The organism is Methyloversatilis discipulorum, from assembly GCF_018780585.1.
GTDB lineage: Bacteria > Pseudomonadota > Gammaproteobacteria > Burkholderiales > Rhodocyclaceae > Methyloversatilis > Methyloversatilis discipulorum_B.
Genome location: NZ_JADMJL010000016.1, coordinates 220,766 through 334,487, shown reverse-complemented (window position 1 = coordinate 334,487; position 113,722 = coordinate 220,766). Strand labels below are relative to the sequence as shown.

112 protein-coding genes and 1 tRNA gene are annotated in these 113,722 nt (G+C 66.0%); 62 read left to right on the top strand and 51 right to left on the bottom strand.

The features are described from left to right. Positions 1-114: 114 nt before the first annotated feature. The gene (locus IV112_RS07650; RefSeq protein ID WP_019917489.1) at positions 115-1,497 is read right to left on the bottom strand and encodes a protein kinase domain-containing protein; all 1,383 of its coding nucleotides are present in this window, start codon (positions 1,495-1,497) and stop codon (positions 115-117) included. Positions 1,498-1,661: 164 nt separating this feature from the next. On the opposite strand from IV112_RS07650, the gene grpE reads away from it, so the two are divergent. The 3 genes from grpE to dnaJ all read left to right on the top strand — a co-directional run bounded on the left by grpE (position 1,662) and on the right by dnaJ (position 5,451). Further along, the gene (gene grpE / locus IV112_RS07645) at positions 1,662-2,198 is read left to right on the top strand and encodes a nucleotide exchange factor GrpE (protein ID WP_304002487.1); all 537 of its coding nucleotides are present in this window, start codon (positions 1,662-1,664) and stop codon (positions 2,196-2,198) included. Positions 2,199-2,287: 89 nt separating this feature from the next. Continuing rightward, positions 2,288-4,213, top strand: coding sequence for a molecular chaperone DnaK (dnaK, locus tag IV112_RS07640; RefSeq protein ID WP_304002485.1), 1,926 nt, complete (start codon positions 2,288-2,290; stop codon positions 4,211-4,213). Between the two features lie 104 nt (positions 4,214-4,317). Continuing rightward, the gene (gene dnaJ, locus IV112_RS07635; protein WP_019917486.1) at positions 4,318-5,451 is read left to right on the top strand and encodes a molecular chaperone DnaJ; all 1,134 of its coding nucleotides are present in this window, start codon (positions 4,318-4,320) and stop codon (positions 5,449-5,451) included. A gap of 103 nt (positions 5,452-5,554) precedes the next feature. Here the strand turns inward: dnaJ and IV112_RS07630 are convergent, their stop codons facing one another. The 3 genes from IV112_RS07630 to cysS all read right to left on the bottom strand — a co-directional run bounded on the left by IV112_RS07630 (position 5,555) and on the right by cysS (position 9,817). Continuing rightward, a complete protein-coding gene (locus tag IV112_RS07630; protein ID WP_304002482.1) occupies positions 5,555-7,420 on the bottom strand; it encodes a phosphoenolpyruvate carboxykinase (GTP) in 1,866 nt (621 codons plus the stop codon). Between the two features lie 267 nt (positions 7,421-7,687). Continuing rightward, positions 7,688-8,416, bottom strand: coding sequence for a Crp/Fnr family transcriptional regulator (locus IV112_RS07625; RefSeq protein ID WP_304002479.1), 729 nt, complete (start codon positions 8,414-8,416; stop codon positions 7,688-7,690). Positions 8,417-8,437: 21 nt separating this feature from the next. Next, entirely contained in the window at positions 8,438-9,817 is a 1,380-nt protein-coding gene (gene cysS / locus IV112_RS07620; protein WP_304002476.1) for a cysteine--tRNA ligase, read from the bottom strand. Between the two features lie 148 nt (positions 9,818-9,965). On the opposite strand from cysS, the gene IV112_RS07615 reads away from it, so the two are divergent. The 23 genes from IV112_RS07615 (at position 9,966) to IV112_RS07505 (ending at position 28,228) form a co-directional block, all read left to right on the top strand. Then, the gene (locus tag IV112_RS07615) at positions 9,966-11,123 is read left to right on the top strand and encodes a L,D-transpeptidase Cds6 family protein (protein ID WP_304002474.1); all 1,158 of its coding nucleotides are present in this window, start codon (positions 9,966-9,968) and stop codon (positions 11,121-11,123) included. Further along, positions 11,120-12,349: a L,D-transpeptidase family protein gene (locus tag IV112_RS07610; RefSeq protein WP_304002471.1), complete on the top strand. Its 1,230-nt coding sequence runs from the start codon at positions 11,120-11,122 to the stop codon at positions 12,347-12,349. The genes IV112_RS07615 and IV112_RS07610 overlap by 4 nt, the downstream gene beginning before the upstream one ends. Before the next feature lie 55 nt (positions 12,350-12,404). After that, complete coding sequence (locus IV112_RS07605; RefSeq protein WP_304002469.1) at positions 12,405-12,980, top strand: peptidylprolyl isomerase; 576 nt, start codon at positions 12,405-12,407, stop codon at positions 12,978-12,980. A gap of 36 nt (positions 12,981-13,016) precedes the next feature. Beyond that, on the top strand, positions 13,017-13,505 hold the full coding sequence (locus IV112_RS07600) for a peptidylprolyl isomerase (protein WP_020165313.1): 489 nt from the start codon (positions 13,017-13,019) through the stop codon (positions 13,503-13,505). A 15-nt stretch (positions 13,506-13,520) separates the two neighbouring features. Then, the gene (locus IV112_RS07595; RefSeq protein ID WP_304002467.1) at positions 13,521-14,288 is read left to right on the top strand and encodes a UDP-2,3-diacylglucosamine diphosphatase; all 768 of its coding nucleotides are present in this window, start codon (positions 13,521-13,523) and stop codon (positions 14,286-14,288) included. Positions 14,289-14,299: 11 nt separating this feature from the next. Next, positions 14,300-14,725: a hypothetical protein gene (locus IV112_RS07590; RefSeq protein ID WP_304002464.1), complete on the top strand. Its 426-nt coding sequence runs from the start codon at positions 14,300-14,302 to the stop codon at positions 14,723-14,725. A gap of 278 nt (positions 14,726-15,003) precedes the next feature. Then, complete coding sequence (locus tag IV112_RS07585) at positions 15,004-16,401, top strand: tyrosine-type recombinase/integrase (RefSeq protein ID WP_304002462.1); 1,398 nt, start codon at positions 15,004-15,006, stop codon at positions 16,399-16,401. A gap of 104 nt (positions 16,402-16,505) precedes the next feature. Further along, a complete protein-coding gene (locus IV112_RS07580) occupies positions 16,506-16,886 on the top strand; it encodes a S24 family peptidase (protein ID WP_304002460.1) in 381 nt (126 codons plus the stop codon). Positions 16,887-16,902: 16 nt separating this feature from the next. Then, the gene (locus tag IV112_RS07575; RefSeq protein ID WP_304002459.1) at positions 16,903-17,352 is read left to right on the top strand and encodes a hypothetical protein; all 450 of its coding nucleotides are present in this window, start codon (positions 16,903-16,905) and stop codon (positions 17,350-17,352) included. 13 nt (positions 17,353-17,365) lie between these two features. Continuing rightward, positions 17,366-17,758 carry a hypothetical protein gene (locus IV112_RS07570; protein WP_304002457.1) on the top strand — a complete coding sequence of 131 codons (393 nt, stop codon included), beginning with the start codon at positions 17,366-17,368 and terminating at the stop codon, positions 17,756-17,758. 111 nt (positions 17,759-17,869) lie between these two features. Continuing rightward, entirely contained in the window at positions 17,870-18,613 is a 744-nt protein-coding gene (locus IV112_RS07565; RefSeq protein ID WP_304002455.1) for a hypothetical protein, read from the top strand. A 142-nt stretch (positions 18,614-18,755) separates the two neighbouring features. After that, positions 18,756-18,971, top strand: coding sequence for a hypothetical protein (locus tag IV112_RS07560; RefSeq protein ID WP_304002452.1), 216 nt, complete (start codon positions 18,756-18,758; stop codon positions 18,969-18,971). 9 nt (positions 18,972-18,980) lie between these two features. Continuing rightward, positions 18,981-19,574: a phage virion morphogenesis protein gene (locus IV112_RS07555; protein WP_304002450.1), complete on the top strand. Its 594-nt coding sequence runs from the start codon at positions 18,981-18,983 to the stop codon at positions 19,572-19,574. 163 nt (positions 19,575-19,737) lie between these two features. Beyond that, positions 19,738-20,526 carry a helix-turn-helix domain-containing protein gene (locus IV112_RS07550; protein ID WP_304002448.1) on the top strand — a complete coding sequence of 263 codons (789 nt, stop codon included), beginning with the start codon at positions 19,738-19,740 and terminating at the stop codon, positions 20,524-20,526. After that, the gene (gene dnaB, locus IV112_RS07545; protein WP_304002446.1) at positions 20,523-21,908 is read left to right on the top strand and encodes a replicative DNA helicase; all 1,386 of its coding nucleotides are present in this window, start codon (positions 20,523-20,525) and stop codon (positions 21,906-21,908) included. Before IV112_RS07550 ends, dnaB begins: the two co-directional genes overlap by 4 nt. 39 nt (positions 21,909-21,947) lie before the next feature. Beyond that, complete coding sequence (locus IV112_RS07540) at positions 21,948-22,640, top strand: hypothetical protein (RefSeq protein ID WP_304002444.1); 693 nt, start codon at positions 21,948-21,950, stop codon at positions 22,638-22,640. A 173-nt stretch (positions 22,641-22,813) separates the two neighbouring features. After that, on the top strand, positions 22,814-23,218 hold the full coding sequence (locus tag IV112_RS07535) for a phage tail assembly protein (RefSeq protein ID WP_304002443.1): 405 nt from the start codon (positions 22,814-22,816) through the stop codon (positions 23,216-23,218). A 21-nt stretch (positions 23,219-23,239) separates the two neighbouring features. Beyond that, complete coding sequence (locus tag IV112_RS07530) at positions 23,240-25,558, top strand: tape measure protein (RefSeq protein ID WP_304002441.1); 2,319 nt, start codon at positions 23,240-23,242, stop codon at positions 25,556-25,558. A 37-nt stretch (positions 25,559-25,595) separates the two neighbouring features. Further along, on the top strand, positions 25,596-25,976 hold the full coding sequence (locus IV112_RS07525; RefSeq protein WP_304002439.1) for a Mor transcription activator family protein: 381 nt from the start codon (positions 25,596-25,598) through the stop codon (positions 25,974-25,976). A gap of 22 nt (positions 25,977-25,998) precedes the next feature. After that, positions 25,999-26,493 (top strand): hypothetical protein, encoded by a 495-nt coding sequence (locus IV112_RS07520; RefSeq protein ID WP_304002437.1) that lies wholly within the window; start codon positions 25,999-26,001, stop codon positions 26,491-26,493. A gap of 3 nt (positions 26,494-26,496) precedes the next feature. Then, positions 26,497-27,693: a phage portal protein family protein gene (locus IV112_RS07515; protein ID WP_304002434.1), complete on the top strand. Its 1,197-nt coding sequence runs from the start codon at positions 26,497-26,499 to the stop codon at positions 27,691-27,693. Between the two features lie 29 nt (positions 27,694-27,722). Beyond that, positions 27,723-28,010 carry a hypothetical protein gene (locus tag IV112_RS07510; protein ID WP_304002430.1) on the top strand — a complete coding sequence of 96 codons (288 nt, stop codon included), beginning with the start codon at positions 27,723-27,725 and terminating at the stop codon, positions 28,008-28,010. Next, a complete protein-coding gene (locus tag IV112_RS07505; protein ID WP_304002428.1) occupies positions 28,007-28,228 on the top strand; it encodes a hypothetical protein in 222 nt (73 codons plus the stop codon). The genes IV112_RS07510 and IV112_RS07505 overlap by 4 nt, the downstream gene beginning before the upstream one ends. A gap of 102 nt (positions 28,229-28,330) precedes the next feature. Here IV112_RS07505 and IV112_RS07500 read toward each other — a convergent pair. Further along, positions 28,331-28,406 (bottom strand) — tRNA-Thr (locus IV112_RS07500). A 142-nt stretch (positions 28,407-28,548) separates the two neighbouring features. Here IV112_RS07500 and IV112_RS07495 point away from each other — a divergent pair. The 14 genes from IV112_RS07495 (at position 28,549) to IV112_RS07430 (ending at position 42,169) form a co-directional block, all read left to right on the top strand. Further along, positions 28,549-30,069 carry a hybrid sensor histidine kinase/response regulator gene (locus IV112_RS07495; RefSeq protein ID WP_304002426.1) on the top strand — a complete coding sequence of 507 codons (1,521 nt, stop codon included), beginning with the start codon at positions 28,549-28,551 and terminating at the stop codon, positions 30,067-30,069. Next, positions 30,066-30,704 carry a response regulator gene (locus IV112_RS07490; protein WP_304002424.1) on the top strand — a complete coding sequence of 213 codons (639 nt, stop codon included), beginning with the start codon at positions 30,066-30,068 and terminating at the stop codon, positions 30,702-30,704. The genes IV112_RS07495 and IV112_RS07490 overlap by 4 nt, the downstream gene beginning before the upstream one ends. Before the next feature lie 175 nt (positions 30,705-30,879). Continuing rightward, positions 30,880-32,574: a diguanylate cyclase gene (locus tag IV112_RS07485; RefSeq protein ID WP_304002421.1), complete on the top strand. Its 1,695-nt coding sequence runs from the start codon at positions 30,880-30,882 to the stop codon at positions 32,572-32,574. A 332-nt stretch (positions 32,575-32,906) separates the two neighbouring features. Beyond that, positions 32,907-34,100, top strand: a complete 1,194-nt coding sequence (locus tag IV112_RS07480) for a flagellin (protein ID WP_019917467.1) — start codon at positions 32,907-32,909, stop codon at positions 34,098-34,100. 65 nt (positions 34,101-34,165) lie between these two features. Further along, positions 34,166-34,516 (top strand): flagellar protein FlaG, encoded by a 351-nt coding sequence (locus IV112_RS07475; RefSeq protein ID WP_304002419.1) that lies wholly within the window; start codon positions 34,166-34,168, stop codon positions 34,514-34,516. A 10-nt stretch (positions 34,517-34,526) separates the two neighbouring features. Beyond that, positions 34,527-35,942, top strand: coding sequence for a flagellar filament capping protein FliD (gene fliD, locus IV112_RS07470; RefSeq protein ID WP_304002417.1), 1,416 nt, complete (start codon positions 34,527-34,529; stop codon positions 35,940-35,942). Between the two features lie 73 nt (positions 35,943-36,015). After that, entirely contained in the window at positions 36,016-36,402 is a 387-nt protein-coding gene (gene fliS, locus IV112_RS07465) for a flagellar export chaperone FliS (protein ID WP_368492619.1), read from the top strand. 145 nt (positions 36,403-36,547) lie between these two features. After that, the gene (locus IV112_RS07460) at positions 36,548-36,847 is read left to right on the top strand and encodes a flagellar protein FliT (protein WP_019917461.1); all 300 of its coding nucleotides are present in this window, start codon (positions 36,548-36,550) and stop codon (positions 36,845-36,847) included. A 7-nt stretch (positions 36,848-36,854) separates the two neighbouring features. Beyond that, a complete protein-coding gene (locus IV112_RS07455; protein ID WP_304002411.1) occupies positions 36,855-38,096 on the top strand; it encodes a flagellar hook-length control protein FliK in 1,242 nt (413 codons plus the stop codon). Next, entirely contained in the window at positions 38,096-38,398 is a 303-nt protein-coding gene (locus IV112_RS07450) for an EscU/YscU/HrcU family type III secretion system export apparatus switch protein (RefSeq protein ID WP_304002408.1), read from the top strand. Before IV112_RS07455 ends, IV112_RS07450 begins: the two co-directional genes overlap by 1 nt. 57 nt (positions 38,399-38,455) lie before the next feature. Next, a complete protein-coding gene (locus tag IV112_RS07445) occupies positions 38,456-39,208 on the top strand; it encodes a flagellar brake protein (RefSeq protein WP_304002405.1) in 753 nt (250 codons plus the stop codon). Positions 39,209-39,328: 120 nt separating this feature from the next. Continuing rightward, positions 39,329-40,213, top strand: a complete 885-nt coding sequence (locus tag IV112_RS07440) for a DUF4394 domain-containing protein (RefSeq protein ID WP_304002403.1) — start codon at positions 39,329-39,331, stop codon at positions 40,211-40,213. Positions 40,214-40,548: 335 nt separating this feature from the next. After that, positions 40,549-41,745 (top strand): sensor histidine kinase, encoded by a 1,197-nt coding sequence (locus IV112_RS07435; RefSeq protein ID WP_304002400.1) that lies wholly within the window; start codon positions 40,549-40,551, stop codon positions 41,743-41,745. Next, entirely contained in the window at positions 41,726-42,169 is a 444-nt protein-coding gene (locus IV112_RS07430; RefSeq protein WP_304002398.1) for a response regulator, read from the top strand. Before IV112_RS07435 ends, IV112_RS07430 begins: the two co-directional genes overlap by 20 nt. A gap of 41 nt (positions 42,170-42,210) precedes the next feature. On the opposite strand, the gene IV112_RS07425 is transcribed toward IV112_RS07430, so the two are convergent. From IV112_RS07425 to IV112_RS07400, 6 genes are all read right to left on the bottom strand, one after another. After that, the gene (locus tag IV112_RS07425) at positions 42,211-43,566 is read right to left on the bottom strand and encodes an MBL fold metallo-hydrolase RNA specificity domain-containing protein (protein WP_304002395.1); all 1,356 of its coding nucleotides are present in this window, start codon (positions 43,564-43,566) and stop codon (positions 42,211-42,213) included. Positions 43,567-43,654: 88 nt separating this feature from the next. Next, positions 43,655-44,569 carry a PEP-CTERM sorting domain-containing protein gene (locus IV112_RS07420; protein ID WP_304002393.1) on the bottom strand — a complete coding sequence of 305 codons (915 nt, stop codon included), beginning with the start codon at positions 44,567-44,569 and terminating at the stop codon, positions 43,655-43,657. A 34-nt stretch (positions 44,570-44,603) separates the two neighbouring features. Further along, the gene (locus tag IV112_RS07415; RefSeq protein ID WP_304002390.1) at positions 44,604-45,401 is read right to left on the bottom strand and encodes a PEP-CTERM sorting domain-containing protein; all 798 of its coding nucleotides are present in this window, start codon (positions 45,399-45,401) and stop codon (positions 44,604-44,606) included. 334 nt (positions 45,402-45,735) lie between these two features. Beyond that, on the bottom strand, positions 45,736-46,059 hold the full coding sequence (gene fliE / locus IV112_RS07410; protein WP_019917450.1) for a flagellar hook-basal body complex protein FliE: 324 nt from the start codon (positions 46,057-46,059) through the stop codon (positions 45,736-45,738). A 127-nt stretch (positions 46,060-46,186) separates the two neighbouring features. Then, complete coding sequence (locus IV112_RS07405) at positions 46,187-47,593, bottom strand: sigma-54-dependent transcriptional regulator (protein WP_304002387.1); 1,407 nt, start codon at positions 47,591-47,593, stop codon at positions 46,187-46,189. Further along, complete coding sequence (locus tag IV112_RS07400; protein WP_304002385.1) at positions 47,590-48,798, bottom strand: sensor histidine kinase; 1,209 nt, start codon at positions 48,796-48,798, stop codon at positions 47,590-47,592. Before IV112_RS07400 ends, IV112_RS07405 begins: the two co-directional genes overlap by 4 nt. A gap of 197 nt (positions 48,799-48,995) precedes the next feature. Between IV112_RS07400 and fliF the strand changes: the two genes are divergently transcribed. From fliF to fliN, 9 genes are all read left to right on the top strand, one after another. Continuing rightward, positions 48,996-50,720 (top strand): flagellar basal-body MS-ring/collar protein FliF, encoded by a 1,725-nt coding sequence (fliF, locus tag IV112_RS07395; RefSeq protein WP_304002383.1) that lies wholly within the window; start codon positions 48,996-48,998, stop codon positions 50,718-50,720. Continuing rightward, on the top strand, positions 50,713-51,705 hold the full coding sequence (gene fliG, locus IV112_RS07390) for a flagellar motor switch protein FliG (protein ID WP_304002380.1): 993 nt from the start codon (positions 50,713-50,715) through the stop codon (positions 51,703-51,705). The genes fliF and fliG overlap by 8 nt, the downstream gene beginning before the upstream one ends. 31 nt (positions 51,706-51,736) lie before the next feature. Next, the gene (locus IV112_RS07385) at positions 51,737-52,423 is read left to right on the top strand and encodes a flagellar assembly protein FliH (RefSeq protein ID WP_304002378.1); all 687 of its coding nucleotides are present in this window, start codon (positions 51,737-51,739) and stop codon (positions 52,421-52,423) included. Then, a complete protein-coding gene (fliI, locus tag IV112_RS07380; protein ID WP_304002376.1) occupies positions 52,416-53,888 on the top strand; it encodes a flagellar protein export ATPase FliI in 1,473 nt (490 codons plus the stop codon). Before IV112_RS07385 ends, fliI begins: the two co-directional genes overlap by 8 nt. A gap of 80 nt (positions 53,889-53,968) precedes the next feature. Then, complete coding sequence (gene fliJ / locus IV112_RS07375; protein WP_029143785.1) at positions 53,969-54,406, top strand: flagellar export protein FliJ; 438 nt, start codon at positions 53,969-53,971, stop codon at positions 54,404-54,406. A gap of 68 nt (positions 54,407-54,474) precedes the next feature. Further along, positions 54,475-55,485, top strand: coding sequence for a flagellar hook-length control protein FliK (locus tag IV112_RS07370; protein ID WP_304002373.1), 1,011 nt, complete (start codon positions 54,475-54,477; stop codon positions 55,483-55,485). 157 nt (positions 55,486-55,642) lie between these two features. Continuing rightward, positions 55,643-56,251, top strand: coding sequence for a flagellar basal body-associated protein FliL (locus tag IV112_RS07365; RefSeq protein WP_296812634.1), 609 nt, complete (start codon positions 55,643-55,645; stop codon positions 56,249-56,251). Positions 56,252-56,277: 26 nt separating this feature from the next. Continuing rightward, on the top strand, positions 56,278-57,303 hold the full coding sequence (gene fliM / locus IV112_RS07360) for a flagellar motor switch protein FliM (RefSeq protein WP_020165340.1): 1,026 nt from the start codon (positions 56,278-56,280) through the stop codon (positions 57,301-57,303). Then, positions 57,300-57,746, top strand: a complete 447-nt coding sequence (fliN, locus tag IV112_RS07355; RefSeq protein WP_020165341.1) for a flagellar motor switch protein FliN — start codon at positions 57,300-57,302, stop codon at positions 57,744-57,746. The genes fliM and fliN overlap by 4 nt, the downstream gene beginning before the upstream one ends. Positions 57,747-57,840: 94 nt before the next feature. Here the strand turns inward: fliN and eutC are convergent, their stop codons facing one another. The 4 genes from eutC to eat form a co-directional block, all read right to left on the bottom strand. Continuing rightward, complete coding sequence (eutC, locus tag IV112_RS07350; RefSeq protein ID WP_296812637.1) at positions 57,841-58,644, bottom strand: ethanolamine ammonia-lyase subunit EutC; 804 nt, start codon at positions 58,642-58,644, stop codon at positions 57,841-57,843. A 167-nt stretch (positions 58,645-58,811) separates the two neighbouring features. After that, positions 58,812-59,552, bottom strand: a complete 741-nt coding sequence (locus IV112_RS07345) for a TorF family putative porin (RefSeq protein ID WP_296812639.1) — start codon at positions 59,550-59,552, stop codon at positions 58,812-58,814. A gap of 38 nt (positions 59,553-59,590) precedes the next feature. Continuing rightward, a complete protein-coding gene (locus tag IV112_RS07340; RefSeq protein WP_296812641.1) occupies positions 59,591-60,997 on the bottom strand; it encodes an ethanolamine ammonia-lyase subunit EutB in 1,407 nt (468 codons plus the stop codon). A 10-nt stretch (positions 60,998-61,007) separates the two neighbouring features. After that, positions 61,008-62,411: an ethanolamine permease gene (eat, locus tag IV112_RS07335; protein WP_296812643.1), complete on the bottom strand. Its 1,404-nt coding sequence runs from the start codon at positions 62,409-62,411 to the stop codon at positions 61,008-61,010. A 213-nt stretch (positions 62,412-62,624) separates the two neighbouring features. On the opposite strand from eat, the gene IV112_RS07330 reads away from it, so the two are divergent. After that, positions 62,625-63,644: a helix-turn-helix domain-containing protein gene (locus IV112_RS07330; protein ID WP_296812645.1), complete on the top strand. Its 1,020-nt coding sequence runs from the start codon at positions 62,625-62,627 to the stop codon at positions 63,642-63,644. A gap of 495 nt (positions 63,645-64,139) precedes the next feature. On the opposite strand, the gene IV112_RS07325 is transcribed toward IV112_RS07330, so the two are convergent. Then, positions 64,140-64,271 carry a hypothetical protein gene (locus tag IV112_RS07325; protein WP_269744947.1) on the bottom strand — a complete coding sequence of 44 codons (132 nt, stop codon included), beginning with the start codon at positions 64,269-64,271 and terminating at the stop codon, positions 64,140-64,142. Positions 64,272-64,349: 78 nt separating this feature from the next. Between IV112_RS07325 and IV112_RS07320 the strand changes: the two genes are divergently transcribed. Both IV112_RS07320 and IV112_RS07315 read left to right on the top strand, forming a co-directional pair. Continuing rightward, positions 64,350-65,135 carry a zinc-dependent peptidase gene (locus IV112_RS07320; protein WP_020165348.1) on the top strand — a complete coding sequence of 262 codons (786 nt, stop codon included), beginning with the start codon at positions 64,350-64,352 and terminating at the stop codon, positions 65,133-65,135. Further along, positions 65,132-65,908 carry a hypothetical protein gene (locus IV112_RS07315; RefSeq protein WP_296812648.1) on the top strand — a complete coding sequence of 259 codons (777 nt, stop codon included), beginning with the start codon at positions 65,132-65,134 and terminating at the stop codon, positions 65,906-65,908. The genes IV112_RS07320 and IV112_RS07315 overlap by 4 nt, the downstream gene beginning before the upstream one ends. A gap of 286 nt (positions 65,909-66,194) precedes the next feature. On the opposite strand, the gene IV112_RS07310 is transcribed toward IV112_RS07315, so the two are convergent. Then, on the bottom strand, positions 66,195-66,797 hold the full coding sequence (locus tag IV112_RS07310; RefSeq protein ID WP_296812650.1) for a TetR/AcrR family transcriptional regulator: 603 nt from the start codon (positions 66,795-66,797) through the stop codon (positions 66,195-66,197). An 80-nt stretch (positions 66,798-66,877) separates the two neighbouring features. Between IV112_RS07310 and IV112_RS07305 the strand changes: the two genes are divergently transcribed. Together IV112_RS07305 and IV112_RS07300 are read left to right on the top strand one after the other, a co-directional pair. Continuing rightward, a complete protein-coding gene (locus IV112_RS07305; RefSeq protein WP_020165351.1) occupies positions 66,878-67,351 on the top strand; it encodes a DUF1348 family protein in 474 nt (157 codons plus the stop codon). 109 nt (positions 67,352-67,460) lie between these two features. Beyond that, positions 67,461-68,555: an NADH:flavin oxidoreductase/NADH oxidase gene (locus IV112_RS07300; protein WP_296812652.1), complete on the top strand. Its 1,095-nt coding sequence runs from the start codon at positions 67,461-67,463 to the stop codon at positions 68,553-68,555. A 64-nt stretch (positions 68,556-68,619) separates the two neighbouring features. Here IV112_RS07300 and IV112_RS07295 read toward each other — a convergent pair whose 3' ends face one another. The 4 genes from IV112_RS07295 to aroC form a co-directional block, all read right to left on the bottom strand. Further along, positions 68,620-69,390: a PEP-CTERM sorting domain-containing protein gene (locus tag IV112_RS07295; RefSeq protein ID WP_304002357.1), complete on the bottom strand. Its 771-nt coding sequence runs from the start codon at positions 69,388-69,390 to the stop codon at positions 68,620-68,622. 27 nt (positions 69,391-69,417) lie between these two features. After that, entirely contained in the window at positions 69,418-70,275 is an 858-nt protein-coding gene (locus IV112_RS07290) for a PEP-CTERM sorting domain-containing protein (protein WP_304002354.1), read from the bottom strand. A gap of 32 nt (positions 70,276-70,307) precedes the next feature. Next, positions 70,308-72,854 carry a TonB-dependent receptor gene (locus IV112_RS07285; protein WP_304002351.1) on the bottom strand — a complete coding sequence of 849 codons (2,547 nt, stop codon included), beginning with the start codon at positions 72,852-72,854 and terminating at the stop codon, positions 70,308-70,310. Between the two features lie 610 nt (positions 72,855-73,464). Continuing rightward, on the bottom strand, positions 73,465-74,634 hold the full coding sequence (gene aroC, locus IV112_RS07280) for a chorismate synthase (protein ID WP_304002349.1): 1,170 nt from the start codon (positions 74,632-74,634) through the stop codon (positions 73,465-73,467). A gap of 82 nt (positions 74,635-74,716) precedes the next feature. Here aroC and IV112_RS07275 point away from each other — a divergent pair, with 82 nt between their 5' ends. Both IV112_RS07275 and IV112_RS07270 read left to right on the top strand, forming a co-directional pair. Continuing rightward, positions 74,717-75,391: a hypothetical protein gene (locus tag IV112_RS07275; protein ID WP_304002346.1), complete on the top strand. Its 675-nt coding sequence runs from the start codon at positions 74,717-74,719 to the stop codon at positions 75,389-75,391. A gap of 12 nt (positions 75,392-75,403) precedes the next feature. Beyond that, positions 75,404-76,906 (top strand): hypothetical protein, encoded by a 1,503-nt coding sequence (locus IV112_RS07270; protein ID WP_304002345.1) that lies wholly within the window; start codon positions 75,404-75,406, stop codon positions 76,904-76,906. 16 nt (positions 76,907-76,922) lie between these two features. Here the strand turns inward: IV112_RS07270 and IV112_RS07265 are convergent, their stop codons facing one another. The 9 genes from IV112_RS07265 to IV112_RS07225 all read right to left on the bottom strand — a co-directional run bounded on the left by IV112_RS07265 (position 76,923) and on the right by IV112_RS07225 (position 84,183). Beyond that, positions 76,923-77,702 (bottom strand): SDR family NAD(P)-dependent oxidoreductase, encoded by a 780-nt coding sequence (locus IV112_RS07265; protein ID WP_304002342.1) that lies wholly within the window; start codon positions 77,700-77,702, stop codon positions 76,923-76,925. Next, complete coding sequence (locus IV112_RS07260) at positions 77,702-78,241, bottom strand: DUF3833 domain-containing protein (protein WP_304002340.1); 540 nt, start codon at positions 78,239-78,241, stop codon at positions 77,702-77,704. Before IV112_RS07260 ends, IV112_RS07265 begins: the two co-directional genes overlap by 1 nt. Then, positions 78,238-79,494 carry an MFS transporter gene (locus IV112_RS07255; RefSeq protein WP_304002338.1) on the bottom strand — a complete coding sequence of 419 codons (1,257 nt, stop codon included), beginning with the start codon at positions 79,492-79,494 and terminating at the stop codon, positions 78,238-78,240. Before IV112_RS07255 ends, IV112_RS07260 begins: the two co-directional genes overlap by 4 nt. Then, entirely contained in the window at positions 79,491-80,018 is a 528-nt protein-coding gene (locus IV112_RS07250; RefSeq protein WP_304002335.1) for a hypothetical protein, read from the bottom strand. The genes IV112_RS07255 and IV112_RS07250 overlap by 4 nt, the downstream gene beginning before the upstream one ends. Beyond that, positions 80,015-81,229, bottom strand: coding sequence for an SAM-dependent methyltransferase (locus IV112_RS07245; RefSeq protein WP_304002332.1), 1,215 nt, complete (start codon positions 81,227-81,229; stop codon positions 80,015-80,017). Before IV112_RS07245 ends, IV112_RS07250 begins: the two co-directional genes overlap by 4 nt. Then, positions 81,226-81,996, bottom strand: coding sequence for a DUF1365 domain-containing protein (locus tag IV112_RS07240; protein WP_304002328.1), 771 nt, complete (start codon positions 81,994-81,996; stop codon positions 81,226-81,228). The genes IV112_RS07245 and IV112_RS07240 overlap by 4 nt, the downstream gene beginning before the upstream one ends. Further along, the gene (locus IV112_RS07235) at positions 81,993-83,276 is read right to left on the bottom strand and encodes an NAD(P)/FAD-dependent oxidoreductase (RefSeq protein WP_304002326.1); all 1,284 of its coding nucleotides are present in this window, start codon (positions 83,274-83,276) and stop codon (positions 81,993-81,995) included. Before IV112_RS07235 ends, IV112_RS07240 begins: the two co-directional genes overlap by 4 nt. Positions 83,277-83,378: 102 nt before the next feature. Then, complete coding sequence (locus tag IV112_RS07230; RefSeq protein ID WP_304002323.1) at positions 83,379-83,939, bottom strand: glutathione peroxidase; 561 nt, start codon at positions 83,937-83,939, stop codon at positions 83,379-83,381. Continuing rightward, complete coding sequence (locus tag IV112_RS07225) at positions 83,926-84,183, bottom strand: hypothetical protein (protein ID WP_304002322.1); 258 nt, start codon at positions 84,181-84,183, stop codon at positions 83,926-83,928. The genes IV112_RS07230 and IV112_RS07225 overlap by 14 nt, the downstream gene beginning before the upstream one ends. Before the next feature lie 98 nt (positions 84,184-84,281). Here IV112_RS07225 and IV112_RS07220 point away from each other — a divergent pair, with 98 nt between their 5' ends. The 5 genes from IV112_RS07220 (at position 84,282) to IV112_RS07200 (ending at position 88,778) form a co-directional block, all read left to right on the top strand. After that, positions 84,282-85,196: a MerR family transcriptional regulator gene (locus IV112_RS07220; protein ID WP_304002320.1), complete on the top strand. Its 915-nt coding sequence runs from the start codon at positions 84,282-84,284 to the stop codon at positions 85,194-85,196. Between the two features lie 200 nt (positions 85,197-85,396). Further along, entirely contained in the window at positions 85,397-86,227 is an 831-nt protein-coding gene (locus tag IV112_RS07215) for a ferritin (RefSeq protein WP_019917402.1), read from the top strand. Next, positions 86,227-86,715 carry a D-glycero-beta-D-manno-heptose 1-phosphate adenylyltransferase gene (rfaE2, locus tag IV112_RS07210; RefSeq protein WP_304002317.1) on the top strand — a complete coding sequence of 163 codons (489 nt, stop codon included), beginning with the start codon at positions 86,227-86,229 and terminating at the stop codon, positions 86,713-86,715. The genes IV112_RS07215 and rfaE2 overlap by 1 nt, the downstream gene beginning before the upstream one ends. A gap of 93 nt (positions 86,716-86,808) precedes the next feature. After that, on the top strand, positions 86,809-87,519 hold the full coding sequence (locus IV112_RS07205) for a c-type cytochrome (protein WP_304002315.1): 711 nt from the start codon (positions 86,809-86,811) through the stop codon (positions 87,517-87,519). Then, positions 87,516-88,778: a c-type cytochrome gene (locus IV112_RS07200; RefSeq protein ID WP_304002313.1), complete on the top strand. Its 1,263-nt coding sequence runs from the start codon at positions 87,516-87,518 to the stop codon at positions 88,776-88,778. Before IV112_RS07205 ends, IV112_RS07200 begins: the two co-directional genes overlap by 4 nt. Positions 88,779-88,868: 90 nt before the next feature. Here the strand turns inward: IV112_RS07200 and IV112_RS07195 are convergent, their stop codons facing one another. The 11 genes from IV112_RS07195 to IV112_RS07145 form a co-directional block, all read right to left on the bottom strand. Further along, entirely contained in the window at positions 88,869-89,543 is a 675-nt protein-coding gene (locus IV112_RS07195; RefSeq protein WP_304002311.1) for a PEP-CTERM sorting domain-containing protein, read from the bottom strand. Between the two features lie 253 nt (positions 89,544-89,796). After that, a complete protein-coding gene (locus IV112_RS07190; protein WP_304002308.1) occupies positions 89,797-90,495 on the bottom strand; it encodes an EF-hand domain-containing protein in 699 nt (232 codons plus the stop codon). Between the two features lie 320 nt (positions 90,496-90,815). After that, entirely contained in the window at positions 90,816-92,102 is a 1,287-nt protein-coding gene (locus IV112_RS07185; protein WP_304002306.1) for a HAMP domain-containing sensor histidine kinase, read from the bottom strand. Beyond that, positions 92,102-92,803 (bottom strand): response regulator transcription factor, encoded by a 702-nt coding sequence (locus tag IV112_RS07180; protein ID WP_304002304.1) that lies wholly within the window; start codon positions 92,801-92,803, stop codon positions 92,102-92,104. The genes IV112_RS07185 and IV112_RS07180 overlap by 1 nt, the downstream gene beginning before the upstream one ends. A gap of 171 nt (positions 92,804-92,974) precedes the next feature. Further along, positions 92,975-93,769, bottom strand: a complete 795-nt coding sequence (locus IV112_RS07175; RefSeq protein WP_304002302.1) for an ABC transporter ATP-binding protein — start codon at positions 93,767-93,769, stop codon at positions 92,975-92,977. A gap of 67 nt (positions 93,770-93,836) precedes the next feature. Further along, positions 93,837-94,751, bottom strand: coding sequence for a nitrate ABC transporter permease (ntrB, locus tag IV112_RS07170; protein WP_304002300.1), 915 nt, complete (start codon positions 94,749-94,751; stop codon positions 93,837-93,839). Between the two features lie 53 nt (positions 94,752-94,804). Next, on the bottom strand, positions 94,805-96,091 hold the full coding sequence (locus tag IV112_RS07165) for a CmpA/NrtA family ABC transporter substrate-binding protein (RefSeq protein WP_304002298.1): 1,287 nt from the start codon (positions 96,089-96,091) through the stop codon (positions 94,805-94,807). A 448-nt stretch (positions 96,092-96,539) separates the two neighbouring features. Further along, entirely contained in the window at positions 96,540-97,121 is a 582-nt protein-coding gene (locus tag IV112_RS07160) for an ANTAR domain-containing response regulator (RefSeq protein ID WP_304002296.1), read from the bottom strand. A 105-nt stretch (positions 97,122-97,226) separates the two neighbouring features. Then, positions 97,227-98,399 carry a PP2C family protein-serine/threonine phosphatase gene (locus tag IV112_RS07155; RefSeq protein ID WP_304002293.1) on the bottom strand — a complete coding sequence of 391 codons (1,173 nt, stop codon included), beginning with the start codon at positions 98,397-98,399 and terminating at the stop codon, positions 97,227-97,229. Beyond that, positions 98,396-99,301: a response regulator gene (locus tag IV112_RS07150; RefSeq protein WP_304002292.1), complete on the bottom strand. Its 906-nt coding sequence runs from the start codon at positions 99,299-99,301 to the stop codon at positions 98,396-98,398. The genes IV112_RS07155 and IV112_RS07150 overlap by 4 nt, the downstream gene beginning before the upstream one ends. Before the next feature lie 102 nt (positions 99,302-99,403). Beyond that, positions 99,404-99,775 carry a sirohydrochlorin chelatase gene (locus IV112_RS07145; protein ID WP_304002290.1) on the bottom strand — a complete coding sequence of 124 codons (372 nt, stop codon included), beginning with the start codon at positions 99,773-99,775 and terminating at the stop codon, positions 99,404-99,406. An 84-nt stretch (positions 99,776-99,859) separates the two neighbouring features. On the opposite strand from IV112_RS07145, the gene IV112_RS07140 reads away from it, so the two are divergent. Beyond that, positions 99,860-100,525, top strand: coding sequence for a response regulator (locus IV112_RS07140; RefSeq protein WP_304002287.1), 666 nt, complete (start codon positions 99,860-99,862; stop codon positions 100,523-100,525). A gap of 15 nt (positions 100,526-100,540) precedes the next feature. On the opposite strand, the gene IV112_RS07135 is transcribed toward IV112_RS07140, so the two are convergent. The 10 genes from IV112_RS07135 to IV112_RS07090 form a co-directional block, all read right to left on the bottom strand. After that, on the bottom strand, positions 100,541-102,430 hold the full coding sequence (locus tag IV112_RS07135; RefSeq protein ID WP_304002286.1) for a hybrid sensor histidine kinase/response regulator: 1,890 nt from the start codon (positions 102,428-102,430) through the stop codon (positions 100,541-100,543). Positions 102,431-102,545: 115 nt separating this feature from the next. Further along, positions 102,546-104,516, bottom strand: a complete 1,971-nt coding sequence (locus IV112_RS07130) for a TonB-dependent receptor plug domain-containing protein (protein ID WP_304002284.1) — start codon at positions 104,514-104,516, stop codon at positions 102,546-102,548. 184 nt (positions 104,517-104,700) lie between these two features. Next, positions 104,701-105,345 (bottom strand): LutC/YkgG family protein, encoded by a 645-nt coding sequence (locus IV112_RS07125; RefSeq protein ID WP_304002282.1) that lies wholly within the window; start codon positions 105,343-105,345, stop codon positions 104,701-104,703. After that, positions 105,342-106,760 carry a LutB/LldF family L-lactate oxidation iron-sulfur protein gene (locus tag IV112_RS07120; protein WP_304002278.1) on the bottom strand — a complete coding sequence of 473 codons (1,419 nt, stop codon included), beginning with the start codon at positions 106,758-106,760 and terminating at the stop codon, positions 105,342-105,344. Before IV112_RS07120 ends, IV112_RS07125 begins: the two co-directional genes overlap by 4 nt. Before the next feature lies 1 nt (position 106,761). Continuing rightward, positions 106,762-107,520 (bottom strand): (Fe-S)-binding protein, encoded by a 759-nt coding sequence (locus IV112_RS07115; RefSeq protein ID WP_304002275.1) that lies wholly within the window; start codon positions 107,518-107,520, stop codon positions 106,762-106,764. Positions 107,521-107,524: 4 nt separating this feature from the next. Continuing rightward, the gene (gene pbpG / locus IV112_RS07110) at positions 107,525-108,526 is read right to left on the bottom strand and encodes a D-alanyl-D-alanine endopeptidase (RefSeq protein WP_304002273.1); all 1,002 of its coding nucleotides are present in this window, start codon (positions 108,524-108,526) and stop codon (positions 107,525-107,527) included. Positions 108,527-108,628: 102 nt separating this feature from the next. Then, complete coding sequence (locus IV112_RS07105; protein ID WP_304002784.1) at positions 108,629-109,777, bottom strand: patatin-like phospholipase family protein; 1,149 nt, start codon at positions 109,775-109,777, stop codon at positions 108,629-108,631. A 60-nt stretch (positions 109,778-109,837) separates the two neighbouring features. Beyond that, complete coding sequence (locus IV112_RS07100) at positions 109,838-112,111, bottom strand: NADP-dependent malic enzyme (protein ID WP_304002269.1); 2,274 nt, start codon at positions 112,109-112,111, stop codon at positions 109,838-109,840. A 174-nt stretch (positions 112,112-112,285) separates the two neighbouring features. Then, positions 112,286-113,002, bottom strand: coding sequence for a transglycosylase SLT domain-containing protein (locus tag IV112_RS07095; RefSeq protein WP_304002265.1), 717 nt, complete (start codon positions 113,000-113,002; stop codon positions 112,286-112,288). Between the two features lie 337 nt (positions 113,003-113,339). Continuing rightward, positions 113,340-113,722: hypothetical protein (locus tag IV112_RS07090; RefSeq protein ID WP_304002262.1), on the bottom strand; the 383-nt coding region annotated here is incomplete at its 5' end.

Here is a 113,722-nt window from a genome sequence, read left to right as displayed (position 1 = left end):
AGCACAGGCGTCGCCATGTGCTTGTGAGGAGAGTTTCGGCCTGCCGTGTCGAAACTTTAGCCGGGCCGGCGGGCGTTCTTCACGCCGCAGGGCTCGCCGACACGTGCAGAACGCTCAGCGTCGCGCCGGCGTATCGGGCAGCAGTTCGAGGTCGATGCCGCCGCCGATGACGGAAAAACCCGATTCGGTCGCCAGCACCACCTGCTCGCCCTGGGCGGCAAGCGCGGAATTGGCGCGGGCCAGCCGTTGCACCACGGTGCTGATGAGCTGGGCGCGGAAGTGCTCCAGACACTCTTCCGACGCGAGCGCCAGCGCCGACGGGCTGACTTCGAGAAAAGCCACCGGCGAGGACGCGATCACGGTCGCCGAGCGGCGCAGGTGGTTGGGGTCGAGATAGCCCATTTCGCCGACCACCTCGCCCGGCCCCAGTTCGGCCAGCAGCCTGCCGCCGACCACCACCCGGACATGGCCGGACACGATCAGCCCGAAGCGGTTGTCGCTGTCGCCCTCGCGCATCAGCACCGTGCCTTCGGTGTATTGCCGCCAGTTCGAGAAACGCAGCACCTCCCACACCTCGACGTCGTCGAATTCGGTGAAGAAGGTCATCTTGCGCAGGATGGAGAAGCGCGTGGTGTCCGGCGGCACGTACTTGTCGTCGAGGATCTTGAAACGCACCGTCGACAGGTCCTTCGCGAACTCGGCGCCGTTCTTGTAGCGCGAGTAGAGGTCCTTCTCCAGCGCCTTGCGGATCACCCGGTCCATCGCTTCCGGCACTTCCGGGTTCAGCTGCGACGCCGACGGCGGGTCGGCGTTGATGATCTTGTAGATGAGCTGGGCCGGATGCTTGGCGCGGAAGGGCAGCCTACCGGTCAGTAAGTGGAACAGCACGACCCCCAGCGAGTAGAGGTCGGTCTTCTGGTTCAGCGGATAGCCCTTCACCTGTTCCGGGCTCATGTAGGCCGGTGAGCCCACGCCCATGATGAAGGTCGAATCCTTGTCGTTCTCCTTGGCCACGTTCAGCGCCAAGCCGAAGTCGGTCACCTTCACCAGATCGTTGGCACCGATCAGGATGTTGGCCGGCTTGATGTCGCGGTGCACGACGCCGTGGCGGAAGGCGTAATCGAGCGCCATCGCGCACTTGAACACGATGCTCACCGCGCGCGGCAGCGGCAGCATCGTGTTGAATTCGCAGTAGTGGTCGAGCGGCTGGCCGTCGATGAATTCCATGACCAGATAGGCCCGGTTCTCTTCGACCTGCGCGTCGTAGATGCGGATGATGTTCGGATGGTCGAGCTTGGCGGCGATCGCCGCCTCGGTCAGGAAGAGCTTGCGCATGCGCCGCGACCACTTGCCCTGATCGCGGTTCTTGTCGCCGAAATCGACCAGCTTGACGGCGACCATTTCCTCGATGTCGTCGCACTTGCACAGGTAGACAGTCGCGGTGGCGCCTTTGCCGATTTCGCGGATTACCCTGTATTTGCCAATGCGTTCGAGCATGTCGTGTGGAGCGATGGACGCGTCATGAACCGCGAATGATAGGCCATCGCCAAGCGCCGGACAAAGAATGGGTCAAAAGGCTGATGGAAAGTCGACTTTCCGGGCTTGAAATGCGTCCGGACGCCCCCATTTCCGGCGGGTCTCAGATTCAGAGGACTTTACGCATGACCGAGCAGACCCCGCAACCGGTGCCCGAAGAACAGCAGGCCGCCCCCAACACCGAAGCCGCCACGCCGGCCGCTCCTGCAACGCCCGAGGCGCTGGCCGCCGCCGAGCAAAAGGTGGCCGAGCTGCAGGACGCGCTGCTGCGCGCCAAGGCCGAAACGGAAAACATGCGCCGTCGCGCCGCCGAGGACGTGATCAAGGCGGGCAAGTTCGCCGCCGAGAAGTTCGCTTCCGCCATGGTGCCGGTCAAGGACAGCCTGGAAGCGGCGCTGGCCGACACCTCGAACGACGTCGCCAAGATCCGCGAAGGCGTCGAACTGACGCTGAAGCAGCTGGTGCAGGCCTTTGTCGGCGCCAGCGTCGAGGAAGTGAACCCGCTGGGCGAAAAATTCGACCCGCACAAGCACCAGGCGATCAGCCAGATTGAGGCGCCGGGCGAGCCGAACCACGTGGTGCAGGTGCTGCAGAAGGGTTATCTGCTGCACGACCGCGTGCTGCGCCCCGCCCTGGTCATCGTTTCGAAGGCAGCGGGCTGAAAAGCCCCTTGAAATGCAGGGGCAAACGCCCCACTTCGACCTCAGACAAGCTCTCTCCTCCACCCGCATATATATAGAGGACCCCGAACATGGGAAAAATCATCGGTATCGACCTGGGCACCACCAATAGCTGCGTTTCCGTGATGGAAGGCGGCAAGCCCAAGGTAATCGAGAACTCGGAAGGCGCGCGCACGACGCCGTCCATCGTCGCCTACACCGACGACGGCGAAATCCTGGTCGGCGCCTCGGCCAAGCGTCAGGCGGTCACCAACGCTGCCAACACGCTGTTCGCCGTCAAGCGCCTGATCGGCCGCCGCTTCGAAGAGAAGGAAGTGCAGAAGGACATCGCCCTGATGCCCTTCAAGATCGTCAAGGCCGACAACGGCGACGCCTGGGTTGAAGCGCGCGACAAGAAAATCGCCCCGCCGCAGGTTTCCGCCGAAGTGCTGCGCAAGATGAAGAAGACCGCCGAAGACTACCTCGGCGAAGAAGTCACCGAAGCCGTCATCACCGTGCCGGCCTACTTCAACGACAGCCAGCGTCAGGCCACCAAGGACGCCGGCCGCATCGCCGGTCTGGACGTCAAGCGCATCATCAACGAGCCGACTGCGGCTGCGCTCGCCTTCGGCATGGACAAGAAGCCGGGTGACTCCAAGATCGCCGTGTATGACCTCGGCGGTGGCACGTTCGACGTGTCCATCATCGAAATCGCCGACGTCGATGGCGAACACCAGTTCGAAGTGCTGGCCACCAACGGCGACACCTTCCTCGGCGGCGAGGACTTCGACCAGCGCATCATCGATTACGTGATCGACGAGTTCAAGAAGGACCAGGGTGTCGATCTGAAGAAGGACATCCTTGCGCTGCAGCGCCTGAAGGAAGCGGCGGAAAAGGCCAAGATCGAGCTGTCGTCGAGCGCGCAGACCGAAATCAACCTGCCCTACATCACCGCCGACGCGTCCGGCCCGAAGCACCTGGCGATCAAGATCACCCGCGCCAAGTTCGAGTCGCTGGTGGAAGAACTGATCGAGCGCTCGATCGAGCCCTGCCGCATCGCGCTGAAGGATTCGGGCGTCAAGATCGGCGACATCGACGACGTCATTCTGGTCGGCGGCATGACCCGCATGCCCAAGGTGCAGGAAAAGGTGCGCGAATTCTTCGGCAAGGAGCCGCGCAAGGACGTGAACCCGGATGAGGCGGTCGCCGTCGGCGCGTCCATCCAGGGTGGCGTGCTGCAGGGCGACGTCAAGGACGTGCTGCTGCTCGACGTGACCCCGCTGTCGCTGGGCATCGAGACGCTGGGCGGCGTCATGACCAAGATGATCCAGAAGAACACGACGGTGCCGACCAAGTTCTCGCAGACCTTCTCGACCGCCGACGACAACCAGCCGGCGGTGACCATCAAGGTCTATCAGGGCGAGCGCGAAATGGCCAGCGGCAACAAGTCGCTCGGCGAATTCAACCTGGAAGGCATCGCCCCGGCGCCGCGTGGCATGCCGCAGATCGAGGTCACCTTCGACATCGACGCCAACGGCATCCTGCACGTGTCGGCCAAGGACAAGGGCACGGGCAAGGAAAACAAGATCACCATCAAGGCGAACTCGGGTCTGTCGGAAGAAGAGATCCAGCGCATGGTGAAGGACGCCGAACTGCACGCCGAAGAAGACAAGCGCGCGCACGAGATGGCCGACGCCCGCAACCAGGCCGACGCGCTGGTCCATTCGACGCGCAAGGCGCTGACCGAGCACGGCGACAAGGTCGACGCCGGCGAGAAGGAGAAGATCGAGGCTGCGCTGAAGGAAGTGGAAGAAGCCATCCGCTCCGGCGACAAGGAAGCGATCGACGCCAAGAGCGCCGCACTGGCGACCGCCGCGCAGAAGCTGGGCGAGGCGATGTACGCCGAACAGCAGGCCGCGGCCGGTGAAGCGGCCGGTGGCGCCGCACCCGGCGGCCGCAAGGACGACGACGGCGACGTGGTCGATGCGGAATTCACCGAGGTGAAGGACAAGAAGTAAGCTGCGCTCCCGACGCTGACAGCGAGCAGTTCAACGACCGAGGCACAGCGCGGCAGGAGCACTCCTGACGCGCTGTGCCTTTGGCGCATCTGTGGTGAAAACGAATGGCGAAGAAAGATTTTTACGACATCCTGGGCGTCAACCGCGACGCCTCCGATGACGAAATCAAGAAGGCTTACCGCAAGCTGGCGATGAAGTACCACCCGGACCGCAATCCGGACAGCAAGGAAGCCGAGGACAAGTTCAAGGAAGCGAAGGAAGCCTACGAAATCCTGTCCGACGGACAGAAACGTGCGGCCTACGACCAGTACGGCCACGCCGGTGTCGACCCCAATATGGGCGGCGGTGCGGGCGGCGGCCAGGGCTTCGGCGGTTTCGGCGACGCCTTCGGCGACATCTTCGGCGAAATCTTCGGCAATCAGGGCGGACGTGGCGGCGGTCGCAGCGGCGTCTACCGCGGTGCCGACCTGCGCTACAACCTCGAAGTGTCGCTGGAAGAAGCGGCGCGCGGCACCGACACGCGCATCCGCATTCCGACCATGGACGACTGCGGCACCTGCGGCGGCACCGGCGCCAAGCCGGGCACCAAACCGGTCACCTGCACCACCTGCAACGGTGTCGGCCAGGTGCGCATGCAGCAGGGCTTCTTCTCGATCCAGCAGACCTGCCCGAAGTGCCACGGCACCGGCAAGATGGTGAAGGATCCCTGCAACGACTGCCACGGCGCCGGGCGCGTCAAGGGCAGCAAGACACTGCAGGTGAAGATTCCGGCCGGCATCGACGAGGGCGACCGCATCCGCCTGGCCGGTGAAGGCGAACGCGGTCAGGGCGGTGGCCCGGCCGGCGACCTGTACGTGCAGATCCACATCAAGCCGCACACCGTGTTCCAGCGCGAAGGCGACGACCTGCACTGCGAAATGCCGATCGGCTTCGCCACCGCGGCGCTGGGCGGCGAGATCGAGATTCCGACGCTGGATGGCGCAGCCAAGATCAAGATCCCGGCCGAAACCCAGTCGGGCAAGGTGTTCCGCCTGCGCGGCAAGGGCATCAAGGGCGTGCGCAGCAGCTACCCGGGCGACCTGATGTGCCACGTCGTGGTCGAGACGCCGGTTAACCTGACGGCGCGTCAGCGCGAACTGCTGAAGGAATTCGACGACATCAACCGCAGCGACGAAGCGAGCCACAGCCCGCGTGCCAAGTCGTGGATGGACAAGATGAAGGATTTCTTCGCCGGCTGATCCGGTCGCCACGCGCAAAAAGAAAGCCCGCTCAAAGCGGGCTTTCTTTTTGGCGAAGGCCGGAGCGGCCGACCGCGGCACCCCCGCGGCCGGCGAGCCCTGATCAGGCCGCGAGCTGTTTCGCGATCTGCGCCTTGACCGCGGCCAGTGCCTCGGGCAGGCGGTGCTGCAGACGATCGAACAGTTCGTCGTGCAGCGCGATTTCCTGCTGCCAGGCGGCCACGTCGATCGACGTGATGCGCTCGAACAGTTCGCGGCTGAACTCGGTGCCGGCCCAGCTCAGGTCGTCGTAGCGCGGGCTGGTACCGAACAGGTGCTCAGCCCCTTCGGCGCCGCCAGCCACGCGGTCCAGCATCCACTTCAGCACACGCATGTTTTCGCCGAAGCCCGGCCACACGAACTTGCCGTTGTCGTCGGTACGGAACCAGTTCACGCAGAAGATGCGCGGCAGCACCTGACCCTGGGCCGACAGGTTCTGACCGAGCTTCAGCCAGTGCGCAAAGTAGTCGCTCATGTTGTAGCCGCAGAACGGCAGCATGGCGAACGGATCGCGCCGCACCACACCCTGCTGGCCGGCGGCCGCAGCGGTGGTTTCCGAACCCATGGTCGCCGCCATGTAGACGCCCTCGATCCAGTTGCGCGCCTCGGTCACCAGTGGCACCGTGGTCGAACGACGACCGCCGAAGATGAAGGCCGAAATCGGCACACCGGCCGGATCGTCCCAGGACGGGTCGATGACCGGGTTCTGGGTGGCGGCCACGGTGAAGCGGGCGTTCGGGTGCGCGGCCTTGGCGCCGGTCTGCTTGGCGATTTCCGGCGTCCAGTCCTTGCCCTGCCAGTCGGTCAGATGCGCCGGCGGCGTCTTCGTCATGCCTTCCCACCAGACGTCGCCGTCGTCGGTCAGCGCGACATTGGTGAAGATGGTGTCGGAACGCAGCGAAGCCATGCAGTTTGCGTTGGTGCTGTCGTTGGTGCCGGGGGCGACGCCGAAATAGCCGGCTTCGGGGTTGATCGCGTACAGGCGACCGTCCTTGCCCGGCTTGATCCAGGCGATGTCGTCGCCGATGGTGGTCACCTTCCAGCCCTCGAAACCCTTGGGCGGAATCAGCATCGCGAAATTGGTCTTGCCGCAGGCCGACGGGAAGGCCGCCGCGACGTAGTGCTTTTCGCCCTGCGGGTTCTGCACGCCGAGGATGAGCATGTGCTCGGCCAGCCAGCCTTCGTCGCGACCCATAGTCGAGGCGATGCGCAGCGCGAAACACTTCTTGCCGAGCAGCGCGTTGCCGCCGTAGCCGGAACCGAAACTCCAGATCTCGCGGGTTTCCGGGTAATGGACGATGTACTTGGTGGCGTTGCACGGCCACGCGACGTCCTGCTCGCCGGCGGCCAGCGGCTTGCCGACGGTGTGCACGCAGGGCACGTACTCGCCGTCCTCGCCCAGCACGTCGTAAACGGCCTTGCCCATGCGGGTCATGATGCGCATGTTGACGGCGACATAGGGCGAATCGGACAGCTCGATGCCGATCTGCGAAATGTGCGAACCCAGCGGACCCATCGAGAACGGCACGACATACATCGTGCGGCCACGCATGCAGCCGTCGAACAGGCCGTTCAGCGTCTGCCTCATTTCGGCCGGGGCCATCCAGTTGTTGGTCGGGCCGGCGTCTTCCTGGCGTTCGGAACAGATGAAGGTGCGGTCTTCGACACGCGCCACGTCGGACGGGTCGGACCAGGCGAGATAGGAATTCGGGCGCTTCTCGGGGTTCAGGCGGCGCATGGTGCCGGCGGCGACCATGTCGGCGCACAGGCGGTCGTACTCCTCCTGCGAACCATCACACCAGTGGATCGCGGCGGGCTTGGTCAGCGCAGCGATCTCGGCAACCCATTTCACCAGCTTGCGGTTTTTGACCCAGGCCGGAACGGGGATCTCTCCGGAGTTCAGCTGCTCCGGCGACAGGACGACTTTCATTGCGACGCTCTCCAAAATCCACCGGAATCGGACAAGGGTGGTAACCATTGCCGTCCCGGTTCGACGGTTGAAACAGACTCGGCATCCACCGGGTAGGTGTATGCGTCGGACCCTGCTGACCGCCGACTGCGCCTGCGGTCATCCTCACGGAGGACGCACTTTAACCATAACGGGGTCTTATGTCTGCTATAAGAGTCACGAATGATGCGATTTGTTCGGACGCGGCGGGTCCTGCCCTGAAAAGGCATTGCATTCGGCAACGTTGGATCAGTTTTCTTGATCGTGCGCCGCAAGAAGTGCGGCGAGACCTGAAGCGTCGATACGCCAGTGGTAACGGCTATCCGCGTCAGTGAGCAGGTTGCTGCGTCGCAACAACCCGAGCGCACGACTGGCCGATTCCGGGGCGACGCCAAGGATGGCGCCGATGTCTTCCAGGCTCAGGCGGATCGCCCTGCCAGGCGCCTCGTCGGTGCGCAGTCGCAGCAGCAGGCGCGCCACCCGCGTCTTCACGTCGGCGTGGCCGGCGGCCAGCTCGGCCAGCCAGGCGTCGGCTTCGGCCAGTGCGGCGTACCAGTGCTCGAACAAGGGTTTCTGCAGCCGCGGCGTCTCCCGGTTCAACCTTTCGATCAGCGTGCGCGGGATGCGGCAGATCTTGGTCGGCGCCAGCGTGATCGCCGTGTGATCGTAGCCGGGTCGTACCAGCGCTTCGAGGCCGCACACGTCGCCTGGCCGCAACACGCGCAGGATGCGCTGATTGCCGTCGTTGCCGTAGCGCACCAGCTTGATCGCGCCGGCGCGCAAGGTGAACAGCCAGTCGCCGTGGGCGCCGGCGTGATAGATGACGGCGCTGGAGGGGTAATCCAGGTCATCTATCTGCTCATGCAGCAGTGCGAAGTCGGCCTCTACCAGGTCGGCGAACAGCACCGACTGGCGGATGCTGCAGCCTTCGCAGTCACTGTGGCCGTTCCACGCCGATTTGATCGTGATCGCACGCATGCCCGACTGCAAAACTCCATGTTACGCACGCCGCCAGGTCGTTCCAGCGGCCGAATCTTCGAGGATGACGCCCTGCTGCTTCAGTTCGTCACGCACGCGGTCGGCGGTCGCGAAGTCGCGCGCCTTCTTGGCGGCCACCCGTTGCGCGATCAATGCCTCGATCTGCGCGTCATCGAGACCGCCAGCCTGTGCACGGCCTTTGAGGAAGTCTTCCGGGGAACGTTCCAGCAGACCGAGCACGCCGGCCAGCGCGCGCAGTTCGCCCGCGACGGCGGCGTCACCGCTGCGGTTGGCTTCGGCCGACAGGTCGAACAGCACCGCCATCGCTTCCGGCGTGTTGAAGTCATCGTCCATTGCTGCGCGGAAGCGGCTGCCAGCCGGCGTCGACCAGTCCGGCGCGCGGCTGGCGGGCGGCACGTTCTTCAGTGTCGTATAAAGTCGGGTCAATGCGCCGCGCGCGTCGTCGAGATGGGCGTCGGAATAATTGAGCGGGCTGCGGTAATGGGCACGCAGGATGAAGAAGCGCACCACCTCGGCGTCGTACTTCTGCAGCACCTCGCGGATGGTGAAGAAGTTGCCCAGCGACTTCGACATCTTCTCGTCGTCGACGCGGACGAAGCCGTTGTGCATCCAGTAATTGACGAAAGTGTGGCCGTGCGCGCCCTCGCTCTGGGCGATCTCGTTCTCATGGTGCGGGAACTGCAGGTCGGCGCCGCCGCCGTGGATGTCGAACTGGTCGCCCAGCAGTTGCGAACTCATCGCCGAGCACTCGATATGCCAGCCCGGGCGGCCGTCGCCCCACGGTGACGCCCACTTCGCCTCGGCCGGCTCAGCCGGCTTGGCGTGCTTCCACAGCACGAAATCGAGCGGGTCCTGCTTGTCGTCGATCACATCGACGCGCTCGCCGGCGCGCAGATCGTCCAGCGACTTGCCGGACAGCTTGCCGTAACCGTCGAACTTGCGGACGCTGTAGTTCACGTCGCCGCTGGCCGCGCGATAGGCCAGACCCTTCGCCTCCAGTCGCTGGATCAGCGACTGCATCTGCGGCACGAATTCGGTGGCGCGCGGTTCGTGGTCCGGTCGCAGCACGCCCAGCGCATCCGCATCCTCGTGCATCGCGGCGATGAAGCGGTCGGTCAGCGCGCGCATCGTTTCGCCGTTGTCGGCCGCCCGCTTGATGATCTTGTCGTCGATGTCGGTGATGTTGCGGACGTAGGTGACCTGATAATCCGCTGCGCGCAGCCAGCGCGTCACCATGTCGAACACCACCATCACGCGGGCGTGGCCGAGGTGGCAGTAGTCGTACACCGTCATGCCGCACACGTACATGCGCACCCGGCCGGGTTCGATCGGAACGAAATCCTGCTTCTCGCGGGTGAGGGTGTTGTAAATCTTGAGCATGGCTGGCCGTAAATCGGGAGGACTGCGAAGGGGAAGACCCGCTCTGCGGGCAAGTACTCGAATCAGACGCAACGACAGGACGCCGGCACGCCTTCTTGATAAGATCCGGGGTTGTCAAACGACGCATTCACGCCAAAAAGTCTAACACATGGCCTTTACGCACCGCTCCGCCTCCCGCCTCGTTTCCAGCCTGATCGCCGGCCTGATGATGCTGTGCGCATCGGTCTCACCGGTCTTCGCCGACAGCATCCAGGAAGCGGAGCAGCTATTGCGCCTGAAGCAGCCGCAACAGGCACTTGAAAAGATCGACCTCTACCTTGCGCAGCGACCGCGCGATCCGCAGGGCCGTTTCTTCAAGGGCCTCATCCTGACCGAACTGGGCAAGATCCCGGAGGCCACCTCGGTGTTCCAGAAGCTGACCGAGGACTACCCGGAACTGCCCGAGCCCTACAACAACCTGGCGGTGCTGTACGCGCAGCAGAAGCAGTACGACAAGGCCAAGACCGCGCTCGAGATGGCGATCCGCACCCATCCGAGCTACGCGGTGGCGCACGAGAACCTCGGCGACATCTACGCCCGCATGGCGACGCAGGCCTACGACCGCGCGCTGCAGCTCGATTCGTCGAACAAGGCTGCACAGAGCAAGCTGAACCTGATCCGCGAAATGGTCGGCAACGGCAATCGTGGCAACCAGAAACCGCGCGCCATTGCGCCGATCGCCGCCGCGCCGTCGACAGCGACCGCCACGCCGGCACCCGCGGCGCCGCCCGCACCGAGCACGCCGGCTGCTCCGGCTGTGCCGGCGAAGCAGGCCGAGGCGGCCAAACCCGCCGAAACACCGAAACCGCCGGCACCGACCGCGGCAGCGCCCGCACCAGCGCCAGCGGCAGCCCCCACACCGGCGCCCGCCGCCGCAGTGCCGGCAGCGCCGGCCAAGGCTGCGACCCCGGCCGCCGCCGCGCCTCCGGTCGCCGAACTCACCCGCACCGTGCAGGACTGGGCCGCCGCCTGGTCGCGCAAGGACGTGAAGAGCTACCTCGGCTACTACGCCGCCGACTTCAAGGTACCGGACGGCAAACCCCGCAGCGCCTGGGAAGCCGAGCGCCGCTCGCGCATCGCCAAGCCGGGCGCAATCGAGGTCCGCGTCGAGAATGTGAAGGTGAAGTCCGTCGCCGCCGACCGTGCCGACGCCACCTTCCGCCAGCACTACAAGGCGGTCGGCCTGAAGACGAGCACGACCAAGACGCTGACGCTGGTGCGCCGCGACGGCCGCTGGCTGATCCAGCAGGAGCGGGTCGGCGGATGAGCACGGCCCCGGTCGCCCGCAGCCGCGCGCTCACACGCGTGCTGCGCAACGCCCTTTTCCTGTCCTCGCTGTGCGTGCCGCTGGCCATCGGCTCCGGCCAGTCGGGCAACGCTGTCCGCTATTCCGACAGTGGCCCCGAGCCGATGCTCGAACAGGTGTTCCGTCAGATCGAGCGCAAGCGTCTCGACCTCGCGCTTGAACAGGTCGATGCCCTGCTCCACATCTGGCCGAACTTCCGTCTTGCCCACCTGATACGCGGCGATCTGCTGATGGCGCGTGCCAGCGCGCTGACGACGATAGGCAATGCACCGAATGCGCCGGCCGAGCGTCTGGCCGACCTGCGCGACGAGGCGATCGCGCGCATCCGCGCCTACCGCGACAAGCCGCCGGTCGATCGCGTACCGCGCTACCTGATGCAACTGCCGGCGGACCAGCGCCACGCGCTGGTGGTCGATGCGCGACGTTCGCGCCTCTACCTGTACGAGAACGTCGACGGCAAGCCGCGCTTCGTCGCCGACTGGTATGTGTCGCACGGTCGCCTCGGCATCGAGAAAATGCGTGAAGGCGACAAGAAGACGCCGCTGGGCGTCTATCAGGTGACCGGCTTCCTGCCGCCGGAGAAGCTGACCGATTTCTATGGCGCCGGCGCATTGCCGATCAACTATCCGAACGCCTGGGACCGCAAGCAGGGCCGCAACGGCCACGGCATCTGGCTGCACGGCGTGCCGTCGGACACCTTCTCGCGCCCGCCGCGCGCCTCCGACGGCTGCGTCGTGCTGGCCAATCCGGATTTCCAGGCGCTGAACGGCTATGTACAGGGCGCACCGGTGCCGGTGGTGATCAGCGACCAGGTCGAATGGCTGACGCTGGACGACTGGCAGGCCGAGCGCGCCGAATTCAACCGCGCGCTCGAACAGTGGCGCGTCGACTGGGAAAGCCGCGACACCGACCGCCTGCTGACGCACTACTCGCCGCAGTTCAGCGCCGACGGCAAGAATTTCGACGCCTTCGCGAAGAACAAGCGCGAGGTCAATGCGGCGAAGAAATGGATCAAGGTCGGCGTGCGCAATCTGAGCACCTTCCGCAATCCCGGCCGGGACCACCTGGTGGTCGTCACCTTCGAACAGGACTACCGCAGCGACAATCTGAGCAACGTGATGCGCAAGCAGCAGTACTGGCAGAAGGAAAACGGCCGCTGGCGCATCGTCTTCGAGGGCTCGGCCTGAACCGGCCGCCGCTCCACCTGTCTTTCACGCTTCCCACCCACACGGAGTCACCCGCATGAAGAAGTTCCTGTTCGGCCTGCTGGCCGGCCTGCTGCCGCTGTTCGCCCTCGCCGCCAACCCGCAGGTCGAAATGAAGACCAGCCAGGGCACCATCGTGATCGAGCTGTTCCCGGAAGCCGCCCCGGCCACGGTCGACAATTTCGTCGAATATGTCAAAGCTGGTTTCTACGACGGTCTGATCTTCCATCGCGTGATCAACGGCTTCATGATTCAGGGCGGCGGTTTCGACCCGCAGATGAACCAGAAGACCACCCGGGCGCCGGTGAAGAACGAGGCGCAACGGGCGCTCGACAAGGGCGTGCGCAACGCGCCGGGCACGCTGGCCATGGCACGCACCAACGACCCGCACTCGGCGACGGCGCAGTTCTTCATCAATCTGGTCGATAACCGCATGCTCGACTACCCGTCGCGCGACGGCTACGGCTACACCGCATTCGCCAAGGTGATCAAGGGCATGGAAGTCGTGAACAACATCGCCACGGTGCGCACCGGCAACGCCGGCATGCACCAGGACGTGCCGCTGACGCCGGTGGTCATCCAGTCCGTCCGCGTCCTCGAAGCCAAACCCTGACCGCCGCGCAAGCGGCCCCCAACCGGAGAACACAACATGGTCAAACTGCACACCAATCACGGCGTCATCACGCTCGAACTGGACGCCGAAAAGGCCCCGCAGACGGTGGCCAACTTCCTCGCCTACGTCGAGGCCGGTCACTACAACAACACGATCTTCCACCGCGTGATCGGCAACTTCATGATCCAGGGCGGCGGCTTCGAGCCCGGCATGAAGCAGAAGGACACCCAGGCCCCGATCAAGAACGAAGCCGGCAACGGCCTTTCGAACACGGTCGGCACCATCGCCATGGCGCGCACCTCGGACCCGCACTCGGCGACGGCCCAGTTCTTCATCAACGTCGGCGACAACCTGTTTCTCGACAAGGAACAGTCGCAGGACGGCTGGGGCTACTGCGTGTTCGGCCGCGTCACCGAAGGCATGGACGTGGTGAACAAGATCAAGGGCGTGGCCACCGGCCGCTCCGGCTTCCACCAGGACGTGCCGAAGGAAGACGTGGTGATCGAACGCGCCGAAGTGGCGTAACACCGCGTGCGTGGCATGGACCTGCTCTGTTCCGATCTTCATCTGTCCGCCGCCACGCCTGCACTGAACGCGGCCTTCGTGGCGTTGCTCGAAGGCCGCGCGCGCGAGGCGCAGCGCGTGTTCCTGCTCGGCGATCTGTTCGAGGCGTGGGCGGGGGACGAGGACGTTGACGACCCTACGGTACGTCCGGTGATCCGTGCGCTGCGGGCGCTGCGGGCGCTGCACGAGCGTGGCATCGAACTGCACGTGCTGCCGGGTAATCGCGATTTCCTGCTCGGCGCGGGTTTCACCGCGGCCACCGGTGCGCGCATCCATGGCGACTGGCTGATTGCCGACATCGGCGGCGAACCCACGCTGCTGCTGCACGGCGACACGCTGTGCACCGACGACCTCCCCTACATGCAGTTCCGCGCCATGGTGCGCAACCCGCAATGGCAGACCGCCTTCCTCGCCAGGCCGCTGGCCGAACGCCACGCGATCGCCGAGGACATGCGCCGGCGCAGCAAGGAAGCCACGGCCGGCAAGGGTGAATACCTGATGGACGCCAACGCCGACGCCATCGCATCGATGTTCCGCCACCACGACGTCGCGCGAATGATTCACGGCCACACGCACCGTCCGGCCAGTCACCAGCACGAAGTCGATGGCAGTCCCTGCGTGCGCCACGTGCTGGCCGACTGGCGCGACCGCGCCTGCTGGTTCGAGGCCGACGACAGCGGCCTGCGCGCCTTCACCACCGACGACGCGGGCGCACCGTTGCCGGACGCCCGCTACACCGCTTGAGGAGACCTCAGATGAGCACTTCCGAACTGCGCATCCGCCTGGCCGCCGACGGCCGCATCGAATGCCGCAAGGGCGATGCCGCCCCGGCGATCACGCTGGACCCGGACTTCTTCGGCAGTCCTGATTCGGCCGAAGCCCAGCGCGCGCTGGGCCGCTTCGTGTTCGCCGTGCTGCAGGGCGTCACGCCCGCAGCCGACGCCGACACCCCTGCAGCGGCCGACCCGAACAGCCCGGACGCGCTGTACCAGAACTTCGTCACGCTGCAGAGCGAGGCGATGAAGAGCTACTCGGCCAATATGCTGGCAATGGCCGAACAGGCGCTGCAGCAGTCCGCTGCCGCCGGCTTCGGGCCGGCCGTCGAGGCAATGAAGGACTGGCCGTCCATCCGTACCGTCGCCGACATGCTGATTGCGCGCGGACCGGAACAGAAGCGCTGAGCGTCCTGCTGAACGCAGCGGCGACGCATGTGAAAAAGGCCGATTCGAAGGAATCGGCCTTTCTTTATTGGTGCCGCTTGTCGGAATCGAACTGACGACCTACCGCTTACAAGACGGCAAAAAACGGCGTTCATGGTCGTTCGCGGGCGTTCAGATCCACCAGAAAATCCATATATTTCAGTTGTTTTAGCACCCGTCGCGTTTCTTGACATCCCCCAGCGTTCCCCTAAGATGGCTACATGCGGGCTACACAGAGCCCTTCAGCCATCGGAGACGCCTTGCAACGCGAACGCCTCACCCCGGACCGCATCCGCCGCTTCACGTGCCCTGACGACGTGAAGCAGGCTTTTCTGTGGGACACCGAGGCTCCGCGCCTCGCCGTCCGGGTGACCACGGCCGGCGCCAAGTCCTTCGTCTTCGAGACGAAGCTGCACCGGCAGACGATCCGCCTCACGATCGGCGACTCGCGCGCCTGGAACATCCACGACGCACGAGCGGAAGCGCGCCGGCTGCAGACCTTGGTCGACCAGGGCATCGACCCGCGCGAAGAGCGCGCCGCACGCCTGGCCGACATCACCGCCAAGCGCGAGAAGGCGAAAACGGCCGAAGTTTCCGTCGGCGAGTCTTGGCAGGCCTACATCGAGGCGCGGACGCCGAAATGGGGTAGCCGCCACCTGCGCAACCATTTGGAGATGGCGAAGGCCGGCGGCGAGCCTCGCCGGCGCGGCCGGCGGAAGGGTGAATCGGGCGTGGTTCAGCCTGGCCCGCTTCACCCCCTGCTTTCCCTGAAGCTGAGCGAGCTGGACGCCAAGGCCGTGCGCCAGTGGCTTGAACCGCTGACGGAGCGCACGCCGACGACCGCAGCCCAGACCTACAGGGCTCTGCGCGCCTTCATCGGCTGGGCTGCCACGTCAGAGAAGTTCGCCGCCCTCACCCATGCGGACGCCTGCTCCCGCGGCATGGCGCGCGATGTCCTGCCACGGGCGAAGCCGAAGACGGACTGCATGCAGCGCGAGCAGCTGGCGCTGTGGTTCGAGAAGGTGCGAGCCCTCACGAATCCGGTGCACGCCGCCTATCTGCAGGCGCTTCTTCTCACCGGCGCACGGCGCGAGGAGTTGGCCGGCCTGCGCTGGACCGACGTCGACTTCCAGTGGAACAGCCTCACGATCCGCGACAAGGTGGAGGGCGAGCGCACCATCCCCCTTACCCCGTACGTGGCGAGCCTGTTGCGCGACCTGAAGCAGCGACACGATTCAGAGGCAAGGCGGGTACGCACCATGCGCGGAGCGGACGAGGAGAAGGCAAAGGAGCGTGCGGCGCGTGCGCTCCCCTGGGTGTTCAGCAGCCCGACCGCTGCATCCGGCCGGCTGCAGGAGCCGCGCATCGCGCACAACAAGGCACTGGCCGCAGCCGGCCTGCCACCGCTCAGCCTGCACGGCCTGCGTCGGTCTTTCGGCACGCTGTCGGAATGGGTGGAGGTGCCGACCGGCATCGTTGCGCAGATCATGGGGCACAAGCCGTCCGCCATCGCGGAAAAGCACTACCGGCAGAGGCCGCTGGACCTGCTGCGCATGTGGCACACGAAGATTGAAGGCTGGATCCTGGAGCAGGCTGGCATCGAGCAGCCGAAGACCGAAGAAGTGGCGCCGTCACTGCGCGTCGTTTCGAGCACCTAAACGAGCATCACCGCGCCGGCCGGTAGCCGGCAAGAGCGGGGCCGCACGATGCGTCAACATCGCGCAGCCCCTGACCATGAAGCACCTGTTACGGAGGTAACCCCATGGCTGCATCGAACATTACCAGCACCACCGGCAGGCCGGCGCCGATCCTGCCGGACCCCGCTCTGTTCGAGCACTTCAGCGACCGCGCGACGCAGATCACCGGCCGCATGCCGGACAACAGCATGGCGCCCAAGATTCAGGAGGGCGACCTGCTGCAGATTGAGCCCTGCGACGAGATCGGCACCGGGGGCGCGATGTATGCCTTCGAGATCGACGGCCGCCAGTACGTCCGATCGCTCACGCGGGGCATCGGTGGCGAGGTCATCGCCTACTACGCCGACCCGGTTCGCGGGTCGGACACGCTCCCCGCCAGCGAGGCGCACCGAATCAAGCTGATCGGCCGCGTCGTCGGTGTTCTGCAGTACCGCAGCGTCATCTGACCGGAGGATTCAAGCCATGGCGATTCAAATCGGAGTAGCCCCCTTCCCGCCGGTGTCCGGTGCCTTCGGCGACCGCCGTCTGTTTCTCTGCCGCCCCGGCGATCCGATGCTGATCGGATGGTGGACGGATGACCAGTGCGGGCACGAGCAGGCCGAGGACGGCCCCATCTGCCTGGTCATTGGTCGCCGCGCATCCAGCGCTGACCTCGATCGCTTGCACAGCCGCTTCGGCGTTCCGGTGGAAAGCCTGATCGAGTTCCGATTACGCGCCCAAGGATCACGCGCGGCGCTTCGCCGGCAGGCTCGCGAGGCATTGAAGGCGCGAGGAATCGAGCGCTTCGCCGTGCTGTACATGAAGGACGGACAGGAGCACCGGAGCCCGTGGTTCAGCTCGCGCGAACGCGCACAAGAAGCACGCGCGGTGCTGAAGGCGAAACACGGCGCGGCGGTCGTCTACGCCGACTGACGGCGCCGAGAACGTGCCGACCGTCGAAGAGGTGGCCAGCAGCTGGAGCGCCGGCGCGCTGGTCGTCGTGAATACCGAGCGGGACACCTTCTACAGGGCTGCCGCTTTCGTGTTCGGCGACGGTGACGGGCTGGTGTGGATCGAGCCGCACTATCTCGACCCATACGGCACTGCGACGCCAGCGATGCACCGCGCTCAAGCGGCTCAAGTGCATCAGTTCGGCACGGCCTTCAACATCCTGGCCGACGGCGGGACATGGTCGGTCACGCTGGCCGACTACATCGCCGAGGAAGACGAAGACCAGATCGGCGAACAGATCGCGTTCCTGTTCGATCGGATCGCCGCAGCTGGCACCACCTGGCACGCCGAGCGCGAGCGCGTGCGCGCTCTGGTGCTGGGCAACTGAGCAGCACGCCGCGCCTACTCCGACGGGAGGAAAACCGGGATCCCTTGCCCGGCCGGCGCGGCACCTTCACAAGGGGCGCGAGAGGGAGCGCGGATGTCTATCAGCAGACTCATGACATTGGAGAAAGCCGCACAGGCGCTGGAAACCGATGAGAGGGAAGTACTTGCACTGGTCGCGGAGAATCGGCTCCGGTGTGGTGTGTTCTCGAAGTGGTATGGGCAGGCCATGCCGGAACGTGGCGGCAGATGGAAGGGGCATGTCTCCGAGTACCACCCAAATGGTTCGCGCGAGTCCAAATTCCACTACACGAACGAACTGACCGGGCGGCAGTTCTGCGTCAGAGGCGGCCGAACCGCTCAGTTCTGGTTTCTTGAGCACCACGATGCGTACTTGATCGCCACGTCGCCCGATGGGGCCGTCGAGGTTGGATTCCTCGTTCCCGAGGACGGAGCGAAGCTGCACGAGCAAAACCCGGAACGCTTCCCGACGCCTGAATTCGTCCTGTGGCTTGAGACAGAAGAAGGAGCACAGGACTCGCCCCGTCGCATCACCCTCAACGATCTGTGGTTCCGGCGAATCGACATCGAAGCGTTGAAGCAACAGGAGGCAGAGAACGACCGCGACGCGACCACTTCTACCGGAGACCGTTGGTTCATGTCGAAAGACCTTGTTCTCCTGAATCAGGCATCCCGGAAGTGGTGGGCGAACGCCGACCGGGATGATGGAACCACACACCCCCGAAACAGCGAGGTGGAAGAGTGGTTGAAAAGCGAAGGTATGGCGGAATCCAAGGCCACGTCGGCCGCCTCGATCATTCGTCCGGAATGGGCGGTAAAGGGTCGTCGAGCTGATTAATAGCCTTCCCATCTTTCCCTTATCCAGTAATGGTTTTGGAACTACCAGACATTTAAAGCACTGACCATTTGCCTATTACCGCGCACCACCTTCGGCTGAACTCCTCCCCCGTTATATCCAGAAACGTAGAGGGGTTCAAAGAATGGCAGCGCGCGTCTACACCACCGTCGAATCCGCAAGCATTACGCGGTCCAGCGCCAAGACCTGGCGCAAGAACTATTCCCTGAACGGGCACCATCACGGCATCAAGCCGATAAAGCAGCCAAGCGGCCGCCTGCTTTGGCCTGCTGACGAAGTCGACCGCCTCGTCTCCGGCGAGGCTACCCGACACACCGAAACCGCCGCACAGCACGCCTGAGGCCACGTCATGAGCGTGTCCATCGAGACATCCGGCGAGGGCGCGGAGCGGAAGCTGCAGCAGCTGCTGGGCGCGACCAAGTCATCGGAGCTGTACAGCAGCGTCGGCGCGGGCCTGAAGACGCTGGTCGACCTGGGCTTCAAGTCCGGGCGCGATCCTTGGGGCCAGCAGTGGGCGCCGCTGAAATTCCGCGGGCTGCGTCGCACCGACAACGGCGGGAAGCTGAGCCGCACCGGTCGCGAGCAGAAGGCGGCGAACAAGGCCGGGCGCCCTGGCCAGCCGCTGCGCGACACCGGCCGGCTGCAGCGGAGCATCACCTACAAGCCCGAGCCCGACGGCGTCACAGTCGGCACGAACCTGCGGGCGAAGAGCGGCGCCAGCATTCCGGCCGTGCATCAGTTCGGCGCAGTCATCCTGCCGAAGAAGGGGAAGTTTCTGACCTTCCCCGGCCCCAACGGCACGATGGTCTTCGCGAAGAAGTCGGTCATCCCCCGCCGCGCGTTCCTCCCCTTGAACGAGTCGGGCGTCGTGGTGCTGCCGCAGTCCTGGGCATCATCGGTCGTCGCCCGCGTTCGCGCGTACTTGCTGCGGAGCATGAAGTGAAGGCCCGCCGACAGACTCAGACCGCGAAGACCGCCTCCAGACCGAGGCGGACAGTGCAGGGCTACGAGCGGCGCAAGGCCGAGTGGATCGCGCGCCATCCGGATGCCACGCCAGCGCAATACGCGCGGGCCATGCGCGGCATCGCGCGAAAGGTGGGCGTCTGATGTCGATTCGCATCATGTCCATGGTCTGGGATGCCTACCCAAGTGGCGGAAGCGATCTGCTCGCCCTCCTCGCGCTCGCCGATTGGAGCGACGACGAGGGCAGATGCTGGCCGTCGATGTCGTCCATCGCGACGAAGACCCGCCTTTCCCGGTCGCAGGCTCAGCGAGTGGTGCACGGCCTGATCGGAGCCGGATTCCTTGAAGTGATCGGCAACGAGGAAGGTGGGAAACCCGGCGCAACTCGCCAGTACCAAATCAATCTGCGTGCGCTGACGGGTCGCACTGATGCTACCCCTACGGGCCGCACCCATGCGACGGGTAGCGCGGATGCGACGGGTCGCACCCATGCACAAGACGGGTCGCATCCATGCGGCGAGACGGGCCGCACCCATGCGACCCAAACCATCAGTGAACCATCAAGAACCGTCAGTGAGCCGATGTCGATCGACATCGGTGGTGCTCAGGCCAAGCCTGCGCACATCCCTGACTGTCCGCATCAGCAGATCATCGACCTGTACCACCAGGCACTACCCACCGGCACACGTGTTCGCGTGTGGAACGGCACGAGGGTCAAGCATCTGCAAGCCCGCTGGCGTGAGGACGCGAAGCGCCAAGACATCGAGTGGTGGCGGCGCTTCTTCGCCTACTGCGCGCAGTCCGAGTTCCTGACCGGCCAGACGCAACCCGCGAATGGTCGTGACCCGTTTGTCGTGAGCTTGGATTGGCTGGTGTCGCCGCAGAACTTTGCGAAATGCATCGAAGGCAAGTACCACAGGAGCGCAGCATGAACGCGCCCGCCCTGCGGCTGCCGCCGCACTCGATCGAAGCAGAACAGTCGCTGATCGGCGCCCTGCTGCTGGACAACAACGCATGGGACCGCATCGAAGGGACGGTGACGGACGCCGACTTCTTCCGCGACGACCATCGCCGGATCTTCACCCACATCGCCGCGCTGATCCGCGCCGGCAAGCCGGCCGACGTGGTGACGGTGCATGCGGAGATGGAGCAGTCCGGAGAGGCGGAGCGCTGCGGCGGCCTGGCCTACCTCGGCGAGATCGCGAACAACACGCCGAGCGCCGCGAATATTCGGGCCTACGCGACCACGATTCGCGACCGCGCATACCGCCGCATGGGCCAAGGTGATACGGAGGCGCTGGCGGTCTCCTACGCAGCCGGAGCGGTATCGCACGACGAGTTCGCTGCCGGTCTGGAACGGATCGCGGCGCAAGCCATCGACAGCGAGCGCGACGATCCCTTGTCGCTCGCCGACTCCATGCACGAGGCGATGGCGCTGATCAACGACCGCGCGAACGGTGGCGGCGTGACGGGCCTGCAGTCCGGTATTCCGGACCTGGACGCGCTGACCGGTGGCTTCGAGCCCGGCCAGCTGATCATCCTGGCCGCTCGCCCTGGCGTTGGGAAAACCGCGCTCGCCCTGGGTATTGCCGACCAAGCGGCCCGGGCCGACCGCACCGTGCTGTTCATGTCGCTGGAGATGCCCGCGCGCGAACTGAGCATGCGCGTGATGGCGCAGCGGTCGGGCGTGAGCGTTCATGCGATGCGCACCGGCACGCGCAACGACGATCACTGGTCGGCACTCACGCGGGTATCCGGCGAGGCAGCCCGGCAGCGTCTGTTCATCGACGACAGGGGAGGCATCGGGCTGGCCTACGTTCGCGCTCGCGCAAAGCGCCTGGCGAGGAAGCACGGCCTGCATCTGATCGTCGTCGACTACATCGGTCTGATGCGCGGCGAAGGCCAGAACCGGGCGCAGGAGCTGGGCAGCATCAGCCGAGGCCTCAAGGCGCTGGCCAAGGAACTCGCCGTGCCGATCATCGCCTGCGCCCAGCTGAACCGCGCTGTCGAGAGTCGCAGCGACAGGCGCCCCCAGCTGCACGACCTGCGCGACTCCGGCGAGATCGAGCAGGACGCCGACATCGTGTTGATGTTGGACCGGCCGGAGATGACGAACAGCGCCCCCGAATGGCACGGCGTCGGCGATCTGCTGCTGCGCAAGCACCGCAACGGCCCTACCGGTGAGGTCCGGCTTCGCTACATCGCCAACAGAACGCTTTTCGTGCCCGGCGATGGATACGGACCGGCACGCGACCAGGCAATACCGCGCGACGCGATGTACCGCGGCTATCGCGACCGAGGCTTCGACGGATAGCCGATCACCACCCCACAACCCACACCTGAAGGAACCGCAATGACGACCACGAAGGAAACGAAGAAAGCCGTCCAGGAAGCTGCCGAGCGGCTGGAGCAGGCGCGGCGGAACGCGCGCCGCATCAGCGATGCGATGAACGCGCAGCCGGCGGCGTTCGATGCGCAGCTGCTCGCCAAAGCCCGCGAGAAGGTGGAAGACCTGGGCGCAGCCGTGATGCTGGGCGAGGCCTCCCCCGAGGCGCTGGAGGCGGCGCGCCGGGAAGCTTCCGACCTGGAGATCGATGCCGCCGCAGCTGAGTTCAACGCGCGCCAGCTCGCCGAAGGTCGCGCCGGCCTCGAGCGCCGGCTGTCCGAGGCCCAAGGCGCGATCGAGGATGCAGAACAGGACTTGATCGAGGCGACCGGCGAGTGGCTGAAAGCCGAGTTGGCAGCGGCAGACGAGGCATACACGGCGGCCGCGCAGAGCGCTGCAGACGCCTATGCGCACGTCAAAGCCATCGGCGCCATGCTGGAACACCGCAAGGCATGCCCGCCTGCAACAAGCTGCAGCGTCGACATGCAGCTTCCCGTGATTGGTCCCGTCAGCCTGGCCGAAAGCGCCGCAGTCGTCGGCGGCGGTATTCGCGGTGTCGTCGCCACCTACACGACGAAGCAATGGATGGCGGCCCACGGCCATCTGCTGACCGAGTTCAAGAACCTGGGCGCGCTGTGGCCGGTGAAGGCCGGTCGATAACCGAACCGATCGCCTGCTGCGCAAGCAGCGGGTCAGGTGCCCGAGGCGCGAGCCTCGGGACTGGGTCTCAGTCGGCGAGTCACCCAGTTCATGAAAGCAACCCCGACAGCCGGCAGCTTCGCCATAGGAAGGGGAGCGTGGCCGGCACCCGCAACCCAACTGGAGACACACACATGAGCGCAACCAAACAGGTCGACGTCGACGGACGCGCCGTCACGGTTCGAGAGCTGACCGTCGGCGAGGTCCGCGACTGGGTGACCGAGATCGAGAGCGGCAGCAAGACCATCGACGTAGCCGGCGAGTTCGTCTTCGAGGACTGCAGCGTCGATGACCTCGTTCGCATGTCGGACATGCCGCGCGAGGCGTTCGACGACATGGCGCCCAGCCAGATCGAGCCGATCCGCGAAGCCGCCCGCGCACTGAACCCCGGTTTTTTTCGGGTTCGGGCGGCAGTAGCAGCGGCGCAAGCGTCCATCGCGCGCCAGCTTCTGTCGCCCGTGGCATTGAGCGAAACGCCCTCGCCCTCGTCACTCACGGCCACGCCGGCGTCTGGCAATACCCCTGGCGCTGCTACTTAAGCGCATTGGAGATGCACAGCGATGGCAAATAACGGCGACATCAAGTTCCGGCTGACCCTCGACGACAGCGACTTCGTACAAGGCGCGGCACGCGTCCGGCAGACCCTCAGGGGCTTCGAGGCCGACGCGAAGAGCCTGGAGCGCGCGAAGGGTAGCGTCGGCGGGATCAGCACCGAGTTGGCGGGCCTGCAGGCGCTGGCAGCGCGCGCCCTGCCAGTGGCCGCCCTGGGCGTCGCCACGCGCGAGTTCGTGCAGATCGCAGACGCCTATAGCAGCATGACGGCGCGGCTGAAGCTGGCCACCCGGGCGACGGGCGACTTCGAGCAAGTGCAGCAGGCCCTGAGGAAGGCTGCGGACGAGACACGCGCCCCGCTGCAGGACACGGTCAACCTGTACTCGCAGATCGCCCCCAGCCTGCAGGGCATCCTGAGTTCCGAAGAGATCATCGGCTTCATCACGACGGTCAATCAGGCGATCGCGCTCTCGGGAGCGACCGGAGAACAAGCAGGGCGAGGCCTCTTCCAGTTCTCTCAAGCGCTCTCGGTAGGAATCCTTCGTGCGGAAGAACTGAATGGCGTATTGGAACAGACGCCGGCACTCGCGGACGCAATCGCGGAGGGCTTGGGGGTTACGCGAGGGCAACTCAGGAAACTTGTTATGGAGGGCGAGGTAACAACGGAGCGCTTGGTTCAGGCGGTGCGGAACGTCTCCGGCCGCGTCGCCTCGGACTTCAAGGGCCTGCCGGTCACGGTCGGTCAGGCCTTCGTGCTGCTGAACAACTCCGTCACCCAGCTTATCGGAGCGCTGGACAAGGGAACCGGCGTTACCGCAGGCATGGCGAACGCCATCATTTCTGTGGGCAGCGGGATTGACGCCCTTTCCAACTCGAAAGAGACGCTGAAGGGCTTCACCGACGTACTGATCAATGGTTTCGACTTGGGCGCCCGGGTCTTCAGAGTCTTTGGTACAGCGATCGCGGTGACTGCAGCGGTACTTGAGCGCCTGATCAGCCTCGACGTAAAGGGCGCCTTCGATACCTACAAACAAGGCTGGAAGGACATAGGAGCGATCTTCAGGGATCCGCTCGCCTCCAAGAAGGCAGACGAGCAGAAGCCACGGCGTGAAGCGGATGCGCGCCTGGAGATCCAGCGCAAGCTCGCGAACGAGATCGAGAAGCTGGAAAAGCTGAAGGCGGTGGCCGCCGGCAAGGCGTCGGCGGACACCCTCAAGAACGAGCAGCAGGTCGCCGAGGAGCGCAACAAGATCGCACGCGAGGCGATGAACGACCGGCTACGCGCGGAGGAGTCGACCGCCGACAAGTTGCGCGACCTGTACGCGAAGTCGCTGACCGATGCGCAGAAGGCCCGCGACGAAGCGGCGAAGATCCGGATTGACGCTGCCGCATCAGCCGACAACCTGCGCGACCGCGCATCGCAACGGCGCGGCGCTGGCATGTCGGATGGCGCACGCGAGGAGATGAACACGCGCGCCGCCAGCAGCCTCACAGCTCGCGCGACACTGGCAGCCGGAGCCGCACAGGTGGCAGCCCGCGACGGCGACCTGCAGAAGGCGGCGAAGCTTGCCGCCGACGCCGCGAAGCTGGCCGAGCGTGCCGAACGTGCAGCCGATGCGATCAAGGATGACGACACGGCAGCGTTGGCACTCGAAGAGCTGGCCCGCGTGCAGGAGAAGATCGGCGAGGCTCAGGCCAAGCAGAAGGAAGGCGAAGCCGCCCAGCTCGAGAAGGAAGCCACCGCCATCCAGGAGCAGATCAAGCTGGCGGAACAGCGGGTCAACGAGTTCAAGGCAGAGTTGGCCAAGCCCGTAACGCTGAGCCTCGACATCAGCGAGGCGGAGAAGCAGATCAAGTCCCTGCAGGCCCAACTGTCCGCGCTGAGCGCTCCGAAGGTGGCAGCACCGGCGCCGGCTGGATCCGGTACCGCCCCCTCCACCCCTACCAGCGGCGGATCCGGTGCTTCGGGTAGCTGGGCAACCGGTGGCTACACCGGACCGGGCGGCAAATTCGATCCGGCAGGCGTGGTGCACGCCGGTGAGTACGTGCTGCGGCAGGAGGTCGTCAGGCAAGCCGGCATGCGTGCATTCCTCGACAGCCTGAACCGCAACGGCGTCAGGGCGCTGCGTGGATATTCGAGCGGAGGAGCAGTCACCCGCATCCCGCGGACCGGCCGGGTATCCCCCGCAGCCAGCGCGTCGCAAGCCTCCGTGCGAGCGACTTTCAACTACCCCGGCCTGTCGCCGGTGCAGGCGAACATCGATCATCGAACCGCTCAGACCTTGGCGCGCGAACTGCGCCGCGAAGCGCGCAAGGCGGGACGGTGACCGCATGCACGACCAACCAAACCAGGAGCCCCAGACCTTGCAGAAGATCGTGAAGGAAATCGCCGACGTAATCGGCTTGCCGGCATGCCTTGACCTTGTGAGCCGCTGGGGTGGCCGCGACCTGTACGTGCCCGAGCGCATAGACCGCATGCACCCCATTGCCTTCGCCATCGGCCTCGAAGCAGCGCAGAAGCTGGCCGCCGAGTATCCGCGCTGCACGCTGCCCCTTCCGATCGAGCGCAACGCGACCATCGATCTACGGAACGCCCTGATCTACCAGGAGTGGAAAGACGGCGCCAGCAAACAGCGTCTGTCCCATCGCTGGGGGCTCACACGCCCGGGAATCGACGCGGTACTCGCGAAGATGCAGGACCGCGAAACTCGCGCCGCCTCGAATCAAGCGGCACCGGCACGATGAACGCTACTGAGGATGAACAGTCATGAAATGCCCGACCGGAGCGGAGGCCGTCACCACGGCCCAATCGGAACAACTGGCGCTGGACCTTCGACGGACCGGTGCCAGTTACCGGGATATCGCCAAGACGCTGAACATGAGCCTGGGCAACGCGCACAAGCTGGTGAAGCGCGGCCTGACGCGCAACCTCGCCAAGTGCAGCGAGCTGGCGGACGAAATCCGCACTCTGGAACTCGACCGCCTGGACGCCATGCAGACATACCTCTGGGGCAAGGCCAAAAGAGGCAATGCGACAGCCGTCGACCGCATCCTGAAGATCATGGAAAGGCGTGCGCGCCTGCTGGGGCTGGACAGGCCCGAGCGTCTTGCGCTGGGCGGCGACGCCGACGCCCCGCCGATCAAGCAGGAAACCCGCAACGCCCACGAATTTACGGACGATGAACTGGCCGCGATCCTCGCGCGCGACCACCAGCAGGATAACCAGCAGCAGGCGGGCAACCGGCCGCACCTTGGAGACTGAAACATGAGCAGCACCGACACGGCAGACGCGCCGGCCAAACTCGAAACGCTGGAGATTGCAAGGCCCGACCATATCGGCGCCCTCGCGAACGTCGGCGCGCGCATGAACGGCTACATGGATGTGCTGGCGCCGACCGACACGATCATCCAGACGAAGGGCGGCGGCATCGGCCAGCTGGCGATCTACAAGGAACTGCTGCGCGACGATCAGGTGCGCAGCACACTGCAGCAGCGGCGCACTGCGGTCGTGTCGCGCGAGTGGGTTGTCGAGCCCGGCGCCGAGGACGCGCGCGCCGAGGAGGCCGCAGAAGCCCTGCGCGAGGATCTGAAGGCGATCCGCTGGGACGACATCACCGACAAGGCGCTGTTCAGCGTCTTCTATGGCTGGGGTATCGGTGAAGTGATGTGGGCGCCTGGCCCGGACCGCGTGCGCATCGCCGACGTGAAGGTGCGCGACCGCTCGCGCTTCCGCTTCGGCCACAGCGGTGCGCTCTACCTGCTGCGCAACGGCGGCACGCTGGAGGAAATGCCGGACCGGAAGTTCTGGACCATCACCGCCGGCGGCGACAGCCACGACGACCCCTACGGGCTGGGCCTGGCGCACTCGATCTACTGGCCGGTCTTCTTCAAGCGCAACGGCGTGAAGTTCTGGCTGGTGTTCCTGGAGCGCTTCGGCCAGCCGACCACAAAGGCGACGGTTCCGGCCGGCATGATGGACGATCCGAAAACCATCGAGGAAGCACGCAAGGTGCTCGACTCCATCGCCACCGACAGCGGTGTGATCATCCCCGACAACCTCGTCGTAGACCTGATCGAGGCAACGCGCACCGGTACCGCCGACTACGCGACCATGTGCGGCTACATGGACAAGGCGATCGCCAAGGTCGTGCTGTCACAGACGGCCAGTACCGAGGGCACGCCCGGGAAGCTGGGCGCGGACGACACGCAGAAGAGCGTGCGCGATGACGTGGTGAAGGCCGACGCCGATCTGGTTTGCGAGAGCTTCAACCGGTCCGTCGTGCGCTGGTGGGCGGAATGGAACTTCGACGGAGTGGCCGCCCCGCGGGTCTATCGGAAGACGGAGTCACCCGCCGACATGAACACGCGGGCCGACCGAGACATGAGGCTGCACGAGATGGGGTTCGACCCCGACGAGGCGTACATCAAGGCGACCTATGGCGAAGGCTGGCGGAGGCGGTAAGCTAGGCGCGCATCTTTCTGGAGGGCGCAATGGCAGACAACCTGGACAAGCTGGTGGCGATGCTGGCCGAGAGCGGCACAGTAGCGACGCGCGAGCAGGCCGAGCGGATGGCCGTTCGCGTGGCCGGTTCCGTCGACGCCTATATCCAGCGTTCGGAGCAGTTCCGGGACCGTGTCGAGGGCTACCAGCCTCAACCGGAACCGGCGGGCGGCGTGTCGCCCAAATTCAGCGACCCCATCGCCTACCGCATAGCTCCGGATCGCAGCGCGCGAGCTTCGCACCTCAGTGGCGCGGCCGACCAGGACGCAGACCGATGACCAACAGGATCGCCGTCACGCTGGAACTACCCGACGAGACGGTCGCCGTGTTGCGTCAGGCCGCCGAGCGCGAGGGGCTGGACCTATCGACCGCGGTATCGGTGGCCGTCATCGCGGGAACTCACGAACCCGCCCAAGCGATGCGGATCGCCGCCGACTTCGCCGAGCGCCGGAACACGAAGAAACCGGCGAGCCGTGATCGCTACCTGACGTTCTGAAGGCGCCAGCTGGGTTGATCGAAACCGGCTACATCGGGGCTACACGAAGGCCGGAAAGCAAAAGGCCAGTCCTCACGAACTGGCCTATCTGCTTGAAATATCTGGTGCCGCTTGTCGGAATCGAACTGACGACCTACCGCTTACAAGGCGGTTGCTCTACCAACTGAGCTAAAGCGGCGAGTCGCGGATTATATCGCTGCCGTCGCCTGTCGCGGCGCTGTCGCTGCGCAATGTGCATGGATTAAACTGCAGGGCACTACAACAATGCCTTCGCGCGTCAGCGTGGCGAGCCGTTCGCCGCGGACGAAGGCCCCGATCCGATGCCTGATCCCGTCACGCCTGTACTGACCGCCCAGCGCACGCTCGATGTCCTGCTGATCGAGGACTCCGAAGACGACGCGGTGCTGCTGCTGCATCGCTTCCGTCAGGCCGGCTATACCGTGCGCTCGATCCGCGTGGAGGACGAGAAGGGGCTGCGCGCCGCGTTGCGCTCGGCTTCCTGGGACGTCGTACTGTCCGATCACAACATGCCGCAGTTCTCGGCCATGGCGGCGCTGGGCATCCTGCAGGAACTGGGGCTGGATCTGCCCTTCATCATCGTGTCCGGCGTGATCGAGGAAGACATCGCGGTGTCGGCGATGCGCGCCGGGGCCCACGATTACCTGAGCAAGACCAACCTCGACCGTCTGGTGCCGGCGGTCGAGCGCGAAATGCGCGAAGCGCGCAACCGCGCCGAGCGGCACAGCGCACTCGACGCCGTGCGCGACAGCGAAGCACGCTTCCGTGCGCTGGCGGCCAACATCCCCGGCATGGTGTTCCAGCTGCTGCGCCACGACGACGGTGGCTGGCGCTTCCTGTTCGTCAGTGACGGCTGCCTCGCCCTGCTCGCGCTGAAGCCGTCGGAACTAATCGCGCAACCCGGCCGCTTCCTCGAAATGGTGCTGCCGGAGGACATGCCGGAACTGAACCGCGCAATGAAGCAGTCGGCGCAGTCGCAGTCCACGGTGAACTGGGAAGGCCGCATCCGGCTGCCGGACGGCGACGTGAAATGGGTGAACCTGCGCTCGTCGCCGCGGCTGCTCGCTTCCGGCGTACCGATCTGGGAAGGCATCGTTTCCAACATCACGCAGAGCAAGCTGACCGAGCGCGAACTGCGCCAGTCGCGCGGCCAGCTGGCCGAGCTGTCGTCGCATCTGCAGATGGCGAAGGAGGAGGAGCGGGAACGGATCGCGCGCGACATCCACGACGAACTGGGCGGCCTGCTGGTGGCGCTGAAGTTCGAGGTGTCGCTGCTGGCGAACAAGACCGCCGCCGACCCCGACGCCATCCGCGCACGTTCGCAGAGCATGGGCAAGCTGGTGGATGACGCGATCACCACGGTCGGCCGCATCGCGCGCGAACTGCGTCCGGGCATCCTGAAGGAATTCGGCCTGGCGCCGGCGATCGAGAGCCATGCGGAGGATTTTTCCGCGCGCACTGGCCTGCAGTGCGAACTGCTGTGCATCGACCACGACATCGAGCCGGACGAGGAGACGGCGATCGCGCTGTTCCGCGTGTTCCAGGAGGCACTGACCAATGTGTCCAAGCACGCGCAGGCGCACAAGGTCGAAGTCAGGCTGACGCAGGAAGACGACGACATCGTGCTGGAAATCGCCGACGATGGTCGCGGCCTTGCGCCCGCCGATCTGAACAAGCCCAAATCATTCGGCCTGCGCGGCATACGCGAACGGGTCGCCCACCTGAACGGCCGCTTCGAGGCGAGCGGCCGCAACGGCGGCGGCACCCGGCTGCTGCTGCGCGTACCGGCCTGCCGCCGTACCGTACTGGAGTTTGCACGATGAGCAGCATCCGCATCCTGATCGCCGACGACCACGCCATCGTGCGTTCCGGTCTGCGCCAGATCCTCTCCGACAGCCCCGACCTGGTGGTCACCGGCGAGGCGGAGAACGGCGTCGAGGCGATGCACAAGCTGCGCAACGGCAGTTTCGACATGGTACTGATGGACGTGTCCATGCCCGACCGCAACGGCATCGACACGCTGAAGCTGGTACGCAAGGAATTTCCCAAACTGCCGGTGCTGGTGCTGTCGATGCACCCGGAAGACCAGTACGCCATCCGCGCGCTGAAAGCCGGCGCCTCCGGCTACCTGACCAAGCAGAGTGCGCCGGAACAGCTGGTGACGGCGATTCGTCAGGTCGCCAGCGGCAAGAAGTACGTGTCGCCGACGCTGGCGATGGAACTGGCCAACGCCATCACCGACGACAGCGAGCGCCCGCCGCACGAAAAGCTGTCCGACCGCGAATACCAGACGCTGGTAATGATCGCCTCGGGCAAGACACTGACCCAGATCGGCGAAGAACTGAATCTGAGCGTCAAGACGGTCAGCGTCTATCGCGCCCGGCTGCTGGAGAAGATGCGCATGAAGAACAACGCCGAACTGACCCATTACGGGTTGAAGCACGGTCTGGTGGACTGAATATGGGTCGCATCGCTGTCGCGGCGCCGTGTGACAACTTTTGCACGACATGCCCCTAAAGACGGCAGGTCGATTGCCGTTGTTTGCCTTCGTTACAAACCGTTAACTCATTCCGCACATGTCAGACGCCATGCAGCCGCTCGAAATCGCTCGTGAAGCCCTGCGGCGGCTTGCCATGCGTCAATTGCAGCCGACGCCGGAGAACTATCGCGCGCTGTACCACGAGATCGCCGGCACCAAGCCGGAGGACCTCTTCCCCGAGCGTGCGCTGAAGCTGGTCTGCAGCACGCTGCCGCGGCTCAACCAGGCGCAGATCGAGTTCGTACAGCGTCTCGAAAGCGCGGTCACCAGCCGTAGCTGGTCGGCGATCAGCGGGTCGCTGGTCGGCCTGCTGCGTGCCCAGGCGGCACCGCAGCGCAAATGGACGGCGCTGCTCAAGGATGTGTTCAAGCAGCTCGAACGCAACCACGCGACGCTGACCTTCGCGCAGAAGCATCAGGTCATGCAGCAGGTGCTTGACGCGTCGAACGGCGAGCTCGATGCGCTGTACTCGCGCATGAGCGCGCTGGCCGACAAGTGGGAATCGGCCGAGGACGGCAAGGCCAGCTCGACCGTGCAGCTCGTCGCCGACAGCACCGCACCGACCGACAACAGCGACGCAGCACTGCGCGACCTGTTCGCGCGTACGCTCGAAGGCGTCGTGTCCAGCCTGCTCATTACCGCGCCGGAACTGCGCGACGAAGCGATCGAACTGGGCCAAGTACTGCGCGAAGTGCGCGACATGCGTGGCGTGGACGATCTTGCGTCGAAGCTGCGCAACCTGATCTACCGCCTGAACTGGGTGGTGGATGATCAGGCGGAAATCCGCACCGGCCTGCTTTCGCTGCTCGACCTGCTGCTGCGCAATATCAGCGATCTGGTCATCGACGACCGCTGGATGCGCGGCCAGATCGATGCGTTGCGCAACCTGTGCGATCACCCGATCAGTGCGCGCGAGCTCGACGAAGTCGAGCGCCGCCTGCGCGAGGTGATCGAACGCCAGGGCTCGCTGCGCGGCAATATCGACGACGCCAAGCACCAGATCAAACTGATGCTGGCCGGCTTCGTCGAGCAGTTGGGCAGCTTCACCGATGCCACGTCCGGCTTCGGCGACAAGATGGAAGGCTATGCGCGCAGCATTGCGGAAGCCGATGACATCGGCGCGCTGCAGGGCGTGATCGCCGACGTGATCACGGCAACGCACGAAATGCGCGCCACGACGGAACGTTCGCGCAACGAGGTCGACACCATGCGCGATCGCGTGCGTGCGGCCGAAGCCGAAATCGAACGTCTGCAGATCGAACTCGAACAGACCAGCGAGAAGATGCGCCACGACCCGCTGACCGGCGCGCTCAACCGCAAGGGTCTGGAAGAGTCCTATGCGAAAGAGGTGTCGCGCGCATCGCGCCGCGGCACCCAGCTCTGTCTGGCCGTGCTCGACATCGACAACTTCAAGCGCCTGAACGACACCTATGGCCACAACACCGGCGACGACGCGTTGCTGCATCTGGTGGCCACGGTGCGCGACTGCCTGCGTCCGCACGACACGCTGTCGCGTTATGGCGGCGAGGAGTTCGTCATACTGCTGCCGGAGACTTCGGTCGATGACTCCGTCGTCGTGCTGCAGCGACTGCAGCGTGAACTGACCAAGCGCTACTTCCTCGCCAACAATGACAAGCTGCTGATCACCTTCAGCGCAGGTGTCACCGTGGTGCAGCAGGACGAAGCCCAGAGTTCGGCGATCGAGCGCGCCGACGTCGCGATGTACCAGGCCAAGGCGACCGGCAAGAACCGCGTCGTCGTCGCACCGGGTAACGCAATCGCTGCCTGAGCGCCGCTGCGTCACCTGCGCAGCGGCAATCACAATTGGTAACAGTTGAAATCAAGCGCTGACGCGGCTTTCCGGGCGAATTTCACGCCATCCCCAAAGCACAAGGCACTCTTCGGGGCAACCCTAAAGTTTTTGCCCCTCGAACCTACACCGCAGCGGCAAGCCATTTCGCAATGCCTGCGCCTGAAAGCCACGAGCACAAAGGCTTTCATTGAGATAGCGGCCTAAAGTTTTCTCTCCCCTCTCCGTTACTTGAATCATCGGCGACATCAACATCGGGTCATGCAACCCAGGGCGCCGTAACTACACCACTTCGTGACAGGAGAAAGAAAATGCCGCAAATCATCAACACCAACGTTGCCTCGCTCACCGCTCAGCGCAACCTCAATTCCTCGCAGAATTCGCTCGCCACTTCGCTGCAGCGTCTGTCGTCCGGTCTGCGCATCAACAGCGCCCGTGACGATGCCGCTGGTCTGGCGATTTCGCAGCGCATGAACGCCCAGGTCAAGTCGCTGAACCAGGCTGCCCGTAACGCCAGCGACGGTATCTCGATGATCCAGACCGCTGAAGGCGGCATGTCGCAGATCCAGGACATGCTCATCCGCATGAAGGAACTGGCGACCCAGGGTTCGAACTCGACGCTGGCCGACGCAGAGCGCTCCTTCATCGCCGACGAAATGACCCAGCTGCGCGACGAGATCAACAACATCTCGACCCGTACCAAGTTCAACGGCCAGCAGCTGCTGAATGGTTCCTTCGGCAAGGCACTCGACACCACCTCGACCGTGCAGGGCGGTTTCAACCTGGCCACTTCCGGCACCGCCGCAGTGACCAAGGTCGACATCACCGGCGCCGCCGCAGGCACGACCTTCACCTTCGCCGACGCCAACACCGGCGAACTGACGCTGTCGGACGGCACGAACTCGCAGATGATCGACATCACCGCCCTGGCGCTGACCGCAGGCCAATCGTACGAGCTGAACTACAACGAGCTCGGCGTGAAGGTGACGATCAAGGCTTCGGGTGCTGAGACCGGCGCCAACATCGCTGCCGACCTCGACGCTGGCACCATCATCACGACCGCTGCCACTGGCGCTGAAATCCAGGTCGGTGCTGACGACGCTGCCGACAACCGCCTGACGCTCACCTTCGGCGACACGCGTATCAACGCCACGTCAGCCGACGCCCGCATGGTTGCCCTGGACACCGACATCACCGCCTTCACCGGCGCCACCACGGCCGCCAACTCGCAGGCGCTGCTGACCTCGGTCGAAGACGCCCTGACCTACGTGTCGGAACAGCGTGCCGCCCTCGGTGCCCAGCAGAACCGCCTCGACTACACCGTGGCCAACCTGCAGACGCAAGCGGAAAACATCTCCGCCTCGAAGAGCCGCATCACCGACGCGGACTTCGCTGCCGAAACCGCCAACCTGACCCGCGCGCAGATCCTGCAGCAGGCCGGTACCGCGATGCTGGCGCAAGCCAACTCGCTGCCGCAGAACGTGCTGAGCCTGCTCCGCGGCTGATCGCGTAAGGCAGTAATGAGGGGGCGCGGGCGACCGCGCCCCCCACCCAGCATAGGGAGAACATCATGGCCATACAGCCTATCCCGAACAGCGCAACGATCTCTGCCCCGGGCGTCCAGGCGACCACCGGGGCAAAGCCCGTTATGCCGGAGAGCAAGAAGGCGGAAGCACCACCCAGCGAGGCGGCGCTCAGCAACGAACAGATCGAACAGACGGTGGACGAGATTCGTCGCAAGATCGAACCGGTGGCACAGAACCTGCTCTTCACGATCGACAAAGACACAGGGAAAACCATCGTGCGGCTGATCGACTCGACCACCAAGGAAGTACTGCGGCAGATTCCTTCCGAAGAACTGATTGCGATTGCGCGGTCGCTCGGCAAGAGCCAGAGTGGACTGATCGAACGCAAGGCCTGAGGAGACTGCCATGGCATCGTCGCTCGCATTCGGTACCAACCTGGACATCAGCTCCATCGTCACGCAGCTGATGACGGTCGAGCAGCGTCCGCTCACGCTGCTCGCGGAAAAGCAGGCCAAGCTCGAAACGAAGATTTCCAGCTACGGCATGATCAAGGGCGCGATGTCCACGCTGCAGACGGCAGCGGAAGCACTCGGCAAGGCGGAAATCTTTGCCTCCCGCAAGGCAACGATTGCCGACAGCGCGGTGGCAACGGTTGCCGCCTCGACGACGGCGACGCCCGGCAACTATTCAATCGAGGTGAGCAGCCTGGCCCGCGCGCAGGTCACCGCGTCGACGGCCTTCGCCGGCGGCAGCACCGCGAACGTCGGCAGCGGCACGCTGACCATCGAACTGGGCAGCTACAGCGGCGGCGCATTCACCGCGAACCCGGACAAGACAGCGGTCAACATCGACATTTCCAGCGGCGCTGCCACGCTCGCTGACGTGCGTGACGCGATCAACGCGGCCGACGCAGGCGTGACGGCATCCCTGCTCAACGACGGCACCGGCACCCGCCTCGTGCTGACCTCGCAGGATGGCGGCACCGCGAATACCGTACGCATCACCGCCGCCGACGATGACGGCAACAACACCGACAACGCAGGCCTGTCGCGGCTGATCTATGACGCCTCGACTGGCGGCACCTCCAATCTTTCGGAGAAGGTGACCGCTTCGGATGCCGTGCTCAAGATCAATGGCATCGATGTCACCTCGAGCAGCAACACGCTGACCGACACCATCGAAGGCGTCACGCTGACGCTGAAAAGCACCAACGTCGGCAACCCGACGACACTGACGGTCGGCGCCGATTACACCGGCGCGAAGAGCGCCATCGAAAAGCTGGTCAAGAGCTACAACGACGCCATCCTGACCATCAAGAATCAGACGTCTTACAACACGACCACGCAGACCGGTGCGGCACTGAACGGCGAGAGCACCGTGCTCAGCCTGCGCTCGCGTCTCGCCTCGGCCGTCACCGAAGAGATTGCCCCGGGTGTTTCGCTGGGCAGCATCGGTGTGTCGGTGCAGAAGGACGGCTCGCTGAAGATCGACTCCGACAAGCTCACCACGGCGCTGGAGAGCGGCGCCGCCAAGTCGCTGTTCATGGGCAGTACCGGTGTGACCGGTCTGGCGTCCAAGATCGACTCGATGATCTCGTCCGTGATCGACGACGATGGCCTCATCGGCAACCGTCTCGAAGGCATGGAAGAGACGAAGAAGGCGATGAACCGCCAGCGCGACGCGCTGAACGTTCGCATGGAACAGATCGAGGCCCGCTACCGCCGACAGTTCACCGCGCTCGATTCGCTGATCAGCAGCATGAACACGACCAGTACCTTCCTTACACAACAACTCGCCAGCCTGCCGACCTATTCGAGCTGACAGAGCGGCGGACGATACAGCCATCCTCTAACGGGACCAGAACATCATGTTTGCATCACTTTCCAACCCGCGCATGGCCTACAACCAGGTCGGCGTCGAGGCACGCGTGGCCAGCGCCGATCCGCACCAGCTCATCCTGATGCTGTTCGACGGCGCGATGATGTCGGTATCGACCGCCAGCCACCAGATCGACATGGGCGACACTGCGGGCAAGGGTCAGTCGATCTCGCGTGCGATCGACATCATCGGCAACGGCCTCAAGGTCAGCCTGGATCTGGAAGCAGGCGGCGAACTCGCGCAACGCCTGTACGCGCTCTACGACTACATGTGCGTGCGCCTGCTGCATGCCAACTCGCAGAACGACAAGGCCGCGCTCGATGAAGTGGCCCACCTGCTGGGCGAGTTGAAGGGCGCCTGGGAGGACATCCGGCAAAAACTGGTCCAAGGGGCGCCGGTCTGACCGGCAAACCGGGAAAATAGAAAGGTAAAAGGCGTCTACATGCACGCCTCGGAGCACGGGGTCCGCTGTAGTCTTTACACACCATTCACCGCCGGCCGAACGACGGAACTGCCGCGGCGACACTTACGCAAAACGGCCTGATCACATGAACTCTCTGTCACTGCTCGAAAACATGCGTCAGATCTCCAGCGACATGGTGGAGGCCGCGCGCGCGAACGACTGGGACCGTCTGGTCAATCTCGAACAGGCCGTCGCCTCGATGCGCAGCCGACTCGCCGACAACGACGAGCCGGTGTCCTCGCCGGCCGAGCGTGCGCGCAAGTTCGACCTGATGAAGCAGATTCTCGCCGACGATGCAGAAGTGCGCCGTCACGTCGAACCGTGGATGCAGCAGGTCACCAGCTATCTGGGAAAGCTGCCGGCGGGCACGGCAGACAACGGCTGAGCACACCATGAACAACCTGCTGCCAGGGCTCGCACAGCGTCTGGCGGCGCTGACGCGCGAATCGGTCCAGACCACCGGCCCGATCGCTGCGCTTTCCGACCAGCTGCCCGAGTTCGAGCCGGGCGAACGCTACACCGCACGCATCCTGCAGAATCTACGCGATGGTCTGGCCCGCGCCGACGTGGGTGGACAGACGGTCACCCTGCGCCTGCCGCAGACCATTCCCGAAGGCCGTACCGTTGCGCTGACGCACGTGGCCCGCAGCGCACAGACGCTGGTGGCCACGCTCGACGGTGACAACGCGGCGCCGACCGACGGCGATGCGCCGGCTGACAATGCCGGCAGCCCGGTACGCCTGAGCGTGCCGGCCCGCACCATCGCCGGACTGCTCGACGGTCCGGAGCCGCAGCCGACCCGACTCGCCAGTGGAAAGCCGATGATAGATCCGGCCGCCATGCTGAGCGCGGCCACCGGCACGCTCGAAAACGACGCCACACCGCAGATCGCCAGCCGTCTGGCGCAGGCGATCGGCACCAGCGGGCTGTTCTACGAATCGCATCAGGCGCAGTGGGTCAGTGGCGAACGGCCGCTCGAATCGACCGCAGCCGAGCCGCAGCGCGCCTTCGACCCCGAGAAACCGGCGCCACGCGCCGGCCTGCCAGTCGCGCAATCGGCAGCGACCGACGACACGCCGGAACCCGGACAGGTCGCAGACAGCACGATCAGCGCTCGCGCCGACGACGAATCGATGCCGGACACCGGCACCCTGCGCAGCGACACCGGCGTGCGCGAACGCGCCGAAGCGGCCAAGGCCGATACCGGCCCGCCCGCCGAACTGCGGCCGCTGGTGCAGAACCAGCTGCTCGGCCTGTCCCAGCACACGCTGGCCTGGGAAGGTCTGGCCTGGCCGGGGCAGACGATGAAGATCGAGATCGACGACCCTGAGCCTCAGCGTCATGGCGAACCGGGCACCGAAGGTGACAGCACGCCGGAAGTCCCGTGGACATCCCGGGTACGGCTGGTCCTGCCGGGCCTGGGCGAGGTCGAAACCTCGCTCACGCTGTGGAAGGACCATGGACTGACGCTGGGCATATCGGCCGACGACGATGCACGCCTGCGCATGGGCACCGCTCTGCTCGACCTGCAGCAGCGCATGACCGATGCCGGACTGCGCCTGGGCAGCGTGAACTTCAGCCAGCTGGACGAGGCGCTTGCCGCCCTGCCCGACGACGGCGAGAGCAGCGTCTGATGAACACCTCTCCGCGCGCCCAGGCCGTTGCGCTCGCCTACGGTGCCGGCGACGCCGCGCCGCGTGTCGTCGCCAAGGGGCGCGGCATGGTGGCCGACGAAATCATCCGCCGCGCGCGCGAAGCGGGCGTTTTCGTGCATGAATCGCGGGAGATGGTGTCGCTGCTGATGGGACTGGATCTGGACCAGCGCATTCCGCCCGAACTCTATGTCGCGGTCGCCGAACTGCTGGCCTGGATCTACCGCATCGAGAAGGGAATGACCGACGTTCCTGCGCCAGCCGTTAAACTGCCATCTGATTGAATTCGTGCCCGGTGCGCCGCCGCACCGGGTGATTGCCCATAGACAGGGATGTACCCAATGACCGAGAACATCCGGTTCGATCTGCTGGAAGCAGACGATTTCGCACGCTACGTGCTCGACGGCCAGACCGATATCGCCTTTTACCTGCGCGCCATGCGGGATCGCCGCGTCAATCTGTCCGTCTATGCCGGCCGCGCGCCCGACCCCTTTCTGACCGCCGTACTGGCCGTCGACGACGCACGCGGCGTGGTCGTACTGGACGCACCGCGAGACCCGGCGCAACTCGAACAGGCGGTGAAGGCGTCGCCACTGGTGTTCCTGACCTCGCTCGAGAAGGTGAAGGTGCAGTTCATGGTCGGCCAGTGCGCCGCAATCGAGCACGAAGGTCATCCGGCGCTGGAAATCCCCTTCCCGACGCGCATGCTGCGATTGCAGCGGCGCGACTACTACCGCCTCATCCTGCCGCCTAACCCGCCGCTGCGCTGTCTGTTGCCGGCCGGCGACGGCGAGGGGCGCATGGTTGAAGCCACCGTGGTGGACATTTCCGGCGGCGGTCTGGCCGTCGTCGCGCCGCCGAGCGGCGTCGAACTGAAGGTCGACAGCGTGATCGACAACTGCCAGATCACGCTGCCCGAGATCGGCACCATCACCGCGACGCTGCAGGTGCGCAACATGTTCCGCGTCACCGAGCGCGGCGGCAGCGAGTTGCGTGCGGGCTGCCAGTTCATCGGCCTGCCCGGTGCCGCCGACGCGCTGATCCAGCGCTACATCCTGCGCATGGAAAGAGAGCGCAACGCGCGCGAAATCTGACCGGCGCGGCCGGATGAATTTTCGGTGACAGCTGCATCCATGCGGCCCCCTCCTGTGTAGAGCGGGTGACGACTCACTCTGGTGACGCGTCCTCCCCTACTTTTTCAGGAAAGGTCAGACATGTCAGCACGCACCCTCACCGTCCTCGCCGCCGCCCTCACTCTGTCCGGCACCGCGGCCCACGCAGCCGATTTCGTCGGTCTCACCACCGGCAACCAGATCGGCATGTTCAGCAGCGGCAACGCCAGCAGCGCCAGCTTCATGTCCATCACCGGGCTGGGCAGTGGCGAACGCATCCTCGGCATCGACCTGCGCCCGAGCAACAACATGATCTACGGCGTCAGCAGCCTGAATCGCGTCTATACGCTGGACGTCACGACAGGTGCCGCCAGCTTCGTGTCGGCGCTCGACATCCCGCTGGTCAATCCGTCGCTGTCCTACGGCATCGACTTCAACCCGGTGGCCGACTTCGCCGGCGCAGCCTCGCTGCGCCTGGTGAGCCAGACCGGCAGCAACCTGGCCATCAACGCGAACACCGGCGTGGTCGGCAACGCCGCCAGCGTCATCCCGGGCGGCATCACGGCCGTCGCCTACACCAACTCCGATGCTTCGCAATCCAGTGGCCCGGCGAGCACGGCGCTGTATTACATCGACACGGCGACCGACACGCTGCATTTCGCACCCGGCGCCTTCAATGCGCCGACGATCAGCCAGGTCGGATCGCTGGGCGTTGCCGGCAACGTGATCGGTGCCAACGGCTTCGAGATCGACGCGATGGGCATGGGCTGGGCCGCTCTGACGCTGGACAACGGTGACAGCGGTCTCTATTCGATCAACCTGATGACCGGGCTGGCCACCTTCAATGGCGCACTCAACGCCAACCTGCGTGGCCTGACCTCGGCGCCGTTCATGGCGCCGGTACCCGAACCTGAAACCTACGCGATGCTGCTGGCCGGCCTCGGGCTGATCGGTGCGATCGCACGCCGACGCATGCCACGCGTCTGAATCGCCACCGACCGGCGATCACCATGACCCAGCCTCACGCCGGGCCCTCCCGCCCGGCGTGAGGCTGGGCGCGCTCCTTGTCGCGCTCCACCGCAGTCGCAGCAAACGCTGCGAGCGCACTGCGCCCGTGCCCGGTCAGCACCGCTCGTACACCGCGAGATCCAGACTCGCCGCCCCGACCCTGGCCGCACGGAAACCCCGTGCCGCATCACGCTGTCACAGCGACCGACCACACTGATGGGTGAACGCGCACGCCTCCGGTAGTGCGCGGGCTATAGTGCGCTCGTCAACGCGAGCGTTCGGGCGATGCGCGACGTCTTCGGAGCGGCAGCACCATGACGGAACTGAACACCCTTCTTCCACACGGCTACTGCTTTTCGTGGCAACGCGATCTGCTGCTGCTGCACGTGCTGTCAGACACGCTGATCGCGCTGGCCTACTTCACGATACCGGTCACGCTGTGGGTGTTCGTGCGGAGGCGTGCCGATCTCGGCTTCCGGTCGGCCTTCGTCATGTTCGGCGTGTTCATCATGGCCTGCGGCGTGACCCACGTGATGGACGTGTGGACGCTGTGGAACCCCGATTTCTGGCTGGACGGCTGGATACGCGCCTTCACCGCGGTGGTGTCGCTGGCCACCGCAGTGCTGCTGTGGCGACTGATTCCACTGGCGCTCGCCCTGCCCTCGCCCGACAGCCTGCGTCGCGCAAACGAGGAACTGCGGGCCGAAATCGAGCGCCGGCAACAGTCCGAAGCGCAGTTGCAGGCGATGAACGAAAGGATGCGCCTGCAGATCGAGGAACTGGAAGCAGTGTCCTATGCCATCGCGCACGACGTGCGTGGCCCGCTGCGCCACATCGACGGTTTTGCGCGCGTACTCGGCGATCGCCTCGGCGTCATCGACACCGAACCGGCCTCGCTGAGCTATCTGCAGCGCATCCGCGCCTCGGTGCGGCATCTGAGCGACATCGTCGAAGGACTGCTTGCATTCTCCCGCGCGAGCCGCGCCGAGATGCATCTCGAACGTTGCGATACGCGCGCCCTGGTCGACGACGTGCTGGAAGAGTTGGCGCCCGAACTCGACGGACGCGAGCTCGATATCAGCATCGGTGAGCTGCCGCGCATTCGCGCCGACCGGACCTTGATGTTCCAGGTGTTCTACAACCTGATCGCCAATGCCGTGAAGTACACGCGAGGCCGCAACCCGGCTCGCATCCACATCGAATGCGAGCGCGACAACGATGGCCAATACACCTTCCACGTGCGCGACAACGGCGCCGGCTTCGACATGAAATACGCCGGCAAGCTGTTCGGGGTATTCCAGCGGCTGCATCACGCCGCCGAATTCGAAGGCACCGGCATCGGACTTGCGAACGTCAAGCGCATCGTCGATCGGCACGGCGGCCGCATCTGGGCGGAGGCCGTGCCAGGTCAGGGCGCCAGCTTCCACTTCACCCTTCCCACCCCATCCGACCCACCCCCGGCCGACGCCACCCACCCTACGGGAGCCAACGATGTCGCTGCACTTGCGTGAAATCCTTGTCGTCGATGACAACGACAATGACGTCGAACTGATGCTGCTCGGCCTGCGCGTGCTGAATCTGGCGAACGAGATCGTCGTCGTACGCGACGGTGCGGAAGGGCTGGACTACCTCTACAAGCGCGGCAGCTACGCCGACCGCAGCGGCGAGGTGCCGCTTTTCGTGCTGCTGGACCTGCACATGCCGCGCATGGACGGCATCGAAATGCTGACCGAACTGCGCGCCGACGAAGACATGCGTGCGCTGCCCGTCATCATCATGAGTTCATCGAAGGAAGACCCCGACCTGCGTCGCTGCTACAGCCTGGGCATCAACGCCTATGTCGTGAAGCCGGTCGATTTCGATCAGTTCTCGCGCACGGTGACGCAGATGGGCGTGTTCTGGGCGCTGATCAACGAACCGCCGCCGGTGCTCTGAGCACCGCGGCAAGGCTCCAATCTCGGCCGACGGGCATCTGTTCAGTCAAGGTCGAACTCTTCGTCCTGCTCCGGGACCTGCGCCGACCAGGCGAGTTCGTGCTCGAGCTTCTGCCGCAGGCTGTCGGCGGCGACCGGCTCGCCGTGCGTGACGAACACGCACTGCGGGGCGCGATCGACCGGACGCAGCCACTCGAGTATTTCCTTCCAGTCGGCATGCGCCGACAGGCCTTCGACCTGCGCCACCTCGCAGGCTATCGGTACATCGCGACCGAAGATGCGCAGGCTGCGCTTGCCCTTGAGCAGCGCGTCGCCACGCGTGCCTTCGGCCTGGTAACCGGCGATCACCACCGCATTTCGCGGGTCGGCTCCGAAGGCGATCAGGTGGTGCAGGATGCGGCCGCCGTTGAGCATGCCGGCGCCGGCGATGATGATCTTCGGGTAGCGGTTGGACGCCAGCGCTTCCGACTCCTCCGGCGAGCGCGTGTAGGTGACCATGGCATGCAGCCGGTCGCAGGCATCCTGGGTCAGCCGATGCTCGCTGCGGAAGTGACGGAACACGCCGGTCACGTCGATCGCCATCGGGCTGTCGAGAAAGACCGGAAGTTCGGGGATGCGGTGTTCGTCCATCAGGCGCGACAGCAGGTACATCAGCGCCTGCGAACGACCGACCGCGAACGAAGGCAGCAGCACGGTACCGCCGCGCGCAGCGGTGCGGTTCACGATGCCGGCCAGCGTTTCGTACGGATCTTCGTCCGGGTGCAGGCGGTCGCCATAGGTCGATTCGAGCACCAGCCAGTCGGTGGCGGCGAGACGGTCCGGCGCGTGCATGACCGGATCGTCCGGACGCCCGAGATCGCCGCTGAACGTGATGCTGCGACCGGCGCAGTCGACGCGCACGCTGGCCGCACCGAGAATGTGGCCGGCGCGCGTGAAGGTGATACGGAAGGGCCCGATCTCCACCGGCTCGTCGAAACCCGCGCTGCGGAACTGTTTCATCACCTGCCGCGCGTCGTCCGAGGTGTAAAGCGGCTCCGCCGGGTGGTGCTTGCTGTAGCCGTAGCGGTTGGCGTGACGGGCGTCCTCCTCCTGCAGATGGGCGCTGTCTTCGAGCAGGATGTCGACCAGTTCGCGGGTGGCCGAAGTCGACCATACCGGGCCGCGAAAGCCCTCTCGCATCAGTCGTGGCAGGAAGCCGGAATGATCGAGGTGGGCATGCGTCAGCACCACCGCCTCGATATCGCGCGGCGCGATCGGAAAGGGCTTCCAGTTGCGACTGCGGATGTTCTTCACGCCCTGGAACAGGCCGCAGTCGACGAGCAGGCGATGACCGCCATGCGTCAGCAGGTAGCGCGAACCGGTGACCGTACCGGCCGCGCCGAGAAAGCGGATTTTCATGATGGACGTTTCCTCCGGCGGTCAGTGTAACGCCGCACCTGCGTGCCGGATGAGAGCAACGCCCGCGTCCGCTCACCTGCGCCCGGCTTCAGGCAGGCCGACGTCGCCGCACGACCGCGACGATGCCGACACCGCTCAGCAGCAGCGCCCAGCCGGCCGGCTCCGGCACCGCCGACACCTGCCAGCCGATGTCGGCGAAACCGGCATAGTCGAGCGCAGTCGGCAGCTGGCGCTCACCGGCAGGCGTGCTCGGATCCATCATCGTTTCCTGCAGCACGCCGTCGCGCAGGCTGTACGTACCTTCGGCCCAGTGGCTGCCGTAGCGGTCCAGCGGCACGCCACCGCCGTAGGCCACGACCGCGTTCGCACCGACGAACAGTCCGCTGTCCGGATCGACATTGGCGTACCAGGAGTCAGCCTCGCCAAAGCCGAGGATGTGTCCGATCTCGTGCGTCGCAGTGGTCAGGAAATCGGGCCGACCGGCAGTCAGACCGCCGGCGTCCGCGCCAAAGTACCAGTCGTTGCTGGCGTTGAACCAGATATAGCCGCCCCAGGTGGCGTAGTCGGTCCCCTGCGCCACGCCGGCCTGCCCACGTGTCATCACTGCATCGACGAAAGCCGCGTCACCGCTGGCCTGCAGGTTTGATCCGGTGCCGGCGAAACCGAGCACGCCGGGCGCACTCGGCGAGCCGCCGACGTAGATGCGCAGCGTGTCGGCGGCGATCGTTTCGTTCACCAGCGTCACGCCCGGGCCGCCGAGGCTGGGATGCACGAAGGACACCGACCAGTTGTCACCCGCTCCGGGTGCGATGGCAGTCAGCGTGTCGGTGAAACCACCGTAGAACGACGCGGCAAGGTCGAGCAGTGCGCGACGCTCGGCCAGCGGCTCGCCGGTCGCCAGATCGGTGAAGAAGCCGCGCGTGTCGTAGCGGTAGTCGAACTCGATCTGCAGTGCCGACACGGCATTCGGAACGCCGGCGGACAGCGCCAGGGCGAGCGCCATGCGAGCGCTCCGCCGGTGAACTCTGCATGCACGTTCAGCCATGACGTCCGCTCCCCCGCGATGTGCGACGCTGCGTCCTCGCGCGCAACACGATCAGGCCGGCGAGCATGAGCGCCGCAGCGCCCGGCTCCGGCACCGGCGACAGCGGCGTCACCGAACCGACGCCTGCGCCATACACACCCTGCAGCGCAGCGCGAGTGGCCGCGTCGAGCGGGAAAACCGGACCTTCGTAAGACAGCAATGCAGCGGGTCCGACCGTGACCGGATCGTCGTTGACGTAGTGCCCCATGCCGAGCGAATGACCCAGCTCGTGCTGGGCGACCGCGTAGAACCAGAGCGGCGTCCAGTCATTGCCGAAGCGTCCGGCATTGAACACGATATCGCCGGCCAGACCGCTGTCCGGCGAGAACGGGAAATAGGCATAGGCATTCGCGTCGGCGATGTGCGCCACCTGTCCGACGCGGATGTCGGCCAGCCCGGTCGGGTCGTACTCACCGGTTTCCGGCAGCGGTCCGCCGTCGTTCACCTCTACGAAATGGATGGGCAGTACCGCGGCGTAGTCCCACAGCGCCAGTTCGAACGCGCTGCGCAACAGCGACACGGGCAGCGGCGCGCCGGTCGCGCCGTCGAGCAGACTGCCGTCGAGCAGATTGCTGAAACTGTAGGTCAGCGTGATGGCGCTGCCCGGCCCGTCCGGCTGTGCCCAGGCGGCGTACATCGGGAAGTGGCCGGCGGACGCCGGTGCCGCCATGCACAGCGCAATCAGGCTGCATGCGGCAGTGCGCCGCAGCACGCGAACGGCCGGCAGCGTCACGTTGATCGGTACTGACATCGGATACCTCTGCAATCGGATCGGTGGTGCGTGCACCACCGACGAAGGACGAAGAGGCTGGCAACGCGGCTCCAGGGCGAGCGCGGCTGGCGACGGATGGACGCGGAGGCTTGCGGGGCGGCGGACGCCGACGGGCTGGCGGAACTGCGGTCGGAACGGCAATGCGGTTGCGTCGTTCCGGAATACCCCGGCCGGCGCGAAGAACCGACACTCAGGTTCGATGAGCTTCGTTCAAACGAGAACTGTTGTCAATTGCAGGAGAGTGCCGGCGCAAGCCGGGCGAAAAAAAACCGGCCTTGCGGCCGGTCCCTGTCGACGTCGTGCGCCTCGGCGCTCAGACGCTCATGTTCATGATGTCCTGGTAGGCATTCACCAGCTTGTTGCGCACCTGCACCATCTGCTGGAAGGACAGGCTGGCCTTCTGCGACGCGATCATCACGTCCTGCAGGTTGGCTTCGGTATTGCTGCCGGTGATGAAGCCTTCCGACATTTTCTGCGCTTCCTGCTGCGCCGCATTGACCTGTTCGATCGCGTTCTTCAGCGCCTCGCCGAAGTCGGCGCCGCCGGACGCCGCATCGACCTTGCCGACCGGCTTGTTCGCCGCGGTCTGCGCGGTCGAGCGCAGCTCGGTAATCATCTGGTTGAGGCTGGTGTTCATGCAGTTTCTCCTGTGCCCGCCGGCAAAAAATGCCGGTTACGGACTGCCCGCCGGGGCAATTTCGGCGTTCATGACCTGTTCAGCCATTTCCTTGCAATAACCGGGCCAAGCAGGCGAAGCGCTCGACTTACCCTTCGCGCAGCAGACCATCCGCCTTGTAACGCGCAAGTTTATACCGCAGCGTGCGTTCCGAAATGCCGAGTTTCTCGATCGCCTTCTTGCGCGAACCACCGACTGCGGCCAGCGTTTCGAGGATGAGGTCGCGTTCCATGTCGCGCACCGATTTCACCTTGACCGGCGCGTCCGGCGTGGTATTCGGCGGCGCATCGTTCGCGGCGGGCACCGGCGCCGCAGCAGCAACGGTCGGCGCCGGTTCGCTCACCGGACGCGGCGCGACACGCTGGCTGCCGAGCACGATGTGCTCCGCCTCGACCGCATCACCCGGCGCCAGTATGGCGGCGCGCTGCATCGTGTTTTCCAGTTCGCGCACATTGCCGGGCCAGTCATGGCCGGCAAGGATTGCCGCCGCCGATTCGCCCAGCTTCAGTGCCCTGCCCTGCGCCTTGGCGCAGGCCGCGAGAAAGTGGCGTGCCAGCGGCACGATGTCACCCGGCCGCTCGCGCAGCGACGGAATGGCGATCGGGAACACGTTCAGCCGGTAGTAAAGATCCTCGCGGAAGCGGCCGGCGCGGGCCTCGGCTTCCATGTCGCGGTTGCTGGTGGCCAGCACGCGGATGTCCAGCGGCACCGGCTTCTTGCCGCCGACGCGCTCGACCTCGCGCTCCTGCAGCACGCGCAGCAGCTTGGCCTGCAGCGACAGCGGCATTTCGGATATTTCGTCGAGCAGCAGCGTGCCACCGTCGGCCTGTTCGAACTTGCCTGCCTGGGCGGTCGTGGCGCCGGTGAAGGCACCTTTCTCGTAGCCGAACAGCGTCGCTTCGAGCAGGTTGTCGGGAATCGCCGCGCAGTTGATTGCGATGAAGGGCTTGCCGGCACGCGCCGACTGCTGATGGATGTAGCGCGCGAACACTTCCTTGCCGGTGCCGGATTCGCCGGTCAGCAGCACGGTCGCCTCGGACTTCGCCACGCGCGACGCAAGGCCCAGCACCTGACGGGTGCGGGCGTCCTCCGCCACCATGTCGGTCGGTGCCACCACCGGCGCGGCGTAGCGATCGATGTGGGCGAGCAGCACGTCCGGTTCGAAGGGCTTGAGCAGGAAGTCGCAGGCACCGGCGCGCATCGCCGCCACCGCCTTCTCGACGTCGCCGAAAGCCGTCATGAGCAGCACAGGCAGTACCGGCTCGCGGGCGCGGATCTCGCGCAGCAGCGTGAGACCGTCCATCGGCTGCATCTTCAGGTCGGTGATGACCAGGTTCAGCGCGTGCTCACCGGTGTTGCGCTCGATCATGCGCAGCGCCTGCGGGCCGTCGGCGGCGCCGATGACGCGGTGACCGGCGCACTCGATCGCCAGGCACAGCGCATCGCGCAGATTGGGTTCGTCCTCGACCACCAGGATGTTCAGCTTCTCGCTCATTGCCCGTTCTCCAGCACTACGTCTTCAGGCGTCTGCGCAGGCAGGCGCAAGGTGAAACGGCTGCCCGCGCCCGGCGCGGACTCGCATTCGATGTCGCCGCCGTGCACGCGCGCCACGCCGCGTGCGATCGCCAGCCCCAGCCCGGTCCCCTCTTCCCGCGTGGTGAAGAAGGGTTCGAACAATCTTTCCTGTATCTCGCGCGGGATGCCGCGACCGTTGTCACGCACGACGAAACTGACGCTGCCCTCGGTCGCCTCGACCGCCAGCGCCACCTCGCCGCCGTCGGCGCAAGCCTGCACCGCGTTTTCGAGCAGGCTCACCAGCGCACTGGCCACCGCCTTGCGGTCGCCGGACACGCTGCCTGACGCCGTCTCCACCGTCAGCCGCACACCGGCCTGGCGCGCCACCGGCTCGACCGTGTGCTGCAGTTCGTCGACCAGCGCTGCCACATCGATCGCTTCGCGGCCCAGCACCTCGCCGCGCGCGAACATCAGCGTGTCGCGGATCAGCCGTTCGAGATGCCGCAGCCGGCCCTGCGCGCGCGAGGCGATCGACTTGACGTCGTCCGGCGCCATGTCGCGCGAAATCAGCGTACCCACGTACAAGGTCGCCGCCGCCAGCGGCGTGCGCAACTGGTGCGCCAGCGAGGCGGCCATCTCGCCCATCGCCGCCAGCCGCTCATTGCGCGCGGCGGCGATCTTCAGCGCGTGCTGGCGCGTCATGTCGTGCAGCAGCACGATGCGTGCATCCTCGCCGGCCAGCCGCGCCTCGCTCATCGACAGCCGACGAGCCTGTCCGTCGGTGCCGACGCAGTCCCATTCGGCCGGTGCGTCCGACGGCTGCAGCCGGGCGGCACTGCTGTCCCAACCCGCACCTGCGCGCGCGCCCACCATGTCCAGTGCGGCCGGATTGGCCTGTTCGATCGCACCCGCACCATCCACCACGACCACGCCGGCCGGCAGCTGGTTCAGCAGCGTGCTCAACCGATCGGTCAGGCGCGCCTTTTCCTCGTACTGACGGCGCAGTTCGCCGTTGGCCTGCGCCAGCTCCTCGGTCAGGCTGGCGACCTGCTTTTCCAGCGCGCCATAGGCCTCGGTCAGTTCGGCCGAAGCGGCATTGAACAGACGGAAAGCTTCCGCCAGCCGCGCCGCCTCCTCGGGGGCGATGCGGGCCGGTTCGGCGGCGCTGGCGGACGGCTCTGACATGCGTGTCGTAGACAGTGAATTGATCGACGGTGCCAGCGTAGCAAGCGTCAAGCCACGGATTGGCGGGAATCAGCCGGCCAAAAACCCGCCTTATTCATGGAACGCCACGCGCGAGGGGGGCAGAGAATCCGTCCCATCCTCGATGGTGTGTCGGTACGTCGACACCCGGCATTCGAGCAACTTGCAAGAGACGAACCATGGCCGACGCCGTACTCGATCCGAACGCCGCCCCCGCCTCGCCGGCTACGCCGCTGGCACTGGCCCAGCAACGGCTGGCCGAAATGCCGATGCAGAAGAAGATGGCGCTGGCCGGCGGGCTGGCGATGGCCATCGCGCTGCTGGTCGGGCTGATGCTGTGGAGCCGCACGCCCGACTACGAGGTGCTGTTCTCCAATATCAACGACAAGGACGGCGGCGCCATCGTCGCCGCGCTGCAGCAGGGCAACGTGCCCTACAAGTTCTCCGAGGGTGGCCACGCCATCCTGGTGCCGTCGCAGTTCGTCCACGACACCCGCCTGAAGCTGGCCGCGCAGGGTCTGCCGCGCGGCGGTTCGGTCGGTTTCGAGCTGATGGAAAGCCAGAAGCTGGGCCAGTCGCAGTTTTCCGAACAGGTGACCTACCAGCGCGCACTCGAAGGCGAGCTGGCGCGCACCATCGGTACGCTGGCTGCGGTCGATGGCGCACGCGTGCATCTCGCCATCCCGAAACAGAGCGCCTTCCTGCGCGACGATCAGAAGCCGTCGGCATCGGTCGTGGTCAGTCTTCTGGGCGGCCGCACGCTGACGCCGGAACAGGTTGGCGGCATCGTGCATCTGGTCGCTTCCAGCGTGCCACAGCTGCAGCCGACCAGCGTGTCGGTACTGGACCAGAACGGCAATCTGCTGTCGAACAACCGCGATGCCAAGGACAACGCGTCGCTGAACCCGACTCAGCTGAAGTATGTGAGCGAGATCGAGGCAGCCACCGTACGGCGTATCGAAGGCATCCTCGAACCGCTGGTCGGCCGCGGCAATTACCGCGTGCAGACGGCGGCCGACATCGACTTCAACCAGGCCGAACAGACGGCGGAAACCTACAAACCCAACCCGACGCCGAACGCGGCCATTCGCAGCCAGCAGCTCAGCGAGTCGGAAACCAATCAGCCGAATGCCGCCGGCGTGCCGGGCGCGCTGACCAACCAGCCGCCGACACCGGCCACCGCGCCGGTCACCACGCCGCCCGCGCCGGGCACGCCGGCGGTCGAAGGCGCCAACGGCCAGCCGGCAATGCTGCCGATCAATACGCGCAAGGATTCGACCACCAATTACGAGCTCGACAAGACGGTGCAGCACGTCCGCCAGTCGGTCGGCCAGATCAAGCGGCTGTCGGTGGCGGTGCTGGTGAACCACAAGACCGAGACCGACAAGGACGGCAAGGTGGTACAGGTGCCGTTGAACGAGGAGGAGATCCAGCGCATCACCGCGCTGACGCGTGAGGCGATGGGCTTCAACGAAGGTCGTGGCGACACGATCAATGTCGCCTCCGCGCCTTTCACCGAAGTGGTCGATGCAGCGCCCGAAACGCCGCTGTGGAAAGACCCGGAAACCATGGGCTTCGCGCGCGAACTGCTGAAGTATCTGCTGGTCGCTGGCGTCGCCGCCTACCTGCTGCTCGGCGTGCTGCGCCCGCTGGTGCGCAATCTGACCACGCCGGCAGAAGCGGACGAGAACGAGCCGGAAGTTCGCGACGTGACACTCGACGAGAACGGCCAGCCCATCCCGGGCGCTCTGGCCGGCGGCTCGGCGGCGCAGATCGAAATGTCTCCGGAAGCGCGGGCCCAGCTCGACTTCGAAACGAAGCTCGAATCGGCGCGCGAATTCGCGAAGAACGATCCGAAGGCGGTGGCCGAAGTGATCAAGCACTGGGTGAGCGGCGATGAATGACGATGGAATCGAACGCAGTGCCCTGCTGCTGGTGACGCTGGGCGAGGACGCCGCCGCCGAGGTGCTGCGCCACCTCGGCCCGCGAGAGGTGCAGAAGATCGGCACTGCGATGGCCGGACTGAAGAACGTGCCGCGTGAGAAGGTGCAGGCCGTGCTCGACCTGTTCGACGAGGCGACCGCCGCCGGCAGCCGCGTGTCGGCCGACGAGACGCTGATCCGCAACATGCTCACCAAGGCGCTGGGCGAGGAACGCGCCGGTCACCTGCTGTCGCGCATCCTGAACGACTCCGACACCGCCGGCATCGAGGGCCTGAAGTGGCTCGATGCCGCCACCATCGCCAACCTGATCAAGAACGAGCACCCGCAGATCATCGCCACCATCCTGACCCACCTGGAATTCGACCAGGCGGCCGAAGTGCTCAAGCTCTTCGTGGAGCGGCTGCGCAACGACGTCGTGCTGCGCATCGCCACGCTGGACGGCGTGCAGCCGGTCGCGCTGCGCGAGTTGAACGAAGCGATGTCGCGCGTGCTGTCGGGTTCGGCCAAGATGAAGAAGACGACGCTGGGCGGCATCAAGGCCACCGCGGAAATCCTCGGCTTCGTCGGCAGCGCCAACGAGTCGGCCATCCTCGATGCGGTGAAGGAATACGACGCCGATCTGGCGCAGAAGATCGTCGACGAAATGTTCGTGTTCGAGAACCTGCTGGACATCGACGACCGCGGCATCCAGACGCTGCTGCGCGAAGTCAGCGGCGATCAGCTGGTGCTGTCGCTCAAGGGTGCCTCGCCGGAGTTGCGCGAGAAGATATTCAAGAACATGTCCTCGCGCGCCGCCGAGGCGCTGCGCGAAGACCTCGAAGGTCGCGGTCCGGTGAAGCTGTCGGAAGTCGAGGCCGAACAGAAGGAAATCCTGAAGATCGCCCGCCGTCTGGCCGAGGAAGGCCAGATCGTCATGGGCGGCAAGGGTGGCGAGGAAATGCTTTGACGATGGCCCGCTCTGAGGCAGGCTGCGCACGATGAACAGCGAATCCTTCACTGCCTGGCAGATGCCGGTGTTCGATACGCCGGAGTCGGCACCTGCGCCGGCACCCGAACCGGCTGTCGACGCCGACCCAGCGCCTCCCCCCGCGATGGCGCCGGAGGAGGCGGCTGCGGCCGACACGGACGACGAGACGCCGGCGCCCTTCCGCTTTCCCACCGCGGACGACATCGAGAAGCTGCAGCAGGAGGCGCACCGCGAGGGTTATGCCGCCGGCTACGAGGAGGGCACGGCGCGCGTGCGCATGGAAGCGATGCGCCTGCACAGCGTGGTCGAGCAGCTGGAAGAGGCGCTCGCCGCACTGGACAATTCGATCGCCCGCGAGGTACTGAACCTCGGCGTCGAAATCGCGCGCAACGTCGTGCGCCAGACCATACGTGTGAATCCCGAGGTGGTGGTCGCCGTCGTGCGCGAAGCGATCAACCAGTTGCCGCACCAGCACACCGCCATCTATCTGAACCCCGAAGACGCCTCGGTCGTGCGCAGCCATATCGGCGACCAGCTCACGCACGCCGGCCACCGCATCTTCGAGGACGGCGCCATCGCGCGCGGCGGCTGCAAGGTCGAATCCGGCGGCAGCCAGATCGACGCCACGGTCCCGACGCGCTGGGACCGCATCGTCGAATCGCTGGTCGATGGCGCGGAGTGGCTGGAACATGACTGAATCGACGTTGGAGCCGGACAGCGCGGACAGCACGGACGAGCAACCGGAGGCGGCCGGCAAACCGAATGTGCATGTGCGCAAGTGGTCCGGCTTCCTGACCGACTGCGGCACGCTCGCCGGACGCGTCAATCCGTATCAGCACGCCGGTCGCCTGACCCGCATCAACGGTCTGGTGATGGAAGCGGCCGGCCTCAAACTGCCGCTGGGTTCCGGCTGCCGCATCATGGTGCCGGGCGGCAACAGCTGCGAAGCGGAGGTGGTCGGCTTCAACGGCGAAAAGCTGTTCATGATGCCAACCGACGACGTGGTCGGCCTCGCACCGGGTGCCCAGGTCATCCCGCTCGAAACCGCTCCGCAACGACCAACACCGACCGAGCGGCTGGAGCCGCGACGTCGCGCCTCCGACCGCGCCAAGCACCTGCCGGTCGGCGATGCCCTGCTCGGCCGCGTGGTCGACGGCGCTGGCCGTCCGCTCGACGGCATGGGGCCCATCGTCACCCGCCATTCGCGCTCGGTCGCCAGCCGCGCGGTCAACCCGCTGCTGCGCGAGCCGATCAAGCGCACGATGGACACCGGCATCCGCTCGATCAATTCGCTGCTCACCGTCGGCCGCGGCCAGCGCGTCGGCCTGTTCGCCGGCTCCGGCGTCGGCAAGTCGGTGCTGCTGGGCATGATGGCGCGCTTCACTTCCGCCGAGGTCGTGGTGGTCGGGCTGATCGGCGAACGGGGCCGCGAGGTGAAGGAATTCATCGAACAGATTCTCGGCGCCGCCGGACTGAAGCGTTCGGTGGTGGTCGCAGCACCTGCCGACACCAGCCCGCTGATGCGGCTGCAAGGTGCCGCCTATGCGACGACGGTGGCGGAATGGTTCCGCGACCAGGGGCGGCACGTGCTGCTCATCATGGATTCGCTGACCCGCTATGCGATGGCGCAACGCGAAATCGCGCTGGCCATCGGCGAGCCGCCCGTCACCCGCGGTTACCCGCCGAGCGTGTTCGCGCGGCTGCCACAGCTGGTCGAGCGCGCCGGCAACGGCCCGGAAGGTGGTGGTTCGATCACCGCCTTCTACACCGTGCTGGCCGAAGGCGACGACCAGCAGGACCCGATCGCCGACTCGGCACGCGCCATCCTCGACGGCCACTTCGTGCTCACGCGCCAGCTGGCCGACTCCGGCCACTACCCGGCGATCGATATCGAACAGTCCGTATCGCGCGCCATGCACGGCCTGGTCAAACCCAGTCATTTCGATCTGGTGCGCCGCTTCAAGGGCTACTGGTCACGCTATCAGCGTGCACGCGACCTGATCGCCGTCGGCGCCTATGCCCCCGGCTCCGACCCGCAACTGGACCAGGCGGTGAACATGTTCCCGACGCTGGAGGCCTTCCTGCAGCAGCGCATGGACGAGCGCGAAGGCTACGAGGATGCGGTCATGAAGCTGCACCAGATCTTCGGTCAGACGCCATGATTGCAAAAATCCGTCACTGGCCGAAAATGCGTGATCTGGATCACGCCCGGCCCCGATGATCGGAACGATGCTTTCAAGTCATGGCTGAACAATTCCGACTCCAATCCATCCTGGATCTCAGCGTCACGCGCATGGACGAAGCCGCCCGTGCGCTGGCTGCGCTGATGGCCAGCGAACAGGACAACACGCGCAAGCTCGACATGCTCGAGCAGTACCGCAACGAGTACCAGGGCCAGTTCATGGCAGCTGCACGCAGCGGCCTGACGCCCAACCAGTGGTCCAATTACCGCGCCTTCCTTGCCCGCATCGATGACGCCATCTGTCACCAGCAGCGTCAGGTCGAGCGCTCACGCGATCTCGCCCAAGCAGGCCAGCGCGAGTGGCTGGACACGCGTACCCGGGTCAAGGCGTTCGAAACGCTGTCCGACCGCCACCACGCAGGCGTCGCCCGCAAACAGGCACGTGCCGAGCAGCGGGTGAACGACGACCGTTCAGGCCGTCAGGTCAACGACGACTGAACTGCTCCACCCTTGCCGGCAACTGGCACGGATAGTGCTGTGGTCCCTCCGTCACAGGAGAGATCACCATGCCGGCACCGACGCTTAACCTGCCCACTTCATCGAACCCGCTCGCCACGTCCGGCCCGGTCGGAGAGATCCGCGGCATTGCTGGCGAACTGAGCGGCGAAGACGCCGCCGCCTTCGCCAACCTGCTCAAGGACAACCTGCTGGCCAGCGGACAGGGGCGCGAACTTCCGCCCGAGCTGCTGGCCGACCTGATGGCCGACGCCATCAAGCCGGACGAGGACGCGCAGGAACTGATCACCACCGAAACCCCACAGAGCGGCGCCGACATGCTCGCCGCCGGCCTGCTGCTGACACCTGTGCTGCAGCTGGCCGACGCGCTGAAAGCGGCGGCTTCGAGCGAAAGCGAAGCCACGACGGCGTTGTCCGACCTCACCGGCGGCAATGGCGGCAAAGCGGCAAAGGGCAATGCGGACCCGCTGGCGGCAGGGATTGCCGCCCAGGCCGGCAGCGACGTGGAGGTAGACGGCAAAACGCTGCCGGACTTCGACCTCGCTGCCGACGTGCTGCCCGACGCCTTCGCCGACAACACCACCGGCACGATGCAGCAGGCACAGCACGCCGACTTCCGCGCCCATATGGCGGCAGCCCAGCAGCCGAAGACCGAGATGACGGTCGCCACGCCGGTGAGCCAGCCGGGCTGGGCCGACGACGTCGGCCACCAGATCAGCTGGCTGGCCGATCAGGGCATGAGCAAGGCCGAACTGGTGCTGACGCCGCCGCATCTGGGTCGCATCGAAATCACGCTGGAGATCGGCTCCGACCTCAGCACTGCACAATTCGTATCGGCCAATCCGCTGGTGCGTGAAGCGCTCGAACAGGCCATGCCCCGTCTGCGTGAAATGCTGGCCGAAGGCGGTATTTCGCTGGGCGAGGCGAACGTCAGCAGCGACCAGCCCTCGCGCGAAGGCCAGGGCGGAGAACAGCGCGGCCAGCGTGGTCGCGACAGCGGCGAGCTCGCGGTCAGCCAGACCGCGCGGCGCGGCACCGGTCTGGTCGATCTGTTCGCCTGACTGCCCCCCGAAATCCGTGGCAGCCGCAAAGGTCGGGATGCACCTGTCGAGCAAAAAACCGCTCCGGCACTAAAAAAACGGATCAATCAGCCGTTATTCGGACATTGAAAGGCATGTGTGCCCGCCGACAATTCCGAATCAGACAGGAGCATCGAATATGGCCAAAGCAGCCGCCACCCCGGACGAAGCCGGAGCAGACGCACCGAAGAAGAAGGGCAACAAGATGCTCGTCATCATCATCGCCTTGCTGGTGGTGGTGATACTGGGCGGCGCCGCGGCCTTCTTCATGATGGGTGGCAGTCACGCCGACGAAGGCGAGGACGGCGAGGAAGTCGTTGCCGAGGACGATCATGAGGCAGCCGCCAAGGAAGCGAAGAAGGCCAAGCTGAAGAAGAAGAAGGATGCGGAAGCCAAGGGCCTGCCGCCGGTCTTCGTCGAACTCGACCCCTTCACCGTCAATCTGCAGCCCGAAACCGCAGTCGACCAGTACTTGCAGGTCAAGGCGACGCTGCGCGTCGATGAACAACCTGCGGCCGACAACCTGAAGGCCTACATGCCGGAAATCCGCCACCGCGTGCTGATGCTGCTGTCCGGCAAGAAAGCCTCGGAACTTGGCAGCGCGGAAGGCCGCGAGCAACTGGCGGAAGACATCAAGCACGCGGTCAATGCCATCGTCGGCGAGGTACCGCGTAACCGCAAGGGCGAGCCCGAGGAACCGATAGGTCCGGTCGAATCGGTGCTCTTCACCTCCTTCATCGTGCAGTAGCGCCGAAGAGAACAGCGAGGAAGATCATGTCCGACTTTCTTTCCCAGGAAGAGGTCGATGCCCTGCTGAAGGGCGTCACCGGCGAAACCGACGAAGCCGTCCAGGAGGACGACACCGGCGGCATTCGCCCATACAACCTCGGCACCCAGGAAAGAATCGTCCGCGGGCGCATGCCCACGCTGGAGCTGATCCACGAGCGTTTCGCCCGTTACCTGCGCATCGGCCTGTTCAATTTCATGCAGCGCAGCGCCGAGATTTCGCTCGGCCCGATCCGCCTGCAGAAGTACTCGGAATTCATCCGCAATCTGGTGGTACCGACCAACCTGAACCTGGTCCAGGTGAAGCCGCTGCGCGGTACGGGTCTCGTCGTGTTCGACCCGAACCTGGTGTTCCTGGTCATCGACAACATGTTCGGCGGCGACGGACGCTTCCATACTCGGGTCGAAGGGCGCGATTTCACGGCGACCGAGCAGCGCATCATCCACGGCCTGCTCGACGTGTTCTTCGCCGAGTACGAGCGCTCGTGGGAGCCGGTGCACAAGATCAAGTTCGAGTACATGCGCTCGGAAATGAACTCGCAGTTCGCCAACATCGCCACGCCGTCGGAAATCGTCGTCGCCTCGACCTTCACCGTCGAGCTGGGCGGTGTGTCGGCGGAGATGCACATCTGCCTGCCCTATTCGATGGTCGAGCCGCTGCGCGACATCCTGAATTCGTCGATGCAGAGCGACAGCGTCAGTTCGGACAACCGCTGGATCAAGCTGCTGACCCGTCAGGTGCAGGACGCCGCGGTCGAACTGTCGGTGAACCTCGGCGACGGCTCGCTGACCCTGGGCGGCCTCAACAACCTAAAGGTTGGCGACATCATTCCGATAACTATCCCAGAGACGGTGACGGCCGCGGTCGATGGCATAGACGTGTTGCAGTGCAAGTACGGCGTTCAGAACGGGCACTACGCATTGCGCATCGAGCGTTTCATGGCCGGCGAGGAAGAGTTGATCGAGCACGCCCTGAACGCCCAGGGCAAGAAGACAGGTGAGGAAAAACCATGAGCGATCTGGCCGAAGCCGAAGAACAAGTCAGTGACGATGACTGGGCCGCCGCGATGGCGGAACAGACCACCGCAGACGAAGCACTCGCCGCACTGGACGCCGACCACGCAACGGTGGAGGCGCAGCCGGCGAACATATTCCAGCAATTCGGGGAAAGCGCGAACAAGCCTGCCGAAGGCCTGCGCGACTTCGAAATGATCCTCGACATCCCGGTGCAGCTGACCGTGGAACTGGGCCGTACCAAGATTTCGATCCGCAACCTGCTGCAACTGGGCCACGGCTCGGTGGTCGAGCTCGACGGCATGGCGGGCGAGCCGATGGACGTGCTGGTCAATGGCACGCTGATTGCGCAGGGCGAGGTGGTGGTGGTGAACGACAAGTTCGGCATCCGCCTCACCGACATCATCACCCCGGCCGAGCGCATGAAGAAGCTCAAGCGCTGAAGCCTACGAACCTCCTCCTGATTCGACCAGATTGAATCGGGTTTCAGGGCGACGCAGATGCGTCGCCCTTTTTCTTTGCCGCCGCGCCTTGCTCTCAGTCGAGCCGCGGCGCGCCTGCCCGGTCGATCAGCGGCAGCGTGTGGTCGCTCTCGTCCTTCAGTCCGACGCCGGTCAGGCGCAGTGCACTCGCCTGCTGCATCAGCCAGTTCAGGCGATAGGCGGCGGCACCATAGGGCTGGCCCTCGGGCCGCACATTCGATATGCAGTTGCGCTCAGCGTCCGACCGGCCGACGCGCGGCGCCCAGGTCAGGTAGACGCCGAGGCTGTCCGGCGAACTGAGCCCCGGCCGCTCGCCGATCAGCATGGCCACCATGCGTGCGCCCAGCGCCTCGCCGACCTCGTCGGCCAGCGCCACGCGCGCCTGGGTGGCGATCACCACCGGCGCGATGCACCACTCTTCTGGCAGCAGCGGATACAGCGCCGCGAGCAGCGGCACCGCGTGCCGCGCCACCGCCGCCGACGAGAGGCCGTCGCCGATCACCACCGCCAGATCGCAGCCCTCGCCGCGCATGCCATCCAGCCGTACGCGGTCATCGGGGTCGAGCCGGCGGCCGAGATCAGGCCGGCGCAGATAGGTTTCGCGGTCGGGCGCACGGCTTTTCACCGGCAGTGCCGGCCAGTCCTGCGCGTTCAGTTCGGAGGCCAGCGCCGCCACATCGAGCGGCGTGTGGATGGCGTCGCGGGCCAGCGCGTGGGCCAGACCGCAGCCCAGCGCTTCCGCGGTGGGCACGGCGTTGCCGACGCGGCCCAGGCCGATGCGCGCCGACGTGAAACTGCGCCACAGCGCCCAGGCATCCGTGCTGTCGCTCAGCGCGCCGTCCTTGTCTTCATCCTTCATCGCACATCTCTTCACGTTCCTCGCGCCGGCCCCGGCCGTCGCTGCCCGGGGCCGACGCCATCTCAGAAGGCCTTGGTCACGCTGACGAACAGCTTGTCCTTCGCAATGTCGGAATCCGACCGCCCGTTGTCCAGGCTGACGAAGTCCTTGTACGCGTTCGGCTCGCTCTATGCCGAGTAGAACACGCCGGCCGACCAGCCATCCGGCAGCGCGCGGGTGACGCCGATCTTGTAGTAGGTGATGTCCAGTCCGGTCGAATTACGCACGATCTGGCGACCGATCTGACCGCTGACGTTCCACCCTTCGGCCACGTCGTAGGCAGCGTTCAGTTCGAAGTAATGCGAACCGCGCGTATTGCCGGTGACGCCAGCCGACAGGTCGCCGAAGAAGCCACCATTGACCGGCGAATTGTTGGTGCTCCAGCCGAAGTATTCGTTCAGCGTGCGCCCGGTCTTGAAGGTGAGCCATTCCCAGTTCAGCGCGACATAGGCTTCGGCAGTGTCGAGACGGTTGCGTGCGTTGAAGCCGGTGAAGGGCGAATCGTCCCAGTTGGCTCCCGGGTACATGTAATACACGGCGCCGACATCGACGCCTATCGTGTCCGCCACCTTGGTGCGGTAGCCACCGTAGAGGTCGGTTTCGACCGCTGCGCCCGGCAGCCAGTGATCGGACACGTTCGACGCGAAGAAGCCGGCGTAGAAGCCCGAACTGTGCACCGCCTCGATGCTGAACTGCAGCGCCGGACCGCCCCAGGTCTGCGACTGGCCGCGGAAGATGTAGTCGCTGACCAGCGTGACGCTCATCGGCACCGTCCAGTCGGAGGCCGGCGCGGCCTCTTCGGCGTGTGCCAGCGGTGCGGCGGCGAACAGGGCTGCACAGAGCAGCGTGGTGTGGCGGATCGAAGTCATGAAGAAAGCTCCCGGTCTGTTTGAAATGGATGTGGATCTCATGCGGCGCGCGGCGAGGGCAACGCAGCCAGCGAGGTGATGCCGTCGACCAGCGCGCGGCCGCTGCCGCGCAGCAGTTCGCCGTTCGGATCGGTGAGGCCGATGGACTGCAGCCAGCGCTCGAATTCGGGCGCGCGCTTCAGGCCCAGCGTGCGGCGCAGGAACAGCGCGTCGTGGAAGGAGGTGCTCTGGTAGTTGAGCATGATGTCGTCCGCCCCCGGCACGCCAATCACGAACGGAATGCCGGCGGCGCCGAGCAGCACCAGCAGCGTGTCCATGTCGTCCTGGTCGGCTTCGGCGTGATTGGTGTAGCAGACGTCGCAGCCCAGCGGCAGGCCGAGCAGCTTGCCGCAGAAGTGATCCTCCAGCCCGGCGCGGATGATCTGCTTACCGTCGTACAGGTACTCCGGGCCGATGAAGCCGACCACGGTATTGATCAGCAGCGGCTTGTAGCGGCGCGCCACCGCGTAGGCGCGCGCCTCGCAGGTCTGCTGGTCCACGCCGTGGTGGGCGTTGGCGGACAATGCGCTGCCCTGCCCGGTCTCGAAATACATGACGTTGTCGCCGAGCGTGCCGCGGCCGAGCGACAGCGCTGCGTCATACGCCTCGTCGAGTACCGCCAGACTGACGCCGAACGAGGCGTTCGTCTTTTCGGTGCCGCCGACCGACTGGAACACCAGATCGACCGGCGCGCCCTGCTCGATCAGCTTCACCGTATTGGTCACGTGCGTCAGCACGCAGCTCTGGGTCGGAATGTCGAAGCGTTCGATCAGCTCGTCCAGCATGTGCAGCAGGCTGGCGATGGCGGGCAGGCTGTCGGAGGCCGGATTGATGCCGATCACCGCATCACCGGCGCCGCACAGCAGACCGTCCAGCGTCGAGGCCGCCACGCCGCGCAGATCGTCGGTCGGGTGGTTCGGCTGCAGCCGCACCGCCAGATGGCCGGGCAGGCCTATCGTGTTGCGGAACTGCGTCACCACGCGGCATTTGCGCGCCACCGCGATCAGGTCCTGGTTGCGCATGAGCTTGCTTACCGCCGCGACCATTTCCGGCGTCAGGCCCGGCGATACCGCGGTCAGCGCGTCAGCGTCGGCCGCGTCGTCGAGCAGCCACTCGCGGAAACCGCCCACCGTCAGATGGGCGATCGTCGCGAAGGCGGCGCGGTCATGGCTGTCGACGATGAGGCGCGTGATCTCGTCCTCCTCGTACGGCACCAGCGCCTCGTTCAGGAAGGTGGCCAGCGGGATGTCGGCCAGCGCGTGCCGCGCCGCCACACGGCGCAGCGCGGAGCCTGCTGCCACGCCGGCCAGCACGTCGCCGGAGCGGGCCGGGCTGGCGCAGGCCATCACCGTCTTCAGGTCGGGGAAGCTGAACGCCTCCCCGCCCACCGTCACGCGATAAGCCATGGCGCTCTCCTCAGCGGCTGCCGGCCAGCATCACGTCTTCCGGTGCGTCGGCGCGCTGCTGGCCGGTCAGGAAGAAGTAGGCCGAGGCGAGCGCGAACAGGCCGAGGAAGACGCCGGCCAGCAGCGTGTTGAACCACACCATCGCGCCGAGGCAGAACACGCCCAGCGCCAGCGCGATGGCCGGGAATACCGGATAGAACGGCGCGCGGTACGAACGTTCCAGCAGCGGCTCGCTCTTGCGCAGCTTGAACAGCGAGGCCATGGACATGATGTACATGACGATGGCACCGAATACCGACATCGTGACGATGTTGGCGGTCAGCGTCTGGCCGCCGAAGCTGATCCACGAGTCGCTGAAGATGGCGACCACGCCGATCACGCCCCCCGCCAGCAGTGCGCGGTGCGGCGTCTGGAAACGCGGGCTGAGTGCGGCGAAGTAGCGCGGCAGGTAGCCGGCACGGGCGAGCGCGAAGATCTGCCGCGAGTAGCCCATGATGATGCCGTGGAAGGAGGCGATCAGGCCGAACAGGCCGATCCACACCAGCATGTGCAGCCAGCCGCTGTTCTCGCCCACCACCGCCTTCATCGCCTGCGGCAGCGGATCGTTGATGTTGGCGATCTGGCGCCAGTCGCCGACGCCGCCGGCAAAGATCATGACACCGAAGGCGAGCACCAGCAGGGTAAGGATGCCGGCCACGTAGGCGACCGGAATCGTGCGCTTCGGGTCGCGTGCCTCCTCGGCCGCCATCGCCGCGCCCTCGATCGCCAGGAAGAACCAGATGGCGAACGGGATGGACGCGAAGATGCCCGCCAGCGCAACGCCGGAGAACTCGTTCTGGCCGGCCCAGCCATTGGCGACGAAGTTCGCCATGCTCCAGCCGGGCGCGACGATGCCCATGAACAGCAGCAGTTCGAAGATGGCGAGCAACGTCACGAACAGTTCAAAGGTGGCGGCGATGCTCACCCCCACCCAGTTCAGCGCGATGAACACGACGTAGGCGCCGAGCGCGATCATCTTCGGATCGACGCTGGGGAACTGCACATTGAGATAGGCGCCGATGGCCAGCGAGATCGCCGGCGGCGCGAACACGAATTCGACCAGCGTGGCGAAACCGGCGATGAAGCCGCCGAAGGGTCCGAAGGCGCGCCGCGCGTAGGCGAAGGGACCGCCGGCGTGCGGGATGGCGGTAGACAGTTCGGTGAAGCTGAAGATGAAGGTCGCGTACATGGCCGCAACCAGCACGGTGGCGCACAGGAAGCCCAGCGTGCCGGCCGAGTTCCAGCCATAGCTCCAGCCGAAGTACTCGCCCGAAATGACCAGTCCGACCGCGATGCCCCACAGCTGCAGCGGACCCAGCACCTTCTTCAGCGACTGCGGGCCGCCCGCCCCGGTCGCATTCAGTGTTGACGACATGTTTTCCTCTCCCGGATCTGTTCCGCCCGGCGCGGAACCTCTTTTTCATTCGATCACCGGGAAGGCGTCCCCACTATCCGGAATCGGAAAAGTCGCGGCAGTGCACTATCCCGAATCGGAAAAGCTGTTTGCGGCAGTTGGCACGGGGAATGCTAAGTCCCTGCAATCACGGTACATTCCTGTTCGCGCGAGCGACAGGAGGAGAGGCAGAACATGGGACATGACATCGCGCCAGCCCCGACCGCGGAGGACGCCACCAGAAGCGCCCCGAAGGACGGAATCCGCGTGTGCCGCAGCGACGACGTCGCGGAGCACGCGGACAATATTTCGCGCTGGCATCAGGAATACGAGCAGTTGTCGGGTGGCGTGTTCAGCGGCTGCATCCGCGAAATGCTGGTCGAGAACGGCCCGCGCTTGCAGGTGTTCCACGAATACACCGAACAGGAAACCAGCCAGCAGTGCGGCCCGTGGTCGGGCTCGGTGTGGATGGGCCTGCCCGATCTGTCGCGCACCGGTGAAGTGCGCTTCTGCGGCCGGCCGCACAGCGATGGGGTGCATCTGATGATGGCGCGCGCCAGCAGCGGCTTCACGCTGCGCACGCCGCGCGACTTCGGCATCTACGGCATCGTCGCCGACGAAGGCTGGCTCGCCTCGCGCCTGACCGGCCGCCACGGACACAAGCTCGAACAGCTGCTGCTGCACGGCTCGGTCGCCAGCCGCGCGCTCAGTCCATCGCGGCACAGCGAACTGTGTTTCCTGATCGAAGGCCTGCTGGAACCGGTCGGTGCCACCACCCCGTCCGGCGATCTGTGCGCCGATCTGGTCGATCTGCTGCTCGACAGCCTCGGCGACGACCCGGCGCCGCCATCGCGCACAGCACTCGAACAGCGCCGCTTCGACATCGTGATGCAGGCGCGGCGCATCGCGCTGAAGCCGGAAAGCTCGGTCGACGGCGTAGACGAACTGTGCGAACGCCTGCACGTCACGCGCCGCGCGCTGCAGAACCACTTCAACAGCGTGCTCGGCATGGCGCCGAAGGATTACCTGAAACGCGTGCGGCTGAACGCCGTGCGGCGCGCGCTGCAGCACGGCAGCGACCCGGCGCGCAGCGTGCACGACATCGCGATGCAATGGGGCTTCTGGCACCTCGGCCACTTCTCGCACGACTACCGCGAACTGTTCGGCGAACTGCCGTCCAGTACGCTGCGGCGGGCGCTGAACGGGACTTTCTGAAGCGGGCGGCAGTGAGCGCCGTCGTTGTGGGAGCGGTGTTCTGACCGCGACGCGGCGGTTGCAGGCCACCGGCTTCGATACAGGCCGCTGTCGGGGTCGGAAGACCCCTCCCACAGAGGACCCACCCGGGCTCGGGCCGCGGGTCTGGCGCATTCCCCTGTGGGAGCGGTCTTCTGACCGCGACGCGGCGGTTGCGGGCCGTCGGCTTCGATACAAGCCGCTGTCGGGGTCGGAAGACCCCTCCCACAGAACGCCCGCTCCGATCACCGATTGGGCGCAATTCCTGTGGGAGCGGCCTTGGCCGCGATGCAACCGCAGCGGACCTAAGATATTCGATACACCGCGCAGTCGGAGCCCGGTGATTGCCAGGGACGCCCCCACGCCATTCACTCCCCCCCTCCGCACGGCGAGCTCCCGACGCACCAGGTCAACGAAAAAGGGCGACCGCTTTCGCGGTCGCCCCTCGCACACCTGTCTCACGACAGTTGCGCGGAATCAGGTCTTTGGCTTCTCCGGCTGGGAGCTCTGGGGTTTGGCGTCGCCGTGCTTTTCGCCCGGGCATGCAAGAACGGCACTGGACGACGCAAACATCGCCAGCCCCAGCAGGATCGCGAGACGTTTCATCACGGATCACCTCCTTTCGTGGTTGCAGAGCCTTCACAATAGGCGCTGCCCCCACCCCGCGCAAGAGAGGATTACTTCCGGATGTTGCACTGGCTGCGCCGACTCGTTTCCGCCGTCGAACCCGAACTGCCCGACGTACCCGACGAACAGTGGGCCCGCATCGAGGCCCGCCTGCCCTGGCTCGATTTCCTCGACCCCGCCGACCGGCCGCGCCTGCGTGAACTGGCGCGGCAGTTCATCGCGAGCAAGGAATTCCACGGCGCCCACGACACCGTGCTGACCGACGACATGCTGCTCGAGATCGCGCTGCAGGCCTGCGTGCCGGTGCTCAACCTGGGGCTGGACTGGTACGACGACTGGGTCGGCGTGGTGGTCTACCCGGGCGACTTCGTCGTGCCGCGCCGGGTCACCGACGACGCCGGCGTCGTGCACGAATACGAGGACACGCTGGTCGGCGAGGCGTGGGAAGGCGGCCCGGTACTGCTGTCCTGGCAGCCGGAATCGCTGGCGGCCGACGGCATCAATGTGGTCATCCACGAGTTCGCGCACAAGCTGGACATGCGCAACGGCGAGCCTGACGGTCTGCCGCCGCTGCATGCCGGCATGAGCGTGCAGCGCTGGGCGGCCGTGTGGTCGACCGCCTACGAGCGCTTCTGTGCCGACGTCGACGCCGGCGTGGACACCGGCATCGACGAATACGCCGCGGAAAGCCCGGCCGAGTTCTTCGCCGTCATGTCGGAGTGCTTCTTCGAAATCCCTGACCTGATACAGCAGGCCTGGCCGGATCTGTACGAGCAGTTGGCCCGCTTCTATCGGCTCGACCCGGCACCACGCGCCCGCGCGCTGTTCCCGCCGGACGCCGCATGATCGAGGAACTGATTGCCTGGGCACGCCTAGACTGTCTGCCGGCGGCGCAGCGCCTTGGTCTGCGCCGCGAGGCGGCCGCGCTCGCCGTGCGCCACCGCCGGCTGCGCACGCACTGGGCAGACCACATCGCGCAGACGCGCGCCGCCTTGCTCGCCGCCGCCCGCCTTTCCGCCGCAGCACCGGATGCACCGCGGCGCGCGTGGATCATGGGCGCAGGTCTGCTGCAGGACGTGCCACTGCGCGAACTGCTCGACCTGTTCGAAACCGTAGACCTCGTAGACGTGTGCTTCGGCCCGGCTGCGCGTGCTGCCGTTCGCAAGTACTCAGGGCGGGTGCGCTGTGTACGGCAGGACGTGAGCGGCGTGCTGGAGGACCTGTCGCGCGATCCGCTGCGCGCCGCACCCGCGATGCCGGCCGACGCCTGGTGCGCCTCGGTGAACCTGCTGTCGCAACTGCCGCTGCTGCCGTGCGCGACGCTTCTGGAGCGCGGCGAGGCCGAGTCGGCCGTCGAGCGCTACGGCGCGGCGATACCGCAGGCGCACATCGATGCACTCGGCCGCGTGCGGCACGCCTGCCTGATCATCGAGTACGCGCAGACCCGAGCGAATGCGCCGGACGAAGTGCTGCTGCCGGGTCTGCCGGAGCGCCTCGTCGCCGACGGCTGGGCTGCCGGTCCCCGCTGGCACTGGCCACTGAACCCTGCCGGCGAAACCATCGAGCCGACCGGCCGAACGATGCAGGCGTGGTGGCGCAGCGGTAACGCCCGCCGCTGACGACAAGCCCCGTCGCTGTACTTACCGCGCACACCACCTCTCCCTGTGAGAGCGGCCTTGGCAGCGACAGGGCCTTTGCGGACTTCGATGCGGGCTGCTGTCGGGGTCAAGACCCCTCCCACAGAACCCCGGCCCTGGTTCCAGTCACGAGTCAGGCGCGATCCCTGTGGGGGTGGCCTTGGCCGCGACACGGCCGCTGCAGTCCTCGGGCTTCGATGCGGGCTGCTGTCGGCGTCAAGACCCCTCCCACAGAACCCCGGCCCTGACTCCGGCCACGAATCAGGTGTCAGACGCATGCGCGCTCCGCCCCGGCGAGCACCCGCGCAAACACCCGTGCCAGCGGCGCGCGGGCCGCGTCCGCACCTTCCATCTGCGCGCGCACGATGGCGCCCTCGATGAGCAGCAGCAGATCGGCGGCAACCTCGTCCGGTCGAACGAAACCCGCCTCGCGACAGGCCGCTTCGATCCGCGCCGCCAGTTCCCGCTTGTGCGTCACCGTCATCGGCGGCGCGTCCGTGCCGGCTTCGGCGTGACCATTGATGAAGGCGCAGCCGCGAAAGCCGGGCGCGCGGAACCAGTCGTCCAGCGCATCGGGCAGCGCAGCCAACCAGGCGCGGGCATCCGGCGCAGCAGCAAGCCGGCTTTCCAGCCAGCCCATCCAGCGCGCGTGGCGCAGGTCCAGATAGGCCTCGACCAGCGCCTGCTTGGTCGGAAAGTGGCGGTAGAACGACGCCTTGGCGACACCCGACTCGGCAATGATGCGGTCGATGCCGGTGGCGCGCAGGCCGTGGCGGTAGAACAGCCGGTAGGCGCATTCGAGTACGCGGGTCCGCGCATCCTGTTCGGGCAGCGGACCGGGTCCGGCGAGATCGTCGAGAGATGTGAACATCCATTCATGTTGACAGACAGACCTGTCTTGTTCAAGTATGTAGACAGACCTGTCTCTTTTCAACCCCCGGAGCCTTTGCCATGACCGACGCCCCCCGCCCGCCCCTGCCGCCCTTCACGTCCGAAACCGCTGCGCAGAAGGTGCGCGCCGCCGAAGACGGCTGGAACAGCCGCGACCCGCAACGCGTATCGCTCGCCTACACCGCCGACAGCCGCTGGCGCAACCGCTCGGAGTTCCTGCGCGGCCGCGCCGAGATCGTCGACTTCCTGACCCGCAAGTGGGCGAAGGAGCGCGAGTACCGGCTGATCAAGGAACTGTGGTGCACCGCCGGCAACCGCATCGCCGTGCGCTTCGCCTACGAATGGCAGGACGACGCCGGCAACTGGTTCCGCTCCTACGGCAACGAGAACTGGGAATTCGACGACAAGGGCCTGATGGCGCACCGCCACGCCAGCATCAACGACCTGGCGATCAGCGAGTCGGAACGCCTGTTCCGCTGGCCGCAGGGACGGCGTCCCGACGATCATCCCGGCCTGTCCGAACTGGGGCTCTGACGATGCAGCCGCCGGTGTCGCGAAAGTCGACGCGGGCCGGCGGTCGGCGGTAGATTGCAGGGCGCTGCGGCCGCGCCGCCCGCCCTTCAACGACCGCGAGATCCCATTCATGTCCAGCCCGCTCTTCCAGCCCTACGACCTCGGCGGCCTCAGGCTGTCCAACCGCATCGTCATCGCGCCGATGTGCCAGTACTCGGCCAGCGACGGCAACGCGACCGACTGGCACCTGATGCACATCGGCCAAATGGCGCTGTCGGGCGCCGGCCTGTTCGTGATCGAGGCGACTGCGGTCGAAGCCGACGGTCGGATTTCTGCCGCCGACCTCGGCCTGTGGAACGATGACAACGAAGCCGCACTGCGTCGCGTGCTCGACGGTGTGCGTGCCCACTCCAGCATGCCGATCGCGATCCAGCTCGGCCATGCCGGCCGCAAGGCTTCGGTGGCACGACCTTGGGAGGGTGGCGCACAGATCGCGCCGACCGCCGGCGGCTGGCAGACCGTGGCGCCCTCCTCGATCCCGCACGCCGCGCACGAGAACCCGCCACATTCACTCGACGCCGACGGCCTGCGCCGGGTGCGCACCGCCTTCGCCGACGCGGCAAAGCGCGCGGCGCGGCTCGAACTGGACGCCATCGAGGTGCACGGCGCACACGGCTATCTGCTGCACCAGTTCCTGTCGCCGCTGGCCAATGCACGTGATGACGCCTACGGCGGCACGCTCGAGAACCGGCTGCGCTTTCCGCTCGAGGTGTTCGACGCGGTGCGCGAAGCCTTCCCTCACGACCGGCCGGTCGGCATGCGCATTTCCGCCAGCGACTGGGTGGACGGCGGCTGGGACATCGAACAGAGCGTGGTCCTCGCGCAGGCGCTCAAGGCGCGCGGCGCGAGCTTCATCCACGTATCGAGCGGCGGCGTATCGACCGCGCAGCAGATTCCGCTCACGCCGGGCTATCAGGTCGCCTTCGCCGAACGCATCCGCGCCGAAACAGGACTGCCGACCATCGCGGTCGGCCTGATCACCGAGCCGGAGCACGCCGAAGCCATACTCGCCGCCGGCCAGGCCGACCTGATCGGCGTCGCCCGCGCGATGCTGTACGACCCGCGCTGGCCCTGGCATGCCGCAGCCAAGCTCGGCGCGCAGATCAAGGTAGCGCCACAGTATCTGCGCTGCGCACCGCGTGAGGTCGCCAGGCTGTTCGGATGAAAAAAAGCCAGGCACGAGGCCTGGCTCAAAGAAACGCCCGGTTGCCCGGGTCGAGGCGTGAAACTCAGATGCGGTTCATGCGGCGGCGGGCAACGAAGCCGACCATGCCCAGACCGGCCAGGAACATCGCGTACTCGGACGGTTCCGGCACGGCCGGGATCGGCGCGAAGCCTTCGAACATCGCGTTGCGCAACGGAGGATCGTCACCCGAAACGCTCGGCGCCTGTCGAATGCTGACGGCATTCGCGAGGTAGTCGAATTGAGTCGCGTTGGTCTTGATGACATACCACGCAGTGGTCGGATTACCCTCCTCGACCGAAATGTCAGTGCGGAAATCGACCACGTTGTCATCAAAAACGTCCGCCAGATTCGCCGGGCGCGTACGCGGCGAGTTGGAGTGCGCGACGCTCGAAACGCCGAAGTCAGACCCCGTCTGGAAATACCAGCCGACCGACACGTCGTAGCCGGCGAAGCCGCGTCGGAAAATGTCGTTGATCTCGACTTCGTACTCAAGGTCGCCCACTTCGACTTCGCCAACGAGGAGCTCGAAGCGCGACGCAAACAGCAAAGTGTTGTCGCTGTCGCTGCGGAAAACATAGTCGTAGAAGTTGCCGACATCGATACCGTCGTACAACACCGAACTTACCCGGGCTGCAGCACGCGTATAGCCTTCTGACGTCGGACTCCAACCAAAACCCAGCCACAACGGATCTTCGGTCACATCGTTCTGAGCAGTGATGCGAAGCTGTCCGGATTCAGGCAGTGCAACGAATGCGAGAGCGGAGCTCGATGCGAAGGCAGCAATAAGGGAAAGAGCGAGAACCTTGATTTTCATTTTTATCTCCTGAGAACTTCGGGGTAATTAAGCCTTGCGCTTGCATGCCGCCCACGCCGTCAGCGCGAGACCGCCAAGCAGCATTCCGTAGGTCGAGGGCTCCGGCACGGCAGGTACGTTGGTCGGCACAAAACCATAGAACTCGTTCCCGACCAGCGGCTGACCTTCTTCGCCGGCTTGGAAGATGCCTACAGCCCTGTTGGCCAGCGTGTAGTACTCGGCATCTGTCTTCACGAGGAATAGTCCGCTCGTCTGATTGCCCTCGGCACGATTGACGTCCGACTGCATGCGCACGGTGTCAGCGTCATAGCGACGGATCCCCGTCAGTGAAGTACTCGCGGTTTGTGCTGCGTTGTACATGCGCAGGTCGGACGGAACGGTGAAGAGCCATGCCGCCGCGGCAGAGAAAGCAGTGCCGTCTTCCTCGAAGCCAAAGCGATACAAGAAATTCAGCTCGGCGTTCTTCTGGTGGTCGTCCTCTACCCCAAGAAGTACGCGGGTGCCAAAAACGAGTTTGTTATCCCGCGAATCGCGGTAAACAAAATCGTAGAGATGACCGATCTTGGTGCTGCTGCCTGCAAACGTGATGTCCGGCGTATAGACGAAATCGAGCAGCGTGAGCGTGCCCGACCCAATGGGAGACAATGTTTCCGGTTGAAATGCCTGGTAATTTATGGTCAGGATAACTTCGGGATCCGAATCCGAACGCACGAACTGCCCCCGCGGCGCTGAAAGATACAGCGGGTCGTCGAACTGTGAATTTTGGCCGGCGACAAAACCTACGTTATTGGAAGGCGTCGTCGGGAGCAGTTGAAAGTCACCCGCGTGCACCGATACGGACATCGACACGAGCAAAGACGGAAAAATTATCTTGATACAATTCACAGCACCCTCCTTTAAAAATCAACAACAAAAGATCACCTGCCCGGCAAATCCAGCGTGTAGTTCATGGTCAGCCAGATCGCACGGGGAGCTCCAGGTCCGACAAAAGTGGTGTGCAACCAGTCATTCGAGTTGTAATTGAATCCGGCTCCATCACGCACACCCCAGCGTGTTGGCGCGAAAGGATTCAGGCCCAGGTCTCCTGCCGTTACGTAGTCCTTGTTGAACACGTTATCGACGCGAACACTCAACAGCAGTGAGGGGCTGAACCTGTAGGAAGAGATGAAGTTGAAGAAGGCGTACCCGGGGTTCTTTCCGCGTCCCACATAGCGCCGACCAGGCTCCATGGTAATGGTCGGATCATTGAGTGCCGCTGTGGGTTGCCCGTTTGAATCCGTCCCTACCGGCTCATGTTCGTTATTTTCATTACCCCGAACAAATGCGGAGGAATGAGCAATCATCGACAGCCCGATCTCGAACTTGTCCGAAACCTGGTAGCCCCAATTCAGGCGGAACGAATCCCGGGGAATTCCCGGAATCCGATCACCGGGTGAGATATTGAAGGTGTTGAGCAGCCCAGCTCGTGTCTCGGAACTGGAGTTCGAGCGGTTGACAAGCACCGCTTCGGATTCGTAAGTCGCATCGATCCGTGACCAGGACGCTCGGAAAGAGTGTTTGCCCGACTTGCCCTCAACCGAAAGTTCGAACCCCTGACGGAGCGTTTCGCCGAAGGTGTCGAAAACACCTCGGTTACGCGAACCCATCGAAACAAAAAGAATGTCGTCCTTGAGTTCAGTGCGGTAAACCGATGCGTTCCACCTTATCGAACCGTCGGGGATGGAGGACGAACCTCGAACACCCAATTCCACCGTGTGCGACCAGACCTGTGGGAGGAAAGGGTCACTCGAAAGCGCAGTGGGAATAGAACATCCGGGCGAGCTGCCCTGATTGATACCATCCGAGCTCTCGGACTCACGGTCCCGCGCACAGCCGAGCTCGATCGCCGACGGCACACGCGTCCCCTGGCTGTAGTTTGAATACAGATTCAGGTCCGGCTCCGGCAACCAGGACACGCCAACGGAGGGGTTCAGGCTCCGGTAGACGTAATCACCCGATGTACAGTAATAGCGTGCGCCAGCATCGTCATTCTCTGCGCCGCACCTTTCGTAATTTGGGCGATTGAAATATGCTTCATTGAACTGATAGAGCGGCCGCGGCCTGTCGGAAACGAGATAGTTCTTGACGTTTGTCCGGTTATGTCTGAGACCAAAATTCAGATGAAGATTCGGACGGATGCTCCAGATGTTGTTGAAGAAAACAGATTTCGAATCACTGCTGCCGGTCAAGTTGTTCCGGATGATCTTTCGACGCAGGGCTTCCAGCCCGATATCGTCGAACCTGTAAGGTTCCAGGATCACACTCCGGTCGTCCTGAATGAAGCCCAACATCTGCGACTGCTGAAAATCAACCGAATTCCTGTCCGCCGTTGCACCGAGAACAAGCTGGTTCGTTTCTGTAACGTGCGAATACTGGAGGGAAATTCCGTAGGACTTCTGGCTCGACTTTCCGAAATTGACGAGGCCGTTTGGCGTGAGGCCACCACAACCCGTCCCGTCAACCTCGATTGCACCATCAATGGCACTGAATCCGTCCGGGCACACCGACACATCCATTGCACCCGCACGCCTTATTGCCTGCGACCACTCGTCCCAGAAATCGCCACTGAATGAATTCTGCGTAACGTTTCTCTTATAGATCTGTGCAGACAGTGTCGAGTTGTCGGAGACATCGAAACGGCTGGAGACCGTAAAATGTGCAAGTTCATTCGACACGCGATCAGGCGACGTAAATACTTGACCCGGGTTTGAAGCGTAGCTCTCGATTGGAACGGTCCCGTTTCCGGTAAGACGATTGTCGGCAAACATGCCCGACACACCGACCGCGCCAAAGGACGTTTTTTTATCGACTCGACCGTAATATTGCGCGACATTCGACGGCGAGTTCTGCCTCCAGCCATCTTCCTCGAAATGGTTCAACGCGAAGAATCCACCGATCGAACCGTCGTTCCCGCCGATCGACATCTGTCGCTGAAGACGCCCCCAGCGGCCTGTCGTGACGGCAGCCGAGAATTTCTCCTCAGTGAACCCCGTTTTCGGAGAAAGCGACAGCGCGCCGCCGAGCGTATTGAGACCAAAAAGCGGATTCGAGCCCGGCATCAAGTCCATTCTTGAAATGGCATTGAGCGGAATCATGTCCCAATTCACCACTTCGCCGAACGGCTCGTTTATACGGACGCCGTCGAAATACACCGAAAGCCCTTGTGGGGTTCCGATCAGCGGCGAGGCTGAAAAGCCCCGGAAGACGAGATCCTGTTGAAACGGATTGCCCTGGTAGTCGTTCACGCTGACCGACTGCATCTGATTATTCAGAAAGTCGGTCAGGCCAATTGACTGCGATCGGGAAATATCCTCCGAGGTGGCGCTTTGCACATTGCTGGTCGTCTGCTCCTGATCGATCACCACGCCCGGCAGGGGCGTGATGATGCGCGGTGCGCGAATCTCGACCGGTGCCAGCTCGATCACCTCTTCCTCCTGCGCGATTGCGGTACCGGCGAACGGCCCTGCGGCCAGAGCGAGTGCCGCAAGCGACCTCGCCCCTCCTCTTCTTGTATGCCTTGTCATCGACCTCGATGTAGGACGGACTCCTACAGCGCCACGGGCTATTTGTTTCCCGTCTTGTACCGAGGCGCCTCACCCGGAAACAGGGAAAACATCCCGTGCGGATAACAAGGGGAAAACTTCCCGTTCGCCGGTTTCATTCCCGGGGAATGAACGCATGCCGAAGGCGTAGCGTCGATCGCGCGCGGGCCGCGGCCTGGTGCGGAAGGCGGGTCGGCGGCGCTGACCGGGACATCATCCCGGCATTGACGGGAACATTCCCGATAGGGTGACGACATACCTCATGGCAGCGGCCGTCGATTCAGCGCAAACGCGGTTCGCCAGCGGTTCGGTCGGACGGTCGGTGCTGAAGGGAAAAAGGACGGGAGGGAGGGGAGGCGGCTGCGCGGGGGGCATCCGGCCGGGCGTATCAGGGCAGGTCGACAGGCGCCGGCGCGATCATGGCGACGGCCGTCGCCGCCGGCCAGACTGCCGTCGCTGCACCCGGGGCAGGCGCAGCGACGGCGAACACCGCTCAGGCTTCGTCCGGCTCCGGGTCGTCCACGGCGGCGTCGCGTTGCGCGCGCAGCCGTTCGATCACGTCGGCCGGGGCGGCCGCCGGAATGCGCGGCGTCGGGCAGTCGACGTCGCCGCACTGCGCGCGGTGGCGCAGCGCGTGGTCCATCAGCACCAGTGCCAGCATGGCTTCCGCCACCGGCGTGGCGCGGATGCCGACGCAGGGGTCGTGCCGGCCGTGCGTGTTCACGATGACCGGGTTGCCGACCTTGTCGATCGAATGGCGGTCCAGGCGGATGCTGGAGGTGGGCTTGATGGCGATCGACACGCGCACGTCCTGCCCGGTCGAAATGCCGCCGAGCACGCCGCCGGCGTTGTTCGACAGGAAGCCCTGCGGCGACATTTCGTCCGAGTGCTCGGTGCCGCGCTGTTCGACGCTGGCGAAACCGGCGCCGATCTCCACACCCTTGACCGCGTTGATGCCCATCATCGCGTGCGCGATGTCGGCGTCGAGACGGTCGTACACCGGTTCGCCCCAACCGACCGGCACGCCGCTGGCAACGACATCGATCCGGGCACCGCAGGAATCGCCCGACTTGCGCAGCTGGTCCATGAACAGTTCGAGCTCGGGGACGATGGTGGCGTCCGGCGCGAAGAAGGGGTTGTTGGCGATCGCGTCGCGGTCGCGGTATTCGATGCGGATCGGGCCGAGCTGGCTCATCCAGCCGTGGATATCGATGCCGTAGCGCTCACGCAGCCACTTGCGGGCGATCGCGCCGGCCGCCACGCGCACCGCGGTCTCGCGCGCCGACGAGCGGCCGCCGCCACGGTGATCGCGGATGCCGTACTTCTGCCAGTAGCCGTAGTCGGCATGGCCCGGGCGGAAGGTTTCGGCGATGTTGCCGTAATCCTTCGAGCGCTGGTCCTGGTTGCGGATGAGCAGTGCGATCGGCGTGCCGGTGGTGACGCCCTCGAACACGCCGGACAGGATTTCCACTTCGTCGGGCTCGCGCCGCTGCGTCACATGGCGCGAGGTGCCGGGCTTGCGCCGGTCCAGTTCGGCCTGGATGTCGGCGGCGCTCAGCGCCAGCCCCGGCGGACAGCCGTCGACCACGCAGCCGATGGCCGGGCCATGCGATTCACCGAAGGAGGTGACACAGAAAAGCGTGCCCAAAGTATTGCCGGACATGGGAAAACCCGCGATTTTTCGAGGCGCAGAGTCTACCATGCAGGCCCGGCCGGCCCCGCCCGGCCCGACCGTATACATATAGATGACCACGCCCTTCGCCCTCGCCATCGTGCTGACCATCGTCGGCGGCCTCTGGCTGGACGCGCACGGCGCCACCTGGGCGCCGCACGTCGTCGCACTGTGGACCTGGGCATTGCTCGGCGTGCTCTGTCTGCGCGCCGCGCCCGAGCAGCGCGCACAGTGGATGGTCTGCCTCGCCTGGGCCACCTTCGGCGAGATCGTGCTGTCGCTGTGGTGGGGGGTGTACGACTACCGCCTCGGCAATCTGCCGCTGTTCGTGCCGCCGGGCCACGTGCTGCTTTACGCGCTCGGCGTGTGGCTAAGCGAACGCCTGCCGCACGGTGTGACCGACGCCGTGCCGCCGCTGGCGCTCGGCCTGGTGGCTGCCTGGGCGCTGTTCGGGGCCGACGGCATCAGCCTGCCGCTGTTCGCGCTCTACCTGCTCGCGCTGCGCTTCGGCCCGTCGCCGCGGCTGTACTCGACCATGTTCGTGCTGGCGCTGGCGATGGAACTGTACGGCACCGCGCTCGGCTGCTGGACCTGGCGGTCCGAAGTGCCCGGCCTGCCGCTGACGGCTGCCAACCCGCCGCTGGCGGCCGGCGCCTTCTACTGCGCACTCGACTGGCTGACCGGTCTGTACGCGCGCCGCGCGAGGACGCGCACCGCGCCGCTTGCCGACGCCCGGCGCGCCGGCTGATCCGCAGAGCGCATGTTCCCACCGCTCAGCGCCTCCCTGCCCGCCCTCGCTCGCCGCCTGCCGGGCGCCCTCGCCACCGTGCACCGCTGGCTGGGCATCGCCGGCTGCCTGCTGTTCGTCATGTGGTTCGGCTCCGGACTGGTGATGAGCGTGGTCGGCTTCCCCGCGCTGAGCGACGCCGAACGCCTGCACGGTCTGGGCGTGCTCGACGCGGCGCAGATCAGGGTGTCGCCGACCGCGGCGTTGCAGGCGGCCGACGTGCACAGTTTCCCGCGTCGCCTGTGGCTGGAGGCGCTGCCGCGCGAGGATGGCGGCAGCGAACCGGTCTGGCGCATGGCCATGGCCGACGGCGGACGACATGCCATCAGCGCGCGCAGCGGCGCACGCATCACCGCCATCGACGCCGCCCGGGCCGAAGCCATCGCACGCGCCTTCTCCGACCAGCCGGGCGCGCGCCACGTGGGCATCGTCGAACGCGACCAATGGACGGTGCTGGCGACGCTGGACCGCCAGCGCCCCTTCCACCGCATCGCGCTGGACGACGACGCCGGCACCGAGCTCTACGTGTCGGCACGCAGCGGCGAGGTGGTGCGCGACAGCACCCAGCGCGAGCGCCTCTGGAACTGGGTCGGCGCCGTGCCACACTGGTTCTACTTCACGCCGCTACGCGAACAGTCGGCGCTGTGGCGGCAGACGCTGCTGTGGGTGTCCGGCATCTGCTGCATTTCGGCATTGAGCGGACTGCTGCTGGGGGTGCTGCGGCTGCGCCGGCGGGCGCCGCTCAGCCCCTTCTCCGGCTGGATGAAGCTGCACCATCTGGTCGGTCTGGGCGGCGGTCTGTTCGTGCTCGCCTGGATGGTCAGCGGCTGGCTGTCGATGTCGCCCGGCGACTGGCTGCGCAACACGCCGCCGGGCAACGCAGCGATGGCACGCTACACCGGCAGCGTGGCCGCCACGTTTCCGTGGCCGCACGAGACACAGGCGCTGGCGCCGCTGTTCGCCGAGGCGGACTGGAAGGAGGTGCAGCTCTACTGGGTGCGCGGTCAGGCTCGCATGACGCTCACCGCCGGCAACGGCTTCCGGCGCAGCGTGGACATGCCCGACCTCGGCCACCCCGACGTGACCGAACACCACGCCGAGGCGGTGGCACGCGCGCTGATCCCGGACGCGCGGCTGGCGGCGATCGAACGCCTGATCCACGAGGACGCCTGGTGGTACGCCCGACGCGACGCGAAGGAGCTGCCGGTGTGGCGCGTGAAACTGGAGGACGACGCGGAGACCTGGGTGCATATCGACGCGCTCGACGGTCGCCTGCTCGGCACGCTGGACCGCGACGCCCGCCTGCGCCGCTGGCTGTTCAATGCGCCGCACAGCTTCGAACTGCCGGCGCTGGCCGGGCGCCCCGCCCTGCGCTACGCGCTGCTGTGGCTGGCCGCGCTGGCCGGCCTCACCCTGTCGGTCAGCGCCGTGGCGATCGCCGCCCGACGCCTGACGCGCCCCCGCGTCGATCGCTGAACGGCGGGCGCCGCGCTCACAGGCCGGTCATTCGCCTGACCGCGGCGAAGTACAGCCGGTAGGGCAGCAGCCGCAGCACGCGCAGCCAGCCAGTGAAGCGCTTCGGAAAATGGATGTGGAAATCGCCACGCGCCAGGCCGGTGAGGATGTGGCCGGCGGCCTCGTCGGCGCTGATCAGCGCCGGCATCGTGAAGTCATTCTGCGCGGTCAGCGGCGTTTCGACGAAGCCCGGGCACACGAGATGCACACCCAGCCCGCGCGGACGCACGTCCATGTACAGCACCTCGGCGAAGTTGATCAGCGCCGCCTTGCTCGCGCCGTAGACCAGCGCCTTCGGCAATCCCCGGTAGCCAGCGACGCTGGACACGATGACCAGCGCACCGGACTGCTGCACCAGCATGCCGGGCAGCACCGCGGCGCAGCCGTGCATGACGGCGGCGACGTTGGTGCGCAGCGTGGCGTCGACATCGTCGTCGTCCAGTTCCCAGGCGCGTACCGGACGGTAGCGCGCAGCGACGAAGAACACCGCGTCGATGCCGCCCCAGCACGCCCACAACTCGGCGGCGCCTCGGGCCAGCGCCCCCGGCTCGCTCACATCCATCGGAAGCTGCAGCACGTTCGGCGCGCGACCGGCCACCTCGGCCAGTCGCGCCGCGTCGCGCGCGGTCAGGGCGACGCGCGCGCCGGCGTCGATCAGCCGGCGCGCCAGTGCGGCGCCAATGCCGCTCGACGCGCCGATCAGCCAGACGCGCTTGCCTGCCCAATCCTTCAAGGGCGGATTCAGCGGCGCGAACATCACGGCGCGCCGCGGGTGAAGGACAGCGTCACCTCGCCCAGATGGACGCCGAACTTGCTCATCGCCGAGCGGTTCAGCATCACCTTGTCGTCGATCAGATACATCCAGTCGTCGAAGTCGACGTTGTAGACCTTGTCGTCCACCGGCAGCGCGAGCACGTAGCGCCAGCGCAGCGCATTGCCGCTCGCCTCGCCGGTCGCCTCGCCGACCACGTCGTCGGCCCGACCGCTGTAGCGGCCATCGCCCAGATGGCGCAGCGTCCACACCCGCCGCGTCTGCGTGCCGTCGCTCCACTCGAAGCGCTCGTCCAGCGTGCCGGTGTCACCCTGCCAGCGGGCGTCGATGCGGACGACGAAACGCTTGATCACCTCGCCGCTGCGGTCCTGGAACATGCCCCAACCGGTCACCGGGCCGTTGAAATACTGCTTCAGATCGAGCACCGGCTTCTGCGCCGCGTACTTCTCCACCGGCACACCACCGCAGCCGGCCAACGCGGCCAGCCCGAGCACCGACAACAGCCGGCACAGCATTTTCTTCATGATGAAGCTCCTTGCAGATCGGGTTCGAGCCGGCGCGTGCCGGCCCACAGCAGACAGAGCGCCGCCGCCTTCAGCAGCAGCGGCAACAGCGCATAGACGGCGGTCAGCGCGGCGCGCGCCTCGTCGCCCTGCTCACCCGGCCGGTAGCCGAGCAGCGCCAGCGCAGGCAAGGCGACGCCGGCGGCCAGCGCAAGGTTGAGCTTGGTGACGAAGGTCCATACACCGAAGCTGCCGCCGGCCGGCAGCGGCTCCTCGCGCCGCGCGATCAGACCCGCCAGCAGCGCTGGCGGCAGCGCGAGGTCGGCGCCCAATGCGATGCCCGAGCCGACGCAGATGAGCATGAAGGCGGTGGCGTCGCCCGGTCCGAGCGTCCATGCCCAGCCGAACACGGCGATCGCCAGCAGCATCGACGCGGCCCAGCTGCGCGCGCGGCCGATGCGGTCGGCCAGCCGCGTCCACAGCGGCAGCGCCAGCACGCCGGCGACGAAGTAGAGCGCCAGGAAAAGACCTTCGCGCTCCGGCGCCTGCAGCACGTCGGCGATGAAGAAGAGCACCAGCGTGCCGGGCACCGCCGCAGCGATGCCATTGAGCGCGAACACCGCGAGCAGGCGGCGGAAGCGCGCGTGCCGCATCACCTCGCGCAGGGTCACCAGCAGCGGCTGCGCGACTGCCTGCGGCCGCAGATCAGGTACCGTGGTCGTGGTCAGCAGCGCGGCCAGCGCCAGCCAGGGCAACCAGTACAGCGCTGCGCGCCACAGGCCGGTCGGTGCGTCGTCGGCCAGCAGACCGGGTGCGACCGACGCCGCGACCACGCCGACCAGTGCCCAGCCCTCGCGCGAGGCCACCAGGCGCGTACCCAGCGCCGGCGTGGTCGACAGCTCGGCGCCCCAGGCCGAGTAATTAATCGTGGCGATGCTGTAGCCGGCATAGACCAGCAGCAGCGCGCCGACCAGCCAGAGCAGCGGGTCGATGCCGGCCAGCGGTTTCACCAGCGCGGGCAGTCCGACCGCCAGCGGCAGCAGCCCGAGCAGCACGATGAGGCGACGCCCGCGCGCGCGATCGCCAGCGGCGCCGATCAACGGGTCGGCCAGCGCATCGACCAGACGCGCGGCGAACAGCACGACGCCCAGCAGCGTCAGCGACACGCCGTAATGTTCGGCATACAGCTTCGGAATATGGATGTAGATCGGCAGCGCGGCGGCCGCCAGTGGCGCACCGAGCAGGCCGTAGGCGAATACCCGCGCGGTGTTCACCGCGCCTGCCCGGCCTCGGCCAGCAGCTTCGCGCGCAGCGCTGGCTCGCGCGTGCGCGGATCGAGCCAGATCGCGAAGAAGGCGTCCGACAGCGCGCGATCGTCGACCGCCGGCAGCGCCCGCCCCTGGTGAAAGAAGCGTGCGCTGCCGTCGGCCAGCTTGACGCCGGTGATCACCTCGCCCGCCTTCACGTCCGGAAATACGCGGGCCAGCACCTCGTGCCAGCGCGCGATCTTCGCGTCGTCGCGCTCGCCCAGGCGGCGGATTTCGTCGATGCTGGCGCGCGCCAGCCGCACGCCGTCGAAGTCGCGGGCGTAGCGCAGGCTCAGCGCGAAGCCGCCATCCGGCTGGTAACGGCCACCACTCACCCACAGCGTCGCGTCGTACAGCTTGAGACCGAACCAGCGCATCTCGCCGCTACCCAGCGGCTTCGGATCGTCGAGCAGATCGACCACGCCCGCCGGCGGCTGTGCGAATGCGCAGGCCGAAGCGAACAGCAGCGCGCAGAGCAGACGCCTGATCACGGCTTCACCAGGTGGAACTGGTGCACGTCGATCGACCCGGCGCGGAAGCCCGCCTCGCAGTACGCGAGGTAGAAGCGCCACAGCCGCTGGAAGCGGGTATCGAAGCCGAGCGCGCGCAAGGCGTCGGTGTGCTGCTCGAAGGTTTCGCGCCAGCGTGCCAGCGTGATCGCGTAGTCGATGCCGAAGCGGTAGTCGTCACGCAGCTTCAGACCGGCGCGCTGTGCCCGGTCCACGAACACCGACGGCGACGGCAGCATGCCGCCGGGGAACACGTACTGCTGGATGAAGTCGGTGCCCTTGCGGTAACGCGGGAACAGATCGTCGGCGATGCTTATGGTCTGCACCACCGCTTCGCCGCCGACCGTGAGCAGGCCGTTCAGCTTGGCGAAATAGGTCGGCCACCAGCGCTCGCCGACCGCCTCCAGCATTTCGATCGACACGATGCGGCTGACCTGGCCACGCAGGTCGCGGTAGTCACACAGTTCGAAGCTGGCCCGGTCGGCGAAGCCGCCGCGCTGGGCCCGTTCGCGCGCCCACGCCAGTTGCGCCGGCGACAGCGTCACGCCGTGCACGTAGGCGCCGTTGTCCCGCGCCGCCACTTCGGCAAAGCCGCCCCAGCCGCAACCGATCTCGATCACCGGCTGATCGCGCTGCAGGCGCAGCACGCGGGCGATGCGCGCGTACTTGGCGTGTTGGGCGGCCGCCAGATCGCGCTGGGCGTCGCCTTCGAACAAGGCGCTCGAGTACGTCATGCTGCGGTCCAGCCACAGCGCGTAGAAATCGTTGCCCAGATCGTAGTGCGCCATGATGTTGCGGCGGCTTCCGCTGCGCGTGTTGGCGCGGCAGAGGTGGCGGATGCGGGCCAGCGCCAGCGCCAGCAGATTGCCGTGTATGGCGCGCCCGAGCGCCTCCCGGTTCAGCGCGAACAGTGTGAGCACGCGCGCCAGGTGGTCGCTGTCCCACAACCCGTCGAACCAGGCTTCGCCAAGGCCGATGTCACCGCGCGCGATGACGTGATCGAAGGTGGCCCAGTCTTTCACCCGCATCTCCACCGGCTCGCCGTGGTGGCCGAAGGACAGCAGTTCGCCGTTAGGCAGCGTCATCAGCAGCCAGCCGTGTTCGATGCGCTCCAGCAGCCGGCACACCTGACGTGCGGCGAACGGCAGCGCATTCCGGCGCTCGAGCGAAATCAGGACGTCGGGCTGATTCATCGGGTCATTTCCTGTACGGGAGGTTGCGGTTTGCTGAAGAAGGGCACGCGCGCGCGCCACAGATGGAAGGCCTGCACGTGGATGCGCGCGATCACCGCCAGCGTCATCAGCGGGTGCGCGGCCAGTGCGCGCCAGGCGGCAGCCCGGCTCATGGTTTCGGCACGACCGGACACGCGTGTGCGCAGCCGGCGTTCACCGCCGTCGTGGTAGTCGATGGCCACCGCGTGCAGATCACCCCGCCGATCGAAGCGGAAGCGGTAGCTGCCGCTGACCGGGAAGAAGGGCGATACGTGAAACACCTTGCGCGTCTCCATCCACTCGCCGTCGCCGATCGGCCGACCGTCGGCGTGCGCGACCAGGTAATCGTGACGCTCGCCGAAGGTGTTGTTCACTTCGCACAGCACAGCGCGCAGCGCACCGGCACGGTCATGGCAGAACCAGAAGCTGACCGGGTTGAACACGTAGCCGAACAGCCGCGGCATGGTCTGCAGCACCACTTCGCCGTCGGCGCAGCCCAGACCTTCACGTGCCAGCAGCGCGCGTATCCAGAGCAACGGGTGTGAGCCGTCGCGCGCGCCGTGGTCGCGGTAGTGAAAGGACAGCGGCGCCCAGCGGTTCAGCGCCAGCATCGGCACCGGCTGCCGGCCAAGACGGCTCAGCGCGATGCGCAGGAAGAACAGGCGGTAGGCGAAGCGGGTGCGCACCGGCGTCGCGCGGGCGTGCATGACCGCGCCGCGACAGAGGCTGACCGCCACCACATCGCTCATGCGGCCAGCACCTCGCCGCTGCGCTGCCACGGAATGTCTGCGCCCAGGTGACGGGCGACGCGCACCGCCGAGGCGAGGCCGTCTTCGTGGAAGCCGTAGCCGGTCCACGCGCCGCAGTACCACAGGCGATCGCGCCCCTGGATTTCCGGCAGCCGCGCCTGCGCGTCGATGGCCGGACCATCGAACAGCGGATGCGCGTAATCGATGCGGGCGATCACGCGGGCGGGGTCCGGCTCGATGAACGGGTTCAGCGACACCACCACCGGCTGCTCGAAAGGCAGCGGCTGCAGCCGGTTCATCAGGTAGGACACGCTGACCGGCCGGCTGTCCGGCGCGCCGACGCCTGCCATGTAGTTCCACGACGACCAGACGCGGCGGTTGCGCGGCAGCAACGCCGTGTCGGTGTGCAGCACCGCATGATTGGGCTGGTAGCGGATGGCGCCCAGCAGACGCCGCTCGGACGCCGTCGCCGTATCGCCGAGCAGCGCCAGCGCCTCGTCCGAATGACAGGCCAGCACCACCTGGTCGTAGCGTTCGAGCACGCCAGCCGCCTGCACCAGCACGCCATCGGATACGCGCTGCAGACCCTTTACGGCCGACGCACGGCGCACGTCCTGCAGCGAGGCCGCCAGGCGCTTCACATACTCGCGCGACCCGCCGCGCACGGTGAGCCATTGCGGCCGGTCGTTCACCCGCAGCAGACCGTGGTTGTGACAGAAGCGCGCAAAGGTGGCGAGCGGATAGCTCATCATGGTCTGCGTCGGACAGGACCAGATGGCCGCCGCCATCGGCAGCAGATACCAGTCGCGGAAAGCGTCGCCGTAACGGTTGCGCACCAGGAACTCGCCGAGCGAAATGTGTTCGGCGGTGCCATTGGCCGCCCTCTCGGTGACTGACGAATTGAAGCGCAGGATGTCCTGCAGCATGCCCCAGAAGCGCGGGCGCGCCAGGTTCGCTGGCTGCGCGAACACGCTGGCCAGATTGGTACCGGCCCACTCGATGTCCGGCTCGCGCAGCGACACGCCGAAGGACATGTCGCTGTCGGCGATCGACACGCCGAGCAGCGAGAACAGTCCGCACAAATGCGGATAGGTGTCGCGATTGAACACGATGAAGCCGGTGTCGACCGGATGGCTCACGCCGTCGATCTCGACATCCACCGTGTTCGAGTGACCGCCCAGGCGGCCCTCCTGCTCATACAGCGTCACCTCGTGCCGGCGCGACAGCAACCAGGCTGCCGACAGGCCCGAAATGCCTGCCCCCACGACCGCAATCTTCATTCTTTTCTGCCTCCAGCCCACCGCTACACGCGAACGCGCGTTATGGATTCACCTGCGCGGATTCACCCGCTCGAATTTGCGTGTGCGATCCGCCGATCTGCGTCATCTGCCCAGAGCCGCTTCGATCTCGCGCAGCAGCACGTTCGAATCGGGTGCCACGTTGCTGGGGAAAGCGGTCACCGTCCGGCCGTCGCGCCCGATCAGGTATTTGTGGAAGTTCCACGCCGGCTCCGAACCCGAGGCCTTCGCCAGATCGGCGTAGAAGGGGTGGCGCTGCGCGCCCCTGACCGAGGTCTTCGAGAACATCGGAAACTTGACGCCATAGGTCATGCTGCAGAACTCGGCGATGTCCTTGTCGCTTCCCGGCTCCTGGTTGCCGAAGTCGTTCGACGGGAAGCCGAGCACGGTCAGGCCGCGTTTGCCGTAGCTGTCCTGCAGCTTCTCCAGCCCGGCGTACTGGCCGGTATAGCCACAGCGACTGGCGGTGTTGACCACCAGCAGCACGCGGCCGCTGTATTCGCACAGCGAACGCGGCTTGCCGTCGAGCAGGCCGGGAATCGAACGATCGAGCAGCGTCGGACAGGCGTCGGCCGCAGCCGCAGTCATCGAAGTCAAGGTCGTCATCAGCGCGAAGACGATGCGCAGACCGTCAGCGCGCAGCACGGGCCGACTCGCAGCAGCGCGCCGAAGCATCGACGATGAGGTGCGCCGGGAAGTAGGCACCGGTTGCGGCGCGGTGCAGATGAACCAGCGCATCGGTCTGGCTCGATGCCGGCCGCGTCGTCGCAGACGTGTTCGACGTTGGCGCCGCCGCGGGCTCGTGCACGACCGGCTCGCCGGCCGACGGCATGACTGCCCACGCGGACACGCTGAACAGCATCGCCATCGCGCTTCCTGCACTTTTCATTGTCTTCATACCGCCCCCTTTTTGTCCTGGACAAAACAAGACTCAAGCCGTAATCTAGGACTCATGAGTCGCCATGTCAACGATTTGTCCAGGACAAAATGAGTGCTCACGCATCAGGACTGTCCCTGCTGACCATCAGCGCGGTGGAGCGGGAGACCGGCCTTCTGAAAGACACGCTGCGCGTATGGGAACGTCGCTACGGTTTCCCCAAACCCATCCGCGACGAGGCCGGCGAGCGGCTGTACTCGCTCGAAGACGTCGGCAAGCTGCGCCTGATACGCCGCCTGATGGACCAGGGCTGGCGCCCCGGCAAGCTGCTGGCGGCCAGCGCGGCCGAACTGCAGCTCATCATCGAGGCCGAGCAGGCCTCACGCGTGCCGGCGCTGCTGGCCGGCGAAATACTCGACGCCATTCGCAGCCACGACGTCGAGGCATTGCGCCGGGTGTTCCAGCAGACGCTGCTGGAAAAGGGCTTGCAGGGGCTGGTCACCGATCTGGTCGCGCCGCTCAACGTGGACATCGGTGAAGCGTGGATGCGCGGCGACATCGGGGTGCCGGACGAGCACTTCTACACCGAACAGACGCAGTCCTTCCTGCGCGGAACGCTGGCCAGTTACGCGCGCACCGGCAAGCCGCCGCGCGTGCTGCTGACCACGCTGCCGGAGGAGGAACACGCGCTGGGCCTGCTGATGGTCGAGGTGATGCTGACCGCCGAAGGTGCGCAGTGCTGTTCGCTCGGGCCTCGCATGCCACTGGCCGACATCCGCACCTCTGCCCTCACTGCCAGCGCCGACATCGTGGCGCTGTCCTTCAGTTCCGCCTTCCCGGTGCGCCAGGCCATTGCCGGCATCCGCACGCTGCGCGAAGCGCTGCTGCCGACAGTGGAACTGTGGGTCGGCGGTGCCGGTGCGCGCGACAAGCTGCGCAACGAAGCGGGCGTGCGCGTGATACGCGGCATCGGCGACGTCGGGCCCGCTGTCCGCGCCTGGCGGGACGCCCACGCCAGCCACTGAACCGGGACGACGGGAAACACGCGCTTTTCCGGCGATCCGCCGGCGTCCATCCATGATTGAATAGGCAGCTGCGTAGCGGCCGGCTTGCGTCGCGCATGCGCGGACCTCGCCACGCGGACGACGGAAGCGGGATGCGGCCACAAGCTGTCATCGGCCTGACTTCTGCTCGCGTAAAATGCTTTTTTCTTCAGGAGCCCTTCATGCTCTATCCCGAACTGTTCAAGTCACTCGAATCCGCCCGCTGGGACATGGCGAAAGACGTGCCCTGGGACAGTTTCGACGCCGCCCTGCTGTCCGACGAGCAGGCGATGACGATCAAGATGAACGCCATCACCGAATGGTCGGCGCTGCCGGCCACCGAAATGTTCCTGCGCGACAACCGCGACGATTCCGACTTCTCGGCCTTCATGTCGATCTGGTTCTACGAGGAACAGAAGCACTCGCTGGTGCTGATCGAATACCTGCGCCGCTTCCGCCCGGAACTGGCGCCGACCGAAGAGGAACTGCACGAGGTGCGCTTCGAGTTCGACCCGGCGCCGGCGCTGGAAACGCTGATGCTGCACTTCTGCGGCGAGGTGCGCCTGACCCAGTGGTACCGCCGCGCCTCCGAGTGGCATACCGAGCCGGTGATCAAGCACATCTACGACCTGCTGTCGCGCGACGAGGCGCGTCATGGCGGCGCCTATCTGAAGTACATGAAGCGGGCGATCGATCAGGCGGGCGACGCCGCGCGCGCCGCGTTCTCGAAGATCGGCATGCTGATGGCCGCCAGCGGCCGCGCCGGCAAGCCGATGCACCCGACCAATCTGCACGTGAGCAAGGCGCACTTCCCGCGCGACACCGTGCAGTCGCGCCTGCCCGATCCGGAGTGGCTGGAGCGCTGGCTGGACGAGCAGATCCGCTTCGACAAGGACTGCGAGGCACGCGTGATCGGCGGCATCCTGCGCAACCTCAGTTCGCTGTTCGGCGAAAGCTTCAAGACGGTGGGCGACCTGAACCGCTTCCGCAAGCAGTACGCCGGCGCCGCCTGATGCAGGGCGGCACGCCGGCCTTCGAAGCCAAGATCTGCTCGCCGGACGAGCTCACGGCGCGCCGCCGTGAGCTGCCGGGTCCGGTGGTGTTCACCAACGGCTGTTTCGACATCCTGCACCGCGGCCACGTCACCTGCCTGGCGCAGGCGCGTGCGCTCGGCGGCTCGCTCATCGTCGCGCTGAACACCGACGCGTCGGTGAAGCGCCAGGGCAAGGGCGAGGACCGTCCGGTCAATGCGCTGGAAGACCGCGCGGCGGTGATCGCCGCGCTGGAATCGGTCAGTCTGGTCACCTGGTTCGATGCCGACACGCCGCTCGACCTGATCAAGGCCTGCACGCCGGACGTGCTGGTCAAGGGTGGCGACTGGCCGGTCGAGCGCATCGTCGGTGCTACCGAGGTGCTGGCGCGCGGCGGCCGGGTCGAATCGATCGCCTTCGAACACGAGCGTTCGACCACCGCGCTGCTCCGTAAGATACGCAGCCTGTGACTGCACCGTTACGGTGCATCTGGTCATAACCCGGCGCTTGCCGAGACTGCGCTTATCATCGGGACGCATCGTCGCACTGCTTCCCGCCTGGTCATGATTCGATTCACCGCCCTCCCTGCCCTGCTGATCGGCGCCGCACTGATCTGCACCGCAGCTCACGCCGCACCGGACACCACGACCGATATCGAACAACGCGTACTCGCCTGTACCGGCTGCCACGGCGCCGAGGGCCGCGCCGCCGCCGACGGCTACTACCCACGCATCGCCGGCAAGCCGGCCGGCTATCTGTACAACCAGCTGCTGAACTTCCGCGACGGCCGTCGTCAGTACCCGCTGATGACCGGTCTGCTGCAGACGCTCAGCGACGACTACCTGCGTGAAATGGCCGGCCACTTCGCGGCACTCGAACTGCCCTACCCGCCGCCGGCGCGCAGCACGCCGAAGGCCGCGACACTGGCCCGCGGCGAGGCACTGGTGCGCCGCGGCGACGCGACGCGCGACATTCCCGCCTGCGAGAGCTGCCACGGCAACGCACTGACCGGCGTCGCCCCGGCGATACCCGGCCTGCTCGGTCTGCCGCGCGACTATCTGGCGGCCCAGCTCGCCGGCTGGAAGAGCGGCATCCGTCAGGCGCACGCGCCGGACTGCATGGCGCAGATCGCCCAGCGCATGAGCGCCGACGACATCCAGGCGGTTGCCCACTGGCTGTCGTCGCAAGCGGTCACCGGGGGCGGCAAGCCAGCCGCCCGTCTCGACAAGCCGCTGCCGATACGCTGTGGCGGTGTACAGGAGGGCGCGCGATGAAGCGCCTCCTGATCGCAGCGCTGCTGCTCGCCGCGTCGGCAGGCGTCTATCTCGCGCTGCAACCGGCAGCGGATCAGCCGGCCACCGGCGCCGCGGGTGAAGACCGCGCTGCACAGGTCGCGCGCGGTGAATACCTCGCGCGCGCCGGCAACTGCATGGCCTGCCACACCGCGCCCGGCGGCACGCCCTGGGCCGGCGGCCGGGCGATGGACACGCCCTTCGGCACGATCTACACCAGCAACCTGACGCCGGACCCGACAACCGGGCTCGGACAATGGACGGCCGACGACTTCTGGAAGGCGCTGCACGAAGGTCGCACACGCGACGGTCGCCTGCTCTATCCGGCCTTCCCCTACACCAGCTACACCCGCGTCACGCGCGCCGATGCCGACGCGATCTGGGCCTGGCTGCAGACGCTGCCGCCGGTCGAACAGCCGAACCGGCCGCACGCGCTGCGCTTCCCCTACGACACGCAGGCGGCGCTGCTGGCCTGGCGGGCGCTCTATTTCAAGCCGGGCGTGTTCGTGGCCGACGCGACGAAGTCCGAGGACTGGAACCGCGGCGCCTATCTGGTGCAGGGTCTGGGTCACTGCAGCGCCTGCCACGCGCCGCGCAACGCACTCGGTGCGAGCAGCGATCCGGACGCGCTGGCCGGCGGACTGATGCCGGTGCAGAACTGGTACGCGCCATCGCTCACCTCGCCGCACGAAGCCGGCGTGGCGGACTGGGCACAGAAGGACATCGTGGCCCTGCTGCGCGACGGCGTGAGCGGCAACGCGACCGCCGCCGGGCCGATGGCCGAGGTGGTGTTCGGCAGCACGCAATACCTGTCGGCGGCCGATCTCGACGCGATGGCGGTCTATCTGAAGTCGCTGCCGGTGACGCAGTCGGTGAAGGCGGAGTCGACCGGCGTACTGGACGAACTGCGGCGCGAGCGCGGTACTCAGCTCTACGGCGAGCACTGCGCCGACTGTCACGGCGAACGCGGCGAGGGCAAGCCGGGCATCTGGCCGGCGCTGGCAGGTAACCGCGCGGTGACGATGGACCCGCCGGCGAACACCGTGCGTATCGTGCTGGGCGGCGGCTACGCGCCCGCCACGCGCGGCAACCCGCGTCCCTACGGCATGCCGCCCTTCGCCGCCGCGCTCAGCGACGATGAAGTGGCGCTGGTGGTGTCGCACATCCGCGGCAGCTGGGGCAACACCGCGGCGCCAGTCAGTTCGCTCGACGTGCAGAGACTGCGCGGCAACCTGCGCTGACGCCGATCGCTGAAGGTAAAAAGGGCGCCGCATGCGGCGCCCTTCGATTTACCGCAACCGCCGTCGAGACGGCGGTTGGCGGACCGGCGATCAGACGCCGCGCATCCGCCGACGCACCGACAGCGCGATCAGGCCGAGGCCGGACAGCATCAGCGCATAGGTTTCCGGTTCCGGCACGGCAGCGACCTGGTCGATCTGGAACGCCAGCATCTGCGAGAAGCCTGCGTTCAACGTCACGGTGTAGGCACCGACCGGCACGCCCAGCGCCGCCAGATCCCACGTGTAGCGGAAGTAGTCGCTGACGCCACCGTTCAGCGTGCTGTCGACCAGCGTGCCGGCGATGGCCTGGCTGCCGCCGTTGTAGCTCAGCGTCAGGCTGAAGGGCGTGCCGCCGAACTGGCCGTCGAAGTCGTTGATGATGCCCTGGAACACCAGCGCGGTCGCGCCGGCATCGACGGTGGTGTCGGTGAAGGTGAAAGTGGAGGCGCCGCCGTACAGGCCGAAACCGGCCGGGTAGTGGTCGCCGCTGACGCGGGTGAATATCGCGTCGCCCGACCCCGCGACATTCGAGCCGCTGCCGGCGACCAGCTCGTCGACGGTCAGCGCACCGCCGGTGCGGTTGCGGTTCAGTTCGTTCCAGCCATCGAAGGACAGCGACGCCTCCGGATCGACGAACTGCTCATGGGTGCCGTTGGCATGGGCGAAGGCGGATGCCGAGATCAGGACAACGCTGACGACGGAACGGACGAGGACTGACTGCTTCATTGAATGTATCTCCCGATGAACGAAGGTGTTTGCCCGGCCTGGCCTTCTGTCTTCGCTGGGAGGCAATTCGAGGTACTGGCTCCGGACCGGACCTGCCGCCGGATGCCAGAGTGGATTCCCGTCAACGCCCAGGCCATGCCCGTACGTTTATGAGAACGATTCTCATTTTATATAACAACGGCCCTTCGTCAAGCCTGTCGTCGATCGCCCGGCATGTCCGTTCCGGCGCGGGGCTGGAACGGACATGCTGTACTCAGGCGCTGACCGACAGCGTCGATCCGGTACTCGCCGTGCTGCTGTCGCCGGTGTATTCCTGCAGCATCTGAAACACGCGCGCCAGCATGCGTTCGTCGCGCGCGGTCTCGTCCGGCGGCGGCGGACGACTGTCGGACGACGCGCCTGACGCGGCCTCTTCGGATTCGCGGAACGCCATCGCCTCCTGGAAGCTCACCTTGCCGTCGCCGTCGGTGTCCGCCTCGTCGAAGGACTCGACCAGCGCTGCCAGTTCGCTCGCCTCCGCGCTGCCCGATGCCTCGGCCTCTTCCGCCATCGCGCCCAGCTGCTCTACGCTCATGCCTTCGTCCTCGCCCGCCGGCGGCGGGGGCGGCGGCGGCGGACGGTTGCCCATCGCCTGGCCGACGCGCGACGCGCCGAAACTGTCCTCCAGCTGGTCGGCCACTTTCTGCAGCAGGCTGCCCAGTTCCTGCTCGGTCACCTTGCCGTCGCCGTCGCCGTCCATCGCGCCGAGCAGGTCCTCGGCCGAGGCACTGCTGCCGGTCGATTCCAGCGCCCCGGCCAGATCGCTGCTGTCGATATAGCCCTTGCCGCTGCTGTCCAGCAGCGCGAAAACGTCCGCCGCCATCGCGGACGCATCCGGTTTCTGCGGCCGGTTGGCCTGCATTGCCGACTGCATCGCCGAGGCCATGTTGCTGCCCACACCCGATATGCTCATGTCCATGCTCCTGTGTGTATGAGAAATGCGGCCGCCGGCATCGGCAGCCACCGGTCACAGGGCAAGTTATCGGCCCGAAACGGCGCGCCAATCGGCCGTTTCGGGTAAAACCGCGTGAGCGTACGTAAAGGAAAAGGGCTGCGTTGCGCCGCCCTCTTTACACGGCGACACCGCGTCGCGTGCCGCAGCGCCCCTTTCGTCATGCGCCGGCAAGTTTCGCCGCCGTCCGCATCGTGCGGAAGCGCCGATGGCCTTCACCGACGCGGCGGTCGACCGGCGCAGCGGCAAGCACTGCCGGCGGGCGACTGTGTAAAGACGCGTCAGTCCTCGGCCGGCAGCCGGATGTCGACGCGCAGGCCCCCGCCTTCGGCATTCGACGCGCGGATGTCTCCGCCATGCGCCTCGACGGCGCGCCGCGCGATCGACAGGCCAAGTCCGGCGCCGGCACTGCCGTCACGGCGTTCGCCGCGGAAAAAGGGGTCGAAGATGCGCTCCAGTTCGCCGTCGGCGACGCCGCAACCGCCGTCGCTGATGCTGACGCGGGCGCGCCCATCGGCCCGGTCCAGCGCGATGTGCACCACCGAACCGGCCGGCGCGTACTTCACCGCGTTGCGCAGCACGTTGTCGAAGGTGCGGCGCAGGAGTTCGACCTGCCCCTTGACGACCGGCCCCGCGCCGTCGGTCGACAGCACGACCTCGACGTCGCGCGCAGCCGCCTCGAACCGCGCATCGCCGGCGACATCGTGCAGCAGGGCGTCGAGCGCCACCGGCTGCGGCAGCGTGTGCGCGGCGTCGTGCTCCAGCCTCGCCAGACCCAGCAGTTCGCTGACCAGGGTGTCCAGCCGCGCCGTCTCGCGCTCGACGCGCTCCAGCATCGCTTCGATCCGCGACGGATCCTGCCGTGCCAGACCGATGGCCGCACTCATCCGTGCGAGCGGCGAACGCAGTTCGTGCGACACGTCGTGCAGCAGCCGGCGCTGCGCGTCGACCAGCTGTTCGATGCGTGCCGCCATGCGGTCGAAACCGCGGCCGAGATCGGCGATCTCGTCGCGACGGCGGCCGATCCGTGCCGCCGTACGTACGCCCAGATCGCCGCCGGCCAGTGCATCGAACGCCTGGCTGAGGTGACGCACCGGGCGCGACAGATACCATGCCAACGCGGCGCTGAAGGTGAGCGCGCCGATCAGCAGCGCGACCACTTCGAGGAAGGGCGGCGGCGGCAGTGGCAGTCCGCCAGCTACCGACGGCGGTCGATCGCCGCGCGCGGCCACCAGCACTCTCCACTGCGCGCCTTCGATGGACACGACCCGCGCAGTGTCCAGTCGTTCCGCGCTCACCGTACGTCCGAACAGCTCACTGCCGTCAGGCCGCACAAGCAGTGGCAGCGGCACCTGCTGCGCACGCCAGATCTCAAGCAGCGCGACGGTCGCCGGCGGCCCCTGCTCGCGCAGCAACACCTCGACCGTGTCGGCCATGAGCGCCGATTGTGGCCGTGGCCCGCGGCCCTCCCGTGGCCAGATCAGCGACAGCGCCAGCGCGACCAGCAGCGCCGCCACCGCCAGCGCGGCGACGAAGGCGAAGAACAGCTTCCAGAACAGCCGGCCCACTAGGCGCGCACCAGCTGGTAGCCGACGCCCCGCACCGTCTGTATCAGCGGGCGACCGCCGCTGAGCGGCGCCAGCTTCTGCCGGATGGCGCTCACGTGCACATCGATGTTGCGGTCGTAAGGGCCCATCGGCCGGCCCAGCGCCTGCAGCGACAGCTCGGCCTTGGACACCACGCTGCCGGCGTTGCGCGCCAGCACTTCGAGCAGGCCGTATTCGGAACTGGTGAGGGTGAGCAGCGTGTTGCCGTACTCGGCGCAGCGCCGCTGCGGCCACACGGCCAGCGCGCCGACGACGATGGCGTCGTCGCTGGCCGCCTGGGTGCGCGCGCCGCCGATGCGCCGCAGAATCGCGCGCAGCCGCGCCACCAGTTCGCGCGGCGTGCATGGCTTCTGCACGTAGTCGTCGGCGCCCAGTTCGAGCGCGAGCACGCAGTCGATATCGTCGCCACGCGCGGTGAGCATCAGCACCGGCACGCCGGAGAAGGCGCGCAGCCGGCGCAGCACTTCGATGCCGGACACGCGCGGCATCATCACGTCGAGCACGACGATGGCGAAGTCGCCCTGGCGCAGCAGCGTCAGACCGCTTTCTCCATCGGCCGCGCGCTCGACCGCGTACCCTTCATTGGCGATGTACTCGCCGAGCATCGCACTGAGCTCGGCGTCGTCGTCGATCAGCAGAACCCTGTTTGCGTCGGCCGTCATCGGCATGCCTCACCTGTATTCGATGACGGCGATGATAAGCGCCGGAGACTGCTGCGATGGGCGGGATACCGCCCGCGCCACGGTTCATTTCCGCGCCGAGCGCGAGACGATGACACAAATGGAAAAGGCGGACCTCAGCCCGCCCTTCCCGGCGCCGTGGCAACCAGGCCTTCAGGCCGCCTTCTTCACCTGCTTCTGGTACAGGAACTCGAGCAGCGCGGCGCGGTACTCGACGAAGTCGGCGTCATGCGCGAGCTTCAGCCGGTCGCGCGGGCGCGCCAGCTTCACGTCGAGGATTTCGCCTATGGTGGCGGCCGGACCGTTGGTCATCATGACGATGCGGTCGGACAGCAGCACGGCTTCATCGACGTCGTGCGTCACCATCACCACGGTGGCGCCGGTCTTTTCCATCACGCCATTCAGCTCGTCCTGCAGGCTGGCGCGGGTCAGCGCGTCGAGCGCACCGAAGGGCTCGTCCATCAGCAGGATCTTCGGCTCCATCGCGAAGGCACGGGCGATGCCGACGCGCTGCTTCATGCCGCCGGAAATCTCGTGCGGATACTTATGCAGCGCGTGGGTCATGTGCACCATGTCCAGGGCCGCCTCGGCACGCGCCTTCAGCTTGATCTTGCCTTCCTTCTTGCCGAACACGCGCTCGACCGCGAGCAGCACGTTCTCGAAGCAGGTGAGCCAGGGCAGCAGCGAGTGGTTCTGGAACACCACGGCGCGCTCCGGCCCCGGACCGGCGATCTCGCGGCCGTCGCAGATCAGGTTGCCGGAGGTGGGCAGGGTCAGGCCGGCGATCAGGTTCAGCAGCGTGGACTTGCCGCAGCCGGAGTGGCCGATCAGCGTGACGAACTCGCCTTCGGCAATGGTGAGGTCGATGTCGCGCAGCGCGACGAACTTGCCCTTCTTGGTATCGAAGGTCATGCCTGCGTTCTCGACTTTCACGATGGTCTTGCTCATGGTGGTCTCCTCGCGGGCCGGTGCGTGGCACCGGCCGCCTCAGTTCAATGCAATCGTTTGGACGGGATCAGCTGTTGCCGTACGAGAAGCGGCGGGCGAGCAGCAGCAGCGCCTGTTCGAGCAGCAGGCCGACGATGCCGATGACGAAGATGGCGATGATGATGTGCTCCACCTTCAGGTTGTTCCACTCGTCCCACACCCAGAAACCGATGCCCACGCCGCCGGTCAGCATCTCCGCGGCAACGATGACCAGCCAGGCGGTGCCGATGGACAGGCGGATGCCGGTCAGCATGTAGGGCAGCACCGACGGGAACAGGATCTTGGTGACGATCTTCCACTCGTCGAGGTCGAGCACGCGGGCCACGTTCATGTAGTCCTGCGGCACGCGCTGCACGCCGACCGCGGTGTTGATGATCATCGGCCAGATCGAACAGATGAAGATGGTCCAGGTCGCTGCCGGGTCCGCCTGCTTGAACACCAGCAGGCCGATCGGCAGCCAGGCCAGCGGACTGACCGGGCGCAGCAGCGAAATGACCGGATCGAACATCGCGTTCATGAAGGCGAAGCGGCCGATGATGAAGCCGAGCGGAATGCCCACCAGCGCCGCGAAGCCGAAGCCGATGCCGACGCGCTGCAGCGAGGACAGCACGTTCCAGCCTATGCCCATGTCGTTGGGGCCGTTGTTGTAGAAGGGATCGGCGAACAGCACTTTGGCCGCGTCCCATACGGCGAGCGGACCCGGAATGCTGCCGCCCTTGGCCGCCAGCAGCGCCCACACGGCAACCAGCAGCGCCATGCCGGCGATCGGTGGGAACACCGCCTTGAACACCGCGAGCAGGATTTCGGAGATCGGCGTGCGCGGCTCGCGCGGCGCGGCCTTCGCGACCGGCGCAGCCGCTTCGTTGGCGGCCGGGGCCGGCACCGCGGACGGGGTGGCATGCATGGACACGACCTTGTCTGATGTGAGGGTTGCTGCACTCATGACGGATTCCTTTCAGTACCGGTCGGCGCGGAGCAGGCCCCGCGCCGGGAACATTACGCGGCGTTGATCTTGAAGCTGCCGGCGTACTTCTTCGGGTCCTTGCCGTCCCACACGACGCCGTCGATCAGCTTGTGCGTCCGCATGTCGCTCTTCGGCAGCGACACGCCGACCGCGGTGGCGGCCTGCTTGTAGATGTCGGTGCGGTTGATCGCCTTGGCCACCGCCAGGTAGTCGGGGTCGGTCTTGATCAGGCCCCAGCGCTTGTGCTGGGTCAGGAACCACATGCCGTCCGACAGGTAGGGGAAGTTCACCGCGCCGTCATTGAAGAATTTCATCGCGTTCTTGTCGTCCCAGCTCTTGCCCAGACCATTGGAATAGCGGCCCAGCATGCGTTCCAGGATGACGTCCATGTCGGTGTTGATGTAGGACTTGGCGGCCACCGTTTCGGCGGTCTTGCGACGGTTGGCGAGCGAGGCGTCGATCCAGCGCGACGCTTCGAGCACGGCCGAGGTCATCGCACGCGCGGTGTTCGGGTACTTGCTCACCCACTCCGCCGTCGTGCCCAGCACCTTTTCCGGGTGATCGACCCAGATGTCCTGGGTGGTGACCGCGGTGAAGCCGATCTTGTCGATGATGGCGCGGTTGTTCCACGGCTCGCCGACGCAGAAGCCGTCCATGTTGCCGACCCGCATATTGGCCACCATCTGCGGAGGCGGCACGGTGATCACCTTGACGTCCTTCATCGGGTTGATGCCATTGGCCGCCAGCCAGTAGTACAGCCACATCGCGTGGGTGCCGGTCGGGAAGGTCTGGGCGAAGGTGTATTCACCCGGCTTGGCGGCGATCAGCTTCTGCAGGCTGGCGCCGTCGGTCACACCCTGGTCCTTCAGCTTGTTGGCGAGCGTGATGGCCTGACCGTTGTTGTTCAGCGTCATCAGGTTGGCCATGTCCTTCTTCGGACCGCCAACGCCCAGATGCACGCCGTAGATCAGGCCGTACAGCACGTGCGCGGCATCCAGTTCGCCATTCACCAGCTTGTCGCGCACCGCAGCCCACGACGCTTCCTTCGACGGGATGATCTTGATGCCGTACTTCTCGTCGAACTTCTCCACCGCCGCCATCACGACGCTGGAACAGTCGGTCAGCGGGATGAAGCCGATGCGCACTTCCTTCTTCTCGGGGGCGTCGGAACCGGCGGCCCAGGCCGCCGAACGCACGCCGGGGGGCACCATGCTCATCAGCGAAGCTCCCACACCGAGTGCGGCGCCCTGCTTGAGAAAGCTGCGGCGCGTCGCGCTGGTGTCAATGACGCTGTCTGCCTGCTTCGGATGCTCAGCCATCGTGTTCTCCGTAGTTTCATGATCGATTCCAGAATGAAAAAAGGGTGTGCATCCGCGGCTGAGAAGCCGACCGGATGGACACCCTTGTCCCTTATGGAGGCTTCTCGCCTCGCTGGCCGCAACCACGTTGTTGCGCCTTGAACGGTGATTAGCACGGGGCGTGCCAACCCTGAAAATCAAGAACAAACACGTTTTTTTTCAATGGCTTGAAAGCCAAACCGAAAACTGGACACGAAGGTGCGGTCCGATACGACCGCACTTGTGCGGTGCGACAGCAGCGTGCGTACGCACCATGTCGAACCGGCGCATGCATGCCGAGGGCGTGACGCCATCCGCCGTCGGCCTACTCGCGAGGGTGCGCGGCAATGGCGGATGGCCCATGCACGGCGCAGCGATACGCCGCGCCGACGGAAAGGTCTGCAAAGGGAAGAAGGAAGGGCTCAGCCGGTCAGCCGAGCAGGCGTGCGGTGGCGATGAAGTCTTCGGACACGGCGGCGATGGTCTTGCCGCGCTCCATCGCGAGTTTGCGCAGCGTGTGATAGGCGGCGTCCTCGTCGATACCCCGCAACTTCATCAGGATGCCCTTGGCGCGGTCGACCGAAATGCGCTCGCTCAGCTTCTGCCGCGCCTCGTCGCGCGAGCGGCGCAGTTCCTGGTGCTCTTCGAAACGGGCCAGCGCCACATCGATCACCGGCTTGATGCGCTTCGGCTCCAGGCCATCGACCACATAGGCCGAAACGCCTGCCTTCATCGCGCGGCGTATGGTCTTGCTGTCCGAATCATTGGCGAACACCACGACCGGGCGCGGCATTTCGCGGTCCATCGCCGCCATGTTCTCCAGCGTGTCGCGCGACGGCGAATCGGTCTGGATCAGGATGACGTCCGGCTTGATTTCCTCGACCTTCATGTGCAGGTCGTAGGCGCTCGACAGTACCGCGGCCACCTGGTAACCGGCGCAGGCGAGCCCGGCGCAGATTTCAGCGGCGCGCTTGCGCGATTCGTCTACCACCAGGACATTGAGAACGGCCATTGTTCAGTCAGGAAAGGAATTCCGGACCAAGGCGATGCAATCGCCGTGCCAAGCTCCGCCCGGCGCGCCGCAAATCAAGCTGCGACAAGGACTTGCGCGCGGGCCTCAATCGAGGTCGATCACCATCAGCGACACGTCGTCGTGCGCCAGCGCCCCGTCCAGATGCATGGCGAGTGCGGCGCGCACCGCATCGTGGCGCCGAGCCGGCGCATTGTCGTGCAGCACCTGCTCGAACCGCTGCTGGCCGAAGGCGTCACCGCCGATGCCCAGCGCCTCGACCAGTCCATCCGAACACAGCACCAGCTGGTCGCCGGGCGTCCAGGTGAAGCGCTGCGGCGGCACGTCCATCGCGTCGTCGACGTCGATGCCGAGCGGCAGATTGGCCGACGCGAAGCGCTCGATCACTGCGCCGCTGCGATCCAGCCACAGCACCTCGGGCGTACCGCCCACCCAGACCTCGCCCTCTCCGGCGTCCAGACGCACCATGGTGGCCGCGACGAAACGACCGACCGGCAGCGTGGACATCAGGTGGCGATTGATTTCGCTGGCCATCAGGCCGAGCGACAGGTTTTTCTTGGCCATGCCGAAGAACACCTGCAGCACCGGCAGCACGCTGATCGCCGCCGCAAGGCCGTGGCCGGTGGCGTCCGCCAGCAGCGCATAGAGCGCACCTGACGGCGAATGCGACACCGCGACGATGTCGCCGGAGAACTGTGCGGTCGGCGTGACCGAGTAGCGCACACGACGATCATCGGCCGCCTTGCCCTGCACCTGGCGCTCTATCACGTGTCGCGCGAACTCGATTTCCTCCTCCTGCTCGGCGCGGTAGTTCGCCATGCTGGCGTGCATGACGATCTGGCGTGCGCAGTTGGCGAGTTTGGCGGTCAGGATGGCGAAATTGATCGGCTTGGTCAGGTAGTCGTCGGCGCCGGCTTCAAGGCCGGCAATCATGTCGGCGTCGTCGGAGCGGGCGGACAGCAGCAGTATCGGCAGGAAAGTGTCGGCGGCTAGCCGGCGCAGCTCGCGCGTCGCCTCCAGTCCGTCCATGCCGGGCATCACCACGTCCATCAGCACGACGTCGGGGCGGTAGGCCCGGTAGGCCTGCACCGCACCGGCACCGTCCGAGGCTTCGATGCAGCGGTGGCCGAGCCGGCGCACCAGCGCGCTGACGGTCGCCCGGCCGACCAGGGTGTCGTCGACCACCAGCACCGTCATCTGCCGCAGCGGCGCGGCAGCCTGCTGTGCCGTTGCTGGCTGCGCCATGCCGACTGCAGTCATTGCAGTTCCACCGTTGCCGTGACCACGTTGCCGCAGCCCTTGTATTCGAGGCTGCGGAAGCACAGCTGCCGCGCCATCGCGATGCCGCGACCGTTCGGGTCGAAGGCGCGCCCGGGGTCGAAGTCGAGGTAGCGCGCGAAATCGAAGCCCGCGCCGTCGTCGCTCACTGTGTAGCGTACGGCCTCGTCGCTGCATTCGATCTGCAGACGCGCACGCCGTCCGGCGTACTCCGGCAGCCGCAGACGCCGTTCGACCTCTTCCTGCCAGCAATCTTCCAGCCGCAGCCGCGATTTCTCGGCATAGCTGATGCCGAGATTGCCGTGCTCGACGGCGTTGATCATGAGTTCGCTCAGGCCCATCACGATGTTCTCGGGCTCGGGCGCTACCAGCGAGGCCAGCGAGGCCAGCTCGGTCGCCTGACCCAGCGTGCTGAACTCGAACTCGGCGCGGCGCAGCGCAGCCATGGCGCGGCGCATGCCCTCGGCCTGCAACTGTATTTCGCGGGTGCGGTGCGCCTCTTCCAGCGCCGATTTGACGATGGCCAGCAGCGCATCCGGTTCGTAGGGCTTGGTGAGGTAGTAGCGGGCACCGGCCTGCAAGCCCTCGCGCACCTGGTCGGGCGTCGCGGCGGCGGTCTGCATGATGACCGGCAGGCCGCTCAGGCGCGGCGTGCGGCGCACGCGCCGCAGCAGTTCCATGCCATCGAGTCGCGGCATCATGCGGTCGAGCACCAGCAGGTCGAAATCGATCTCGGCATTGTCGAGGTATTCCCAGGCCTCGACACCGTCGCGCGCCATGGTCAGCTCGTAACCCTGTCCGTCGAGGTACTCGCCGATGATTTCGAGGTTGAAGGGCTCGTCATCGACGACCAGAAGTCTGACCGGGGCCGACATGCTCACCATAGGGTAGTGCTCCGCGTTGTGGGCGAGCGGCGGGCCTTGGAGTCCGTCGCCCCCCGCTCATCGCAAGCTGTAACGGCAACGTAACCGACGGCTTGAGCGCGCTCAACTGGCCAGCGCAGAGCGCGCCACCTCGGCCATCACCGCCTGTACGCGCGGGTCCTCGCCGACCGCGGTGGCGAGGTCGATGCGCAGCGACGGATGACGGGCGCGCGCCGCGTCGAGCTGCGCCGGCAGGTCGCGCCGCACATGCCCGCTCTGCGCGATGAACATCGGCAGCACGGCAATGCGCGTGACGCCGACCGCGGCGAGCCGGTCGCACGCCTGCTCCAGCGTCGGTTCGAGGAATTCGAGAAAGGCCAGCTCGACCTGCGGTGCACCGTCGCCGGCTGCCACCTGCGCCGCCACTTCGCGCAGCGGGCGCGCCCATTCCGGATCGCGCGATCCGTGTCCAAACAGGATGAGGCCGTGATTCAAGACATGTTCTCCGTTGCGCTGCGGCAGAATTGCAAACACTGCAGCATATAAAATCCGTCCGTCGCCCGATTGCGAGAAACGCCCATGCAGGTAATGATCGTCGAAGACCAGCCGCTCGTCGTGGAAGGCCTGCGCAGCGTGCTGACCGAAATCGACAGCGAGCCGGACATCCGCTGCGCCCTGCTGGCCTCGCGCGCACTGACCATGCTGCGCGGCGGCCTGCGTCCCGATCTGGTCATGCTCGACCTGAACCTGCCGGACGCCGAAGGCACGACCTTGCTGACGCAACTGCGCAGCGAATTCCCGGACGTGCCGGTGGTGGTCATTTCGGCGCAGGACGACCGGCACACCATCACCGACGCCATCGACCAGGGTGCGATGGGTTTCATCTCCAAAAGTTCGACCACTTCGGTGCTGGTCAGCGCGCTGCAGCTGGTACTGAAGGGCGGCATCTACGTGCCGCAGCAGGTGCTCGACGACGCCATCCACCCGCAGCCGCCGCGACCGACGATACAGGACCTCGCCGACATCGGCCTGACGCCGCGCCAGATACAGGTGCTCGGGCTGATGATCGAAGGCATGCCGAACAAGCTGATCTGCCGCGAACTGGGCATTTCGGACGGCACGGCCAAGACCCACATTTCGACCATCCTGCGCCTGCTCGGGGTGAAGAACCGCACGCAGGCGGTGTTCGCGCTGTCGCAGATGGGCATACGCCTGCCGCGACGGCCGCCGAAGACCCAGGCCTGACGTGCCCGGGCGGCGTCAGGCGTCCTCGGCGGCGTCGAGCAGGCCGCCGATGACCGCGTCGAGCACCACCGGTCGCACCGGTTTGGCGACCAGCGGAATGCCGTGCGCCTCCAGTTCGATCTCGAGCTCACGCGTGGCCGCCAGTCCGGTCATGATCAGCGCCGGAATGTGCTCGCCCAGTTCACGCCGCAGCGACAGCACCGCCGACAGACCATCCAGACCGTCTCCAAGCTGGTAGTCGCTGATGATGAAATCGGGCGCGCCTGCCTGACGCAGCTGGCGCAGCACGAAGTCGGGCGAGGTGCCCGACACCACGTCGATGCCGACCGACGCCAGCAGTGACTGCAGCGACTGCAGGATGGCCGGATCGTCGTCGATCAGTGCGACGCGACGGTTGGCCAGCCGCCGCAGGCCCTGCAGTTCATCCTCGACCTCCGCCGGCACGAAGGCGTGCACGCGCGGCACGGTCACGCTGAAGTTCGAACCGCGCCCGGGGCGCGAACGCACCGCCAGCGCATGGCCGAGCAGCGTGCACAACCGGCGCACGATGGCGAGCCCCAGTCCCATGCCGCGGCCACCGCTCCCCGGGTCGGTGCCGGGCAGGCGCACGAACTCGTCGAACACGTCGTCGATGCGCTCCGGCGGAATGCCCTGGCCGCTGTCGCGTACCTCGATGCGCAGCACCTCGTTGCCGAGCCAGCGCACGCCGACGAACACGGCACCCTGTGCGGTATAGCGCAGCGCGTTCGACACCAGATTGGCGAGCACGCGTTCGAGCAGCAGCGGGTCGGAACGGCACCAGGCGCGCGTCGGATACAGTTCGAAGCGCAGGCCCTTCTCCGCCGCCTGTGCCTCGAAGGTGAGGCGCAGGCTTTCGAACACGCGCCCGAGCGGAAAGTCGGTGATGCGCGGCTGGGTGGCGCCGGATTCCAGCCGGGCGACGTCGAGCAGCACGTCGCGCATGTTCTCCAGCTTCATCGACGAGCGCTCGAGCCGGGTCAGCAGACCGCTGCTTTCGTCGTCGCGCAGGCGCAGCTTCAGCGTACGGATGTCCAGGCCCATCGCCATCAGCGGCTGGCTCAGGTCGTGCAGCAGCGCATCGACGAACTGGGTCTTGGCCCGGCTCGCCTGCTCGGCCCTCTCCTTCTGCTGCTGCAACTGAGCGGTCGCATCGAGCACCCGCTGTTCGAGGTCGGCCCGTGCCCCGCTGAGCGTGACGGCCATCCGGTTGATGCCGTCCTCCAGCACCTGCATGATGCCGCGCGCACCGGTGCGCGCCCGCGCCGAGAAGTCGCCCTGTTCGATGCGGCGCACGGTATCGGCCAGCGCGCGCACCGGCGCGGTGGCGCCGTCGGACAGGATGCGCGCGAACAGGCCCGCCAGCAGCAGCCCACCGGCAGTGATCAGCGCCGCACTGACGATCAGTTCGCGTCGCGCCTGCGCACTGCCCAGCCGCGACACCTGCACCACGACCACGCCGAGCCGGCTGACCGCGGGCGCCGCGTCACCGTCGTCGAACAGCGGGTCGGGTCGCGCCTGCACGCTGAACACGGGCGCGGCGAACAGATGGTAATCGTCGGTACTTTCGAGCAGCGCCGGCGCACCGAGGCCATCGGTCACACTGCGTTCCGGCATGCGCGTGCGCCCGGCCCGCGCCAGCACCACGTGGTCGCGGTCGAACACGACCAGCCCGTCGACATCGCGCTCGCGCAGCGACGCGTCGGCGATCGATTGCAGGATGTCGATGTTGCCGGCGAACAGACCGTACTCGGAGGCCGGCGCCAGGCTGGCGGTCAGCAGCATGGCGCGGTCGATCAGCGCGCGTTCGATGTCGGCGATGCGGGTGGACGTGAAATGGACGGCCAGCGCCAGCGCGATCGCCACCGATGGCAGCAGCGCAGCCACCAGCACGCGGCTGCGGAATCCGAGTCGATTGAGTCCGAACCGACTCCGCACCCCGCCTCCTTGCGTAGACCGCCTGTTTATCCGGCGATCATGATACGGGATCGCAGCGGTCGCTTCAGAACCAGCTGGAGCGCAAAGTCAGCATGGTCTGCCGGGCGACGCGGTTGAACGGCACGCGGGTACGGTTATCGTTGAAGGTTTCGTAACCCGGTCCGATATCCGTCACTGCCAAGGCAGCCTCCCAAGTCATGTTGCCACTCCGAAATTTCTTCGCCACCCGCGCATCCAGCGTCCGATAGGAGTCTGTTCGCTCACTATCGTTCAGATACTGGGCTGCGTTGGCGCCGAACAGCGTTGCAGCGATCGACCAGTCGTGACTGAACTGCTCCATCCAGGTCAGCGACCAGGTCGAGGTCGGAATCGTATCCGCATAGCAGGTCTGTCCCGGTTCGCACACCGGCTCGGAGCTGATGCGGGGAATCGCGTGCGACCACCAGATTTCGCGGCCGTTGCCACGATAGCGGTACTGGTACTCGATGCCCGATATCCGTGCGCCGGGCGCTTCGATATATGTGCGGCCCACAAAAGGATAGAAGGGCCGCTCGTCGTATTCGGCTTCCGTGATCAGGTGATTGAAGCGCTCATAAAAAACGCGTACATCCAGCGTCGACGACCCGAACTGCCCGACATATCCAAGTTCTGCAGAGTCTAACCGTTCAGGCTGCAGGTTCGGATTTCCGACGTAAGTTCGCCGTATGCGACCACCAGGCAAGGGCAAACGGGCATCGATGAAGCGGGAATCCCCCCGCGCTTCGATCAGCGCTGGTTGGCGGAAGGCGCGGCTCACGCCGGCCTTGATCGCGTGCTGCGGCGTCACGTGCAGCGTGGCGAACACGCGCGGCGACGCCTGCGGGCTCTGGTTCTGGAAGCGCTCGATCATGTTGCCGAAGTTCAGGGTCCAGTACTCGTTCGGTCGCCATTCGGCGTTCGCCGACACACGGAAAAGACCCTGCGATTCCTTGCCGGTCACCGCGAACATCCGCTCCGATGTCAACTCTTCGCGGCGCAGTTCAACGCCCCATGCCAATCTCCAATCGGCAACCGGGACGAACAGATGCTGGAAGTCCAGGTTCTGACGGGTTGCGGTACGGTTGTAGTCGATCGGAATCGGCGCGTAAAAACCCACCGGCGCGCCAAAAACTGGGCCTGCCTCGCCGAACCATTCCTCGCGGCCTCTATCCTCGTTTTGGTAGTAACCCACCGACCACTCGTTATCGGTCGAAAGCATGCGCCGGAAGCGGATGTGGGTAAACCAGTTGTCGGTTCGAACGTCACGAAATCCATTGCCATTGTCGCGATTACCCGAGACGCCGAAGGGGTAGCCGACGCCCCGCCAACCGGAACTCTGTCCTGCCATCAGGCTGATCTCGTCGGAGCCGTTCAGCGCCAGGTCGGCGCGCAGCGTCGACGCGTTCAGTCGCGCATCGTCGTTGCGGTGTTCGAAACCTTCGTCGCCCATGGTGCGCGCATTGATGGCGACGCTGAGCGGGCCGAAACTGCGGCGCATACGCGCCGACAGGTCGGACACATTGCGGCTGCCGCCGGTCAGGGCCACGCTGGCCGCCGGGCCGTCGATGCTGGAACGGGTGACGATATTGACCACGCCCGCCACCGCGTTCGATCCATAGGTGGCCGCATTCGAACCACGCACGACCTCGATGCGCTCGATCTCGTCCATCGTCAGCGGCAGCGCATCCCAGTCCACATAGCCGTACAGATAGGGCGAATAGACCGAGCGGCCGTCGATCAGTACCTGCATCCGGTTCGGATTCAGCGTGCCGAGGCCGTGATAGAACAGCGCCGGCGAATGCCCGGTGTCACTCATCACGTTCATGCCCGGCACCAGACGCAACAGTTGCGGCAGGCGGCGATAGCCGAGGCGCTCGATATCCTCGCGGGTGAACAACGTGACCGCACCCGGCGCGTCGTCGATGCGCTGCGGCATGCGGGTCATCGACAGCACGACCGGCAGGTCGTCGTCGAGGAAGGGCGATTCCGGCTCGTCCTGCGCCCGCGCGTCGGACATCGCCAACGCGAGCGGAAACAGGCAGAGGGCGAGATGGCGGCGGGCGTAACGACCTTTTGGCTGTGCGGACATATGCGGCTGGACAGGCGATTCTTGTTCGGTGACTTCTTGGCGGGCCGAGCCTCGCTTGGCGCGGATTATCCGTGCAAACCGCCCCGACCGACAGCCTCCGGGACTGTCGTGCTCAGCCGACGATCAGCAGATGCACACGGTAGGGGCCATGGGCGCCAAGCACGATGGTCTGTTCGATATCGGCCGTGCGCGACGGTCCTGAAACGAAATTGACCGCCCGCGGCCAGGCTGACAGTTCGCGCCGTGCCTCGGCCCAGGCGGCTTCCATGTCGGCGACGATGTGCTGGCGCGGAACCACCGCGATATGCGTTTCCGGCAGCAGGCTGTTGACGGCCGGCGACTGCGGCCCCGAACAGAGCATCAGCGTGCCGGTTTCGGCGATGGCGCGGAAGCAGCCGGTGACGCCGACCAGATCGTCGCCGGTCGCCGCCCCGACGCGCGCCTCCAGACCGGCGCCGGCCCAGTCCAGCGCGGCCAGCGCCGGGACGACGACCACCGTCGTCGGTAGCCCGTGCCCGCGCAGCCAGTCGGCGCAGTGCGCAGGCACTTCGGCTTCGGTGGCGCAGCGGTCCACGCTGGAAATCATCGCCCGTGCGCGCTCGATGAAACGATCGAGCAAGGCATCCGCAGCGGCGCGCGGCCCGGTCTGCCGGAGCGCCAGCGTTGCCTCGACGCGCTCGCGTGCGGCCAAGGTCGTGCTGTCCGTGCGGCCCAATTGACGGCGCAGGCGGCCGAGGATGTCGTCGCGCACGCTCATTGCCCGCCTCCGCGCCGGCGCTCGGCGTAGAGCTCACGGAAGGTCTTCGCCGCCGGCGCCGGAAAGTCGCGCTGCGCGGTCCAGCCCGGCGCGACACCCATCACCTGTATGCGGTCGCGGCCATCGGCCAGCCAGCGCAGATAGCGAACGGCGACGCGGGTGCCCAGCGCGTACAGCGTCGGTCGCGCCGCGACCCAGGCCCACAGCTTGGTGGCGATGCGCTCCGACCAAGGCCGCAGGCCACGCTCGACCTGCTTCTCGCGCAGCGTGCGCATCAGCTCCGGCAGCGGAATCGACACCGGGCAGACGACGCCGCACTGGTTGCACAGCGTCGCCGCGTGCGGCAGGTCCATCGCCTTGTCCAGCCCCTGGTAGAGCGGCGTCAGTACCGAACCCATGGGCCCGGGATAGACCCAGCCATAGGAATGACCGCCTATCGTCTGGTACACCGGGCAATGGTTCATGCAGGCGCCGCAGCGTATGCAGCGCAACATGGCTTCGAATTCGCTGCCCAGCAGATCAGCGCGACCGCCATCGACCAGCACGAAATACATGTGCTCCGGACCGTCTGCATCGCCGGCCTGCTTCGGGCCGGTCAGCATCGACACGTAGTTGGTGATGGCCTGGCCGGTGGCCGAACGCGGCAGGATGCGCAGCAGCGTGGCCAGATCCTCCAGCGTCGGAATCACCTTCTCGATGCCGGTCAGCGCGACATGCACGCGCGGCAGCGTGGTGCACAGCCGGCCGTTACCCTCGTTGGTGACGATGGCGACCGAGCCGGTTTCGGCGACCAGGAAGTTGCCACCGGACAGGCCCATGTCGGCGCCGAGGAATTCCGGCCGCAGCACCGCCCGCGCCTCGTGAGTCAGCTCTTCGATATCGGTCTTTGGCGCGGTGCCATGCACGCGCGCGAACAGTTCGGACACCTGCTCCTTCGACTTGTGGATCACCGGCATGATGATGTGCGACGGTGGCTCGTTGTCGTTGATCTGCAGGATGTACTCGCCGAGGTCGGTCTCGACCGGGCGGATGCCGGCAGCCTCGAGCGCGGCGTTCAGCCCCGCCTCTTCCGACACCATGGACTTGGATTTCACCACCGTACGCACGCCGTGACGGCGCGCGATGTCGATGATCAGATCGCAGGCGTGGTCGCCGTCGCGCGCCCACAGCACGGTGGCGCCGCGCTCGATCGCCTTCTGCTCGAAACGCTCCAGCCAGACGTCGAGATCGCGCAGCACCGAGGCGCGGATTTCGGTGGCGCGTGCGCGCACCGCGTCGAAATCGGGGAAGGCGGCAACGGCGGCGGCGCGCGACGCCGCATTGCGGCCACGCGTGCGCTTCAGGTTGCGCTGCAGTTCCGGGTCGTCGAGCCGCTGACGCACCCGCGACACGAAGTGCATCGAGCGAACTTCCATGTCAGCCCTGGCCCCCGACGTCGCCGGCGAGCAGTTCGGCGATGTGGATCACCTGCGTCAGTTCGTCGCCATTGCGACGCAGCCGGCCTTCGATATTCATCATGCAGCCGAGGTCGCCGAGCGCCACCGCGTAGGCACCGCTGCCCCGGATCGCGTCGCACTTGCGCTGCACGATGGCGCCGGAAATGTCCGGATACTTGACCGAGAAGAGGCCGCCGAAGCCGCAGCACTCCTCGCATTCGCGCATTTCGATCCGCTTGACGCCGGGCATGCGGTCGAGCAGCGTGCGCGGCTGCTGCTTCACGCCCAGTTCACGCAGGCCGGAACAGCTGTCGTGATAGGTGACCGAACCGCTGAAATCGCCCGGCACCTCGGTCACGCCGGCGACATCGACCAGGAACTGCGTCAGTTCGAAGGTTTTCGCTGCCAGCGCCTCGGCGCGCGCCCGCCACTCGGGCTCGTTGGCAAACAGGTCGGGATAGTGCGTGCGCACCGTGCCGGCACAGGAGCCGGACGGCGCGACGATATAAGGGAAGCGCTCGAACTCGGCGATGAACTTGCGCGCCAGCGCGCGCGCCGCCGCGGTATCGCCCGAGTTGTAGCCGGGCTGTCCGCAACAGGTCTGCGCCTCCGGCACGACGGCGACGTAACCGGCCGCCTCGATCAGCTTCAGCGCCGAGAAGGCGATTGACGGCCGCATCAGGTCGACCAGGCAGGTGACGAAGAGAGCGACCTCGCCGCGACTGCCCGGAGCGACCATGAGCTCAGCCCTGACGGGCGCCCTGCTGGGCCACTTGCTCGACCCAGCGGCGGATGCGGTTCGCGTCGCCGATGCGGGTGAGCCGGCCCCAGGAATCGAGCAGCACGATCACCACCGGCTTCTGGTTCATCCAGGCCTGCATCACCAGACACTTGCCCGCCTCGTTGGTGAAACCGGTCTTCTGCAGACCGATTTCCCACTCGGGGTTCGACACCAGCGCGTTGGTGTTGTTGAAATGCACCATGCGGCCATTGACGGCGAAGTAGCCGTCGCGCGTGGTCGAGAACTCGCGGATCAGCGGATAGCTGGCCGAAGCCGCCACCATCTTCGCCAGATCGCGCGCCGACGACACATTGCGCGGATTCAGACCGGTGCTGTCGAAGAACTGCGTGTCAGCCAGGCCGAGGTCGTGCGCCTTGCGGTTCATCGCTGCGATGAAGGCCGCGTGGCCGCCCGGGTAGTAGCGCGACAGTGCCGACGAGGCACGGTTTTCCGACGACATCAACGCCAGATGCAGCATCTCCTCGCGCGTCAGCCGGGTACCGATGGCCAGGCGCGAACGGGTGCCCTTGAGCTGGTCGATGTCCTCCTCGCTCACCTCGAGCACCTCGTCCAGCGCCGGTTTGGCGTCCAGCGCCACCATCGCGGTCATCAGCTTGGTGATCGAGGCGATCGGCACGATGGCCGACGAATTGCGTTCGAACAGCACCTCGCCCGAGCTCTGGTCCTGCACCAGCACGGCGGTCGACTTGACGTTCGGCAGGCCGAGCGCATCCATGTCGGGCACGGCGGCCTCGCGCGGCACGGCCGCGACGGACTTGCGGGAGGTCTTTTTGATGCTCGCCTGCTTGATGCGCGCAGACTTGGAAGATTTGGCGACCTTGACCGATTTCTTGCCGGCCTTGGCCTGGGTGGTCGTCTTGCCGGAAGCGGCTTCGACGGTGGGTGCGACGACGAAACTCAGCGCCATCGCGGTGCAGCTGACCATCAGGTACTTCAGAAACATGCGTGTGACCCCTGCTGGCGGTTCGATTGAGGCCGAAGTTTACCCCCCGAGATCAAATTCTCAAACGAAAATAAGAGCCTGGAAAGTATTCTTAGGGCGAGTTCACGATCGTGAAGTAATACTTGACGGCATTTCCGCCGCAAACTTCAGACCAAGAAAGCTCACCACGTCGTCCGCGCGCGCCATCGTGTCACGGTAACCGAGGTCTATCAGCGCCCGGGTGAAGGGCTTTTCGAACAGCAGGTAGCTCGCCAGACCGCCGCCGGCGCGCCGGGTGCCGCCGATGCCGCCGAGCAGCGTACGCACCCCTATCGGCAGCGCATCGACGTGGCGGGCGGCGATGTCGTCCAGCCGCTCCGAGGGCGCGATCACCAGCGTTTCGATCGGTCGCAGGGGCACGCCCATCTGCGCCATCACGTGTGGCGGAATACGCCCGAGGATGTCGTTGACGCGCTGCAACTGCTCGATGTCTATCATCAGCTGGTCGAGAAAGATGCTGGCCAGCGCGTGACCGGCAACCTGGGCCAGCGACGGATAGCCGTGGCCGCGACGCCGTGGATCCTTCTCGCTCATGCGCCCCACGCCGACGATGAAGATGCGTTCGGCGCCCAGATGCACTGCCGGACTGACCGGCGCCAGCTGGCGCATCGAGCCGTCGCCGAAATACTCGCGGTTGATGTGTACGGCCGGAAAGATGAAGGGCAGCGCGCTGCTGGCCAGCAGATGCTCGACCTTGAGCGGCGTGCGCGAGGCGGCGCGCTGCATGCGCTTCCACGGCTCGATGCCGTCGCCGCCCTCGAAGAAGGCGACACTGTCGCCCGACGTATAGCCGGAGGCAGTGATCGACAGCGCGTACAGCGCACCGCGCTGGATGGCCCGGTCGATGCGCGAGAAGTCGAGCCGGGCAGCCAGCAGTTCGCGCAGCGGCGTGTTGTCGAGCAGCGACTTCGGGTAGCGGTCCACCGCCCAGCCGAACATCAGCGCCATCAGCCAGCGCGCGCCGGTCTTGCCTATGCCCCAGGGGTCGGCGCGATAGACCTGACCAGCTTCGAAATTGCGCCAGATGTACAGCAGGTTGTCGACGGCGTCGCCGAAGTCCTCGCTGAAGACACCCAGCGCGGCGGCGTTGATGGCGCCAGCCGAAGTGCCGCACAGGATGGGGAAAGGATTGATGCGCTTGTCCGGCAGCAACTCGCGCACCGCCGACAGCACGCCGACCTGGTAGGCGGCGCGAGCGCCGCCTCCGGACAACACCAGCGCCGTCCTCCCGTGCTGCTCCACGCCCTCCCCCTTTCGGGCACGGGCCGTGGGTCAGCGGATGTGACTTGCCTCCACCACGGTCAGTGCAGTCATGTTCACGATGCGCCTCACCGTCGCCGTCGGCGTCAGGATGTGCACCGGCTGCTTCGCGCCGAGCAGGATGGGGCCGATGGTCATGCCCTCGCCGGCGGCGGTCTTCAGCAGATTGTAGGAAATGTTGGCTGCATCCAGCGTCGGGAAGATAAGCAGATTCGCCTCGTCCCGCAATCTGGAATTGGGGAAGATGCGGGTGCGGATGTCGATGTCCAGCGCCGCGTCACCGTGCATTTCGCCCTCCACCTCGAGTTCGGGGTGATCGGCGTGCAGGATCTCCAGCGCGCGGCGCATCTTGTCGGAAGTCGTCGTGTTGTCCGAACCGAAGTTCGAGTGCGACAGCAGCGCGATCTTCGGCTCGATGCCGAAACGGCGCGCCTCTTCCGCCGCCAGCACGGTCATCTCGACCACCTGCTCCGCCGTCGGATCGTAGTTCACATAGGTATCGCACAGCATCAGCGTGCGGCCCGGCAGGTTCAGCAGATTCATCGCGTAGAAGTTGCGCAGCCCTTCCTTCAGGCCGAGCACGTTGCGTACGAAATGCAGGTGGCGCGCGAAGTTGCCGAAGGTGCCGCAGATCAGGCCATCGGCGTAACCGAGGCGAACCATCAGCGCGCCGATCAGCGTCGTGCGACGACGCGCTTCCATCTTCGCGTAATCGACCGAAATGCCCTTGCGCTCGGTCAGTGCGTGGTAGGTGGTCCACAGCTCCTTGTAGCGCGGGTCGTTCTCCGGCGTCACCAGTTCGAAGTCGATCTCCGGACGCAGGCGCAGGCCCAGCTTCTGGATGCGGCCCAGCACCACGTCGCGCCGACCGATCAGGATGGGGCGCGCCATGCCCTCGTCAACCACGTTGCGCACCGCGCTGAGCACGCGCTCATCCTCGCCCTCGGCGTAGATGATGCGCTTCGGATTGCGCTTCGCTTCGGCGAACACCGGCTTCATCACGAGGCCGGAAATCCACACCAGGTTGTTCAGCTGCTGGCGGTAAGCCTCGAAATCCTCGATCGGACGCGTCGCCACGCCCGAATCCATCGCCGCCTGCGCCACCGCCGGTGCGATCTTGACGATGAGGCGCGGATCGAAGGGCTTCGGAATCAGGTACTCCGGACCGAAGGACATCGGCTGCTCGCCGTAGGCGGCGCGCACGATTTCGCTCTGCTCGACCTGGGCCAGATCGGCGATGGCGCGCACCGCTGCCAGCTTCATCTCTTCAGTGATCGTGGTCGCGCCGACATCGAGCGCACCACGGAAGATGAAGGGGAAGCACAGCACGTTGTTGACCTGGTTCGGATAGTCCGAACGGCCGGTCGCGATCACAGCGTCGTCGCGTACCGCCTTCACCTCGTCCGGCATGATTTCCGGATTCGGGTTGGCCAGCGCGAGGATGAGCGGCCTCGGCGCCATGCGCTTGACCATGTCGGCCTTCAGCACGCCACCCGCCGACAGACCGAGGAACACGTCGGCGTCATGGATCACCTCGCCCAGCGTACGTGCGTCCGTCACCTTCGCGTAGCGCGCCTTCAGCGGCTCCATGTCCTCGATGCGACCTTCGTACACCACGCCCTTGATGTCGGTCACCCAGATGTTCTCGATCGGCATGCCGAGCAGCACCAGCAGATCGAGGCAGGCCAGCGCGGCCGCACCGGCGCCCGAAGTGACCAGCTTGACCTCCTTGATGTCCTTGCCGACCGCCTTCAGACCATTGAGCACTGCAGCACCGACGACGATCGCGGTGCCGTGCTGGTCGTCGTGGAAGACCGGGATCTTCATCCGCTCGCGCAGCTTGCGCTCGATGTAGAAGCACTCTGGTGCCTTGATGTCCTCGAGGTTGATGCCACCGAAGGTCGGTTCCATCGCCGCGATGATGTCGACCAGCTTGTCCGGGTCGCGCTCGTCCAGCTCGATGTCGAACACGTCGATGTTGGCGAACTTCTTGAACAGCACGCCCTTGCCTTCCATCACCGGTTTGGCGGCCAGAGGGCCGATCGGGCCCAGGCCGAGCACCGCGGTGCCGTTGGTGACGACACCGATCAGGTTGCCGCGGGCGGTCATCTGGCTGACCTGCAGCGGGTCGGCAACGATCTCCTCGCAGGCGGCGGCGACGCCGGGCGAGTAGGCCAGCGACAGATCCTGCTGGTTGGTCAGCGCCTTAGTGGGAACGACGGAAATCTTGCCCGGGGTGGGCTTGCGGTGGTATTCGAGTGCAGCGTTGCGAAAGTGCTCATCCATGGTGAACGGCGACTCCTCCGGTCGAGTTGCATCGCCCTGCACCCGATGCCGCGCCTGATGGGCGAAACATGGTGCAGTGCGAAAACCGGAGATTTTAGCCGTTCGGCGCGCCCAGCGGGCTGTGGATAACCGTTGTATCGCACCCGCCGGCCGTGCGGCCGGCCAGGAGAGGCGTCAGAGCGCCACTTCCGCCGTCTGCAGACGCGGACCGAAAGTCGCGGAAAGACGGCGGTATTCCGTCAGCACCTTGTTCGAATACACCTGGTCTGGATCCTCGATCGATCCGACATAGCGCTGCAGACCGCCCTCGACCGAGCCGGACAGGCGGATGTATTCACGCAGCACCTGCGCACCGACGAAGATGCTGGTGGTCGGGTCGAGCAGCGATGCATCGGGGCCGAACAGCGCCAGCTTTTCCGGATGGTATTTCGGAATGACCTGGGTCAGCCCCTGCGCACCCCAGGCGCTCTCCGCCGTCGGGTTGAAGGCGGACTCGACCGAAATCAGCGCGATCAGCAACAGCGGATCGAGCTTGTAGCGGGATGCCGCGGCATAGACGTCGGTCACGTACTGTTCGACCGCCACACGCGCCACACGGTGACGACGCGAGACATGGTCAGCGACCGTCTTCTGCTGCGCGGTCAGTTCGACACCCGAGCCGGTGGCCGGCAGATCGGGCATCTGCAGATCGGCGTCTGCCGAAACCTGCTGCGTACCGCCCAGCAGCGAGAACTCGGGCAGTGAGGGCAGCATGCGCGGCGTCAGACCCGCTTCGGCCACACGCAGTACGACGAACACACTGACCATGAGACCGACGGCGAGCAGACCACCGTGCGCAAAGTGCAGCACTACTGCTGCGGTGCCCTTGAGGACGGAGAAAACCTTGTTCATGCAGCACTCCTTTCGCGCGTTCCGACGGACATCGCAGAAGCGATGGACGCAGCACGCCTGAGGAGCCCGTGCTAACGGGCTGTTGCCGTGCCTCGCAGCGTGGCGAAGCGTACGGAAAAGCTTGAATCGCGGAGTTCGCGGACCGCAGTGGCGGTCGGAACATTCTGGAAACCCGGACGGACAGGGCTAAGGCCCGGGTCAAACTGAAACTGCTGGTGGCGACGTATCTGTTACGTGTGCCGGAGGGAGCGATCAAGCAACGACGCGCGCATCTTCCTGATTTACAAGGGACAGGTCAAGTAAAGCTTCGTAACACCGGATCAGGATGGGCTCCTCGTCAAAGAAAAAAGCGGCATGGAGACAACGATCTCCATGCCGCTTTCGATGACGCAGGACGCGCGATCAGGACGGACGCGAACCCGTCGGGAAGGGCCATGCAGCAGCCGGATTCAGCGACGACTTGATACCCGGCGTAGCAGCCGTCGACGGCGTTGCCGGCGCCGGAGCAGCGGGCGCTTCCGACTTTGCGGCAGCGGCCGGCGCGGCCTCCGGTGCCTTCGCAACGGCCTTGGTCACCGCAGGCGCCGCCACCTTCTTCGCAGCAGGCTTGGTAGCCGGCTTTGCGGCAGGCTTCGCGGCCGGCTTCGCAGCGGCCTTCGCCGGTGCAGCCTTCTTCGCTGCCGGCTTCGCAGCGGCCTTCGCCGGTGCAGCCTTCTTCGC

Coding starts and splice junctions, on each gene's coding strand:
- IV112_RS07650 (WP_019917489.1), bottom strand. CDS start 1,497: ATGCTCGAACGCATTGGCAAATACAGGGTAATCCGCGAAATCGGCAAA.
- grpE (WP_304002487.1), top strand. CDS start 1,662: ATGACCGAGCAGACCCCGCAACCGGTGCCCGAAGAACAGCAGGCCGCC.
- dnaK (WP_304002485.1), top strand. CDS start 2,288: ATGGGAAAAATCATCGGTATCGACCTGGGCACCACCAATAGCTGCGTT.
- dnaJ (WP_019917486.1), top strand. CDS start 4,318: ATGGCGAAGAAAGATTTTTACGACATCCTGGGCGTCAACCGCGACGCC.
- IV112_RS07630 (WP_304002482.1), bottom strand. CDS start 7,420: ATGAAAGTCGTCCTGTCGCCGGAGCAGCTGAACTCCGGAGAGATCCCC.
- IV112_RS07625 (WP_304002479.1), bottom strand. CDS start 8,416: ATGCGTGCGATCACGATCAAATCGGCGTGGAACGGCCACAGTGACTGC.
- cysS (WP_304002476.1), bottom strand. CDS start 9,817: ATGCTCAAGATTTACAACACCCTCACCCGCGAGAAGCAGGATTTCGTT.
- IV112_RS07615 (WP_304002474.1), top strand. CDS start 9,966: ATGGCCTTTACGCACCGCTCCGCCTCCCGCCTCGTTTCCAGCCTGATC.
- IV112_RS07610 (WP_304002471.1), top strand. CDS start 11,120: ATGAGCACGGCCCCGGTCGCCCGCAGCCGCGCGCTCACACGCGTGCTG.
- IV112_RS07605 (WP_304002469.1), top strand. CDS start 12,405: ATGAAGAAGTTCCTGTTCGGCCTGCTGGCCGGCCTGCTGCCGCTGTTC.
- IV112_RS07600 (WP_020165313.1), top strand. CDS start 13,017: ATGGTCAAACTGCACACCAATCACGGCGTCATCACGCTCGAACTGGAC.
- IV112_RS07595 (WP_304002467.1), top strand. CDS start 13,521: ATGGACCTGCTCTGTTCCGATCTTCATCTGTCCGCCGCCACGCCTGCA.
- IV112_RS07590 (WP_304002464.1), top strand. CDS start 14,300: ATGAGCACTTCCGAACTGCGCATCCGCCTGGCCGCCGACGGCCGCATC.
- IV112_RS07580 (WP_304002460.1), top strand. CDS start 16,506: ATGGCTGCATCGAACATTACCAGCACCACCGGCAGGCCGGCGCCGATC.
- IV112_RS07575 (WP_304002459.1), top strand. CDS start 16,903: ATGGCGATTCAAATCGGAGTAGCCCCCTTCCCGCCGGTGTCCGGTGCC.
- IV112_RS07565 (WP_304002455.1), top strand. CDS start 17,870: ATGACATTGGAGAAAGCCGCACAGGCGCTGGAAACCGATGAGAGGGAA.
- IV112_RS07560 (WP_304002452.1), top strand. CDS start 18,756: ATGGCAGCGCGCGTCTACACCACCGTCGAATCCGCAAGCATTACGCGG.
- IV112_RS07555 (WP_304002450.1), top strand. CDS start 18,981: ATGAGCGTGTCCATCGAGACATCCGGCGAGGGCGCGGAGCGGAAGCTG.
- IV112_RS07550 (WP_304002448.1), top strand. CDS start 19,738: ATGTCGATTCGCATCATGTCCATGGTCTGGGATGCCTACCCAAGTGGC.
- dnaB (WP_304002446.1), top strand. CDS start 20,523: ATGAACGCGCCCGCCCTGCGGCTGCCGCCGCACTCGATCGAAGCAGAA.
- IV112_RS07540 (WP_304002444.1), top strand. CDS start 21,948: ATGACGACCACGAAGGAAACGAAGAAAGCCGTCCAGGAAGCTGCCGAG.
- IV112_RS07535 (WP_304002443.1), top strand. CDS start 22,814: ATGAGCGCAACCAAACAGGTCGACGTCGACGGACGCGCCGTCACGGTT.
- IV112_RS07530 (WP_304002441.1), top strand. CDS start 23,240: ATGGCAAATAACGGCGACATCAAGTTCCGGCTGACCCTCGACGACAGC.
- IV112_RS07520 (WP_304002437.1), top strand. CDS start 25,999: ATGAAATGCCCGACCGGAGCGGAGGCCGTCACCACGGCCCAATCGGAA.
- IV112_RS07515 (WP_304002434.1), top strand. CDS start 26,497: ATGAGCAGCACCGACACGGCAGACGCGCCGGCCAAACTCGAAACGCTG.
- IV112_RS07510 (WP_304002430.1), top strand. CDS start 27,723: ATGGCAGACAACCTGGACAAGCTGGTGGCGATGCTGGCCGAGAGCGGC.
- IV112_RS07505 (WP_304002428.1), top strand. CDS start 28,007: ATGACCAACAGGATCGCCGTCACGCTGGAACTACCCGACGAGACGGTC.
- IV112_RS07495 (WP_304002426.1), top strand. CDS start 28,549: ATGCCTGATCCCGTCACGCCTGTACTGACCGCCCAGCGCACGCTCGAT.
- IV112_RS07490 (WP_304002424.1), top strand. CDS start 30,066: ATGAGCAGCATCCGCATCCTGATCGCCGACGACCACGCCATCGTGCGT.
- IV112_RS07485 (WP_304002421.1), top strand. CDS start 30,880: ATGCGTCAATTGCAGCCGACGCCGGAGAACTATCGCGCGCTGTACCAC.
- IV112_RS07480 (WP_019917467.1), top strand. CDS start 32,907: ATGCCGCAAATCATCAACACCAACGTTGCCTCGCTCACCGCTCAGCGC.
- IV112_RS07475 (WP_304002419.1), top strand. CDS start 34,166: ATGGCCATACAGCCTATCCCGAACAGCGCAACGATCTCTGCCCCGGGC.
- fliD (WP_304002417.1), top strand. CDS start 34,527: ATGGCATCGTCGCTCGCATTCGGTACCAACCTGGACATCAGCTCCATC.
- fliS (WP_368492619.1), top strand. CDS start 36,016: ATGGCCTACAACCAGGTCGGCGTCGAGGCACGCGTGGCCAGCGCCGAT.
- IV112_RS07460 (WP_019917461.1), top strand. CDS start 36,548: ATGAACTCTCTGTCACTGCTCGAAAACATGCGTCAGATCTCCAGCGAC.
- IV112_RS07455 (WP_304002411.1), top strand. CDS start 36,855: ATGAACAACCTGCTGCCAGGGCTCGCACAGCGTCTGGCGGCGCTGACG.
- IV112_RS07450 (WP_304002408.1), top strand. CDS start 38,096: ATGAACACCTCTCCGCGCGCCCAGGCCGTTGCGCTCGCCTACGGTGCC.
- IV112_RS07445 (WP_304002405.1), top strand. CDS start 38,456: ATGACCGAGAACATCCGGTTCGATCTGCTGGAAGCAGACGATTTCGCA.
- IV112_RS07440 (WP_304002403.1), top strand. CDS start 39,329: ATGTCAGCACGCACCCTCACCGTCCTCGCCGCCGCCCTCACTCTGTCC.
- IV112_RS07435 (WP_304002400.1), top strand. CDS start 40,549: ATGACGGAACTGAACACCCTTCTTCCACACGGCTACTGCTTTTCGTGG.
- IV112_RS07430 (WP_304002398.1), top strand. CDS start 41,726: ATGTCGCTGCACTTGCGTGAAATCCTTGTCGTCGATGACAACGACAAT.
- IV112_RS07425 (WP_304002395.1), bottom strand. CDS start 43,566: ATGAAAATCCGCTTTCTCGGCGCGGCCGGTACGGTCACCGGTTCGCGC.
- IV112_RS07420 (WP_304002393.1), bottom strand. CDS start 44,569: ATGGCGCTCGCCCTGGCGCTGTCCGCCGGCGTTCCGAATGCCGTGTCG.
- IV112_RS07415 (WP_304002390.1), bottom strand. CDS start 45,401: ATGTCAGTACCGATCAACGTGACGCTGCCGGCCGTTCGCGTGCTGCGG.
- fliE (WP_019917450.1), bottom strand. CDS start 46,059: ATGAACACCAGCCTCAACCAGATGATTACCGAGCTGCGCTCGACCGCG.
- IV112_RS07405 (WP_304002387.1), bottom strand. CDS start 47,593: ATGAGCGAGAAGCTGAACATCCTGGTGGTCGAGGACGAACCCAATCTG.
- IV112_RS07400 (WP_304002385.1), bottom strand. CDS start 48,798: ATGTCAGAGCCGTCCGCCAGCGCCGCCGAACCGGCCCGCATCGCCCCC.
- fliF (WP_304002383.1), top strand. CDS start 48,996: ATGGCCGACGCCGTACTCGATCCGAACGCCGCCCCCGCCTCGCCGGCT.
- fliG (WP_304002380.1), top strand. CDS start 50,713: ATGAATGACGATGGAATCGAACGCAGTGCCCTGCTGCTGGTGACGCTG.
- IV112_RS07385 (WP_304002378.1), top strand. CDS start 51,737: ATGAACAGCGAATCCTTCACTGCCTGGCAGATGCCGGTGTTCGATACG.
- fliI (WP_304002376.1), top strand. CDS start 52,416: ATGACTGAATCGACGTTGGAGCCGGACAGCGCGGACAGCACGGACGAG.
- fliJ (WP_029143785.1), top strand. CDS start 53,969: ATGGCTGAACAATTCCGACTCCAATCCATCCTGGATCTCAGCGTCACG.
- IV112_RS07370 (WP_304002373.1), top strand. CDS start 54,475: ATGCCGGCACCGACGCTTAACCTGCCCACTTCATCGAACCCGCTCGCC.
- IV112_RS07365 (WP_296812634.1), top strand. CDS start 55,643: ATGGCCAAAGCAGCCGCCACCCCGGACGAAGCCGGAGCAGACGCACCG.
- fliM (WP_020165340.1), top strand. CDS start 56,278: ATGTCCGACTTTCTTTCCCAGGAAGAGGTCGATGCCCTGCTGAAGGGC.
- fliN (WP_020165341.1), top strand. CDS start 57,300: ATGAGCGATCTGGCCGAAGCCGAAGAACAAGTCAGTGACGATGACTGG.
- eutC (WP_296812637.1), bottom strand. CDS start 58,644: ATGAAGGATGAAGACAAGGACGGCGCGCTGAGCGACAGCACGGATGCC.
- IV112_RS07345 (WP_296812639.1), bottom strand. CDS start 59,552: ATGACTTCGATCCGCCACACCACGCTGCTCTGTGCAGCCCTGTTCGCC.
- IV112_RS07340 (WP_296812641.1), bottom strand. CDS start 60,997: ATGGCTTATCGCGTGACGGTGGGCGGGGAGGCGTTCAGCTTCCCCGAC.
- eat (WP_296812643.1), bottom strand. CDS start 62,411: ATGTCGTCAACACTGAATGCGACCGGGGCGGGCGGCCCGCAGTCGCTG.
- IV112_RS07330 (WP_296812645.1), top strand. CDS start 62,625: ATGGGACATGACATCGCGCCAGCCCCGACCGCGGAGGACGCCACCAGA.
- IV112_RS07320 (WP_020165348.1), top strand. CDS start 64,350: ATGTTGCACTGGCTGCGCCGACTCGTTTCCGCCGTCGAACCCGAACTG.
- IV112_RS07315 (WP_296812648.1), top strand. CDS start 65,132: ATGATCGAGGAACTGATTGCCTGGGCACGCCTAGACTGTCTGCCGGCG.
- IV112_RS07310 (WP_296812650.1), bottom strand. CDS start 66,797: ATGTTCACATCTCTCGACGATCTCGCCGGACCCGGTCCGCTGCCCGAA.
- IV112_RS07305 (WP_020165351.1), top strand. CDS start 66,878: ATGACCGACGCCCCCCGCCCGCCCCTGCCGCCCTTCACGTCCGAAACC.
- IV112_RS07300 (WP_296812652.1), top strand. CDS start 67,461: ATGTCCAGCCCGCTCTTCCAGCCCTACGACCTCGGCGGCCTCAGGCTG.
- IV112_RS07295 (WP_304002357.1), bottom strand. CDS start 69,390: ATGAAAATCAAGGTTCTCGCTCTTTCCCTTATTGCTGCCTTCGCATCG.
- aroC (WP_304002349.1), bottom strand. CDS start 74,634: ATGTCCGGCAATACTTTGGGCACGCTTTTCTGTGTCACCTCCTTCGGT.
- IV112_RS07275 (WP_304002346.1), top strand. CDS start 74,717: ATGACCACGCCCTTCGCCCTCGCCATCGTGCTGACCATCGTCGGCGGC.
- IV112_RS07270 (WP_304002345.1), top strand. CDS start 75,404: ATGTTCCCACCGCTCAGCGCCTCCCTGCCCGCCCTCGCTCGCCGCCTG.
- IV112_RS07265 (WP_304002342.1), bottom strand. CDS start 77,702: ATGTTCGCGCCGCTGAATCCGCCCTTGAAGGATTGGGCAGGCAAGCGC.
- IV112_RS07260 (WP_304002340.1), bottom strand. CDS start 78,241: ATGAAGAAAATGCTGTGCCGGCTGTTGTCGGTGCTCGGGCTGGCCGCG.
- IV112_RS07245 (WP_304002332.1), bottom strand. CDS start 81,229: ATGAATCAGCCCGACGTCCTGATTTCGCTCGAGCGCCGGAATGCGCTG.
- IV112_RS07240 (WP_304002328.1), bottom strand. CDS start 81,996: ATGAGCGATGTGGTGGCGGTCAGCCTCTGTCGCGGCGCGGTCATGCAC.
- IV112_RS07235 (WP_304002326.1), bottom strand. CDS start 83,276: ATGAAGATTGCGGTCGTGGGGGCAGGCATTTCGGGCCTGTCGGCAGCC.
- IV112_RS07225 (WP_304002322.1), bottom strand. CDS start 84,183: ATGAAAAGTGCAGGAAGCGCGATGGCGATGCTGTTCAGCGTGTCCGCG.
- IV112_RS07220 (WP_304002320.1), top strand. CDS start 84,282: ATGAGTGCTCACGCATCAGGACTGTCCCTGCTGACCATCAGCGCGGTG.
- IV112_RS07215 (WP_019917402.1), top strand. CDS start 85,397: ATGCTCTATCCCGAACTGTTCAAGTCACTCGAATCCGCCCGCTGGGAC.
- rfaE2 (WP_304002317.1), top strand. CDS start 86,227: ATGCAGGGCGGCACGCCGGCCTTCGAAGCCAAGATCTGCTCGCCGGAC.
- IV112_RS07205 (WP_304002315.1), top strand. CDS start 86,809: ATGATTCGATTCACCGCCCTCCCTGCCCTGCTGATCGGCGCCGCACTG.
- IV112_RS07200 (WP_304002313.1), top strand. CDS start 87,516: ATGAAGCGCCTCCTGATCGCAGCGCTGCTGCTCGCCGCGTCGGCAGGC.
- IV112_RS07195 (WP_304002311.1), bottom strand. CDS start 89,543: ATGAAGCAGTCAGTCCTCGTCCGTTCCGTCGTCAGCGTTGTCCTGATC.
- IV112_RS07190 (WP_304002308.1), bottom strand. CDS start 90,495: ATGAGCATATCGGGTGTGGGCAGCAACATGGCCTCGGCGATGCAGTCG.
- IV112_RS07180 (WP_304002304.1), bottom strand. CDS start 92,803: ATGACGGCCGACGCAAACAGGGTTCTGCTGATCGACGACGACGCCGAG.
- IV112_RS07175 (WP_304002302.1), bottom strand. CDS start 93,769: ATGAGCAAGACCATCGTGAAAGTCGAGAACGCAGGCATGACCTTCGAT.
- ntrB (WP_304002300.1), bottom strand. CDS start 94,751: ATGAGTGCAGCAACCCTCACATCAGACAAGGTCGTGTCCATGCATGCC.
- IV112_RS07165 (WP_304002298.1), bottom strand. CDS start 96,091: ATGGCTGAGCATCCGAAGCAGGCAGACAGCGTCATTGACACCAGCGCG.
- IV112_RS07160 (WP_304002296.1), bottom strand. CDS start 97,121: ATGGCCGTTCTCAATGTCCTGGTGGTAGACGAATCGCGCAAGCGCGCC.
- IV112_RS07155 (WP_304002293.1), bottom strand. CDS start 98,399: ATGACTGCAGTCGGCATGGCGCAGCCAGCAACGGCACAGCAGGCTGCC.
- IV112_RS07150 (WP_304002292.1), bottom strand. CDS start 99,301: ATGGTGAGCATGTCGGCCCCGGTCAGACTTCTGGTCGTCGATGACGAG.
- IV112_RS07140 (WP_304002287.1), top strand. CDS start 99,860: ATGCAGGTAATGATCGTCGAAGACCAGCCGCTCGTCGTGGAAGGCCTG.
- IV112_RS07130 (WP_304002284.1), bottom strand. CDS start 104,516: ATGTCCGACGCGCGGGCGCAGGACGAGCCGGAATCGCCCTTCCTCGAC.
- IV112_RS07125 (WP_304002282.1), bottom strand. CDS start 105,345: ATGAGCGTGCGCGACGACATCCTCGGCCGCCTGCGCCGTCAATTGGGC.
- IV112_RS07120 (WP_304002278.1), bottom strand. CDS start 106,760: ATGGAAGTTCGCTCGATGCACTTCGTGTCGCGGGTGCGTCAGCGGCTC.
- IV112_RS07115 (WP_304002275.1), bottom strand. CDS start 107,520: ATGGTCGCTCCGGGCAGTCGCGGCGAGGTCGCTCTCTTCGTCACCTGC.
- pbpG (WP_304002273.1), bottom strand. CDS start 108,526: ATGTTTCTGAAGTACCTGATGGTCAGCTGCACCGCGATGGCGCTGAGT.
- IV112_RS07100 (WP_304002269.1), bottom strand. CDS start 112,111: ATGGATGAGCACTTTCGCAACGCTGCACTCGAATACCACCGCAAGCCC.
- IV112_RS07095 (WP_304002265.1), bottom strand. CDS start 113,002: ATGAACAAGGTTTTCTCCGTCCTCAAGGGCACCGCAGCAGTAGTGCTG.